Origin of the sequence: Pseudomonas sp. UYEF17 (assembly GCF_040546125.1) — a bacterium.
In the GTDB taxonomy this organism is placed as follows: Bacteria; Pseudomonadota; Gammaproteobacteria; order Pseudomonadales; family Pseudomonadaceae; genus Aquipseudomonas; species Aquipseudomonas putida_Z.
Genome location: NZ_JBEPNE010000001.1, coordinates 508,855 through 602,162 on the forward strand (window position 1 = coordinate 508,855; position 93,308 = coordinate 602,162).

Here is a 93,308-nt window from a genome sequence, read left to right on the forward strand (position 1 = left end):
GCTGCTACCAAAGATTACATTGCCTGCGTCCTGAGACAGCGCTACCTTAGTGGCCGTTCCCTTTCCTTGCAAGTAGTAAAATTACAACATCCATGTCCCGCACCGGCTCCCGCACCACAGGTCGTCCCACCCTGGCAGAAGTTGCCAGGCTTTCCGGGGTTTCCCCGATTACCGCCTCGCGCGCCCTGCGTGGGGTCAGCACGGTTGCGCCGGAGCTGGTGGAAAAGGTCGTTGCTGCCGCAGCGAGCCTTGGCTACGTGGCCAATCCGGCGGCCCGTGCCCTGGCGTCGGCGCGCAGCCAGTCGGTGGTGGTGTTGATCCCGTCGCTGTCCAACCAGCTGTTCATCGATACGCTGGAAGCCATTCATGAGGTCATGCGCCCGCGCGGGCTCGAGGTGCTGATCGGCAACTATCACTACGATCTTGCCGAAGAAGAGAACCTGATCCGCAACTACCTTGCCTACCAGCCCTGCGGCATGCTGTTGACCGGTTTCGAGCGCAGCGAGGCATCGCGGCAGATGCTGGCGGCCAGTGGCGTGCCCTGTGTGCACATGATGGAACTGAATGGCGAGGCTGGGGCGTTGTCGGTCGGCTTCTCGCAGCAGCAGGCCGGGCGCGCCGCGGCCCGCCACCTGATCGAGCGCGGGCGCAAGCGCCTGGCGTTCATTGCCGCGCAGCTCGACCCGCGGGTGATGCAGCGTGCCGAAGGGTTCCGCCAGGCGTTGGCCGAGGCTGGCTTGCAGGCGGCCGAGCTGGAAGTGCTGGCGCCGGAGCCTTCTTCCATTGCCCTGGGCAGCGCGTTGTTCAGCCAGTTGCTGCAGCAGGCGCCGGATGTCGACGGTATCTTCTTCTGCAACGACGACCTGGCCCAGGGCGCGGTGCTGCAGGCATTGCGCCAAGGGGTGGAGGTGCCGCGGCAGGTGGCGATGGTCGGTTTCAACGACCTGCCGGCTTCGGCGCACATGGTGCCGCGGCTGACCTCGATTCGCACGCCTCGGGCCGCCGTGGGGCGCGGTGCTGCGCAGGCGCTGCTGGCGTTGCTCGATGGCAAGCGGGTGCCGAATGCGCAGCAGGACCTGGGCTTCGAGTTGATGGTGCGGGAGAGTTCCTGAGTTTGTCCTGAGGGGGGTGGTGGTTTCGAGACCGAGCGCCGCCCGCGCGGCGCTTCGCAGCACAAGGCTGCTCCTACATCTGTTTCAGGCCAGTAACGCCTGTACCAGTGCACGCGACCGCCTTGTTCGTACAACGCGATATCGAGCCATGCGCCAGAGCGTTCGCGCACAAACCTCACAGAAATAATTGGCCCGAAACAGATGTAGGAGCAGCCTTGTGCTGCGAAGCGCCGCGCGGGCGGCGCTCGATCTCACAGGCGCCACAAAAACCACGACTTACGCCAGGCGATCTATGCTCAGGACACCGCGCATACAGGAGCCCGGCGTCATGTTCGATTTCCACCGCAAGTCCGATCTGGTCGAGATCCAGCGCAGTCATGAGGCCTTGGCCAGCTTGCAGGCCAAGCTGGCGGCGATCAGCCGCTCCATGGCAATGATCGAGTTCACCCCCGACGGCACGATCCTCGATGCCAATGAGCGCTTCTGCCAGGCCATGGGCTACAGCGCCGAGGAGTTGCGCGGCAAGCACCACCGGCTGTTCTGCGACCCCGGCTACGCGAAAAGCGCCGAATACCAGCAACTGTGGCGTGAACTGGGGCAGGGCAAGGCCATCAGCGGTACCTTCGAGCGGATCGACAAGGCCGGCCGCGAAGTCTGGCTGGAAGCCAGCTACATGCCGGTGCTGGACGAGCAGCGCCAGGTCACCAGCGTGATCAAAGTGGCATCCGACATCAGCCAGCGGGTGATGGAGGAGCACGAGAGCGAAAGCCTGCTCAAGGCCATCAGCCGCTCCATGGCGGTGATCGAATTCACCCCGCAAGGCCGGGTGATCAAGGCCAACCAGAACTTCCTCGACACCATGGGCTATCGCCTGGACGAGGTGGTCGGCCGCCATCACGGGCTGTTCTGCCTGGCGCATGAGCGCGAATCGGCCGAGTACCGCGAGTTCTGGGCTTCGCTCAACCGCGGCGAATACCATTCGCACCGTTTCGAACGCATCGACAAACATGGCCGGACGGTCTACCTGGAGGCGTCCTACAACCCGATCTTCGACAGCAAGGGCCGCTTGTACAAGGTGGTGAAGTTCGCCAGCGACATCACCCATCAGGTCAGCACCCAGCAAAGCGCTGCCGATGCTGCCCATGCCAGTTCGGTACAGACTGATGCCTGCGCGCGCAAGGGCACCGAGGTGGTACAGCAGGCGGTACAGGTGATCGAGCAGATTTCCCATGAACTCAACGACGCGGCCCGCAGCATCGATGCGGTAAGCAAACAGTCGGATGTGATCGGGCAGATCGTGCTGACCATCCGTGGCATTGCCGACCAGACCAACCTGCTGGCTTTGAACGCGGCCATCGAGGCGGCCCGCGCCGGCGAGCACGGGCGCGGTTTTGCCGTGGTGGCCGACGAGGTGCGCAACCTGGCGGCGCGAACCAGCAAGGCCACCCTGGAAATCGTCGACGTGGTGCGGCAGAACCACGACCTGTCGCTGTTGGCCGTGGCCAGCATGCAGTCGAGCCTGAAGCGTACCGGTCATGGCGTGGCGCTGGCCAACGAGGCCGGCACGGTGATCATGGAAATCCAGCAGGGTTCACGGCACGTGGTAAACGCCATCAGCCAGATCAGTTCGACGCTGCAATTGCATTGAGCGCATCGCCCAGCTCGTCCAGCAGGGTCTCCAGGCTGGCTTGCAATTGCAGGCGCAGGTCAGTCGTCTGCAGGCCTTGGCCTTGGGCCTGTTCGATGGCTTCGCAATCGTGGACCAGCGTGCGTACCTTGAGCATCTTCGCCCCGCCCTTGATCCGGTGAGCCAGGGCGCGCACAGCCTCGCCGGGGGCATCTGCTGCCAGTGCGCGCAAGGTCGCAAGGTCTTCGCTGACGCTTTGCGCCAGCTGTTCCAGCAGATTCCGCGTCAGTTGTTCGTCGTCCTGGGTCAGGTGCCGCAGTTCGCCAAGGTTGAACCCGCTGGCGCGCCGCGCTGGCGGCTGTTGCCGGGGGTGAGCGTGGGGCAGGTGGGCCTTGAGCGTACGCAGGCCAATGGGTTTGAACAGGCATTCGTCCATGCCGCTGGCCAGGCAGCGGGCACGCTCCTCGGCCTGGGCGTTGGCGGTGACGCCGAGAATGCGGCATGCCGCCAGGCCGCGTTCGCCCTCGAGGCTGCGGATGCGGCGGGTCAGTTCGTGGCCGTCCATGACCGGCATGCTGCAGTCGGTGATCACCAGGTCGAAGCGCGCTGCCTGCCAGCGTGCCAGCGCGATTTCCCCGTTCTCCGCCAGCGTCACCCGATGCCCCAGGGTATGCAACTGCCGCTCCAGCAGCAGCAGGTTGGCGGGGTAGTCGTCGACCACCAGTATGTTCAGCGGGCCGCTGCTGCTTTCCAGCTCCGGGGCGTGCTGTTCGACCTGTACCGGTGCTGCGCACGCGGGCAGCCGCACGCAGACCTGCACCTTGGTACCTACGCCTTCGACGCTCTGCAGGCTCAAGGTGCCGCCCATCAACTCGGCCAGGGTGCGGCTGATGACCAGCCCCAGGCCGGCACCCTGGCGTGCCCGGGGGCCGTCGGCCTGGACGAAGGCATTGAACAGCCGGGCCTGGTCGGCTGGGCCGATGCCGATACCGGTGTCTCGCACATTCAGTTCCACTGCCAGGCTGTCATTGTCAGCGGGTGAGAGCAGCAGGCTGGCCTGGACTTCGCCGCGGTCGGTGAACTTGATGGCGTTGCTGATCAGGTTGGACAAGACTTGCTTGAGGCGCAGCGGATCAGCCAGTACCCAGACCGGCGCAGCGGGCAGCTCGCTGTGCAAGTGCAGGCCTTTGGCCCGTGCATTGCCTTCGAACACCCGCACGGTGGCGCGTACCAGTTCGACCAGGTTGGTGGGCACCGGCTGCAGGGTGATGTGCCCGGATTCGATGCGGGAAATGTCGAGAATATCGCCAATCAGCTCAAGCAGGCCGATGGCCGAATCGTAGGCGGTCTGCAAGGTCTGGGTGTCGCAACGGCCGCCGCGGCTGTCTTCCAGGGCCAGCTCCAGCAGGCCGATCACGGCATTCATCGGGGTACGGATTTCATGGCTCATGGTGGCCAGGAAGGTGCTTTTGGTCTGGCTGGCCTGTTCGGCGTCGTCCTTGGCCTGGCGCAGCTGCTCGAGCAGGCCGCGGCTGAGCGCCAACTGCGCTTGCAGGGCATGCTGGGCCTCGGTGCGCTGGTTGATCAGCTTGCGCAGGTAGCTGTTCCAGAACACCACCCCGGCCAGCAGCAAGGCCGACAGCACCAGCACCTGCAAGGCCAGGGTGCGGTAGTCGCGCCAAGGGCTGTCACTGACCAGGGTGTTGGTGCGCCAGCGGTTGATCAATTGGTCCAGCTCTTCGGGTGGAATGCTCAGCAGCGCCTTGTCGAGGATTGCCTGCAACTGCGGCTGGTCGGCGGCCACGGCGAAGGCGGCGATGGCCGGGTCGTCGTCGAGCACGCTGGCAATGCGCAGGCGGTCCTTGAACACATGGCTGATGTAGTAGGCGGCATTGATATGGCTGCTCAAGGCGACGTCGGCGGCACCGTTGGCCACGGCTTCCATCAGGCCGAGCGGGTTGTCCACTTCGACCATCCTGGCCTGCGGGTAGCGTTGTTGCAGCACGGCCCGTTGCGGCGAGCCGCGCACCAGGGCGATGCGCAGGCCATCCAGCGCCATGGCCTGCGCCGGTAATGCATTGTCGCCACGGGTAACCAGCACCCGCGGGCTGACCAGGTAGGGGCGGGTATAGCGCAGTTGTTTGGAACGGTCTGCGCTATAGCCCAATGCGCCGATCATCTGCGCATCGCCGCGCGCCAGGCGCTCGACCATTGCCTGCGCCGACGGGCTTTCGACCGGCTTGAAATGCAGCCCCGTGCGCAGCGAGATCTGCTTGAGCAGGTCGAGGGTAATGCCGCTGGGGCGGTGCTGGGCGTCGTTGAAGGTCAGCGGCGCAAGCGAAGTGTTGACCAGCACGCTGATGCTGGGGTTGGCGCCGATCCAGGCTTCTTCTTCGGCGGTCAGGGCGGTGAGGTGGCGTTGCAGCAGCAGGCTGGTGTTGCCACTGCTCCAGCGGCGCAGGATGTTCAGGCGTTCGCTTTCGCTGATGCGCGCCAGCGCCTTGTCGACCAGCTGGCGCAGGCGCGGGTTGTCACTGGCCATGGCAAAGGCAAACGCCCCGGGGGCAACCTGGCAGAAGTGGTCGATCTTGAGTGTGCCCTGGTAACTCTTGCCAATCGCGAAGTCGGTACTGATGGCATCGCCCAGGTAGGCGTCGGCCTCGCCCAGTTCGACGGCGGCCAGCCCGGCCAGCGTCGAGCGATACAGGCTCAGTTGCGCCTTGGGGTACAGGCTGCGGACGCTGCTGGCCGGCAGGTAATGATCGACCATGGCCAGGCGCAGGCCGGCGAGGTCGGGGGTGCTCTTCAAGCTGTGCCCCTCGCGCGTGACGATGACCGGCAGGTCGTCGGCGTAGCTCGCACTGAGGCTGAGTTGGGCATCCGCTGCCTCGAAGGCGTTGGAGCTGCCCAGCAGGTCGATACGGCCGTCGCGTAGCGCAGCGATGGCTTCGTGGCGGCTGTCGTAGCGTCGTACTTCGATGGTGGTGCCCAGCTGTTCAGCGATGATGCCTGCGTAATCGGCGCTGAGGCCTTCATAGTCGTGCTGGCTGACATTGATTTCCAGCGGTGGGTAGTCGGGTCGCGAACTGCCAAGCACCAGGTGCTGGCGTTGCTGGAGCCATTGCCGCTCTTCGCGGGACAGCGCGAGGGGGGTGGCGGCGCTGACCGAGCGCGCCAGCAACTGGCGGGGTTCGCTGTTGGCCAGCAGCGCGCCGGAATTGGCCAGGCCGATGACCAGAAGGGCGCTTGCCAGCAGGCGCTTCATTGCCACCGAGCGCTCAATAGACGCTGTTGCGCTTGGCCAGGTCGACCATTTCAACCAGCGATTCGGTCTTGAGCTTTTCCATTATGCGGCCCCGGTAGGTGCTGATGGTCTTGGCACTAAGGTTCATGCAGGTGCCGATATTCTTGTTGTTCTCGCCGCGTGACAGGCGCCTGAGCACTTCCATTTCCCGGTTGGACAGGCTTGCCAGGCGCATGGGCTCGCTTTCCAGCGAGTTGCTGTTGACCGACATCTGCGGGAAGGTCGAGTAGCCCTTGACCAGGGCCTTCAGGGCGAACAGCAGGGCCTCGTGGTCTTCATCCTTGGTGACGAAGGCTCCAATGCCGGCATCCAGGCAGCGCCGCACGTACAGATCGGTGGCCTGGCCGGTCAGTACCATGATCTTGGGGGCCGGTTCCAGGCTTTGGAGGCGCTTGATGACTTCCATGCCGTCCAGGCCCGGAAGCCCGATGTCGAGGATGACCACGTTCGGGCGCAGTTTGCGGACCTCCTGCGTGACTTCACTGCCATCGCCGACTTCGCCGACGACATGGAAGCGCTCGCGTTCGAGCAGCATTCGCAAGGACAGTCGCACGATGGGGTGGTCGTCGACGATCAGCACGGTAGTCATGAAGAAAACTCCTGTCAGGATGTGGTCCGCTTCCTGGATCACTCAGGAATACGTCTGCAAGTGGGGTTATCGGAAGCGCTGCACGATACGACCATTCCCGAAATTTGGTAATGCCGAGTATAGAAGTGTTGAAAGTCCCCGGGCTAGTTGTTGAAAAGTCCTACAAAGCGTGGGAAAGACATCACCCTGACAAAGCGGCGATGTCTGTCTTTTTTATGTTTTGAAGTAGCTCACGCGCAGGCGGAATGTGCTTTGCTCACGCGCTGGGTCGAGGCGGGGTTGTTGGCCAGCGCCTGGCCGACCCGTGTCGGGCGTGCCACCAACTGGCCGGTGCAGTTCGGGCAGCGGCCCTGGAAACGGGTTTCGGCGCAGGTGCGGCAGAAGGTGCATTCGAAGGAGCAGATCAGCGCATCGGGGCTGTCACCGGGCAGGTCGGTATCGCAGCACTCGCAGTTTGGGCGTAGGTCCAGCATGGGCATGACTCCTGTTTGCAGGCGGGAAACCGGAGTCTGCTACGCCCGTGGCGAACCTGGCAATGCTCAGTCGCCAGGGCGATAGAGGTGGGCATGCCCGGCGCGGTACAAGGCCGATTCGGCAAACGGTGTGTTGCCCAGCACATGGCCCACCAGGATCAGCGCCGTGCGTCGGAAGCCCTTGGCCGCGACGCGTTCGACGATATCGCCGAGGGTGCCGCGCACCCAGTCCTGATCCGGCCAGGTGGCGCGATGCACCACCGCCACCGGGCAGTGCGCGCCGTAGTGCGGCAGCAGTTCTTCGACGATGCGCGACAGGTGCTTGACCCCCAGGTGAATTGCCAGGGTGCTGCCGTGGCGCGCCAGGTCGCCAAGTTGCTCGCCGGGCGGCATCGGCGAACTGTCGCCATAACGGGTAAGGATAACGGTCTGTGCTACCTGGGGCAGGGTCAGTTCGCAGCCGAGCAGGGCGGCGCTGGCCGCCGTGGCGGTGACCCCGGGGATGATCTGGTAATCGATGCCCAGCGCCTGCAGATGGCGGATCTGCTCGCCGATGGCGCCGTACAGGCTGGGATCGCCACTGTGTACCCGGGCCACATCCAGGCCTTGCTCATGCGCACTGCGCATGGCGGCAATGATCTGTTCCAGGTGCAGTTCGGCGCTGTTGATCACGGTCTCGGCCTGGTGGCCCTCGAGCACGGCGGCCGGTACCAGCGAGCCGGCATAGATGATCACCGGGCACTGGCGGATCAGCCGTTGGCCCTTGATTGTGATCAGTTCCGGGTCGCCGGGGCCGGCGCCGATGAAGTAGACCGTCATGGAAAGTCCTTGCAGGAAAGAGGGGAAACGTTCAATAGGCCAAGGCGAGGGTAGCCGGGCCCAGTACCTGGCGCCTCAGCAGCAACCTGGCTGTGCCGAGCCGCTGGCTGGCCTGGGCCAGTGCCGCGCTCTCTGCCACGCCCCAGCAGCCGCAGTGGGCATGGGCAGCAGCGGAGCGGTGGCTGAGCTGGAGTTCGTAGGGTTGCAACTGCGCGGTATCGTACAACACCAAGGGCACGCCGAGGCGTTCGGCCAGTTGCTGCAAGCCGGGTTCGTCGGCCTTCAGGCTGATGCTGGCGATACCGTGCAGGTCGGCCAACGCCAGGCCCTGGTTGGCCAGGGCCTGGCGTAGCAAGGTTTCCAGCGTATCCGCCGGGCAACCCCGGCGGCAGCCGAAGCCGGCGTAAAAGGCAGGCATCAGGCTTGGCTGGAGCGCCGGAACAGCCAGGCGCTGAGCAGGCCCAGGGCCAGCCAGAAGGCGGCGTTGGTCAGCCAGGAGGCCACTTTGAACTGGGTTTCCAGTGCGGCGGGGGCCAGGCTCTCGTGCACCTCGGGTTGCGGCGCACCGATCACGTGGGGAATGACCAGCAGCACGGCGCCCAGCGCCTTCAGCAACCAGTGGCGGGCGAAAACCAGCAGGGCAAGGCCCAGCGCGGTGGCGCTGGCGGTGCCGATCCACCAGGCCTGACGTTGTCCCAGGTCGGCGGCTGCAGTACCTGGCAGTTCCGGCGGCAGGCCCAGGGTCGGGGCCAGGCAGAACACGGCGAAGCCGGCCAGGCCCCACAGTGCGCCGGTGCCGGCACGCTTGGGTTCGCGCAGGCTGTACAGGGCGGTGAGGATCAGGGCGAAGCCGACTGCGACCACCAAGTTGCCGCCGGTGGTGGACAGCACCCGCTGCCAGCCGTCTTCCGGCGACCAGGCTTCGGCACTGTGTTCATGGGCGGCCACTTCGCTAGCATGCTCGTGCTGGGCGACCGGGGCTGAGGATTCGTAGGTTTCTGCCTCGAGAATCAGCGGGGCGACCCAGAAGCTTTGCAGCAAGGTCAGCAGCAAGGCCGCCAGCAACCCGCTGAAGCCCGCGGTACGGGCAATGCGTGTGATCATCGGGCGTACTCAGTGGCAGGGGAAGGCGGCGCTGTGGCGGGTGTCGTGGGCGGCGTTGTGCACGGCTTCGATGTGCGAGAAGCCGGCGAAATACACCAGGCACAGGCCCAGCAGGCTGGCGCCGACGGCGATGACGACACGCTGGCTGAGGGTGACGGGGGTGGTGATGCTGTGTTGCTTGGCGCTGGTGACGGGCATGACGCGTTCCTCTGCTTTTTGTGGGCAACGGGCAAGCGCGGCAGCCCCGAGCGTGGCAGCCCAGGGGAATGCAACAGCGCCCGCCCACCGCGGGGTGTTCATGAACGCCAGGCCGGTCTCCGGGCTTGCGAGGAGGAGCCAGGCTCCTGGAAGGCGTCACCTTCCCATGCCGGGTGATCGGGCACAGTGGTACAGACGCTTCGCTCGCTTACCGTTGCGGGGGCAGCACCGGCCTTGTCCGGCCCTGCTGGAGGGCCTGTGACGCACCGGTTTCCCGTTTCACCCCCATCGGGGGCACCTGAACGCGAGGCATAAGGAGACCATGGGGCGGGGCTGCCGTCAATTGCCCTGATGGTAGGGCTTTGGTTTTGCAGTGCCTGGGAGATCGAGCGCCGCCCGCGCGGCGCTTCGCGGCACAAGGCCGCTCCTACATCTGTTTCCGGCCAGTTACTCCTGTGAGTTCACCTCTGTCCGTCTTGTTTGTTCCATTCGATATCGAGGGGCGCACGACTGCTCCTCATCAATCTTCAGCCAAGCACCAAGGCTGCAACCCACCTGGCACAGGAGTAATTGGCCGGAAACAGATGTAGGAGCGGCCTTGTGCCGCGAAGCGCCGCGCGGGCGGCGCTCGATCTCACAGGCGCTGAAAAGCTCAAGGCATGCGCACTCAAGCCCTCATGCAAGCCGATTCGGCCTGTAGTGGTCTATGCCGTGAGCATTCACCTGGTCAGCCCCGGGCAAACGCCGCCAGCTTCTCCCCATCCAGCCGGTAGCGCACCCACTCATCCTGTGCTTCGGCCCCCAGCTTCTGATAGAAGCCGATCGCCGGCTCGTTCCAGTCCAGCACGCTCCATTCCAGCCGCCCGCAATCATTCGCCACCGCTTCGCGGGCAATATGCCGCAGCAATTGCCGCCCGGCACCGTCGCCACGCTGCTCGGGCGTTATGTACAGGTCTTCCAGGTAGATGCCGTTGCGCCCGAGCCAGGTCGAGTAGCTGTAGAAATACACGGCAAAGCCGATTGCCCGGCCATCGCGCTCGCAAATCAGGCTGTGCACGGTGCTGCCCTCGTCAAAAAGGCTGTGCTCGATATCGGCAACGCTCGCGATCACCTCGTGGCGAGCGCGTTCGTACTCGGCCAGTTCGGTGATGAAGGCCAGGATCTGCTCGGCATCGGCGCGAACGGCAGGGCGAATGGTAAGGCTCATGGTGACGGCTTCCTTGGTCTGGTGGTAGCGGTACAGCGATGTGTATCTACACAATTTAGTGAAACTGTATCGGTCGCAGAGGAGGGCGACTCCGTTAGTGTGACAGCACCCATAAAGAATGTGGAATGCCTGCCATGCTTGCCTCTGCCGACCTGCTCACCGCCTTCGTGCTGTTTGCCTTCGTGTCCTCCATCACCCCTGGCCCCAACAACACCATGCTGCTGGCCTCGGGCGTCAACTTCGGTGTGCGCCGCTCCATCCCGCACGCCATGGGGATCAGCATCGGTTTCATGGTAATGGTGCTGGCCGTTGGCCTGGGCCTGGGCGAGGTGTTCAAGGCCTGGCCGCCGCTGTACACGGTACTGCGCTACACCGGCGCCGCCTACCTGCTTTACCTCGCCTGGAAGATCGCCACCTCCGGGCCGGTCGGCACAGCCTCATCCAGTGCCCGCAAACCGCTGGGCTTCTGGGGGGCGGCGGCATTCCAGTGGGTCAATCCCAAGGCCTGGGTGATGGCAGTCGGTGCAATCACCACCTACACGCCGGCGCAAGGCTATGTGACCAACGTCATTGTCATTGCCGCCTTGTTTGCCCTGGTCAACCTGCCCAGCGTGGGGGTGTGGGTGATGTTCGGCAGCGCCCTGCGCAACCTGTTGCAGAACCCACGCTGGCTGATGCTGTTCAATGTCCTGATGGCCTTGTTGCTGGTGATTTCACTGTACCCGCTGCTGTTTGTAGAATCGGTGTTTTCCTGACCCCGCGAGTACAGCAAGCCGATGCAGTTGATCCCCTGGTCCCACGAATGCGCCGAAGGCTTCACCCTGCGTGGCTGGCGAACCCCGGCCAGTGGCAAGCCGCTGCTGCATTTTCTGCACGGCAACGGCTTCTGCTGCCTTGCCTACCAGCCATTGCTGATGCGCCTGGGCGAACATTTCGACCTGTGGCTCAGCGATGTCCAGGGCCATGGTGACAGTGACCATGGCGGGGTTTTTCGTGGCTGGAACCGCACCGCTGTGCTGGCGGTGGAGGCTTTCGCAGCCGGGCTGGGCGAGTATGGCGACGTACCGCGCTTTGCCGTCGGGCACAGTTTCGGTGGCGTGCTCACCGGCCTGATCCTGGCCAGTGAACCGCAACTGTTCACGCGTGCAGTGCTGCTCGACCCGGTACTGTTCAGCCGGCGCATGCTGGGGGTGATGGGGGTGGCAGCCCTGGTCGGCTTGCACCAGCGTCATGCCCTGGCGCGCAAGGCCGCCAGCCGTCGCAGCCACTGGCCCGACCGCGAGGCAGCCCTGGCGTCGCTGCATGGGCGGGGTATCTTCAAGGGGTGGACCGATGCGGCGCTGCGGGCCTACGTCGAGCATGCCATCGGCGACTGTGGCGAAACGGTGGTGCTCAAGTGCCGGCCCAGCCGCGAAGTGGAAATCTTCAGTTCCTTCCCCAAGCGCATGTGGGCAAGCCTGACGGCGATCCGCACGCCCACGCGGGTGCTGTACGGCGAGCACACCTACCCCTTTGTGCCCCATTCGGTGAGCCGCCTGGTGGCGCTCAACCCTCAGGTGACCGCCAGGCAGGTTGCAGGTGGGCACTGCTTCATGCAGGAACATCCTGAGGCGTGTGCCGAAGAAGTGCAGGCGTTCCTGCTGCAGGGGCCGGCGGGATAGTTTTTCCAGACAGCACCGGGTGCGAAGGCGTGAGTAACCTTGGGCTTTGCCCGAGCGTACGACATGACCAGCAAGACCTTGCTACAGCCATCGTATCTGCAAGAACGCTACGACTACTCCTGCAAGACAATCGAGTCACTCAGGCAAGCCATGTACAGCACGCTTGCACCACTTGCGGGGCGGTCACCACTGGCTGTGGTCAGCGTGGGCTCCTATGGTCGATGCGAGGTTTCCCCTGTTTCGGACATCGACTTTTTCATCGTGCATGACAGCAGTTTGCCGGCGGGTCGTCTGGACGACATATTGCGCCAGGTCAGCGACCTTGTCCGGCCCATCAGCCATCCGGGAGAAAGCGACGAGGCTAAATTCGGCCGTGGGGCGTTGGCGCTGTACTCGGACTTGAGCGAACACATAGGCTGGAAGTGCGAAGACAATACTGCGCTGACCAGGCGAATGCTGATGTTGCTCGAAGGCCGGCCCCTCTTCGGGCATGAGGCCTTTGCCTGGTGGCAGAATGACCTGCTGTGCCGTTATGTACCTGACGACCATGGACGCGGGCTTGCCAGGTTCCTGCTTAACGACCTGATCCGCTACTACCGCACCCTCATGGCGAACTTCGAGGAAAAGAGGGCCGAAGGCAAAGCATGGGGTGTACGCAACATCAAACTGCAATTTTCGCGAAAACTGCTTTTTGCAGGCGGCATCGTGGCGATTGCCGAGGCCTACGGCCTCCCTGCGCCGTCGAAGGTCTTGCGCCTTCAACAATTGCTGGCCCTCACCCCTTTGCAACGCCTGGCAAAGCTCGGTCATTCCAACCCCTATAGCGTGGCTCTGTTCGAAGACTACGCAGTCTTTCTCGAGTTGATATCGTCGGTGGAAAATCGCCGCCATCTGGACAGACTGACCCCGGGCCAGGCAATGGCGGATCCGGTCTATCGGGAACTCAGGGTGCGGGGGCAAGCCTTTTCGTTGAAGCTGGAGCATTGGTTGAGGTCGCAGTACACGGGGCATCCGATACTTCACGCCGTGTTTTTCTGATTGTCCTTTAAATGAGACGATGCATGCCATTTTAGCCAGCTATTGCCTGATTGGTATCACTGGTAAGGTTATCTCAACCAAGAGAGGAGCCTTCTCATGAAAACGATTCTGGGTATTCACCGCAGCCCCCACGCCCACTGGGTAGGTGATGGTTTCCCGGTGCGCAGCCTGTTCACCTACGACAACCTGGCCAGCAAGATCAGCCCGTTCCTGCTGCTGGACTATGCCGGCCCTCATGACTTCACCCCGACCAGTGCGCGGCGCGGCGTTGGCCAGCACCCGCACCGCGGCTTCGAGACCGTGACCATCGTTTACCAGGGCGAACTGGAGCACCGCGACTCTACCGGCGCTGGCGGCTTGATCGGCCCCGGTGACGTGCAGTGGATGACTGCTGCCAACGGCATCATCCATGAAGAGTTCCACTCCCCAGGCTTCGCCCGCACTGGCGGTACGCTGGAGATGGTACAGCTGTGGGTCAACCTGCCGGCACGGGACAAGCGCGCAGCGGCTGGCTACCAGACGCTGCTGGCCGAGGACATCCCGGTGGTGGCGCTGGACGGCGAGGGCGGTAGCCTGCGGGTGATTGCAGGTGAATATCGTGGGCATTCGGGGCCGGCGCGAACCTTTACCGCCATGGATGTCTGGGACATGCGCCTGAATGCCGGTGCAACCTTGCAGCTGCCGGTTGCCGCCGGCCGCAATGCGGCGCTGGTGGTGTTGCGCGGCAATGTGCGGATCAACGGCGAGCGCGAAGCCGGCCCATCCAGCCTGGTGCTGCTTGACCGCGGTGGTGAGGATGTTGCCGTCGAAGCGCTGGAAGGTGCCAGCCTGCTGCTGCTCAGCGGTGAACCGATCGACGAGCCGATCGTGGGCTATGGCCCGTTCGTGATGAACAGCCAGGCAGAAATTGCCGAGTCGTTCGACGACTTCCATGCCGGGCGGTTCGGGCAGATGCAGGATGCACGGGACGGTGCGGCGCATTGATCCTTGCCTGAAAAAGCTGGGGCTGCGTTTGCAGCCCTATCGCGACACAAGGCCGCTCCTACAGGGAAGCACGACCCCCTGTAGGAGCGGCCTTGTGTCGCGATAGGGGCGCAAAGCGCCCCCAGCACTCAAAAACCACGTCCGGATTGAAACCATTGGCATTACTGGCATGATCACCCCATGCCCAAGCTCACCCCCCTGCACGCCGTGCGCCGATCATTGCCCACCCCCGGCCACCACACCTTGTGGCTGCGCTACCGCGCCCCTTACCACTGGCCCTCGACCCTGGCCTTCCTCGCTGCCCGTTGCATCCCCGGCATCGAGACCTGCCTCGACGGCACCTACCGCCGTACCCTGGTAATTGCCGGCCGCCACGCCGTCTTGCACGCCACACCTTCGGGCAGCCAGTACCTGCGGGTCCGCCTTGAGGGCGTCCCGGCCCACGCGCTACCCGGCCTGACCGCCAGGCTGAGGCGGGTCTTCGACCTCGATGCCGACCCCGCGCGCATCAATGCCGAACTGTCCCGCGATCCGCTGATGGCCCGCCTGCTACAGGAGCGCCCGGGCCTGCGCGTGCCACAAGGCTGGGACGCCTGCGAGCAGGCCATGCGCACTGTGCTGGGCCAGCAGGTCAGTGTGGCCGGGGCCATGACCCTGGCCGGCCGCCTGGTGCAACGCCACGGCGTGCCCTTGCGCTGGCCCGCACCGGGCCTGAGCCACGTGTTCCCGGCGCTGCCGGTATTGGCGGCTGCGCAGTTCGACGGTATGGGCATGCCGCGGGCGCGCGCCGCCACCCTGGGCACGCTGGCCAGCGCCTTGCTGGCCGAGCCCGGGCTGCTACGCCGCGGGCAAGTGCTGGACGAACTGCTGCGCAACCTGTGCCAACTCAAGGGGATCGGCCCCTGGAGCGCGCACTACCTGGCGTTGCGCCAGGCCGGCGCGGCCGATGCCTTGCCGCTGGGCGACGTGGCGCTGGTCAAGGCGTTGCGCCTGCTCGAAGGCGACGACGCCCAACTGGCGCAACGAGCCCTGGCCTGGCGACCGTGGCGAGCCTATGCGGCGCAGCATCTGTGGGCATCGCTGGGGCCTGCCGGCACCGCTCGTCGCTAAGTCTGCCATTGCGTTCGAACACTCGGCCTGCACAGGCAATCTTCCACTAAGGTGCTAGAGGATTCCCCGCATGATCATTGCCCAGGCGCATGGACGCCTGCCCCGGCATGCGCAATATCAATTGGCGCCTCGCCCGACAAAGGCGTACTCACACAACAGGCCATCCCAAAGAGAGGGTCGTACCATGTCGTTGATAGGAGTTTCGATGCTAGAAATGCGGCAGATGATCGAGCAGGCCTGCCTGCCCGACCGTTGCGAAGTCAGCTGCACGGACGGCGCCAACCTGACCATCCGCCTGGGTCAGGGCCAGAGTCTCGACGAGGGCGTGACCCTGAGCGGGGTCCCCCTGCATAGCCTCAACAGTTGCCGCGACCTAGTCAACTTGGTGGGGCAGCTGCACGCGCTGCGTGACAGCCACCCGGCGCCACTCAAGGCGATCGCCTGAGGCGCCTGCCGCGCCCCGGTCAGCCCAGGCTGGCCGGGCGCACATATTCCGGCATCAGGCCGTTGAACCAGAACAGGATCATCGCCACCAGGATGGTCACCAGCAGCAGCAACCCCACCCCCCACACGCAGGTCGCGAACAGCATGGCCTGTTCCTTCTTCAGGCGCAGAAAGGTCTGCAACCCGCCATACAGCAACACACTGGCATAGGCCGAGGCAGCCAGCAGCGCCGCCAGCGCCAGCCAGCGGATCGGCAGCAGGCCGACCACCCCGGCAAAGAACCATGGCGTGGCGCAGTAGGCGGCAAAGCCGATGCACTGGTTGAGGCTGGGCTGCGCATCGAAACCGCGCGACATCCAGCGGATCATCGTGCCCATCAACATCACTCCGACGACTGTGGTGGCATAGAGCAGGCCCGCCAGTTGCGCGGCGCTGGCCATGCTCAGGCGCACCCGCTCCTCGGCCGCCAGGCTCCAGCCGAAGGTGGTGGTGCCGACGAACAGGCACACCGCGGGGATCAATGCCAGGGCCAGCAGGCGCGGCAGATATTGCTGCGGGTGGTCTTCCTCGGCCCGGCGAATATCCAGCCAGGCGTCGGCGGGGTGAGTGAAGAGCTTGAGCAACGGACTGTTCATTGGCGTTCTCCGCGTTCTCCGGCAGGCATGGGCCCTTTTGCTATGGAGACGTGACGCGCCCCGTGGGTTCAGCCGGGTTGATCGCCGTTGATCGTCTTACAGCAGTTCCAGCAGCAGGTTCAGGCCGCCATCACCGCACTTGCCCTGGTCGCGGACCACACCGTGGTAGCTGCGCCCGTCCCAGACGAAGGCCACGCTGTGGGCACGGTCGACCTTGTCGGGCAGCGGCGGGCAGATGTGCAGGCGCAGGCCCGGGCGGCCTTGCAGGTTGAGGGCGGCGAGTTGGCACTGGCATTCCACGCTTTGTGCCACCGGGCCGAACAGGGTGTCGCGTACGTAATCGAGTTGCAGTGAGGAATTGGGCGCGCGGCAGGGCATTTTCATGGGCGCGCGGCTCCGCTGTGAGGGGTTGGGGAACAGGGCTGGCAGGGCATGGCGGGCTCCAGGCTGAAGAGGGCATGGCATATCGTTTGAAGCTTGCCTGGCCAAGATGTTCAACGTGTTTCATGCGCGTTCATCCTGTTTGCGCCGGGTGGCGGGCCGTTGGTCCGATTCAGCCACCGGCCTTGCGCAAGGTCAGGTTGATCCGCCGTTCACCCAGGCGCGGATGCACGCCGGGCTTGATCGGGAGCACGCCGTGAAACCGCAAGCGGTCCCCTCCACCCCAGACCAGCACATCGCCATGGCTCAGCGGGATGCGCTGGGTCTTGTCGGCGCGCTGCAGGCCACCGAACAGGAACACCGCCGGCAAGCCCAGCGACACCGACACGATCGGTTGGCCGAAGTCCTGCTCGTCGCGGTCCTGGTGCAGGCTCAGGCGGGTGCCCGGCAGGTAGTGGTTGACCAGGCAGGCATCCGGCACGAAGCCGTCGAACCCGGCCATGGCCGCGGCGCGGTTGGCCAGCTCGAGCAACACGGGGGGCAGGGCGGGCCAGGGTTTGCCGCTGAGCGGGTCGCAGGGGCTGTAGCGGTAGCCGTGTTCGTCACTGACCCAACCTAGCGTGCCGCAGTTGGTCAACCCTACCGCCATGCGCAGGCCGCCTGGGGTGTGCATGTGCCGGAACGGCGCGGCACGCAGCACCGGGCGCAGGGCATCGAGCAGAGGCTCGATCTCGGCCAGGGCGAAGCCGGGCAGCAGCACGGTGTGACTGGCCAGGCGTTGCGGCTGGGGGTCGAACAGGTCGAGGTCGGACTGGATCATGGGATTGGGTATCGGCTTGGTTGAGGACCATTGTAATGCGCTTGGCAGGCTTGGCCTATTCGCGGGTGGACAAGACGCCCCGCTTTGTAGGAGCAGCCTTGTGCTGCGAAGAGGCCGGTGCAGGCAACAGATATGTATGGCCATTGCCGGCCCCTTCGCAGCACAAGGCTGCTCCTACAAGGCCCTCGCTAAATCAATAAAAAAAAAGGAGTTGTGACAGGAATAAAAAGGAACCGCGGCACCAGGGAGAGGAGCACCGCGGTTCAAGGGGGGAGCGATCTACTGCTGGGTCACGGTGGCCACGTTCGCGCTGCCCAGCTGGCTGATGGTCGCGGTCTGGGTGACACCGCTCTGGTCGACGTACGCCTTGTTGCCCTGGCCTCCCTGGGTCACGTAGGCGACGTTGTAACTGTCAACCTGCTTGATGGTGGCTTCGTTGCCGCCACCGTACAGCTGGTTGGTGTAGCTCTGGTTGCTGTAGCCGGACTGGTCCAGGTTGATGACGTTGCCGGTGCCCTGGCTGTTGCCGTAGGCATAGTTTTCGGTGCCACGCTGGTCGGCGATCAGGATGTTGTCAGTGCCGTTCTGTTCGAAGTACAGCTCGTTGTTCATGTCGGCCTGCTTGGTCTCCATCTGGTTGCCGGTGCCTTTCTGGGTCAGCGTGGCCAGCTGGTTGTCACCGTTCTGGGTCAGGTTGGCGCCGTTGCCATTGCCGTTCTGGTTGATGGTGGCGTTCTGGTTGGTACCGAACTGCCCGCCCATCTTGGCGCCTTTCCAGTTGCTGGCAGTGACGCTGTTGCCATTGCCCTTGGTGTTGATGGTCAGGTTGAGGTTTTCACCGTTCTGGTAGGTGAAATGCACGTTGTTGCTACCGGTCTGGGTGATGGTGGTGGTCGAGTTGTTGGTCTCGAACTGGTCCGACCAGCTGGCGTTGGCCGTGCCCTGTTGCGACAGGCTGACCTTGTTGTTCATGCCGAAGCTCTGGTCGATATAGCCTTCGTTCATCTGGCCGGACTGGGTTACCGATGCCTGGCTGGCGGTCTGGTTGTCCTGCCACACTTCCACCGAGTTGCCGCCACCGTACTGGCCAATGCCGATGGTGCCGCCGGTGCCGTCGCGCTGGTCGCCATACGCCCAGTTGCCCTTGCCATCCTGGTAGACCTGGATATCGCCATCGACGTAGCTCAGGTGCTCGGCGGCGGCGTAGTTGTCCTGGCCGGTCTGGTTGATGATGCTGCTGTTGTTGCTGCCACCAAAGGTCTGCTCGATGAAGGCCTCGTTGCGCTGGCCGGATTGCCAGGTGGTGGCCTTGCTGCCTTCCTGGCTGTCCTGCCACACGGTCGAACTGTTTTCGGCGCCTTGCTGGGTTTGCAGCGATTGGTTGCCCAGGCCCAGCGACTGGCTGACGAAGGCATCGTTGTAGCTGCCGCTGGCGTGCTGGGTGACCTGGCTGCCGTTCTCGAACAGTTGGTCGGCGTAGCCGGCGTTGTACTGGCCGTTGGCGCTCTGCTGGATATCGCTGGTGCTCTCGGATTGCACCGCCAGGTGGTTGTTGCCCTTGCCGGTCTGGGTCTGGGTGGCCGAGGCGTATGGCGCCAGGGACTGGCTGACTTCGGCGATGTTTTCCTTGCCGTCCTGGGTCTGGGACGAGGTGCTGTCAGCAGCCATGGCCTGACCTGCAAGGGCCAGGACGATAGCGGCACTTAACGGAGCGAGCTTGTACATGGGGGTGCCTCCAGGTCTATCGGTATTGGGTGATCTGAACGTGCTGGCCATTGCCGGCCTGAGTCACGGAGCTGTTGAGGCCAGTGCCGGACTGCACGATGCTGGCGCTGTTGTCGTTGCCGATCTGCTCGATGGCCGCGCTGTTGCTGCTGCCGCTCTGGCGGATCGACGCGCTGTTGCCATTTCCCTGTTGGCTGATGATGGCCATCAGGTCACTACCTTCCTGCAAGATGTACGCTTCCTGCGCGCCTCCGGCCTGGACGATGCGGCCCAGCAGGGCCTGGCCGTTCTGGTCGAGGGCGGCGCGGTTGCCCGCGCCCTGCTGCTCGATCACCGCAGCCTGGCCGGCGCCGGCCGGCAGCAGGCGGATGATCACCGGGTCGCCGAGGTCGTTGCCGGGCGCGAGGTCGGCATTGTCCAGCAGGTCCTCGGCCCAGCAGGCCTGGCCCACCAGGGCCAGGCCGAGCAGCAGGGGGTACAGGCGTTTCATTGCAACCTCCGGCCTTTACTGCACGGTTACGTTGACGGTGCGTGTGGTGCCCTGGCTGGTGGTGATCGTCGCCGTCGGTGCCGCAGTCGGGATGATCGTGGTGCTATTGCTCACCGCCAGGCGCCAGCGGCCGGTCAGCGCTACCGTGGCGGTGCCAAGGGTTTGCACGCCGGTAGTGGTGGTAACCCGCACGGTGACGGTGTTGCCGGTGGTGACCGACGAGGTACCGCTGAGGTCCCAGTTGTAACGGTTGTTGGAGCGTGCCGTGACCGTGGCAGCCGTGACCGCGAAGGTTTCGGCAGCGGGCCGTGGCGACACGTTGACGGTGACGGTGCTGGGGTTGGACAGCGCCCCCAGCGAGTCACGCGCCTGGTAGGTGAAGGTGGTGGTGAAGGCGGTGGTCACCGTGGCCGGTGGGGTGTAGGTCACCGTGGTGCCGTCGGTGCTGACTGTGCCCCGACCGGTAGCCGGCTGGGTGAGGGAGGTAGCGGGGACAGTCAGCGGCACGTTGCCTTCCGGATCGGTGTCGTTGGCCAGCACGTTGATGGTCAATGGCACGCCCAGGGTGGCGACGGTTTCCGGGTTGGCGGTTGGTGCCCGGTTGGGCGCGACGTTGATGGTGACAGTAGCCGGTTCCGACTTCAGGCCCTTGGCGTCCACCGCCCGGTAGCTGAAGGTGGCCACCACGGGTTGCGTGGCCCCGGCTGGCGGGGTGTAGGTGACCGAGGTGGTGCCGTTCATCACCACGCCGCCAAGGCCGGTACCGGGCTGGGTCAGGTCGCTGATGGTCAGCGGTACGTTGCCGTCCGGGTCGCTGTCGTTCTGCAGCAGGTTGAGGGTGATCGGGATGCCGACGCTGGTGCTGCCGATATCGGCCTGGGCCAGCGGTGGCTGGTTGGCCGCCTCGACCGGTGCGTTGCCGACCACGACCACCGGTTCGACATCGCTGCCGCCACGTGCCGACTTGACCGTGATGGTGGCCGGCGGCTGCGGTACGTCGTTGACCGTCAGGCTCTGCAGCGTGCCTGCCTTGGACAGGCGACCGTAGCCCTGGGCGAGCAGGTCGGGGATCGCCACCTCATCACTGGAACTGGCCTCGATCAGCAGGCGCTTGTTGGCCCAGTCGTAGCGTGCGGTGCTGACCTTGACCACGTCGGTGAGCTTGCTCGACAGCGCGGTCGGCTGAGTGCCGCCGGCGCTGTTGCTGGCGGTGACCACCACCACTGCAGGCGGTGCTTCCTGGCCGAACTGCTGGTGGAAGAACAGCCCGTTGTTGTCGGCGGTGAGGGTGTACTGGCACGGCGAAGGCGGGGTGCCGACCAGGGCGATGCCATTGCGCATGCACAGGCTGGCTGCGCTGGGCGCCTTGGCGAACACTTCCGTGCGGGTGCCGGTGGCATTGCGCGAGTAGGTGGCGCGTTCCAGGCTGACCGGGGTCTGGGCACGCTGGTCCAGTACCTTGCCTGAAACAGTGAAGGTGTTGGTCTGGATGGTGCCAGCGGGGCCTTGAATGCGCACGAAGTTGGTATTGAAGGGGCTGCCGGTCACGGCTTCGGTGATATTGGGGTCGCCGATGTAGGTTTCGATGGCGCCGGTATCGGGGTTGACCGCGGTGTAAGGCCCGCCAACACCCTTCAGCCAAGGGCCGATCGCCCCCGCCAGCGCTCCCCGGAAGTTGCCAGGAGCACCGATGCCTATGTCCCGGGTGATGTTGATCGCCCGGCGCCCAGCCGTGGTGACGTTGACCGTCTCCACCCCGTAAGGGTGGGTGATGGTGTAGGTACCGGTACTTGGGACCGAAGCACGGATGCGGATGCGGGCGAAGCTCTGCTGGTCACCATCAACCGGGTTTTCGGCGGCAAAGGCTGCCTCCACCCCGGCTACATAGACCTCCAGCTCGTAGCCGCTGTTGCCGACCTGCGGAATGGCGGTTTCAGCCAGGAACCAGAACATCTCTGGCGGCCAGTTGTCCGGGAACACCAACGGCAGGGCATCGTCATAGATGCCGGGCTCGGGCAACAAGGTACACATGTAGGCGGGTGCCCCTGGCGCGCCGGGTGCTCGCGTACTGGTGGCACGGGACTGGCACAGCTCCAGGGACTGGTCGAGGCTGTCCTTGTACCACATCGGATAGCCACCGGTGGCGAAGGTGTAGGGCCCCGGGTCGACATCGGACAGCGCGGCAAACGCGGCGCTGGTAACGGTAAGAGAAAAACCGGCGGCCAACAGCGCACGGCGCGACCAAGTGTTCATGCTGCCTCCTTGAAGGCTGAGCCTTTGTCTGTTCATGGCACCAGCACCACGTCTTCGGTGTCGCTACCGCCATTGGCACTGGTGACCTGCACCTTGGCCGGCGGGATCGGCGACAGGCTGGTGCTCAGCGTCTTCACGGCGCCAGTTCCGCTCAGGTTGCCGATCAGCGCGCCGTTGCCGGTATGTGCGGTGAGCACTGGCGGCGTGGTTTCGTCGCTGGTGCTGGCCACCAGGGTCAGCTCGCCGGTGGACAGGCGGTACTGGGCCTGGGTGATGGTGACCAGGTCGGTCAGCGGCACGTTGGCGGTGGTCAGGCTGCTGGTGGGGATCGCCAGGCTGTTGTCGGCGGTCAGCGTCAGGATCGTCCCGGCGGCCGGGTCGAGCACCGACTGGGCGTACCAGGCGCCGGTACCGTTGGCCTCGGTGAGGTTCAGGTTGGGTGTCTGGCTGGTCAGGGTGACGCTGGCCGGTGGCGGCGGGGCCATCACGAAGATGTCCTGCTGGGCGCGCAGGTCGCCGTTCTCGGTATGCCGCGAGTAGGTACTGCGTTGCGGCATCAGCGGGGTTGGCAGGGTCACTTCGGAAAGCTTGCCCGAAACCGCGAACAGCTCGGTGCGCAGGTCGATGCCGCCGGGGCCTTCGATGCGCACGTAGTTGGTATTGAAGGGGCTGCCGGTCACTCGTTCTTCCAGGTTCGGGTCGCCGATGAAGCGCTCGCTGCCTTCGGTGTAGGGGCCGTTGACACTGCGCAGGAACGGCCCGACATCGCCTTTCAGGGCGCCGGTGAAGTCGCCTGCGCCGGCAATGCCGATGTCGCGGGTCATGTTGATCGCCCGGCGCCCGGGCGCAGGTACGTCGAACACTTCGACGCCGTACGGGTGAGTGACCACGTAGGTGCCGGCGGTTGGCACGTCGACCCGGATACGCACCCGGGCGAAGCTGACCTGGTCGCCGTCGACCGGTTCTTCGGCGGCAAATGCCGCTTCGATCGCGGTGCCGTAGCTGAGGTCGATGCCGCGAGTGGCGTCGACGATGGCGGCATCGGCGGTGAACCAGAAAGCTTCGTCAGGGAAGTTGGTGGGGAATACGATGGGTTGGGTATCGTCGAACACGCCGGGGGTGGGCAGCAGCGTGCACATGTACGAAGGTGCGCCGGGTGCGCCAGGCACACGCGAGCTGACCGCCTTTGTCAGGCACAGGTCGAGGGTACGACCGTGACTGTCCTGGTACCAGGCTGGGAAGCCACCGTTGGCGGGAACATAGGCGCCTGGATCGACAGCGTTCAAGGCAGCCTGCGCCGGGAGTTGGAGCATGCCGGCGAAAATGGCCAATGCCAGCGGGTGGGGTATCGGTCGGTGCATGAGACATTTCCTCCTGCAAACGGGCCCATGGACTTGGGGCGTCTGGCAGGAGATCGGCAATAGGCGTGCCAAACCGGAAAAAATGCGCTGCAGCCCTTGCGGTGCAAGGGATCCAATTCCTTTTCAACGGTATTGGTAGGCGTGTGTCGTTGGGCACCGTGTCCCCAAGGTTGGGGAGTGGGGCAGGTCGTGCCGACCCATTCGTGACATCTGCGTGAACGCGGCCCTGTGGGCGGGGCCTTGCCCGCGAATGCGTGTGTAGCCAGCAAGGCAGACAGGCCTGGTGCAAAGTCCGGACGGCCCCTTTTAAATCAAGCCTGAAACCGGTTTCAAAACATTTCTGAACACGCTAAATTATCCGGCTGTTTTCTTGATGGCCTATCAAGACCACCCCCCATATTGAAAATCAGATGGCGCTTTTCAAGGCCGCACACAGCCAATGAGGATTCGCAATGCCTGACCATGCCCCAGACAACCCGCGCAGGGACTTTCTGCGCAAGACCTTGACCTTGATCCCTGTGGTCACCGTGGCCAGCACGGGGCTTGGCGTGGGTGCCAGTCAGCTGCTTGCGGCCCCGCAACACGAGCCCAAAGTGCCGGCCACGCCGCCAGCGGGCGACTACCAGCCGACGTTCTTCACTGCCGAGGAGTGGGCCTTCGTGCAGGCGGCCGTCTCGCGCATCATCCCGGCCGACGAGCTTGGCCCCGGTGCACTTGAAGCAGGCGCTGCCGAGTTCATCGACCGGCAGATGAACACCCCCTACGCAACCGGCGCGCAGTGGTACATGCAGGGCCCGTTCAAGGCCGACGCCGCGCCCGAACTGGGTTACCAGCTGCAACTCAGCCCGCAACAGATCTACCGCCTGGGCATCGCCGCCGTGGACGGCTGGTGCAAGGCCAATTCCGGGCAAGTTTTTGCTGCGCAAGATAGCGCTACCCGGGACCACGTTCTCAGCAAGGTCGAGGCTGGAGAGCTGGTTTTCGACACCGTGCCGGCCAAGGTGTTCTTCAGCTTGCTGGTGCAGAACACCCGTGAAGGGTTCTTCTGCGACCCGATCCATGGCGGCAACAAAGGCATGGTCGGCTGGACCCAGATCGGCTTCCCCGGCGCCCGCGCCGATTTCATGGATTGGGTCGAGCGCAACGAGCCTTACCCGTTCCCGGCTGTTTCGATCCGTGGCGAGAGGGCCTGAGGCATGGCGACCGTAATGAAGAAAGTGGACGCGGTAATCGTGGGCTTCGGCTGGGCCGGTGCGATCATGGCCAAGGAACTGACCGAGGCCGGGCTGCAGGTGGTGGCCCTGGAGCGTGGGCCGATGCAGGACACCTACCCGGAAGGCAGCTACCCGCAGGTCATCGACGAGCTGACCTACAGCGTGCGCAAGAAGCTGTTCGTCGATGTGTCGAAAGAGACCGTCACCATCCGCCATGGCATGAACGATGTGGCACTGCCCAATCGCCAGCTCGGTGCCTTCCTGCCGGGCAAAGGTGTAGGTGGCGCAGGCCTGCACTGGTCTGGCGTGCACTTCCGGGTGGACCCGATGGAGCTGCGCATGCGCAGCCACTACGAAGAACGCTACGGGCGCAAGTTCATCCCCGAAGACATGACTATCCAGGACTTCGGGGTCAGCTACGAGGAACTGGAACCGCACTTCGACTTTGCCGAAAAGGTATTCGGTACCTCTGGCCAAGCCTGGACCGTCAACGGCCAGGTCGTTGGCGAAGGGAAGGGCGGCAACCCCTATGCGCCGGACCGTTCCAGCCCGTTCCCGCTGCCTTCGCAGAAAAACGTGGTGTCGGCCAGGCTGTTCGAAAAGGCGGCGGCCAGCCTGGGCTACAAGCCCTACAACCTGCCGTCTGCCAACACCTCCGGCTCGTACACCAACCCGTACGGGGCGCAGATGGGGCCGTGCAACTTCTGCGGTTTCTGCAGCGGCTACGTGTGCTACATGTACTCCAAGGCCTCGCCCAACGTGAACATCCTGCCGGCGCTGCGCCAGGTGCCGAACTTCGAACTGCGGCCCAACGCCCATGTGCTGCGGGTGAACCTGGACGACAGCAAGCGCAAGGCCACCGGGGTGACCTACATCGACGCCCAGGGGCGCGAAGTGGAGCAGCCGGCGGACCTGGTGATCCTGGCGGCGTTCCAGTTCAACAACGTGCGCCTGATGCTGCTGTCCGGCATCGGCAAACCGTACGACCCCATCAAGAACGAAGGCGTGGTCGGGCGTAACTTCGCCTACCAGAACATGGGCACGGTCAAGGCGTTCTTCGACAAGGACACCTACACCAACAACTTCATCGGTGCCGGTGGCAACGGCATTGCCATCGATGACTTCAACGCCGACAACTTCGACCATGGCCCGCACGGCTTCGTCGGTGGCTCGCCGATGTGGGTGAACCAGGCCGGCACACGGCCGATTGCCGGCGGCGCCACCCCGCCTGGCACACCGGCCTGGGGCAGCGCCTGGAAGAGGGCCACCGCCGATTACTACACCCACCAGGTGTCGATGGACGCCCACGGCGCCCACCAGTCCTACCGTGGCAATTACCTGGACCTCGACCCGACCTACCGCGACGCCTACGGCCAGCCGCTGCTGCGCATGACCTTCGACTGGCAGGAAAACGACATCAGGATGAACCAGTTCATGGTCGACAAGCTGAGCAAGATCGCCCAGGCGATGAACCCCAAGACCATTGCCGTGCTGGGCAAGAAGGTCAAGGACCACTTCAACACCGCCAGCTACCAGACCACCCACCTGAACGGCGGCGCGATCATGGGCACCGACCCGAAAACCAGTGCGTTAAACCGCTACCTGCAAAGCTGGGACGTGCACAACGTGTTCGTTCCGGGGGCTTCGGCGTTCCCCCAGGGGCTGGGCTACAACCCGACCGGGCTGGTGGCTGCGCTTACCTACTGGTCGGCCCGCGCCATCCGCGAGCAGTACCTGAAAAACCCTGGCCCGCTGGTCCAGGCTTGAGGAGCGATGCGCATGAAGACAATGTTGATCGCAACCCTGCTGGGTGCCAGCGTGGCTGCACAGGCTGCGCCGAATGACGATGCGCAGGTGCGCCAGGGCGAGTACCTGGCCCGTGCCGGCGACTGCGTCGCCTGCCATACCGCCAAGGGCGGCAAGCCGTTCGCCGGTGGGCTGCCGATGGAGACACCGATCGGCACGGTGTACTCCACCAACATCACCCCGGCGGCCAGTGGTATCGGCCAGTACAGCTTCGAAGACTTCGACCAGGCGGTGCGCAAGGGCGTCGGCAAGGACGGCAGCACCCTGTATCCGGCCATGCCATACCCGTCCTATGCGCGCGTCAGCGAGCAGGACATGCAGGCGCTGTATGCCTACTTCATGAAAGGCGTGGAGCCGGTCGAGCAGCCGAACAAGGCCACCGACATCCCCTGGCCGCTGAGCATGCGCTGGCCACTGGCGGTCTGGCGCGGGTTGTTCGCGCCAGAGGCCAAGCCCTGGCAGGCGTCGGCGGCTGCCGACCCGGTGGTCAACCGCGGTGCCTACCTGGTCGAGGGCCTGGGGCACTGTGGCGCGTGCCATACGCCGCGGGCGCTGACCATGCAGGAAAAGGCACTGAGCCCACAGGATGGCGAGCAGTTCCTGGCTGGCAGTGCACCGCTGGAAGGCTGGATTGCCAAGAACCTGCGTGGCGACCACAAGGACGGCCTGGGTAGCTGGAGCGAAGAGCAGTTGGTGCAGTTTCTCAAGACTGGCCGTAGCGACCGCAGCGCCGTGTTCGGTGGCATGAGCGACGTGGTCGAGCACAGCATGCAACACATGAGCGACGCCGACCTGACCGCTATCGCCCGCTACCTGAAGACGTTGCCGCCGAGCAACCCTGACGACCAGCCGCACGTGTACGACAAACAGGTGGCGGATGCGCTGTGGAAGGGCGACGACAGCAAGCCCGGGGCGGCGGTGTACATCGACAACTGCGCGGCCTGCCACCGTACCGATGGTCAGGGCTATACCCGCGTGTTCCCGGCCCTGGCCGGCAACCCGGTGGTGCAGACGGCGGATGCCACATCGCTGATCCACGTGGTCTTGGCGGGGGGCACAGTGCCGGCGACGCACGCAGCACCGTCGAACTTCACCATGCCGGCATTCGGCTGGCGCCTGAGTGACCAGGAGGTTGCCGAGGTGGTGAACTTCATTCGCACCAGTTGGGGTAACCAAGGGGATGCCGTCACCGCCAGTGACGTGAAAGCCCTTCGCTAACACCCAATCCTGGGCGCTGGGACTTGATCTTGTGGGAGCGGGCGTGCCCGCGAAGCAGGCGACGCGGTGGATGGCACCGGCTTCGCCGGTGTTCGCGGGCATGCCCGCTCCCACAAACGTTGTATAGTCTTATATATCAATTTATTACCCGATATTCTTCATGCTGTCTGACATATTCTTGCAATGGAATCGACCAACGGCATGTTGACGAACGCGTGCGATTTTGCTGTATTGAAACCGGTTTCATCGCTATCACAACAATCATAAGGACAGCCCATGACCGACGCGCCTGCCCATGCCCGCGAACGGGTCACCATCAGCGAAGTAGCGCGTGTCGCTGGCGTTTCCAAGGCCACCGTCTCCCGTTACATCGGCGGTGACCGGCAGTTGCTCGCCGAAGCCACCGCCAAGCGCCTGGAAGAGGTCATCGAGCGCCTCGGTTACCGCCCCAACCAGATGGCCCGTGGTCTGAAGCGCGGCCAGACGCGCCTGATCGGCATGCTGGTGGCCGATATCCTCAACCCCTATTCAGTGGCCGTGATGCATGGCGTGGAAACTGCCTGCCGCCAGCACGGCTACAGCCTGGTGGTGTGCAACACCAACCGCGACGACGAGCAGGAGCGTCACCACCTGGTGGCCCTGCAGTCCTACAACGTCGAAGGGCTGATAGTGAACACGCTTGGCCATCACCCCGGCGAATTGCTCAACCTGCAGCGCGACATCCCCATGGTGCTGGTCGACCGCCAGTTGCCCGAACTGAATGTCGACCTGGTCGGCCTGGACAATGCCGACGCGGTCGAGCAGGCCCTGGACCACCTGCAGGCCCAAGGCTACCGCGACATCCTGGCGGTAACCGAACGCCTCGATGGCACCAGCTCGCGCCTGGAGCGGGTGCAAGCGTTCGGCACATCGATCAGCCGGCGCCCCGGCATGCGCCAGCAGGTGCTGGAAATCGGCGCCGGGCTGGATGACCAGCTGGCTTCGTTCCTCGCCGGCAGCGGCCATGGCCCGCAGGCCATCTTCACCTTCAACGGTGTCGCCACCCTGGCCGTGACCCGTGCCCTGCACGAAGCAGGGCGCAATCTGTTCGCGGACGTCGGGCTGATCGCCCTCGACGACCTCGACTGGTACCCCTTGGTCGGCAGTGGCATCACTGCACTGGCCCAGCCCACCGAGCGTATCGGCGTGGCAGCATTCGAGAGCCTGCTTGGCCGCCTGCGCGGCGACAGCGGGGCAGCCCGGCGCATCGACTTCAAGGCCGAGCTGATCATCCGAGGTTCAACCCAGCCACAGTAATCACAGGCAGGCACCTGCGTGCCTGCTGTCACAAAAAATGAAACCGGTTTCATAAGGACAACAACAATGCACTCGAGCCCCGTTTCCATCAGCCTCTCCAGCTACGGTGCCGACTTTGTCCGGCAACGTGGCCAGGAGCAGTTCCTTGACCTGCTGGCTGCCGCTGGCGTTACCCGCGTGGAACTGCGCGAAGAACTGTTCACTCGTGCGCCGGACACTGCAGCGCTGGCTGCAGCCATTTCCGCGCTGCGCCTGGAGTGCCTGTATTCCACACCCCTGGAGCTGTGGACCGCACAAGGCGAGCTTGACCCGCAATTGGCGCAAAAGCTGGAAACCGCCCGAGCCCTTGGCGCGGTAGCGCTCAAGGTTTCCCTGGGCCACTACCATGCGGGCTGTGACGTCGCGGCCTTGGCGACGCTGTTGCCGGCGCACGGGCCGTTGCTGCTGGTGGAGAACGACCAGACCGCGCAAGGTGGACGAATCGAACCCCTGCAGCAGTTTTTCCAGCGCGCCGACGAAGTCGGGCTGAGCCTTGGCATGACCTTCGATATCGGTAACTGGCAGTGGCAGGGCGAGCCTGCCCGGCACGCCGCACGCCAGCTTGGCCGCTGGGTGCGCTATGTGCACTGCAAGGCCGTGCAGCGCCGGGCCGATGGCCGCCTGGTAGCCGTCCCGCCAGAGACCGCGGACCTGCAGGAGTGGGCCGAGCTAATGGCCGAGTTCACCCCCGGCGTGGTGCGTGCTGTCGAGTACCCGCTGGTGAGCGACGATCTGCTGGCGCTGACCCGTGCCCAGGTGCGCGACCTGGCGGCGCTGGGGCAGGGCGTATCGAGTGAGGAGCTGAGCCATGCATGAGCATGACGTGCTGTGTTTCGGCGAGACCATGGCCATGTTCGTCGCCGAGCAGGCCGGCGACCTGGCCAGTGTCGGCCAGTTCGGCAAGCGCATCGCCGGCGCCGACAGCAACGTGGCCATCGGCCTGGCGCGGCTGGGCTTCAAGGTCCGCTGGCTGAGCCGGGTAGGCGACGATTCGCTGGGCCGTTTCGTGCTCGACAGCCTGCGCCGCGAAGGCCTGGACTGCTCCGGCGTCGAGGTGGATGCCAGCTACCCCACCGGCTTCCAGCTCAAGGCCCGCTGCGATGACGGCAGCGACCCGGCGGTGGAGTACTTCCGCCGTGGCTCGGCGGCCAGCCGACTGTCGCCGGCGTTGCTGCGCCCGGGCTCTTTGCAGGCCCGCCACCTGCACGCCACCGGCATCCCGCCGGCGCTGTCGGAGGGCTGCCGGGCGCTGTCGCATGCGTTGATGGACGCCATGCGTGCCGCCGGGCGCAGTATCTCGTTCGACCCCAACCTGCGCCCCTCGCTGTGGCCTGACCAAAGCAGCATGGTGCGCGAAGTCAATGCCCTGGCGGTCAAGGCCGACTGGGTTCTGCCAGGCCTGGAAGAGGGCCGCCTGCTGACCGGCCAGCACACCCCGGCAGACATCGCCGCGTTCTACCTCGACCAAGGGGTGGAACTGGTGGTGATCAAGCTGGGCGACGCCGGTGCCTACTTCCGCAGCGCCAAAGGTGAAGGCCAGGTGGCGCCAGTGCCGGTCAGCCATGTGGTGGACACCGTTGGCGCCGGCGATGCCTTTGCCGTCGGCGTGCTCAGTGCGCTGCTGGAGGGCCACCCGATAGCCGAGGCAGTGTCGCGTGGCAACTGGTGCGGCAGCCGTGCCGTGCAATCGCGTGGCGACATGGAAGGGCTGCCGCTGCGCCATGAGCTGCAGGCCCACGACCTGCGCAGAAGCGCGTGAACACTTGACCACGAAACACCTGTTGCAACAAAAACAACAAGCTCAGGAGAAACGAACCATGCAAAGCCAAAGCCTGGCACCTCGCCGCTGGTGGTACATCATCCCGATCGTGTTCTTCACCTATAGCCTGGCGTACCTGGACCGCGCCAACTACGGGTTCGCCGCCGCTTCCGGCATGGCTGAAGACCTGCACATCACCCCCGCACTGTCTTCGCTGCTGGGGGCACTGTTCTTCCTTGGTTACTTCTTCTTCCAGGTGCCTGGCGCCATCTACGCGGAAAAGCGCAGCGTGAAGAAGCTGATCTTTGTCTGCCTGGTCCTCTGGGGTGGCCTTGCCACGCTCACTGGCGTGGTCAGCAACGTCTACATGCTGATCGGCATCCGCTTCCTGCTCGGGGTGGTGGAGGCGGCGGTGATGCCGGCCATGCTGGTGTACCTGTGCCACTGGTTCACCCGCGCCGAGCGTTCGCGCGCCAATACCTTCCTGATCCTCGGCAACCCGGTGACCATCCTGTGGATGTCGGTGGTGTCGGGCTACCTGGTCAAGCATTACGACTGGCGCTGGATGTTCATCATCGAAGGCCTGCCCGCGGTCATCTGGGCGTTCTTCTGGTGGCGCCTGGTGGATGACCGCCCGGCCCAGGTGAACTGGCTGAGCGAGCAGGAAAAGGCCGCCCTGGAGCAGGCGCTGGCTGCCGAGCAGCAAGGTATCAAGCCGGTGAAGAACTACCGCGAGGCGTTCCGCTCGCCGCAGGTGATCATCCTTTCGCTGCAGTACTTCTGCTGGAGCATCGGTGTGTATGGCTTCGTGCTGTGGTTGCCGTCGATCCTCAAGCAGGCGGCCAATCTCGACATCGTGCAGGCCGGCTGGCTGTCGTCGGTACCTTACCTGGCGGCGGTGCTGGGCATGGTCGGTGTGTCGTGGGCGTCCGACCGCCTGCAGAAGCGCAAGCGCTTCGTCTGGCCGCCACTGCTGATCGCCGCCGTTGCGTTCTATGGCTCGTACGCCCTGGGCAGCGAGCACTTCTGGCTGTCGTACGCGTTGCTGGTGGTCGCCGGCGCCTGCATGTACGCACCCTATGGCCCGTTCTTCGCGATCGTGCCCGAGATCCTGCCGGCCAACGTCGCGGGCGGTGCCATGGCGCTGATCAACAGCATGGGTGCGCTGGGCTCGTTCGGTGGCTCGTGGCTGGTGGGTTACCTCAATGGCGTCACGGGCGGGCCCGGTGCCTCCTACCTGTTCATGTGCGGTGCGCTGCTGACCGCAGTGGCGCTTACCGCCGCACTCAATACTTCCCAGACATCCGGCCGGGCCAAGCGCGGCAACTCGCGCCTGGCCATGAACCATTAGGAACCTGTGCAATGAAGAAGCGAATCGTCCTGTATAAACGCCTGTCCGACGACTTGATGGCACGCCTGCAAGAGCGCGTCGAGGTGACCTGGGTGGACACCTCCGGGCCCGATGGCCTGGCGCGCCTGCGCGACGCCTTGCCGGGGGCGCACGGGTTGCTGGGGGCCAGCCTGCGCCTGGACGCCAGCCTGCTCGACCTGGCGCCACAGCTTGAAGTGGTGTCCAGCGTTTCGGTCGGCGTGGACAACTACGACATCGCCGAGCTCAGCCGGCGTGGCGTGATGTTGACCAACACCCCCGACGTGCTGACCGAAACCACCGCCGACACGGGCTTTGCCTTGATCCTGGCCACCGCCAGGCGGGTTGTGGAGCTGGCGAACTGGGTGCGAGACGGGAACTGGCAGGCCAACCTCGGCCCGGCGCATTTCGGCAGCGATGTGCACGGCAAGACGCTGGGCATCGTCGGCATGGGCCGCATCGGCGAGGCCCTGGCCCGGCGTGCCGCGGCCGGCTTCGGCATGCGTGTGCTGTATCACAGTCAGCGTGCCAAGCCTGAGGTTGAGGCGCGCCATGCGGCGCGTCAATGCAGCCTGGATGAGCTGTTGCAGCAGGCGGATTTCGTTTGCCTGACCGTGCCGCTGAGTGCCAGCACCGAAGGCCTGATCGGCGCGCGGGAGCTGGCGCTGATGAAGCCGCAGGCAATCCTGGTGAACATTTCCCGCGGGCGCGTGGTGGATGAGCCGGCGCTGATCGAAGCGTTGCGTGCCCGGCGCATCCGCGGCGCCGGCCTGGATGTGTTCGTGCAGGAGCCGTTGCCGGCGCAGTCGCCGTTGTTGCAGCTGGACAACGTGGTGGCGACCCCGCATATCGGCTCGGCGACCGAGGAAACCCGCCAGGCCATGGCGCGCTGTGCGGTGGACAACCTGCTCAGTGCCCTGGCTGGTGAGCGTCCGGCCAACCTGGTGAATGGCTGAAGCCAGATCAACAAACCTGCGCGGCCCCTGTGGGAGCAGGTTCACCCGCGAAGCAGGCAATGCGGTGGATGGCACCGGCTGCGCCGGTGTTCGCGGGTAAACCCGCTCCCACAGGTAACGCGCATTCCTTCAGCTGGTGGGCATCCTGTTGGAGCGGGCATGCCCGCGAAGTAGGCGACGCGGTGGATGGCACCGGCTGCGCCGGTGTTCGCGGGCGCGCCCGCTCCCACAGGTACGGCGCATTCCTTCAGCTGGTGGGCATCCTGTGGGAGCGGGCATGCCCGCGAAGCAGGCGACGCGGTGGATGGCACCGGCTACGCCGGTGTTCGCGGGTAAACCCGCTCCCACAGGTACCGCGCATTCCTTCAGCTGGTGGGGTTTCTGTGGGAGCGGCCTTGTGTCGCGAAAGGGCTGCAGGGCAGCCCCCGGAGTCAATGCGATTCTGAACGTTGCGCCTGCGCTGGCGCAGCACTCTCCACCGGCTCCAGCGGCGGGTGCTCCTGCGCCGCATGCATCAGGTCTTCGGTCACCCGCAGCTCGGCACCGGTCGGCGAGAAGGTGGTCGAAGCGGTGAACGGGGCCGGGTGCTCTGCCGCCGGGCGCTTGCCACGACGCCACATGAAGAAGCACACCATGGCCAGGTTGACCACGGCAAAGGCCCAGAACAACCCGGCCTCGCCAAACTCGGTCATCATCGGCGAAATGGCCACCGGCGCCATGGCCGAACCCAGCGAGTTGATCAGCAGCAGGCCCTGGATCATCGGCACCAGTGCATCCGATGGCGCCCGGTCGGCCGCATGGCTGACCGCCACCGGGTACAGGGTGAACACGCCACCACCCAGCAGGAACAGCATCGCCGGCAGCAGGATCGAGTCCGACGGCAGGAACACCGTGACCAGCGACAGCAGCACGCACAGCGCGGCCAGGGCGATCAGCACATCCTGGCGGTCCTTGCGGTCGGACCAGCGTCCGACCGGGTATTGCAGCAGCATGGCACCAAGAATCACCCAGGCCATCATGTTGCCGACCTCGCCCACATCCAGGCCGATGCGCTGCAGGTACAGCGGCAGCAAGGCATAGATGCCGGCAATGGCTACACCCGAACCGAAGCAGCCGACCAGGCCCGACGGCGCAACGCCCAGCAACTGGCGCGGCTTGAGCGGTTCGACCTGGTCCAGCAGCGGCGACACCCGCGGCAGGATCACGATGGGCAGTACCGACAGGGCGGCGAGCACGCCGGCCAGCATGAACGGTGCGGTGTCACCCATGTGGGTGATTTCGCCAAGGCCGGCCTGGGCGATGACCCCGGCGCCGTAGAAGGCGATCATGTACAGCGCCAGCAGGCGGCCGCGGATCTTGGCGTCACCGGCCAGCAGCAGCCAGCTTTCGATCACCAGAAACACGCCCACCGCCGCCCAGCCGTTGATCAGGCGCAGCACCGACCACCAGGTGACGTCGTAGAACAGGCCTTGCAGCAGGATGGTCACGGCGATCAGCGAGGCGAAGCTGGTGTAGGCGCGGATATGGCCGATGCGCAGGATCAGCCGGTCGTTGAAGATGGCACCCAGGGTCAGGCCGATGAAGTAGGTCGAGGAGACCACACCGATGGTGGTGGCCGACTCGCCGGCAGCGCCCAGGCGCAGGGTGGTAAGGGAAGACATGAAGCCGTTGCCCAGGGCAATGATGAACAGCCCGAGCAGGGGCGCCAGCGCCATGGCCAGCAAACGCGGAGACATAGGTACCTCTAGTTGGATGAGCGGAATGAGCGCCTTTTCGGACGCGCACACCGGCTCGACCCGAACGGGGCCGAGGGGCTGCACGGATGTGCCTGGGCTGGATGCGACGCTGCCGGTTGCCACCGTTCAAGGCGACGGGCGAAAAGGAAGCGCGATTCTACGGGCTTGCGCGGTTTTGCCCAAGGGGCTTGGGTGTGCGACGAGACGCCGCAGTCTGTGGGCGACACGAATGCGTCTTGGGCGGACATCCCGGGGCCGCTTTGCGGCCCAATCGCCGGCAAGCCAGCTCCCACCTCGACTGCATCGACCTCAAGCATTGTGCAGTACCTATGGGGGCCGGCTTGCCGGCGATTGGGCTGCAAAGCAGCCCCGGCAATCCCGCAGACTGCGGCATAATGCGGGGCCCACCCCCAAGGAAGGCCCCCATGTTCGCTTCGCTGTTCGCAGTCCTGGCCCCGGTTTTCATCGTCGCCGGCATCGGCTATGCCTGGGCCCGCAAGGGCCTGGACTATCCCACCGAATTCATCGCCCGGGTGGTGATGACCGTCGGCACCCCGTCGCTGGTGCTGTCCACGCTCAGCCGCACCGAACTGGACCCGACCGCCTTCACCAGCATGGCCATGGCCTGCCTGCTGTGCACCCTGGGCATGGCCCTGGCCGGCTTGCTGGTGTGCCGCGCTTCGGGCATGCACTGGCGTGTGCTGTTGCCGGCGTTCATGTTCCCCAACACCGGCAACATGGGCCTGCCGATCAGCCTGTACGCCTTTGGCGAACACGGCCTGGCCCTGGCCGTGGCGTTCTTCCTGACCCTGTCGATCGTGCAGTTCACCCTCGGCATGGCCATTTCCGGTACTGCGGCTTCGCTCAAGGCACTGCTGCGCAACCCCATCGTGATCAGCCTGGCCGGCGCCATGCCGATCATCTTTCTCGATTTCGAGTTGCCGCGCTGGCTGGCCAATACCGCAGACCTGCTGGGCGGCATGACCATCCCGCTGATGTTGCTCACACTGGGCGTGTCGCTGGCCAGCATTCGCCTGCGCCATGTGGGCAGCGGCATGCTGCTGGGCGGTTTGCGCATTGGCCTGGGCGCTGCCGTGGGCTGGGCGGTAGGTGCGGCGCTGGGCATGGGCAGCCTGGAGCGTGCGGTGCTGGTGGTGCAGTCGGCGATGCCGGTGGCGGTGTTCAACTACCTGATGGCGGTGCGCGCCAACCGCGAACCGGAGCAGGTGGCGAACCTGGTGATGTGCTCTACGGTGCTGTCGTTTGCCTGGTTGCCGGTGGTGCTGGCTTGGTGGATGTAAGTCTGTACCGGCCCTTTCGCGGGTAAACCCGCTCCCACAGGTACTGCGCAGGTCTCAAGGCCTGTGATGGACCTGTGGGAGCGGGTTTACCCGCGAAGAGGCCGGCACGGCAAACGGCTATTTCTCCTGCAACCGCCACCCCTGGCTGGTCAGCACCATCGCCCGGGTTTCCCTGAGCGGCGTGTCATTGCTGGCCACCGCCTTGCCCAGTTCGGCAATGCTGGCCTTGACCCCGTCGTCCCCGGCCCACGCCGGTAACCCGGTGATCTTGTAGGCATAGGTCACATTCGACATCTTCTGCCCGGTCGCCTCGCTCGGCTCACTGAACTGCTCGATGGCGGTGACCTGCGCCTTGCCGAAGCACAGCCCGTTATCCGCTTTGTAATACTTGCGGCCTTCGTCGGTGAGGTCATAGGCGTAGTAGATGTCCGTGCGTGCCGCTTGCCACAGGCGGGCGGGCACCTCGGTGCGCGAGATCTCCTTTTCGCTGACCACACCTACCTGGGCCAAGGCATGCAACGCCTTGTTGGTGCCATGGAGGTCGAAGTCCTGGGTCTTGGTCGGGAATGAACTGATGACGAAGCAGTGCGGGTACTGGGTATCGAGGTAGGCCTGGGCGGCCTTCTGGAAACTGGCCTCGCTGGTGTCCTCGCTGTTCGAGCAACCGGCCAGGGTTGCCAACAGCGCCAGCGGCACGATCTTCCTGTACATGGTGACACTTCCTTGAGTGACAAAGGCAAACGGGTCGTGCGCGATTAGAACCTACGGGCTAGAGCGGCGCAATCATGGCAAGACGGCATCTCTGCATGATCTTCGCTGGCCTCTTCGCGGGTAAAACCGCTCCCACAGGTATTGCACAGTTTTCAAGACCTGTGGTGAACCTGTGGGAGCGGGTTTACCCGCGAAGAGGCCAGTGGCAACAACATCAATCCTGGCTGCGAGTATCGATACTGACCACCACCGACATCCCCGGCCGCAAGCGCCGAGCCTCCGGCTGGTCGGCATCCACGGTGATCCGCACCGGTATGCGCTGGGCAATCTTGACGAAGTTGCCGGTGGCATTGTCCGCCTGCAGCAAGGCGAACTCCGAGCCGGTGGCTGGTGAGATCTGCTGCACGTGCCCATGCAGCTTCAGGTGATTCAGCGCATCCACAGTGAAACTCACCGGTTGGCCGATGCGCACATCGGCCATCTGGGTTTCCTTCATGTTGGCGATCACCCACAGGGTGTCGGGCACCAGCGCCATCAACTGCGCACCGGAATTGACATAGGCCCCCAGGCGCGTGCCGATCTGCCCCAGCTGGCCGTCGCGCGGGGCGGTGACGCGGGTGTTGTCTAGGTCGATGCGGGCCAGCTCCACGGCGGCCTTGGCGTTTTCCACCGAGGCCTTCAGCGCGGCCCGGTTGACCACCACGGTTTCGCGGTCCTGGCGGGCGATTTCCAGTGCTGCCTTGGCCTGGGCCAGGCTGGCGACCGCAGCGGCTTCGCTGGCCCGGGCCAGGTCCAGGTCGCGCCGCGACACCGAGCCATCGCTGACCAGCGCCCGGTTGCGGCCGAGGTCGGCCCTGGCCTTGGTTGCCTGGGCGGCGGCATCGCCGATGGCGGCCTGGCGCTGGGCAATGGTGGCTTCGGCGCTGTTGCGCTGCTGCAGGTTGTTGGCCAGGGCCGCCTGTTGCTGCTGCAGCTGGGCGATGGCCTGGGCCAGGCGTTGCTTGTAGATGCGGTCGTCCAGTTGCACCAGCAGGTCGCCGGCCTTGACGAACTGGAAGTCATGCACCGGCACATCGACGATATAGCCGCTCAGCTGCGGCCCGATGATGGTCACCTGGCCGCGCACCAGGGCGTTCTCGGTGCTTTCGATGGCGCTGCTGAATGGCGGCAGGCGCCAGGCATACAGCACCAGCAGGATGCCGGCCAGGGCCACGCAGGCGAAGCTGATCGACGACAGGATACGCACCCGCCGCGAACGCACCGGGCTGGTCGGCTCGCTGGGCGGCGTGGCGCCTTCCGGGGTTTCGGCGATGGCAGTGGTGGTCGTGGTGCGGGTGTCGTCGGTCATCGGGTGGGCGCGCCGGGGGTGGAGTCAGGGGAAATGGCCCGGCGTTTGGTGTGCCAGAGCCAGGTGCTACGGATGCAGATCCAGATCATGGTCAGAATAGCGATGCTGCCGATCAGCACGAACACATCGTTGTAGGCCATGATATTCGCCTCGCGGGTGGCGGCACTGGCCAGCAGGCGCATGCCGGCTTCGCTGCGCAGGGCCGGGTCGGCGATGATGCCGCCGTAGCCGGCACCGCCACTTTGCACGCGGGCCGTGACCAAGGGTTCCAGGTAGCTGAGGCGGTCCATCAGGTGGCTGGAGTGGAATTTTTCCCGCCAGGTCTGGAAGGTGCCCAGCAGTGCCGCGCCAATCAGGCCGCCGAGGTTGTTGCAGATGCCGAACAGCACCGAGAAACTCACCAGGTTGCGCGGGTTGGCGCGCACATGGCTGATGCCAAGGGCCATGGACGGGCCGAGGAAGAAGGTGCTGCCGAACGCCAGCAGGAACTGGCTGAGGTACATCTGTGCCGGGCGGGTGAGGTTGCTCGAACTGCTGTCCATGAAGGCGCCGGTGGCCATGGCCAGCAGCGAGATGAACAGCGGGATCACCAGGTGGTTGGGGTTGATGGTGAAGGCACTGCTGGCCAGGCCGGCCACCGCGCCCAGCAGCATGACCGCGTACAGCGTGCGCATCTGCTCGCTGCCCAGGTTCAGTGCCTGCAGGAAGCCGACTGCCCCGGTGGACTGCTCCGAGGTGACCATGCGGATCAGCACCACGCACAGGGCCAGGCGAATGATCGCGCCGCTGCCCAGCCAGCGGGTCATCAGCAGCGGGTTCTGGCGGTTGTGCTCGATAGCCAGGCCGCTGAAGATCAGCGCGATCGAGGCCGCCAGGGCCATGCCGATCCAGGGCGCCTCCAGCCACCAGTCGATACGCCCGAGAGACAGCACGGCGCACAGCAGCGCGGTGCCACTGGCCATCAGCGAGAAGGTGAGAAAGTCCAGCGGCTCGAAGGTCTTGAAGCGGTCACCGGGGGGCAGCTTGAGCATCAGCACGCAGCCCAGCGCGGCCAGCGCCAGGCCCAGTTCGAACAGGTACAGGCCGCGCCATTCGGCGATCTGCAGCAGGTCTTCGGAGAAGATCCGCGCCAGCGGCAACGCCAGCTGCGAGGCGCCCAGGCCAAGCACCATCGCCTTCAGCCGCCATTGCGCCGGGAACGCCTGGATCATGTAGTACAGCCCCAGCGAGCTGAGCGCGGCACCGACCATGCCATGCGCTGCCCGCACGGCGATGGCCGAGTTGAGGTCGTTTACCAGCAGGTGGGCGAAGGTGACCAGGGCATAGAGCACCAGGAACACCTCGGTGAACGCGCGCAGGCCGAATTGCTGGCGGAACTTCACCAGCAGCAGGTTGATGGACACGTTGGTCATTACATAGGCGGCCGGCAGCCAGGCCATTTCCGCCGTGGTTGCACCCAGCGCTCCTTGCAGGAACACAAGGTTGGCGGTGACCAGCGCGTTGCCCAGGCCACCGGTGATCGCCACCAGCAGCCCGACCACGCCGTAGGCCAGCCGTTTGGCGGGCGTGTGCAGGGGCGTGGAGGGGGAGCCCGGCAGGCTGGGTTTTTCGTGGGGGAGCCACTGGCGGGGGGCGTATTTGTCCATGGGGCAGACTGTACTTCAGCGGCCGTTGCAAAAAAACAGTCTACAGCCTGCACCGGCCTCTTCGCGGGTAAACCCGCTCCCACAGGGTAACCACAGATCTTGCAAGCTGTGCAGTATCTGTGGGAGCCAGAGGTTCACCACAGATCTTGCAAGCTGTGCAGTATCTGTGGGAGCCAGAGGTTCACCACAGATCTTGCAAGCTGTGCAGTACCTGTGGGAGCGGGTTTACCCGCGAAGGGGCCGGTGCAGGCGCTACAAGGCCTTGGCCAGAAACTCCGCCGTGCGGCTTTCAGCACACCCGGCCACCACCTGTGGCGTGCCGCTGACCACCACCTGGCCCCCGGCATCCCCGGCCCCAGGCCCGATGTCGATCACCCAGTCGCTCTGCGCCACCACTCGCATGTCGTGCTCGACCACCACCACGCTGTGCCCACCATCGACCAGGCGGTTGAGCTGCACCAGCAGCCGGTCGATGTCCTGCGGGTGCAAGCCGTTGGTGGGTTCGTCCAGTACATACAGCGTCGCCCCGCGGGCCGTGCGTTGCAGCTCGGTGGCCAGCTTGATGCGCTGCGCCTCGCCGCCGGACAGTTCGGTGGCCGGCTGGCCCAGGCGCAGATAGCCCAGGCCGATGTCCTGCAGCACCTGCAGGCAGCGCCGCGCCGCTGGCTGTTCGGCGAACACCAGCAGGGCCTGGTCGACCGTCAGCTGCAGCACCTGCGCAATGTTCATGCCCTGCCAGCTCACCGCCAGGGTTTCCGGGTTGTAGCGGGCGCCATGGCAGGTCGGGCAGGGCGCATAGACGCTGGGCATGAACAGCAACTCGACGCTGACGAAGCCTTCGCCCTCGCAGTTCTCGCAGCGCCCCTTGGCAACGTTGAAGGAGAAACGCCCGGCATCGAAGCCTTTTGCCTTGGCCTGTTCGGTGGCGGCGAACAGCTTGCGCACATGGTCGAACAGGCCGGTGTAGGTGGCCAGGTTGGAGCGGGGCGTACGGCCGATCGGTTTCTGGTCGACCTGCACCAGGCGCCTGATGCTGCCAAGGCCCGCGCTCACATGCCCGCCGCTGGCCTGTTCAGGTTCATCTTCCAGGCTCTGCTCTTCGGGCTCGTTGCGTTGGGCGGCATGACCCAGGTGCGCACCCACCAGCTCCAGCAGCGCCTGGCTGACCAGGCTCGACTTGCCCGACCCGGAAATACCGGTAACGGCGGTAAAGCAGCCCAGCGGGAATTGCGCACTGAGGTTGTTCAGGTTGTTGCGGCTGATGCCTTCGAGCTTCAGCCAGTCGTGGGCCTGGCGTGGTGCGCGCGTGGTCTGGGCCGGTGCACTGAACAGGTAGGCCCGGGTGCTCGACTGCTCGACCTGGGCCAGGCCCGTGGGCGGCCCGCTGTAGAGGATGTTGCCGCCATGCTCGCCAGCGGCAGGCCCTACATCCACCAGCCAGTCGGCGCGGCGCATGGTGTCCAGGTCGTGTTCCACCACATAGACCGAGTTGCCCGCATGCTTCAGGCGCTGAAGCGCCTCGAACAGGGCTTCGCTGTCGGCCGGGTGCAAACCGGCCGAAGGCTCGTCGAGCACGTAGATCACGCCAAACAACTGCGAGTTCAGCTGGGTGGCCAGGCGCAGGCGTTGCAGCTCGCCAGAGGACAGGGTCGGGGTGCTGCGCTCCAGGGCCAGGTAGCCCAGGCCCAGGTCGAGCAGGGTGTCGATGCGTTCGAGCAGCTCGTTGGCGATGCGTTGGGCCGCCAGGCGCTTTTCCAGGGTCAGGTCGTCCTGCTGTTGTGCCAGGTAGTCTGCTGCCGCCACCTTGCGGAACACCTCGGCCAGCGCCTGCAGCGACAGGTGCGACAGCTCGGCGATATCCAGGCCGGCGAAGGTCACCCCCAGCGCCTCGCGCTTCAGGCGCTTGCCCTGGCACAGCGGGCACGGGCTGGGGCGCATGAACTGGGCAACGCGCTTGCGCATCTGCGCGCTTTGCGAGTGCATGAAGGTGTGCAGCACGTAACGCCGGGCACCCATGAACGTGCCATGGTAGCTGGGCTCTAGCTTGCGCTTGAGGGCGGCGCGGGTCTGCGCCGGGGTCAGCCCGGCATACACCGGCGCGGTGGGCGTTTCTTCGGTGAACAGGATCCAGTCGCGCTGCGCCTGTGGCAGGTCGCGCCAGGGGGTATCGACGTCGTAGCCCAGCGTCACCAGGATGTCGCGCAGGTTCTGCCCCTGCCAGGCCATCGGCCACGCCGCCACGGCGCGTTCGCGGATGGTCAGCGACGGGTCGGGGACCATGGTCGCTTCGTTCACTTCGTAGACCCGGCCCATGCCATGGCATTCCGGGCAGGCGCCCTGCGGCGTGTTGGGCGAGAAATCCTCGGCATACAGCATCGCCTGGCCGGCCGGGTAGTGGCCGGCGCGGGAGTAGAGCATGCGGATCGAACTGGACAGGGTGGTCACGCTGCCCACCGAGGAACGTGCACTCGGCGTGCCGCGTTGCTGCTGCAGGGCCACGGCCGGGGGCAGGCCTTCGATGGCGTCGACGTCCGGCACGCCGACCTGGTCGATCAGGCGCCGGGCATAGGGCGCGACCGATTCGAAGTAGCGGCGCTGGGCTTCGGCATACAGCGTCGAGAAGGCCAGCGAGGACTTGCCCGAGCCGGATACGCCAGTGAACACCACCAGGGCGTCACGGGGTATATCGACGTCGATGTTCTTCAGGTTGTGCTCGCGGGCACCCCGTACACGAACGAAGCCGCTTGGGGTGGTTGGGCGTGTGGGCATGAGGCAGTCCTTGGCTGTAGCTGAACAGTGCGCTCAAGGTAACAGCAAATATGTAGCGCCTGCTGGGGCAATGCTTCCGATCAGCAGATCTGTGAGTTATGCAGGCCTGTTCAAGTGCTTAGTGTCGTTGTACAAAAAAACAACACGGGAACTTCGAACATGCAGCTTTCGTCTTCACTGGCCATCGACCCGCAATCATCGATCCAGTTAATCAATAACTCCTCAATCCGTTCATATACCCCCTATGGTTATCACGTAGCTCGGCACCACTCACTGTTGGCTTTTGCCGGAGAATGTCAGGTGTCATTACCGCGCTGTTACCTGCTGGGTAATGGCAAGCGTGCCTATGGCACGGTGTCGATGCGTTTTCATAGCCCAGACACCCTTAGCCCTTTTGGCCGGGGAGGGCCCAATGCCTACTGCTATTGCAAAGGCGACCCGGTGAACCATGTCGACCGTGATGGGCATTCGCCCACGCGCTTGCTGGGGCAAGGGACGGGGCTAGTCTGGGGAACCGTGGGCATGCTGTCTGCGTTGAATAAGGCGTCCAGAACCATCGTCAAACGATCCGTAGCCAAGGCCAAAGGCATGCCCGTACCCGCCGAGTTTGATGCTTCAAGCCGTACCAACAATGCGCTGGTATTCAATGGTGGATTGGTCGCCACCCTGACGAAAGTGCCTGGTGTGGTGATGGCGTATGCATTTCCAGCGGGTTCACTCACGAGCGAAGCCGCTTCCGCGGTGGGGATTGGGGGTGCTTCTTTTGCAGGGGTGGGTAAGTTGAGGCAGCTGTATTCCGATATGAAAGCAACCTATCAGGAAGCCACGTTGAACAGGATCCCACTCGGAAAATTGGCAGTGGAATCGATGAAGGAAGCCACCGGGTGGAACCGATTACGGGGCAGGGACTCAGCCATTCTGGAGCCCTTGCCCGAAAAAGTATTGTTGGTGCGTGTTGGGGCGAAAATGTAACGGCGATTTGGCAATCAACGGCAACGGCGGGACTTTGTGTTCCACCGTGTGAAACCAGATTCGATTGTGCTCTCAGCCTCCTCGCGCTTATCTGTCGCCAAGCACGACCTGCCTCACCCGTCGTGACCTCAAGGCGAACAACAAGAACGGGAATCCACCCGCGCGAGGAGACTCTACATGTCCCGACATCAGCACATCCTGGCCTGGCTGAACGATGTGGCCAGCGACCTGCACGCAATCCGTCACGACATCCACGCTCACCCGGAGCTGGGCTTCGAAGAAAGCCGCACTTCGGCGCTGGTTGCCCGACTGCTCGAAGAGTGGGGCTATGAAGTGCACACCGGTATCGGCAGGACCGGCGTGGTCGGCGTACTGCGCAATGGTAGCAGCCCACGCCGCCTGGGCCTGCGCGCCGACATGGACGCGCTGCCCATCCACGAGGCTACCGGCGCCGCGTACAGCAGCCAGCATCAGGGGTGCATGCACGCCTGCGGCCATGACGGGCATACCACCATGCTGCTTGGCGCCGCGCGCTACCTGGCGGCGACCCGGCAGTTCGACGGGACACTGACACTGATCTTCCAGCCGGCAGAAGAGGGCCAGGGTGGTGCCGAGGCGATGCTGGCTGACGGCCTGCTGGAGCGCTTCCCTTGCGATGCACTGTTCGGCATGCACAACATGCCCGGGCTGCCGGCCGGGCACCTGGGCTTTCGCGAGGGGCCGATGATGGCCTCGCAAGACCTGCTCACGGTGACCCTCGACGGAGTTGGCGGCCATGGCTCGATGCCGCACCTGACCGTCGACCCGCTGGTGGCGGCGGCCAGTGTGGTGATGGCCCTGCAAACCGTGGTGGCGCGCAATATCGATGCGCAGGAGGCGGCCGTGGTTACCGTCGGCGCCTTGCAGGCCGGCGAAGCGGCCAACGTGATCCCGCAGCAGGCGCTGCTGCGCCTGAGCCTGCGCGCGCTGAACGCCGAGGTGCGGGCGCAGACCCTGGAGCGGGTGCGGGCCATTATCGTCAGCCAGGCCGAGAGCTTTGGCTGCCGCGCCACCCTCGAACACCGCCCGGCCTACCCGGTGTTGGTCAACCATGCCGCGGAAAACGCCTTCGCCCGGCAGGTGGGGGTGGAATTGCTCGGTGCCGAGGCAGTGGATGGCAACACCCGCAAGCTGATGGGCAGCGAGGACTTCGCCTGGATGCTGCAACGCTGCCCCGGCGCCTACCTGTTCATCGGCAATGGCGTATCGCGGCCGATGGTGCACAACCCGGCCTACGACTTCAACGACGACATCCTGCTGACCGGCGCCGCCTACTGGGGCGCGCTGGCAGAGCGCTGGCTCGCGCCCGCCTGACCTTTCCTTTTGACGACTGCCGCTGGAACCCGGGCGCGATCGCGCCTGGGCGATCACCCAATCATTGTGTGGAGTGTTTCCTATGCAGACTTCGAGCACCGGCGTGTCGCGTACCCGGCAAGTGGTCGCCGCCGTCATCGGCAACGCCCTGGAGTGGTATGACTTTATCGTGTACGGCTTTCTGGCCAGCATCATCGCCCGCCAGTTCTTCCCCTCCGACGACGAATACGCCTCGCTGCTGATGGCCCTGGCCACCTTCGGCGTCGGCTTTTTCATGCGCCCGGTGGGCGGCGTGCTGCTGGGCATGTATTCCGACCGCAAGGGCCGCAAGGCGGCGATGCAGATGATCATCCGGCTGATGACCGTGTCCATTGCCATGATCGCCTTTGCCCCCGACTACCTGGCCATTGGCATGGCCGCGCCGATGCTGATCGTGGTGGCGCGCATGCTGCAGGGTTTTGCCACCGGCGGCGAGTACGCCAGCGCCACGGCCTTCCTGGTGGAGAGCGCGCCGGCCCACCGCAAGGGCCTGTACGGCTCGTGGCAGCTGGTGGGGCAGTGCCTGGCGGTGTTCTCCGGGGCGGCGATGGTGGCCTTGGTCACCCACTTGTGCACGCCAGCGGCGCTGGACAGCTGGGGCTGGCGTATCCCGTTCGTGCTCGGCCTGCTGATCGGCCCGGTGGGGCTGTGGATTCGCAAACACATGGAAGAACCCGAGGAATTCATTGAGGCGCGCCGCCAGGCCAAGGGCCAGTCGCCCAGCCTGTGGCAGGTGCTGCGTGAGCATCGGCGCAGCCTGTTGGTATCGATGGGCCTGGCCTGTGGCGCGACGGTGTCGTTCTACGTGGTGCTGGTGAACATGCCGACCTTCGCCCACAAGAACCTCGGCCTGCCGCTGGACCAGGTGCTGCTGGTGCAGATGCTTGCGGTTGGGCTGATGACCGTGGTGATCCCGCTGTCCGGGGCGTTGTCTGACCGGCTGGGGCGGCGCCCGGTGCTGATGGCCTTCACCCTGGCGTTCTTCGTCATGGTCTACCCGTTGTATGTGTGGGTGGCTGCCGCGCCGTCGCTGGAGCGCCTGCTGGTGATGCAACTGCTGTTGTGCACCGCCATCGGTGGCTTCTTCGGGCCGGCGCCCACGGCCCTGGCCGAGCAGTTCCCGGTCGAGGTGCGTTCTACCGGTGTGTCGGTGGCCTATAACGTGGCGGTGATGGTGTTCGGCGGCTTCGCCCCGTTGATCGTCACCTGGCTGAGCAAGGTGCTCGGTACCCCGGTGGCGCCGTCGTTCTATGTGCTGTTCGCCTGCCTGCTGACACTGCTGGGCACCTATTGCCTGAAAGAAGCCCCACGCGCGGGCAAGCCTGCCGCTTTCAACCTTGGAGTGAAACCGTGATGCCGCTAGCCATCGACCCCATCGTTGCCCTCGATGCCGAGGCATTGTCCCGGGCCATCCATGCCCGCCAGATGTCGTGCCGGGAGGTGATGCAGGCTTATCTGGCGCATATCGAACGCTTCAACCCGCAGGTCAATGCGCTGGTGTCGCTGCGCCCGGCAGAGGCGCTGTTGGCCGAGGCCGATGAGCGTGACCGCGAGCTGGGCCGTGGCTATTCGCGCGGCTGGATGCATGGCATGCCCCAGGCGATCAAGGACCTGGCCGCCACTGCCGGGCTGCGCACCACGTTGGGCTCGCCGCTGTTCGCCGAGCAGGTGCCCGAGCAGGACGCGATCAGTGTGGCGCGGGTGCGGGCCAGTGGTGCGCTGATCGTGGGCAAGAGCAATGTGCCGGAATTCGGCCTTGGTTCGCAGACCTACAACACCCTGTTCGGCACCACCACCAACGCCTACGACCCGGGTAAGGTGGCCGGGGGCAGCAGCGGTGGGGCGGCGGCGGCGCTGGCCATGCGCCTGCTGCCGGTCGCCGACGGCAGCGACATGATGGGCTCGCTGCGCAACCCGGCGGCGTTCAACAACGTGTATGGCCTGCGCCCGTCGCAGGGCCGCGTACCCCACGGGCCGGCGCCGGAACTGTTCGTGCAGCAGCTGGCCACCGAGGGGCCGATGGGCCGCAGCGTGGTGGATGTGGCGCGGCTGTTGTCGACCCAGGCGGGCTTCGATGCGCGTACGCCGTTGTCGCTGAGTGATGGCCGGCGCGATTTTGCCGCCGGGTTGCAGCGCGATTTCCGCGGCGTGCGGGTTGGCTGGCTAGGCGACTACGACGGCTACCTGGCGATGGATGACGGGGTGCTGAGCCTGTGCGAAGCGGCCCTGGCAGACTTCGCCGAACTGGGCTGCCGGGTCGAAGCCTGCCAACCGGCGTTCGACCTGGCGCGTTTGTGGCAATGCTGGCTGACCCATCGCCACTTCCTGGTGCACGGCAACCTCGCTGCGGCCTATGCCGACCCGGGCAAGCGCGCGCTGCTCAAGCCCGAGGCGCAGTGGGAGGTGGAGGGTGGCCTGCAACTGAGTGCGGCGGCGGTGTACCAGGCTTCGGTGGCCCGCAGCGACTGGTACCGCGCGCTGGTCAAGCTGTTCGAGCGTTACGATTACCTGCTGTTGCCATCGGCCCAGGTGTTCCCATTCGATGCACGGCAACCTTGGCCAACGGTGGTAGGAGGGCGCGCGATGGACACCTATCACCGCTGGATGGAAGTGGTGATAGGGCCGACCCTGGCCGGCTTGCCGAGCATCAGCGTACCGGTCGGCTTCAATGCTGCCGGGTTGCCCATGGGCCTGCAGATCATCGGCCCGGCCCAGGCCGACCATGCGGTGTTGCAGCTGGCCCATGCCCATGAACAGCTCACCCGTTGGGTAGCGCGGCGCCCACCCCGCAGCCTGCAAGCGCCATGAAACCGCTGGGCAGGCGCGGATCTTGCTGGCTATCCTGACCATCCAGCTACAGGGAGGTCACATTCATGGGCATCACGGCAGACAGTGGCGGCGTGCGTTCGGTGGAGCGGGCGCTGGCCATCGTCGACCTGCTTGGCGAACACCAGGCGCTGGGCCTGGAAGAACTGCATTACCTGACGGCGCTGCCCAAGGCCACGGTGTCGCGCATGCTTGCCACCTTGCAGGAGCAAGGCTGGGTCTATCGCGGCCTCAGCGACCGGCGTTACCGGCTGTGCGCGCGGCGCCTGTTCGGTGACCGCCAGCTGCGTTTCAAGCGGCGCCTGGTGGAACACGCAGCACCCATGTTGCTGGAGTTGAGCGAGCGCACCGGGTTGGTGGTTGACCTGTCGTGTTTCGACGGCGAGCGGCTGGAGGTGATGGAAAGCGCCATCCCCCAGGTATTGCGCAAACGCTACCCGCACACCTGCCAGATCGTCGGCCATCATGCCAGCCTGTTCCATTCGGCGATGGGGCGGGCGTGCCTGGGTGAGTTGGCGGTCGACGAAGTGCAGCGCCTGGCGGCCCATGCGCGGGTGGGCGACGAGACGGTGCTGCGCGACATCGAGGAGGAAGCGAACAAGGGGTTCGGCCAGCGCACCGAAGGGCACTGGGAGTACCCGGTGCGCTTGCCGTTCCTGATCCGCGCGATAGCCCTGCCGGTGCATGCCGAAGGGCGCCTGGCCGGGAGCATTGCCTTGCACTGGCCGCTGGACCAGGCGCCGGTGGAGCGGGTGTTGAACCTGCACCTGAACAGCCTGGCTACAACGGTGGGGGAGGTGCAGCGGGCCTTGGTGGTTTGAGTCAGCCTGTGCCGGCCTCTTCGCGGGTAAACCCGCTCCCACAGGGTAAGTGCATTGCCCGAGGCTTGCTCGGTACCTGTGGGAGCGGGTTCACCCGCGAAGAGGCCAGTGCAGCAAACAACAAAAGAGGCTGTGTTCCGAGGCCCCTCAGCGCTCCAGGCTGTACATCCGGCACTCTGCCAGCAACGCCAGCAGGTTCGGCTCCCGCTCCCGCGCCTTCAAGAACACCACGCCGATATGCTGCTGCAAGCGATATTGCGGCTTCAGGGCAATCAACCTGACCCGGTTTTCGTACACCGCCGCGATACGCCCGGGCAGCAGGGCAAAGCCCACGCCCGAGCTGACCATGCTCAGCAGGGTGAAGATATCGTTCACCTGCATGGCCACCTTGGGTTCGAAGCCGGCCTGCTGGAACACCCGGGCGCCATCGCGGTGGGTGGCAAAGCCCTGGGTCAGGGTGATGAAGGTGGAGTCGGCCAGGTCGGCCAGGTCCACCTCGGCCTGCTCGGCGAAGGGCGAATCGATGGGCACGGCAAGGAAGATGTCGTCGGAAAACAGCGGCAGCTGCTCGCAGGCCGGGTCGCTGACGCTTTCGTCGAGCGACACGAGGATGGCCTCCAGCTCGTGGTTCTTCAGGCGCTGCAGCAGGTCGACGTTGGAGCCCAGGGTCAGGTCGATGTTGAGTTCGCTGCGGCGCAGCTTGAGGCCCATGACCAGCTTGGGCACGGTTTTCACCGTCAGCGAGTAGAGCGCGCCCAGGCGGAAGCGCTCGGCATAGAAACCGGCGGCCTCGCGGGTCTGGCGGACCATCTGCTCGGCATCCTGGATCAGCTGGCGGGCTTTCTTTTCCAGCACGTAGGCGCTTTCCAGCGGGATCAGCTGGCGGCCTTCGTGCTTGAACAGCGGGCAGCGCAGTGCGCTTTCCAGGGAGTGGATGGCACGGTGCACGCTGACGGCGCTGGTGGCCAGCTCGGCGGCGGCACGGCCGAGGTTGCCGGTGCGCATGAAGGCAAGGAAGGTTTCCAGCTTCTTGAGGGTCAGTTCTTCGTCGATCAGCATGGGGGCCTAGGGTTTACGGCTTGGGGGTTATGGTGGAGTTGAGATCGAGCGCCGCCCGCGCGGCGCTTCGCAGCACAAGGCTGCTCCTACATCTGTTTCGGGCCAGTATCGCCTGTGCCAATGCACGCGACCGCCTTGTTTGCCCGGCACGATATCGAGGTGGACGCCAAGGGGCCGCGCGCTTTCGCCTCAGGAATAACTGGCCCGAAACAAATGTAGGAGCAGCCTTGTGCTGCGAAGCGCCGCGCGGGCGGCGCTCGATCTCAAACCCACCACATACCTCAAGCCCGACGCTCGATCAACGCCCACAACGCCGGGTCGTTGAAATCATCGATCACCAACCCGGCCCCCGCCGCCAGCAACCGCTCCGGCGTCTGTGTAGTGGCTACGCCCACGGTAAAGATCCCCGCGCCACTCGCTGCCGCCACCCCCGGCAGCGAATCCTCGAAGGCCAGTGCCTGCCCGGCCTCGGCACCCAGCCGCTGCAACCCGGTCAGGTAAGGCAGCGGGTCCGGCTTGGGCCGTGCAAGTTCCTCGGCCACCAGCACATGCGCGAAGCGCTGGCCCAGGCCCATGGCGTTCAACATGTGCTCGGCGTTCAGCCGCGGTGCGTTGGTCACCACGCACATGCCGATGTCACGAGCCCGGGCATGTTCCAGCAGGCGCACTAGGCCCGGCATCGGCTCAAGAGCCGGCGACATGTCGCGGAACAGCGCCTCCTTGCGGTCGGCCAGCTCCTGGCACTGCTCGGCACTGGCACCGGCAAACAGCTCGGCGAACAGCTCGCCGTTGGCGCGGCCGCTGACCTGGGCATCGAACTGCGCCTGGCTCAGCTCGCGGCCGTCATGCTCGCGCAGCAGTTGGCGAAAGGCCTGCAAGTGCAAGGTGTCAGTGTCGGTGAGGGTTCCGTCGAGGTCGAACAGCAGGGCAGTCAGCATTGGGTATCCAGGTCCAAAATCATGGGCGGGCCAGAAGGGAGATTCTTTGCCTTTGGCGTCACGTGAACTTCGCGACTTCCTGAGTGTACTGGAGTACGGCAGCCTTGGCAGAGCTGTGCTCGAACGCGAGGTTGGCGCCTGCGCATCGAGTCAGCAACTGCCAAAGCTGGAAAGCCAACCGAGTAACCGGCCGTTGGCACGCTCCGGCTTTCGAAGTTTGGTCATCAGTTCTGGTTGGCGGAGGTGGCTGGGCGCAGGTAGCTGATCTTCTGCACCTTGCCGTCGCTGTCACGGTAGGTGAGGGTGGCGGTGTCGGCGTGGTCGGTGGCGTGGCCCGAGGCCTCCACCGCGATCACTTGGGCGATGTCCAGGTTCATGCCGTACTGGTACGGGGAGGCGGTCTGGGCGAAGGCGCCGACGCTGCTGCCAAAGGTCAGGGTGGCGATGGCGATTGCTTTGATGAAGGTCATGATCATGCTCCGTTAGCTTGGGTAGTGGGATCAGCGACTGCTTGCTGCCTGGGTTGAATATTGCGCGATAATATTTAGTGCGCAAAATATATTCCCACTATCCGGTCTATTGGAGCGCTGCATCGCCGGCAAGCGCGGCTCCCACAGTGTCCCTGCTGATTCAACTCGCCATGTGCAGTCAGGTTTGCCGGATCGCAGCCGCCAAGCCGTCGACGAAGGGGGCTGTTCAGCGTGCTCCGAAAAGAGTACAAATGTGCTCCATGGACAATCTTACCCCAAAACGCCGCGCCATCTTCGAGTTCATCCGTGAGCGCATCGCCGACCACGGCCAGCCGCCGAGCCTGGCCGATATCGCCACGCGCTTCGGTTTTGCCTCGCGCAGTGTCGCGCGCAAGCACATCACCGCCCTGTGCCAGGCCGGCTACATCGACGTCACGCCGAACCAGGCGCGGGGCATACGCCTGGCCGAACGGCTGCGCCGCCCGGAAATCCTCGAAGTGCCGGTGCTGGGCCAAGTGGCGGCAGGTGCCCCCATCGGCCCGGACCTCGACATTCACGAGCAGTTGCTGCTCGACCCCAGCCTGTTCCGCCGTACCCCCGACTACCTGCTGAAGGTGCGTGGCGACTCGATGATCGACGACGGCATTTTCGACGGCGACCTGGTCGGCATCCTCCAGCAGGCCGACGCTCGCGATGGCCAGATCGTGGTCGCGCGCCTGGACGGCGAGGTGACCATCAAGCGCCTGCAGCGCCAGGGTGGCAATTACCGGCTGTTGCCACGCAACCCGGCCTATGCGCCTATCGATGTGCGGCCTGAACAGGAGTTCTTCATCGAAGGCGTGTTCTGCGGCTTGCTGAGGCGTGACTGATGGGCGCGGTGGTCGACCTCGACAGGTTGCTCGATCAGCGCCGGGTATGGCGCGGTCGGCAGGCCCAGGCGCGGCCGCTCGGCCTGCAGCCCACGGGCCATGCCGCCCTTGACCAATGCCTGCCGGAAGGTGGCTGGCCGGCGGCTGCGCTCAGCGAACTGTTGCTGGCCAGCCCCGGCTGTGGCGAATTGCAGCTGCTGTGGCCAACCCTGGCCCGCTTGAGCGCTGAAGCCAGCCGAATCGTGCTGGTGGCACCGCCATTCATTCCTTACGCCCCGGCCTGGCAGGCCGCGGGGGTGGACCTGCGCTGGCTGGTACAAGTGGACGCCGCACCTGCCGATGCCTTGTGGGCCGCCGAGCAGTGCCTGCGCTCCGGCAGTTGCGCGGCGGTGCTGTGCTGGCCGGAACGTGCCGATGACCGCGCCCTGCGGCGCTTGCAGGTGGCTGCCGAAACCGGGCAGGCGCTGGCCTTCGCCTGCCGGCCGCAACAGGCGGCGCACAACCCTTCACCCGCGGCGCTGCGTATTGCCGTCGACACCCGCCCGGCACAATGGCGCGTGCTGAAAAGCCGTGGCGGCATGCCCCCGGCGCTGCCCATCGCCTGCCCGGGGCGGGGCTGATGCAACATGCTCTGGGCCTGCATCCTGCTCCCGCAGCTGGCGCTGGACACGGTCCTGCGCGAGCGTGACGACCCTGATACCCCCCTGGTGCTGCTTGGCGGGCCGACCCAGCGACGCGTGCTGCAGGCGGTCAACCCGGCGGCGGCCGCGCTCGGCCTGCGGGCCGGGCAAACCCTGACGGCGGCGCGTGCGCTGGCCGATGGCTTCAGCTGCGTCGAAGCCGACCCCAGGCGCATCGACCAGGTGCAGCAGTTGCTGGCAGCCTGGGCCTACCGCTTCAGTGCCCAGGTCAGCCTGCACTACCCACGGGCGCTGTTGCTGGAGGTGGGCTCCAGCCTGCAACTGTTCGGCCCCTGGCCGCTGTTCGAGGCACGCCTGCGCCAGGAACTGGCGGAACTGGGCTTGCGCCAACGCATCGTCCTGGCCAGCAACCCGGTGGCGGCGCGCATGCTCGCCAACGCTCACGATGGCCTGGCCGTGAGTGACGCCGATGCCACCCGTGCGGCGTTGCTGGGCATGCCCATCGAGCGTATCGGCCTGCCTGCGCAGGCTGCCGAGGCCTTTGCCCGCATGGGCCTGCGCCAGTTGAGCCAGGTGCTGGCCTTGCCCCGCGACAGCCTGGCCAGGCGCTTTCCGGCCCAGGTGCAGCTGCACCTTGACCAGTTGCTCGGCCTGCGCAACCTGGGGCTGGGCTTCTACCAGCCGCCGGACCGCTTCGAAGCCCGGCTGGAGCTGAACTTCGACGTCGAATCGCACCAGGCCCTGCTGTTCCCGCTGCGGCGCATGCTCAACGACCTTGCCGCGTTCCTCGCCGGGCGTGACTGTGGCGTGCAGCGTTTCTGCCTGCACCTGGAGCACGCCGAAGGGCCGGATACTTTGCTGAAGGTAGGCCTGCTGGCCGCCGAACGCGATGCGGCAATGTTGTTCGAGCTGGCGCGCGGGCGCCTGGAACCGCTACGCATTCCCGCACCGGTGCGCAACCTGCGGCTGGTTGCCGAGGACCTGCCACCCTTCGTGCCGCAACACCAGGCATTGTTCGACCCGCGTGCGCAACAGGCGCAACCTTGGGAACAATTGCGCGAACGGCTGCGCGCCCGCTTGGGGGATGAGGCGGTCAAGGGCCTGAGCGTGGCAGCCGATCATCGCCCCGAGTGTGCCTGGCAAGCGGTAGAGCAGGGTGCCCAGGGCAACATGCCGGTCGTTCCTGGCAGCCGCCCTGGCTGGCTGCTGTCGGCCCCCATGGCGCTGGACGAAGGCGGCTATCGCCTGCAAGGCCATGCCGAGCGCATCGAGTCGGGCTGGTGGGATGGCGGCGATGTGCGCCGCGACTATTACCGCATCGAAACCCGCGACGGCCTGCGCGGCTGGGCCTATCGCGACCTGGGCAAGGCCGGCCCGTTGTGGCTGCAGGGCTGGTTCGCATGAACACCCCGGGTTATGCCGAGCTGCACTGCCTGTCCAACTTCAGCTTCCAGCGCGGCGCGTCGAGCGCCGACGAGCTGTTCCGGCGCGCGCGTGAACAGGGCTACCAGGCGCTGGCGATCACCGACGAATGCACCCTGGCCGGTATCGTCCGTGCCTGGCAGGCGGCCAAGGAACACCAGCTGCGGCTGATCGTGGGCAGTGAAGTGCAGTTGCAGGACGGCCCCAGGCTGGTGCTGCTGGTGCAGGACCTGGCCGGCTACCAGAACCTGTGCGCGCTGATCACCCGGGCCCGGCGGCGGGCGCAGAAGGGCGAGTACCAACTGTTTCGCGATGACCTGCAGCAGCACCATCAGGGCCTGCTGGCATTGTGGGTAGCCGATGACAGCGGCGATGCCATCCCCGGGCAGTGGCTGCACGGCGTGTTCGGCGAGCGCCTGTGGCTGGCCGTGCACCTGCACCGCGGCAGTGACGATACCTTGCGCCTTGAACGCTTGCGTAGCCTGGCGGCCAGGGTCGGCATCCGCGCCGTGGCCTGTGGCGACGTGCACATGCACGTGCGCGGTCGCCGCGCCCTGCAAGATTGCATGACCGCCATTCGCCAGCATTGCCTGGTGGCCGAGGCCGGGCGCTTCCTGTTTGCCAATGGCGAGCGGCACCTGCGCAGCCAGGCGCAACTGGGCGAACTCTATCCCGCCGACCTGCTGGCCGAGACCCTGGCCATCGCTGCGCGCTGCCAGTTCGAACTGAGCGAATTGAAATACCAGTACCCACGCGAACTGGTGCCCCAGGGGCATAGCCCGGCGAGCTGGTTGCGCGAATTGTGCCAGCAGGGTTTGCCGTCGCGCTGGCCAGACGGGCCGAGCAGCAAGGTGAGGGATGTGCTGGCCAAGGAGCTGGCGCTGATCGAGGAGCTGGGCTACGAAAGCTACTTCCTGACTGTGCACGACATCGTCGCCTTCGCCCGCAGCCAGCGCATTCTGTGCCAGGGGCGGGGCTCGGCTGCCAACTCGGTGGTGTGCTTCGTGCTGGGCATCACCGAGCTCGACCCCATGCAACACCACCTGTTGTTCGAGCGCTTCCTGTCGCGCGAGCGCAACGAGCCGCCGGACATCGACGTGGACTTCGAGCACGACCGGCGCGAGGAGGTGATCCAGTATGTGTTCCGCCGCTATGGCCGGCACCGGGCGGCGCTCACTGCGGTGGTCAACACCTACCATGCCGCCGGTGCGGTGCGGGATGTGGCGCGGGTGCTGGGGCTGCCCGCCGACCAGGTGGACGCCCTGGCCAAATGCTGTGGCCGCTGGAGCGATCGCATACCCGACGACCAGCGCCTGGCCGAGGCTGGTTTCGAGGCGGGCAGCCCTTCGCTGCGCCGGGTGCTGGTACTGGCCGGCGAACTGATCGGTTTCCCCCGGCACCTGTCACAGCACCCGGGCGGCTTCGTTATCTCGCAGCAACCTCTGGACGAACTGGTGCCGGTGGAGAATGCCGCGATGCCGGAGCGCACGGTGATCCAGTGGGACAAGGACGACCTGGACATGGTCGGCCTGCTCAAGGTCGACGTGCTGGCGCTGGGCATGCTCAGCGCCTTGCGCCGTTGCTTCGACCTGCTGCAACGCCACCGTGGCCGGCACCTGACCCTGGCGACCATCCCCGCCGAAGACCCGGCCACCTACGCGATGATCAGCCGTGCCGAGACCATGGGCGTGTTCCAGATCGAGTCCCGCGCGCAAATGGCCATGTTGCCGCGGCTTCGGCCGAAAAAGTTCTACGACCTGGTCATCGAGGTGGCCATCGTCCGCCCCGGGCCGATCCAGGGCGACATGGTCCACCCTTACCTGCGCCGGCGGCTGAAGCAGGAGCCGGTGACGTACCCCTCGCCGCAACTGAAGGAAGTGTTCGAGCGTACCTTGGGCGTGCCGCTGTTCCAGGAGCAGGTGATGGAACTGGCGATGGTCGCGGCCGACTACACCCCGGGCGAGGCCGACCAGTTGCGCCGCAGCATGGCCGCCTGGAAGCGCCACGGCGGCCTGGAGCCGCACCGCGAGCGGCTGGTGCAGGGCATGTTGCGCAATGGTTATGACTTGGCGTTTGCCGAGCGCATCTTCGAGCAGATCAAGGGCTTTGGCAGCTATGGCTTTCCGGAGTCGCACGCGGCCAGCTTTGCCTTGCTGTGCTATGCCAGCAGCTGGCTCAAGTGCCATGAACCGGCGATTTTCACCTGCGCGCTGGTCAACAGCTGGCCCATGGGCTTCTACAGCCCCGACCAGTTGCTGCAAGAGGCCCGGCGCCAGGGTATCGAGGTCAGGCCGGTGGATGTGTGCCACAGTGACTGGGACTGCACGCTCGAGCCTGAGCCTGGAGAGGTGCTGGCCATTCGCATGGGCTTGCGCCTGGTGCGCGGCCTTGCCGAGGCCGATGCCAGGCGCCTGGAGCAGGCGAGGGCGCAGCGGCCATGGCGCGATGTCGAAGACCTGTGCCTGCGTGCCGGGCTCGATCCGCGAGCCCGCGCTCACCTGGCCGATGCCGGCGCGCTGCGCGCCTTGGCCAGCGACCGGCACCAGGCGCGCTGGCAGGTGGCGGCGGTGCAGCCGCAGTTGCCTTTGTTCGCCGATATCGAAGCCTTGCCGGAAAGCACCGTCGAACTGCCCGTCCCCAGTGTGGCAGAGGACCTGATGGCCGATTACCAGGCCCTGGGTACCACGCTAGGGCCGCATCCCTTGACCTTGTTGCGCTCACGCCTGCGGGCGCTGGGCTGTCGCAGTTCGCGCGAGCTGCAAGATGTCGGGCATGGTGACAACATTGCCGTGGCCGGCTTGGTGGTGGGCCGTCAGCGGCCCCAGACCGCCAGTGGCGTGACCTTCGTCACCCTGGAGGACGAGCACGGTATGGTCAATGTGGTGGTGTGGCGGGCGCTTGCCGAACGGCAGCGGCGGGCGCTGGTGGGGTCGCAGTTGCTCAAGGTCAGCGGGCGGCTGGAGCAGGAGAATGGCGTGCGCCACCTGATAGCACGGCGGTTGGAGGATGTGAGCCCGCTGTTGCAAGGGCTGGACGTACGCAGCCGGGATTTCCATTGATCCCCGGCACCTCACGCAAAGTCCTGATTTTTGCGCGGTCCCTAGAGCAACTGTCTTGCTCAAATTCCAAAAGGCGGCGCGATTCCTGTGGGAGCGGCCTTGTGTCGCGAAAGGGCTGCAAAGCAGCCCCAGCAATTTCAACTGTTGCGCATCAATCCTGGGGCCGCTTTGCGGCCCTTTCGCGACGCAAGGCCGCTCCCACAAAAAAGCTATTTCGTGCCAGTCGCTACTTGCGTGTCGGTGCCGGGAACGCGCTGATGGAAGTGAGCCGGCTGTTAAATGGCCTTGCACGAATCCCGACCCTTGCGCGCTCCCACAGGAGTCTCGCCATAGTCCGGATTGCGCTGACCTGGAGCGGCCTTGCGTCGCGAAAGGGCTGCGTAGCAGCCCCAGGATTTCGGCGTCACTGCAGATAATGCTGGGGCCGCTTTGCGGCCCTTTCGCGACGCAAGGCCGCTCCTACAAAAAGCGATTCCGTGCCAGTCGCTACACCATCGCCAACCGCTGCTTGCGCGTCGGTGCCGGGAACGCCCGGTCGATCGCCCGCAGGTCTTCGCTGGTCAAGGTCAGCATACCCGCAGCCGCATTCAACCGCACATGCTCGGGCGTCACGGCCTTGGGAATGGCGATCACCCCGTCATCACGGGTCACCCAGGCCAGGCTGACCTGGGCCGCCGTGGCGCCATGGCGCTCGGCGATTTCCGCCAACACCGGGTGCTGCAGCAGGCGCCCGGCCTGGGCCAGCGGGCAGTAGGCCATGGTCGGTAGCGCGCGCTTTTCGCACCACGGCAACAGGTCGAACTCGATGCCACGCTGGGCCGGGTTGTACAGCACCTGGTTGGTGGCGCAATCGGGGTTGTGCAGTTCGCGCAGGTCGTCGACGTCGAAATTGGAAACACCCCAGCGCTTGATCTTGCCTTGCTCGCGCAAGCGCTCGAAGGCCTCGACGGTTTCCTCCAGTGGGTGCTGGCCACGCCAGTGCAGCAGGTACAGGTCGATGCAGTCGGTGCCCAGGCGCGTGAGGCTGCGTTCGCAGGCCGCCGCCATACCGCGCCGGCTGGCATTGTGCGGGTACACCTTGCTGACCAGGAACACCTGGTCGCGGCGCCCGGCAATGGCCTGGCCAACCACTTCTTCCGCGCCACCTTCGGCATACATCTCGGCGGTATCGATCAGGCTCAGGCCAAGTTCGATACCCTGTTGCAGGGCCGCCACCTCGGCCGCCTTGCGGGCCGGATCTTCACCCATGTACCAGGTGCCCTGGCCAATGGCCGGAACGCTCGAACCTGCCAGTTTCACGTAACGCATGTCACCTCCGGGATGCGGGTATTGGAAAGCAGTACCTCAAGCAGCGCTTGCGCGGCCGTGGAAAGCTTGTGTTCGCTGAGGGCAATCACGCCGATGCGGCGCTCGACCGTGGGCTCGACCAGGGTGACGCAGCGGGCGCCAAGCTCCTGCATCTGGTTGATGCACAGTGCCGGCACGGCACTGACCCCCAGGCCACTGGCGACCATGCGCCCGATGGTCGACAGCTGGTGGCTCTCGAAAGCCACCGCCAGTTTGCCGTGCTGGGCGGCCACGTTCTGTTCCATCAGCAGGCGCACCGCCGAAGGGCGTTGCAGGGCCACGAAGTCTTCGGCCAGCAACTGTGCCCAGCTGACCTGGGGCAGCTGCGCCAAGGGCGAATCGGCGGGCACCACGGCGACGAAGCGGTCCATGTACAACGGGTGGAAATCCAGGCCATCGATGTTGTCCGGTTCGAAGCCGATGCCCAGTTCGACGCGGCGATGGCGCACCAGTTCCTGCACCTGTTCGTTGATCACATCGTGCACCGTGACGTTGACCTTCGGGTATCGCTGGCGAAATACCTTGAGCGAGTAGGGCAGCAGGTTGCCAGCAAAGGCCGGCATGGCCGCCACCGAAACCCGGCCCAGTTGCAGGGTGAAACGCTGGCGCAGCATTTCTTCGGTGTCGTCCCAGTCGGCCAGCAGGCGCCGCGCCAGCGGCAGCAGTACCTCGCCCTCGGCAGTCAGGCTGACGCTGCGTGTGGTACGGCTCAGCAGAGCGCCGCCAAGGTTTTCTTCCAGGGCCTTGATGGTCAGGCTCAGGGCCGGTTGCGAGACATGCAGGTGTTCACCGGCCTGGGCGAAGCTCTGGTACTTGGCCACAGCGACAAAGGCGCGCAGTTGCTTGACGTTCATGACAGGCCTTTTGGTTGTTTTGCAAAAGTTATCAATCGATGATGAAAACAAAATTAACAAATCAGTCGCTTGCGGTGAAGATGTCCCCACACGCTCACCGACAGCCTCGTCGGTTCAACAACTACAAAAGGCGGATCAGCATGGCCGGACTGGACAAGCGCGTTGCAACCTATGAACAGGCCCTCGAAGGCCTGACCGACAACATGACGGTACTGGCTGGTGGTTTCGGCCTGTGCGGCATCCCGGAAAACCTTATCAGCGAAATCAAGCGCCGTGGCGTCAAGGGCCTGACCGTGGTCTCCAACAACTGCGGTGTCGATGGCTTTGGCCTGGGCGTGCTGCTGGAAGACCGGCAGATCCGCAAGATGGTCGCTTCCTACGTGGGCGAGAACGCCGAGTTCGAACGCCAGCTGCTGAGCGGCGAGCTGGAAGTGGAACTGACCCCGCAAGGCACCCTCGCCGAGAAAATGCGCGCCGGTGGCGCCGGCATCCCGGCCTTCTACACGGCCACCGGCTACGGCACCCCGGTTGCCGATGGCAAGGAAGTGCGCGAGTTCAACGGCCGCAAGTACATCCTCGAAGAATCCATCACCGGCGACTTCGCCATCGTCAAGGGCTGGAAGGCCGACCACTACGGCAACGTGGTGTACCGCAACACCGCGCAAAACTTCAACCCGCTGGCGGCCACCGCCGGCAAGATCACCGTGGTCGAAGTGGAAGAGATCGTCGAACCTGGCGTGCTGCTGCCCAGCGAGATCCACACCCCGGGCATCTACGTGGACCGCGTCATCGTCGGCACCTTCGAAAAGCGTATCGAAAAGCGCACCGTCAAGGCCTGAGCGCCATCCACCAGAACAACAAAGAGATCCTGACCATGGCACTGACCCGCGAACAGATGGCGCAACGCGTCGCCCGTGAACTGAAGGACGGCTACTACGTAAACCTGGGCATCGGCATTCCGACCCTGGTGGCCAACTACGTACCCGCCGACATGGATGTGATGCTGCAATCGGAAAACGGCCTGCTCGGCATGGGCGAATTCCCCACCGAAGGCACCCTCGATGCCGACATGATCAACGCCGGCAAGCAGACCGTCACCGCCCGCCGCGGTGCCTCGATCTTCGATTCGGCGCAGTCGTTCGCCATGATCCGTGGCGGCCATGTCGACCTGACCGTGCTCGGCGCTTTCGAAGTGGATGTGCAAGGCAACATCGCCTCGTGGATGATCCCGGGCAAGCTGGTGAAGGGCATGGGCGGCGCCATGGACCTGGTGGCCGGTGCCGAGAACATCATCGTCACCATGACCCACGCTTCCAAGGACGGCGAGTCCAAGCTGCTGCCGCAGTGCAGCCTGCCGTTGACCGGTGCTGGCTGCATCCGCAAGGTGCTGACCGACCTGGCCTACCTGGAAATCGAAGACGGCGCCTTCATCCTGCGCGAGACCGCGCCCGGGGTGAGCGTTGAGGAAATCATCGAGAAAACCGCCGGCAAGCTGATCGTGCCGGATGATGTGAAGGAAATGACCTTCTAACCTATCGCCGCGCACCGCCCCTGTAGGAGCGGCCTTGTGTCGCGAAAGGGCTGCAACGCAGCCCCGCGATTTTGGCATCGATGCCGAGATCGAGGGGCCGCGTTGCGGCCCTTTCGCGACACAAGGCCGCTCCTACAGGGGTTTTGCATTTGCTGATGTATCCGATAAAACCAATAAAAGGAATTGAACTGTGGCCGCTGAAATCCAAGACAGCCGTTCCGCGCGCTTTGCCTTGCGCTGCTCCAACTGGGCCGAACGCTGGTTCCCCGATTCCTGGGTGTTTGCCGCCCTGGCGGTGCTGCTGGTGTGCATCGGCGCCCTGGCCATGGGCGCCAAGCCGACCGACACCGCCAAGGCCTTTGGCGATGGCTTCTGGAGCCTGATCCCCTTCACCATGCAGATGGCCTTCGTGGTCATCGGCGGCTATGTGGTGGCCAGCTCGCCGCCCGCGGCGCGGCTGATCGACCGCCTGGCGCGCATCCCCGGCAATGGCCGTTCGGCAGTTTGCTGGGTGGCGCTGATCTCGATGCTGGCATCGCTGCTCAACTGGGGCCTGTCGCTGGTGTTCGGCGGCCTGCTGGTGCGCGCCCTGGCCCGGCGCACCGAACTGAAGATGGACTACCGCGCCGCCGGTGCAGCCGCCTACCTGGGCCTGGGTGCCGTGTGGGCGCTGGGCCTGTCTTCGTCGGCGGCGCAACTGCAGGCCAACCCGGCCAGCCTGCCACCGTCGATCCTGTCGATTACCGGGGTGATCCCATTCACCGAAACCATCTTCCTCTGGCAGTCCGGCGTGATGCTGGCGGCGTTGGTGGTGGTCTCGCTGGTGATCGCCTACGCCACGGCCCCGGGCCCGAACAGTGCGCGCAGCGCCCAGGACTGTGGGGTCGACCCCAGCTTCACCGCGCCACCGTCACCCCAGCGTACCCGCCCGGGCGAGTGGCTGGAACACAGCCCCATCCTGATCCTGCTGCTGGTGGCACTGGCTGCCGGCTGGCTGTACCAGGAGTTCGCCACCAAGCCGGCGATTACCGCCATTTCCGGGCTGAACACTTACAACCTGTTGTTCATCATGCTCGGTGCCTTGCTGCACTGGCGCCCGCGCAGCTTCCTCGATGCGGTGGCGCGCGCGGTGCCGACCACCACCGGGGTGCTGATCCAGTTCCCGCTGTATGGTTCGATCGCGGCCATCCTCACCCAGGTGAAGGGCCTCGACGAGCAGACTTTGGCCCACCACATTTCGCTGTTCTTCACCCAGATCGCCACGCATGACACCTATGCCGTGCTGATGGGGGTGTATTCGGCGGTGCTGGGCTTCTTCATCCCATCGGGTGGTGGCAAGTGGATCATCGAGGCACCCTACGTGATGCTGGTGGCCAATGACCTGCAGTACCACCTGGGCTGGGCAGTGCAGATCTACAACGCCGCCGAAGCCTTGCCGAACCTGATCAACCCTTTCTACATGCTGCCGCTGCTGGGGGTACTGGGGCTCAAGGCACGCGACCTGATCGGCTTCTCGTTCGTGCAGTTGCTGGTGCACGTGCCACTGGTGCTGGTGTTGCTGTGGGCATTGGGTACGACGTTGCAGTACCTGCCGCCGGTGATGCCGTAGCCCTGGGCCTGCGCTGGCTTTTTGTAGGAGCGGCCTTGTGTCGCGATAGGGCCGCAAAGCGGCCCCAGGATTTCAGCAATAGTGCACAAATTGCCGGGGCTGCTCTGCAGCCCTATCGCGACACAAGGCCGCTCCTACAAGACTCAGCGCAGCGGCCCCAGCATTTCCTGAGCAGTCCACGTATCATTACCAGGCTGCCTTCGCCTGGGAAACCCGCGTCACATGTCTATCCGATTGAAACTGCTTCGAAAGAAACTGGGGATGACCCTGGAGCTGCTGGCCGACAAGACCGGCATGACCAAGAGCTACCTGTCCAAGGTCGAACGTGGCCTGAACACCCCCTCGATCGCCGCCGCGCTGAAGCTGGCGCGGGCACTGAATGTCAATGTCGAAGAACTGTTCGCCGAAGAGCAGGCCGGCCAGAGCCGCTACAGCCTGGTGCGCCATGGCGAACGCCAGGCCCTGGTGGGTGACGGGGCAGGGCCGGGGTACGCGGCCCTCACCAGCCAGGTCGGGCAGCGCAGCCTGCTGCCGTTCCTGATCCAGCCGCCGACCGAGTTCAGCGACCCCACGTTCAAGGAACACCTGGGCGAAGAATTTCTGTTCGTCCACGCCGGCCAGGTGGAGGTGGACTTCATGAACGAGCGGGTGCTGCTGGAGCAAGGCGATGCCTTGCATTTCAATGCCCAGACACCCCACCGGCTAAGGTCGGTGGGGCCGCTGCCGGCGCAGTTGCTGGTTGTGGTACACCACGCAGACGAGTAACACGCTGGGGCGCCAAAGTGCCCCACGGCCTTGCCTTTCTCAGCGATGAAACGTTGGCGCCACCAAGACAGCGCCCTTTGCTCAACTTGTGCGTCGATATTTTGACGATTCTGTTGGGCGCCTATTGAATTTTATTATAGTGTCGAATCGTTGACGCAATGCCATTGTGTTCATAAGCTCATTTCAACAGTGAAACAACTTCCGAACACCACGCCAACAAATAGTTGATTTTCCTCTTTACAGGAGGGGCGTATGCGCACGGCTCTGATTATCAAATCGATGTCTTTGCTGGCGCTGTTGAGTGGCGCGGCGCGTGCGGCGGATATGTATATCAATCAGAACAGTATCATCCCTGTTTCAACCGCAGGGTGGTTCTTTGCATTTGCTGTCGTTGGCTTTGTGGCAGTCGCCAACAGGAACAAGATCTGAGTCCGCCAGCCTGGGTTTAACCCTTGACACCAGCGGCCCGGGGCCTGGCTTGTCAATTCCCCAGCCGTTGCTATATTGCCAGTAGCCCGTGCAGGTCCACGGTTGCAGGCAGCACAGCCCAGGCTGCACAGCGTCAAGGCAAGGCCTCTGGAAGATCGAGGCCATCGCGGTTGGCGTATGCCGCGAAGCGGAGCGAGAGTTGGTGTGTTGTTCTCATTCAGTGCTCTTTGTCGGGCCTTTTCGGCCGGAGGGACCCTCATGGTGCGTTCAATGTTTGCCGCGTTCTGCATGCTGATGGTGTGGTCTGGTGCCGGTAAGGCCGACCCGCACAGTGCTACCTACCTGCTCAGCCCCGGCGATGTGGTGATGGTTTCGGTGTGGCAGGAAGACAGCCTGCGCCAGGAAGCCACCGTACTTCCCGATGGCAGTATCACGTTCCCCCTGGCCGGGCGCATCGATGTTGCCGGGCTGGATGTGACGACCGTTGAAAAACAAGTGGCTGCCAAACTCGAGAAGTTTCTCCCCGACCCGAATGTCAGCGTTGTCGTCAAGAGCATCGCCGGCAACCTGGTCTATGTACAAGGCAAAGTGATCAAGCCCGGGCCGGTACAAATGGCAGGCCCTACGGCAGTGCTGCAGGCTTTGAGCATGTCGGGCGGCCTCGACAAGTTTGCAGATGAAAGCGAAATCAAAGTAGTGCGTGGCACCGGCGCTTCCCAAAAAATTCTGCCCGTGCGATATAGAGACCTGGTGTCTGGCCGGGATATGTCCACCAACATCCAACTGCAGGCTGGCGATACGCTGGTCGTTCCTTGATCTTGCCTTTAATAAGAACACTTAATGCCTCTTCTCAGAACAACTAGCATTGCAACGGCAATCTTGGTGTTGCCGTTTACGGACACAGTCCTGGCAGCAAATTGGCAGTCTACGGTGGTGGTACCGACATCCGTCGAACATGACAGCAACCCCTTGCTGCTGTCGTCGGGTGAAAAGGGCATAACGCGCACGATCATCGCGCCGGATTACACCCTGATCGGTACCTTCGACCGTGACGAACTGAGGTTGGGGCTGGGCGTGCATGTATTGCGCTCGTCCGACACGGCGGTGGTCGACAACCGGGAGGACCCCGACGTTAGCCTGGGCTGGCAGCGCCAGACCGAGCGCGGGCGGTTTGGCCTGCTGGCGCGTTACAACGAAAGTTCGACGCTGTCGGGAACGGTGCTGGATACCGGCGTGGTCACCACCGATGGCACGCAAAAGCTGTATACGCTGGCCGGCAACTGGAGCCAGGCGGTTACCGAACGCAGCACCTTGAGCAACGAAACCACGTACAACCGTGCCCGTTATGACATCAGTACGCTGACGGGTTACGAAGAACTGGGCAACGTGTTCACCTGGACCTACGCCTGGAGCGAGCGGGCTGATCTTTACAGCCGCTTCGGTGCCCGGCGCTATGAGCCCGAACAGGACCAGACGGCGACGGCGTCCAACAGCTACAGCCCGGCGGTCGGGGTCAAGTACCAGTTCTCCGAACGTCTCAGCGCCGATGCGCATGTGGGTATCACCGAGGTTTCCGGTGACGAAGGTGGCCGACGCGGGGAGGGTGGGGTAGCGCTGCTGTATACCGGTGCGCGCGCCGTCGCCAGCTTTACCGCCGAACGCAGCACGGTGGCCAGCGCCGAAGGCGGCTTCGCCGAGCTCGACCAGGTGCGCGGTGTGTGGAGTTACGCCGTCAGCGAATTGACCCGGGTGGGCGCGGATGCTGCCTGGCAAGACAGCAAAGGGCAGACCCCCAACACCCTGCAGACCTACAGCGTGTGGGCCAGCCGCGAGTTTTCGCCGTACTGGGACCTGCGCCTGTCGCTGATGTACAAGGATCGGCAGCAGGATCACGAAGCTGATGCGAACGCTACGATCGTGGGTTTGACGTTGACGTACAGGTACCCCGACATCTGAACTTCAGGCAGGTGGCCCCATGAAGTCCGACTACGAGCTCTCCCTCAGAGATTACATCGCCATAATCAAGGACCGGGCCCTGTTGTTGGGGGTGAGCATCGTAGTCATCCTGGCCGCGACCGTCGCTGTCGCAGTGATGGTGCCGCCGATCTACCAGTCGACCGGCACCATCCTGGTGGAGTCGCAGCAGATTTCCCCCGAGCTGGTATCGACCAACAACACCAGTTTCGCCGATGAACGCATCGAAGTGATTCGCCAGCGGGTGATGACCCGCGAGAACCTGCTGCGCATCATCGACAAGTACAACCTGTTCCCCGACAAGCGCTTCAGCGATAGCGACAAGATCGACCACATGCGCAGTGCCATCGTGGTCGAAACCCTTACCACCTATGTACGCGGGCGCGGCGAAGCGACCGTGGCGTTCAATGTGTCCTTCGAGCACAAGCAGCCGGAGGTGGCCAAGGAAGTTGCCGACGAGTTGGTCACGCTGTTTCTCAACGAGAACCTCAAGCAGCGTACCGAACGGGCCAACGAAACCACTGAGTTTCTCACCCAGGAGGCGAACAAGCTGGGTGCCGAGCTGGCCAGCCTGGAAAACCAGCTGGCGGATTTCAAGCAGGCCCACGCCAATGCCTTGCCCGAGCACCAGACCCTGCGCATGAACATGCTGTCACGCTCGGAGCTGGAGTTCCGCGAGGTCGACCGTGATTACAAGGCCGCCCAGGAAGAGCTGCGTTACCTTGAGCTGGAACTGTCCGCGGCCAGTGCCGGGCTGGCTACCAAGGTCGGCGAAGGCCCCAGGGTGGCCAGTGCCGAGCAGCCCCAGGACCTGCCCAGCCTGAAAGCCGAGTATGCCCGGCTGCTGAGCCGCTACAAGGAAGCCCACCCCGATGTGGTGGCGGTCAAGCGCAGGATCCAGGCGCTCGAAGCCAGTGGCAATCGCACGGCTGCGGCCTCCACGGTCGGCCTCGATGTCGCCCGCGTGCGCGCCAAGATGAGCGCGGCACAGGTGCGCATTGCTTCGCTGGCCGAGCAGAAACGCGAGCTGACCCGCAAGATGGAAGGCTACGAGGCCGAGATCCTCGAGGCGCCGCAGGTCGAGCGTGGCCTGGTGACCTTGATGCGTGACCACGACAACGCGCGCAAGAAGTACGAGGAAATCCGCGCCAAGGAAATGGGCGCGAAGATTACCGAAAGCCTCGAGCAGGAGAACAAGGCCGAGCGCTTTGTGCTGCTGGAGCCACCGCTGATGCCCGAGAAACCGATCAAACCCAACCGCAAGAAAATCGCCGCGCTGGGCCTGGTGCTGGCACCGGCAGGTGGCGGTGCGCTGGTGATGCTGCTGGAAATGCTCAACCAGCGCATTCGCGGCGTCGGTGCCTTGGAAAACCTGCTGGGCAGGCGCGTGCTGGTAGCGCTGCCATACATCGATACCAAGGCCGACGTGGCCAGGCGCAAGCGTTGGCGCAACTGGCTGATCCTGGCTGCACTGGTGCTGGCGGCTATCATGGTGGTGCTGGTGCACGTGTTCTACATGCCACTGGATGTGCTGTTGTTCAAAGTCATGTCTCGGTTTGCATAGGAAAGCAGTGATGGACAGGACCAAGCCGGCTGTTGGCAATAATCTTCACCAGGTTACCCCGGGTACCCCGCAGGTCTTGTCACCCGCCTCAGGTACGGCGCTGGCGGAAGTGCCTGGCCAGTTCGATTACGTGAACACCAAGGTGGTGCCGCTGCGCGCGGAGCACCTGGAGCGTCACCGTATCGTCGCCTACAACAAGAACTCAAACATGAACGGGCCAATCGACCTGTTGCGCACGCAAGTGCTGAGGACCATGGACGAGAATGGCTGGCGAACCTTGGCCATCACCTCGCCAACCCCTGAAGCGGGCAAGACGGTGTTGTCGATCAACCTGGCCATGAGCATCGCCCACCACACCACCAAGACTGCGCTGCTGGTGGACTTCGACCTGCGTCGGCCCAAGGTCGGCAGCAGCCTGGGCCTGCCCATGGACCAGGCGTTGAACGAGTTTCTGACGGACAAGGCCGAGCTGCAGGACTGCCTGGTCAACCCGACCTTGCCTCGGTTCGTGGTACTGCCCACGCGGGTACCGGTGCCGTTGTCTACCGAAATGCTGTCGTCGCCCAAAGTGAACAACCTGATCAGCGAACTGCGCAACCGCTACGAGTCGCGCATCTGTATTTTCGATTTGCCGCCGTTGCTCAGCTCTGACGATGCGATCACCGTGATACCCAAGTTCGACTGTGTGCTGCTGGTGGTGGCCAACGGTATGAACAACAGGAAGGAAATCGAAGATTGCCTGCATCACCTGGCCAGGGTGAACCTGGTGGGGACGGTATTGAACAAGGCTGACGAGCAGCCTCGGACCTATTATTGAGGCACAGGATTCAGGGGCTGCTTCGCAGCCCATCGCGACACAAGGCCGCTCCTACAGGTACAGCACATGCCTTCAGCTGGTGAGGTCCCTGTGGGAGCGGGCATGCCCGCGAAGCAGGCGACGCGGTGGATGGCACCGGCTGCGCCGGTGTTCGCGGGCGCGCCCGCTCCCACAGGTATGGCGCATTCCTTCAGCTGATGGGGTCCCTGTGGGAGCGGGTTCACCCGCGAAGCAGGCGACGCGGTGGATGGCGCTCTGGTCCGGGTAATATGCCGAGGCCGATGTTCCGGTTGCGTGATTGCCTTAGCAAGAAAGCGGATGCAGGCAGGGCTGTGGATGCGTACAGTAGGTTGATCGCAACCTGGCAGGAGCCTGCTTATGTCCAGCGCATTCACCTTCATGCAGTCGCCCGTCGGCACCTTGACCCTGGTAGCCCGTGGTGAGTGCCTGGCAGCCGTACTCTGGGAGGAGGAGCGGGAAAACCGCGTGCGCCTTGGCGCCCTGCACCGCAATGATCAGTGCCCGGTACTGCTGGAAACCGCCCGCCAGCTCGGCGAGTACTTTGCCGGCAAACGCCAGCGCTTCGAACTGGCGCTGGATTTTACCGGCACCGAATTCCAGCGTCAGGTGTGGGCCGCGCTGCTGGCGATACCGTTCGGTGAAACCCGCAGCTACAGCGACATCGCCCGGCAGATCGGCAACCCCAGCGCGGTGCGAGCGGTAGGCGCCGCCAATGGCCGCAACCCGATCTCGATCATCGCCCCGTGTCATCGGGTGATCGGTGCTTCGGGCAGCCTCACCGGCTTTGCCGGTGGCCTGGCGGCCAAGCAGTACCTGCTGGCGCTGGAGGGCCGGCAAAGCCTGGCACTGGACCTGTAAGGCGTCAGCAGAACCAGCTGGCGACCAGGCAGACCAGCACGGCCAACGCCGAGCCGGCCATCAGGGTGTACTGCCGATGGGCCCGGCGCGCATGGGGCTTGACTGCGCGCAGGTACTCGCCAGGTGTCGGCGCGTCGGGCCGGTGGCGCAAACCCTCGGCCACATCGGCCAGTTGCCCCTGGATCAGCAGACCCGTCAGGTAGTAGGTACAGGCATAGCTCAGCAACGCCAGAAACAGATAGATCATGCCGGGTGTGGGGCCAGGGGCACCGCCATGGCACTGGCGTTGGCGGTGTCCAGCACGATCAGCCCTTCGCTGTGGTCGTCCAGGCTGGCCAGCAAGCGCCCGTGGCTGTCCCAGGCCGCCGAGCCGCCGGCACCAATGAAGGTATCGGCCGGCCCCACGCAGTTGGCCAGCAACACCGTCATGCCCAGCTCACGAGCCACCTCGTGGTAGTGCTGGTAACCCTCGCGGATGCCCTTGGCGGTTTTCGCCACGCTGACCAGGTACAGGTCGGCGCCGTGTTCCCGTGCGGCTGCCGCATGCGCCATGAACATCGATTCGTAGCAGATCGCAGGCGCTACCCGGTGCGCGCCTACCTGCAGCAACAAGGCTTGATCGCCTGGGGTGAACCAGGGCAGTTCATCATCATGCAGGCGCCGCTTGGCATAGGCCTGGCGCGGTGCACCGCGGCTGAGGATTGGCATGCCGATACGAATGCCATCAGGGGTCGGCAGTGGCAGGCCTGCGGCGACGGTGATACCAAGCCGGTCGCAGGCTGCCTGCAGCGGGTCCAGCCGCGTCGAACTGACGGGCAGGGCGGCCTGGCGCGCGAGGGTTGGCTCATAGCCGGTCAGCGACAGTTCGGGAAATACCACCAGTTCGGCGCCAAGGGCCGCGGCCTGTTCGATGCAGGCCAGGTGGCGTTCGAGGTTGGCTTGCACATCGCCCTTGAGCGACGCCAGTTGCACGGCGCACAACTTCATGAAAAACCCTTCCCTGGTACAGGTTGAAGGGCCGAGCATACTACCGGCACCAACGCCTGTACCAGTGAAGGGTTTTTCAGGACGCCGGGTGGACAGCGAAGCGCTGGCGGAACCAGTCGTTGAGCATGGCCTTTTCGGCATACAGGCGGTCGCTGCTGCTCGTGACCCGGCCCGGGCGGCTGAGGTACATCTTGTCGCTGACCCGTTCCTGCGCCTGCTGGTCGGGTTTGCCCGGTTGGCTGAGGGTGTAGCTGAGGTCGATGGTCGGCCAGGTGATTTCGCGCATGTAACGTACATCGTAGGCCTGGCTGTGCCAGGGCTCGAAACGCCCGGCCAGGTCGATGTCGCGAATGTCGATGACCAGTTGCTGGCCAGGTTGCAGGTAGCGTTGGCCAAGCTTCTGCAGGTACTGGGTCAGGGTTTTCATCACATAGGTGTCGGCGCCACGCTCGTACCCGTGGCTGTCGAGGCTGGCATCGCGGAATTTTTCCGGATGCTCGAAACGTACCTCGACCTGCGCGGCCGGGGCACCTTGTGCCATGCTGTCCAGTGACAGCGCCATGAGCACGGCACACACGAGGGCGGTACGCATGATGCACCTCCGGGGCAGATTGCGTGTGCCTCCATTTTACCCCTGGCATGGCGCTACCAGCAGAGGAAGATTGTAATGGCACGGTTTCGGCGTCTGATTGCCAACCTGCGGGGGCGTGACCTGGCGGTGGGCGATATCCATGGTCACTTCCAGCGCCTGCAGCAATGCCTGGATGGGGTGGGGTTCGATCCGGCCGTGGACCGCCTGTTCAGCGTGGGGGACCTGGTCGACCGTGGCCCGGACAGCGAGGCGGCGCTGGAATGGCTGGCGCAGCCTTGGTTCCATGCCGTGCAGGGTAATCATGAGGCCCTGGCAATCACCCGCGTGCGCGGCGGGCGGCTCGATCTGGACATGTATCGCGCCGCCGGGGGTGGCTGGTTTCTTGACCTGCCGCGGGGCGAGCAGTTGCGTTTCGTGGAGCGCTTCGAGCAGTTGCCGATCGCGATAGAGGTTGAAAGTGCAGCGGGCCTGGTAGGGCTGCTGCATGCCGACAGCCCATATGCCGACTGGACGGTGTTGAGGACCTGGCTGGAACTGGATGACGACCCGCAAGTACGGGAGGTGTGCCAATGGTCGCGGCGGCGGTTGAAGGTAGGTGATACCGAGCCCGTGCAGGGCCTGCGTGCCTTGTTGGTGGGCCACACGCCGGTGCTGCAGGCCAAGCTGCTGGGCAACGTCTGGCACCTGGACACCGGTGGCTGGGCCAGTGGCCATTTCACCTTGATGGACATGCGGACCCTGCAACTGGTCAGCCCCAGGCCAGGTGAAACAACAGTGCCGCAGCCAATAGCACCAGCATGACCCCGGAGGCCCGCTCCAGCCAAGGCAGGCAGCGGGCAAAGCGCCGCAGCACCAGCGGGTTGCCGATGGCCACGGCAACCAGCAGGTCCCACAGCAGCACGATGCTGAACATCCACAGGGCACAGGTTGCTTTCCAGGCAAAGCTGGCGCTGGCGACCATGCTGACCAGGCTGGCATAGAACAGCGCATTCTTGGGGTTGAGGATGCCGGACAGGAACCCCATGCCCAATCCCCGCCACCACCCTTGGGCGGTCTGCTTGCCAGCGACTGCGCCCAGGCTGGTTTGCCCGGCATGGCGCAGGAACAGGGTGCCGATGTACAGCAGGTAGCCGGCGCCGGCCAGTTGCAGGGCGGTGAACAGCAGGCTGCCTTCCTGCAGTACCGACAGGCCGGTGAAAGCCATGGCGATGAACACGCCATTGGCCAGGGCGATACCCAGGCAGGCGCCGCTCGCGACGCGCCAGCCGGCGCTGACCGAGGTGCGTGCGACCAGGAAGAAGTCCGGGCCGGGAGAGAGCAGGGCGAGGAAGTGGGCGAGGGCGATGATCAGGAACTGTTGCATTGGGGTGAGGCTGCTCTGGAGGAAAACCTGACTCTGCCCCTTGGCGCTCATGCCGTATTGAACAATATTGCAGGCCTGACCAGCAGGCGCGGTCCCTGTAGGAGCGGCCTTGTGTCGCGATGGGGCGCGAAGCGGCCCCAGGTTTTCAGCTCCGCAGCACAGATTGCCGGGGCTGCTGCGCAGCCCTTTCGCGACACAAGGCCGCTCCTACACAGACCGCGCAGGCCTTCAGTCTCCCCGATACTGCCCCGGTGTCACCCCCACATGGGCCTTGAACACCCGCTGGAAATGGCTTTGGTCGGCAAATCCGAGCCGATAGGCCACCTCCGCCAGGGCCTGCCCTTCACCCAACAATTGCCGCCCACGGTTGACCCGGGCATTGAGCAGGTAGGCATGCGGTGTAAACCCGGTGGCCGCGCGAAATGCGCGAATCAACTGGTAACGCCCAAGCCCGGCCTGCCGGGCCAGTACCGCCAGGCTCAACTGCGCCGGGTCCTGGCCTTCGATGTGCGCAATCAGCCCACTCAACGCGGTCGCCCCCAGGGCCGGTGCCGGTGCCAGCGGCGCGTGCCTGGCAAAGTCCAGGTCACCCAGAAAGGCAATCAGCGCCGCATCCTTCTCACCACTGCTGGCGTTGGAGAACAGCAGACTGTTCATTTCGCAGAACTGCCGATACACCTCCGGCACCTGGCAGATACGTGCCGGCTCGCCGGGCCCGGCACCCTCCAGCCCTGACTCCAGGTGCAGCTGTGCCAGCCAGTCGGCATCCACATGCAGCATCTGGTAGCTCCACGCCTGCCCGGGCTCGGGGTTGCAGGCATGTACCCGGCGGGCCGGGACCAGCACCAGCGTGCCGGGTGACAGGCGTTGCTGGCCGTTGCCGGCACCGGTGAAATGACTGTGGCCGGCGTCCACCACACCGATGGAAAACGTCGGGTGGCTGTGGGCCTTGTAGCAGGCGCGGCTATGGCAGGCGCGGCGGCTTTCGACATGCGGCAGGGCCGGGTCGCGCCACAGCGCGGCATGGGAACGGGGCATCACAGGGTCCTCGGTATGCGCGGCAGCTTATCAGGCGCCGTGCACCCATACAGTTTTTTCCGCTGGCTGTAACTTGACCGCAAGGCCCGCTACCCGCCGAAATAGACGCCTGTTGCCAAAGGAAAACAATAATGGACCTCTCAAGCCTGCTGCTTTTCATCCCCGCCTGCTTCGCCCTGAACATGGCGCCGGGGCCGAACAACCTGCTGTCGCTGCACAATGCCAGCCGTTACGGCCTGCGCACGGCCTGCGTGGCCGGCGGCGGGCGCATCGTCGCCTTCAGCGGCATGATCGCCCTGGCGGCCATGGGCCTGGCAGTGGTGCTGCACACCAGCGAATACCTGTTCCTGACCATCAAGGTGGTGGGGGCGGCGTACCTGTTCTATATCGCCTGGCAACTGTGGCGGGCACCGGTGGGCGAGGCTGTGCTGGCAAGCGATCACCCACGCGGTACCTGGCGCCTGGCACGTCAGGAGTTCTGGGTGGCAGCTGGTAACCCGAAGGCAATCCTGATCTTCACCGCCTTCCTGCCGCAGTTCGTCTCGGTCGGCAGCGCCACCCCGGTGAGCGAGCAGTTCCTCTGGCTGGGAGTGTTGTTCCTGTTGCTGGAATGGGCCGCCATCGCCATCTACGCCGGCCTGGGGGCGTACCTGCAGCGCTGGTTCAGCCAGCCCGGCCCACGTCGGTTGTTCAACCGGGTCAGCGCCTCATTGCTGGGCTGCGCCGGCCTCGGGCTGTTGGCTGCGCGGCGCTAAAACTGCCAGCGCACACCCAGGTTCACGCCGCTGGCTTCTTGCTGGCGGCTGTCCAGGTTGGCGGTGTACTGCACGCCGCCATGCAGGCTCAGCGCTTCGTTGACCTGCGCTACCACGCCGCTTTCAAGTTGCACCGAGGTATAGCGGTAATCGGTCTTGATCTTGTCGACGCCATCGAAGGTCAAGGTATCGCGGCCACCGTCGCCGTGCCACAGGTTGACTTGCGCATAGGGTTGCAACAGGCGGTCGCTGCTGCCTTTGAAGGCCCCCTCGAGCCGAACCCCCAACCGGCCGGTCAGCTCGACCTGGGCGTCGTGGCTAATGTGCGAGACGCTATCGCTGGCGCTGTCGAGCGAGACTTCTTGCGCGATCAACTGAGCCTGCGGCTCCAGTACCCAGCGGTCGGACAGGGCAATGGGATAGCCGGACTCCAGTGAAGCGGTCCAGGCGTGGCCGTCGATGTTCAGCTTGTAACCCCGGTCTGAACGCGCCCGGCCATCCAGGTGGGTGTACTGCAGCACGGCGTCGAGGTAGCCGCCTTGCGGTCCGACCAGCGTCCAGTAGGCGCCGACGCTGTCGCCATCAAGCCCCAGGTCACCGACGCTGCGGTTCTCCACGGCGAGGGCGAAGCCTTTGACGTCGGCGTCCAGGCGGCTATGGCTGACATAGATACCGACATGCTGGCGGTATCCGCTGTCGCCAACCTTGGCGTACAGGTCCTGGCCCACCTTGAAGCCGTACAGGTCGCCATTCAGGCTCGGGCTGACCGTGCCGCTCCATTGCTGACGTAACGCGCCGCCGTAGGTTTGCCCCCAACTGGCGGGCAGGGCGCCGTCACCCTGCAGCAGCTGCTGGTCGCCCTGACGCTGGTGGAACGTGCCCAGTGCCTGGCGGGCGATGATCGCGGCGCCCTGTGGCGCTGCGGCATACACCGCAACTTCCGGGCGATACAGCGGCAGGCTTTCGCCTTGCACCGGTGCTGGCAGGTCGACCTGGCCGGGCGCCGGGGCCGCGACAGGCGGGGTAGCGGCGGGTGCGATCACCACTGGCTCGCCCGGTTGCGTTGGCTGTGTCGGCTCGCCCGGTTCCGGCGCAGGGGCCAAAGCGGGTGGCGCAACCAGGGTGGAGCGCAGGTACCAGCTGTTTTCACTGCCTGCAGTCACGCCGCCCTTGAACAACCGGTAGTCGTAGGCCCCGGCTGAAAGGGTCTGGGTCTGGACAAATGCGGTGGCCGTGCTGACCGCGCCGTCACGCGCTTCAACGACTTGAATGCCGTTCTGCGCGGTGGTTGCACCGGCGCCATCGAGGTTGTTGATGAGCAGCTGGGTAGAGCCGCCAATCGCACCACGGCTGACCACCAGGCGATCGGAGGCAGCGCCGTCGCCGGCCAGCACGCTGTTCAGGCGCAGGGTGCCATTGTTGCCGGTGTAGTCGCCCTGGATGGTCAGGCGGCCCTGAGCGTCGTTGCCGCGGCTCAGGTCTATGGTGCCGGCGTTTACCACGGATGCCTTGCTGCCATTCTGGATGCTGACAATGCTGCCGTGGCGACTGATCAGTGTGCTGGTCGCGTCAATTTGCAGGGTACCGGTCCCCGTGGCTGCGGCTATCGGTGGCTGATCGGAGCCCAGGTCACCCAGGGCCAAGCTGTCGTTCAGGGTCAACTGGCTGCCCTGGTTCAGGTTGATGGACTCCCAGTTGACATACAAGGCACCCTGATCGACCTTGGCTTGCTGAAACGTCAGGGTATCCGTGCCCGTACCGCCGTCCAACAGCACTGTTGAACTGCTCAAGTCGAGTGTGCTGACAGTGGCCGTGTCATTGTCGGCGCCCATGTCGACTTTCTTGCCGATCTTGCCGCTCGTCCAGTTGAGTTTATCCTTGCCCTGGCCGGCACGTATCTCGCCTTTCAGATCGACGCCTTTGACATTGATCTCGTCGTCGCCGCTGCTGGTACGGAGGTCTCCACCGATGGTGCCGCCAGTCAGGATGTAAGTATCGTTGCCAAGGCCGCTGACCACGTTGGCAACAACGATGGTTTCTACACCAAGGTTTTCGGACATTTCGAGGAAGTTATCAGCCATCTTGAGGTCGATACGGCGAATGCTGCCGCCCTTGAACCAGACATTGTCGCCATCTTCGAAGGCATCCTTGATGATACCCCCGGTCATGACGAATTCGTCCGTGGCACCGCCTTGATTGAGCGACCCTAGTTCGCCACCAGACATGTTGAACGTGTCCTGCCCCTCGCCTTGGTGCAACGACGTGACCTTGCCGCCGGTGATGATGAACTGATCTGCAGCTGACGTCTGAACGATGGCGTCCAGGTCGTCGCCTGCTGCAACGGTCAGGGATTGGGCATGAGACAGCAAAGGCAAAGTGAGCAGAGGGAGTGCGGCAGGCAGAAGCAGGCGAGGGCAGCGCATAGACAAGTCTCCAAGTCCATTAGAAGGGCCACTGCCTGAGTTGTATGTTTTGTACGGTAAGGGGACAACTGGCAAAAATGTCAGGTGGCCCGGGGCTATCAGTCGCGGTAGAACGTCTGCACCAGGTGATAACCGAACTTGCTCTTGATCGGCCCGTGCACCACGCGCAGGGGCTTCTTGAAGATCACCTGGTCGATGGCGCCGACCATCTGCCCGGGGCGGATTTCACCCAGGTCGCCGCCACGCTTGCCCGAAGGGCAGGTGGAGAACTTTTTTGCGAGCACATCGAAAGCCTCGCCGTTGGCGATGCGCTGCTTGAGCTTTTCGGCTTCGTCAGCGGTCTTGACCAGGATGTGGCGGGCTTGGGCTTTCATGGGGTACCTGTGCTTCGGGGGCGAAAAAGGTGGGCATTATGCCTCATAGTATTGTGCTGAGGCGATTACGCGTCCTTGTAGGAGCGGCCTTGTGTCGCGATGGGGCGCGAAGCGGCCCCAGGTTTTCAGCTTCGCAGCACAGGTTGCCGGGGCCGCTTCGCGCCCCATCGCGACACAAGGCCGCTCCTACAGGGACGGTTACAAGGGTCAGGTTTGCAACTCCTCCCGATCCCGGAACTGCTCCAGCGCCTCGGGGTTGGCCAGGGCATCGGTGTTCTTCACCGGCAAGCCATGCACCACATTGCGAATCGCCAACTCCACCAGCTTGCCGCTGATGGTACGTGGGATGTCATCGACCTGGGCGATCACCGCCGGTACATGGCGGGGCGTGGTGTACTGGCGGATCACCTGGCGGATGTGCTGGCGCAGGGCCTCATCCAGCTGCAGGCCGTCACGCAGGCGAACGAACAGCACCACCCGCACGTCGCCTTGCCAGTCCTGGCCGATGGCCACGCTTTCCAGCACCTGCTCGACCTTTTCCACCTGGCGGTAGATCTCCGCCGTGCCAATGCGCACCCCCCCGGGGTTGAGCACGGCATCGGAGCGGCCATGAATCACCAGCCCGCCATCAGAACGTTGTTCGGCATAGTCGCCCTGGGCCCACACCCCCGGGTACTGGCTGAAGTAGGCGTCGTGATAGCGGCTGCCGTCCGTATCCTTCCAGAACCCCAGCGGCATCGACGGGAAGTTGCGCGTGCACACCAGCTCGCCTTTTTCGCCCTGCACCGGCTGGCCATGCTCGTTCCACACTTCCACCGCCATGCCCAGGCCCTTGCACTGGATCTCGCCACGGCGCACTGGCAGGGTCGGGTTGCCCAGCACGAAGCAGGAGACGATATCGGTGCCGCCGGACATCGACGCCAGGCACAGGTCGGCCTTGATCTTGCGGTACACGTAGTCGTAGCTGTGTGGCGACAGCGGCGAGCCGGTGGACAGCAGCAGGCGCAAGCGTTCCAGGCGGTGGCTTGCCGCAGGTTCGAGGCCCGCCTGCTCCAACGCCGCCAAGTACTTGGCGCTGGTACCGAAGGCCTGGATGCCCTCGGCGTCGATCAGGTCCAGCAGCCGCTCGGGGCCGGGATGGAACGGCGAGCCGTCGTACAGCACCAGCGTGGCGCCCACCGCCAGGCCGCTGGCCAGCCAGTTCCACATCATCCAGCCGCAAGTGGTGTAGTAGAACAGTACGTCATCGGCCTTCAGATCGTTGTGCAGGCCATGTTCCTTCAGGTGCTGCAACAACACGCCGCCGGCGCGGTGGACGATGCACTTGGGCACACCGGTGGTGCCGCTGGAATACAGGATGTACAGCGGGTGGTCGAAGGGCAGCGGGGTGAAGCGGGGCTCGCCGCCGGGCTGAAAGAACTCGTCCCACAGGCTGACGTTGGCGGCCTGGAATTCGTCGGCGCGCGTCCCGCTGCGGGTATGGGGCACCACGATCAGCTGTTGAAGCCCGGGCAGCTGCGCGCACACCTGGTTGACCTTGTCCACCTGGTCGATGGCCTTGCCGGCGTACTGGTACCCGGCACAGGCGATCAGCAGCTTGGGCTCGATCTGGCCGAAGCGGTCGATGATGCCGTGTACGCCAAACTCGGGCGAGGAGCTGGACCACACCGCACCGAGGCTGGTGCAGGCAAGCATGGCGACCAGTGTCTGCCAGGTATTGGGCATGACCGCGGCTACCCGGTCGCCGGGGACGATGCCGGCGGCCTTGAAGGCTGTTTGCAGGCCGGCCACCTGGGCCGCCAGCTGGGCATGGGTGAACAGCTGGCGTTGGCCGTCTTCGCGCACGGCGACCAGGGCCGGGCGGTCGTCGCGGCGGCGCAGCAGGTGTTCGGCGAAGTTGAGGGTGGCGTTGCTGAACCACTGGGCATCGGGCATCTGCGGCCCTTCGCTGAGCACCTGGCTCGGCGGGGTATGCCAGTGAACGTGGAAATAGTCGGCAAGGGTTTGCCAGAAGGCAGGGCGCTGCTCGATGCTCCAGCGGTGCAGCGCCTGGTAGTCGTCGAGTTGCAGGTTGTAGCGCAGGTTGACCCGGCGGCGGAAGGCATCCATCCGGCTGGCCTCGATCTGCGCCGTGGAGGGGCGCCAGAGCACATCGTTCATGCCGAACCTCCAGATGATCATTTGGATTCGAGGGCGCCTTCGCGGGCTCGCCCGCTCCCACAGGTACAGCGTAGATGTCCAGCCTGGTGATAGCCTGTAGGAGCGGGCGTGCCCGCGAAGAAGCCCCCTGACAGCAGGGGCTTGCGCGTTACTCTACTTTAGCCTTTTGCACGTCCTGCGACGCGGTCCAGACGCGGTAGCGCACTTCGACGTCCTTGGGCACATACACCACCACCGGCAGCTTGCTGTTGTAGCGCAGCATGAACCCTTCACCGACCACTGGCACGAAGGCCTCGGTCTTCTTGCCATCGGGGCAGGCCATCAGCGTGCTGACCGGGCCGCTGACCTTGTCCAGGCGGTAGTAGCTGTAGCCCCAGCCTTCCAAGGTACGTTCCTCCAGGCTGCCGCCCAGGCGCTGGCGATTGCAGTCCACCTTCAGGGTCTTGCCAGCGAGGATTTCCAGTTGATAGGCCGACTCATCAGCCTGGGCCGGCAGGTGGATGACCTGCCGGGTGAAGCCTTTTTCCGCCTCGGGGTAGGGCGCGACGTCCTTCAGGCTGGCTGCCATCGCAGGTGCGGCGGCAGCCAGGGTCAGGGCCAGGATCGCGGTCATCGGGGTTGGGCGCATAGGGCCTCCTTGCAGATAAACGAATGCAAGACCGTCACCAGGCCCAGGCCGCCCGTCACTGGGCCAACCAGCCACCATCGACATTCCAGGCGGCACCGCGAACCTGGCTACCGGCCTCGCTGCACAGGAATAGTACCAGCTCACCCAGGTGTTCGGGGGTGACGAAGGCCAACGATGGCTGTTTTTCTGCCAGCAGATCGTGCTGCGCTTGCAGCGGATCGCCACCGTTGGCAGCACGATCGTCGATCTGCTTCTGCACCAGCGGGGTCAACACCCAGCCGGGGCAGATGGCATTGCAGGTGACGTTGCTGGTGGCGGTTTCCAGGCCCACCACCTTGGTCAGGCCGACCACGCCGTGCTTGGCCGCCACATAGGCCGCCTTACCGGTGGAGCCGACCAGGCCGTGCACCGAGGCGATGTTGATGATGCGCCCCCAGTTGCGCGCTCGCATGCCGGGCAGGGCCACGCGCGTACCATGGAACACGGCCGACAGGTTGAGGGCGATGATCTTGTCCCAGCTTTCCAGCGGGAACTGCTCCACCGGCGCCACGTGCTGGATACCGGCGTTGTTGACCAGGATGTCGACGCCGCCGAACTCGCGCTCGGCCAGGGCGAACAGCGCTTCGATCTGGGCCACGTCCGACAGGTCGGCCGGGTGATGGACTGCCTTCACCCCGTGCCGGGCGATCTCGGCCAGCGCCGGGCCAGGGTCGCCGAAGCCGTTGAGCACGATGTTGGCGCCTGCGCGGGCCAGCACCTGGGCAATGCCCAGGCCGATGCCGCTGGTGGAACCGGTGACGAGTGCGGTCTTGCCTTTGAGGGTCATGCAAAGCTCCTTAGACGATGCCGGTGGCGTAGAACGTGGCGATGACCACGAACACCGCCAGGGTCTTGATCAGGGTAATACCGAAAATGTCCTTGTAGGCCTCGCGGTGGGTCAGCCCGGTCACGGCCAGCAGGGTGATGACCGCACCGTTGTGCGGCAGGGTGTCCATGCCCCCGCTGGCCATGGCGGCCACCCGGTGCAGCACTTCGAGCGGGATGTTGGCGGCATTGGCGGCGGCGATGAAGCTGTCGCCCATGGCCGCCAGGGCGATGCTCATGCCGCCCGAGGCAGAGCCGGTGATGCCGGCCAGCAAGGTCACGGTGATGGCTTCGTTGACCAGTGGGTTGGGGATGCCGCGCAGGGCGTCGGCCAATACCAGAAAGCCCGGCAGCGAGGCGATCACCGCGCCAAAGCCGTATTCCGAGGCGGTGTTCATGGCCGCCAGCAAGGCGCCGCCCACGGCGCTTTTGGTGCCTTCGGCCAGGCGGGTGCGGATGGCGCCGAAGGCACACACCAGCACCATCAGGATGCCCACCAGCAACGCCGCCTGCACCGCCCAGATGGCCGTGAGCTTGGCCACATCGCTTTGCACCGGCGCGCTCATGCCGGGCAGTTGCAGGCTGTGGCTGGGGCCGTACCACTGCGGGATCCAGTGGGTGAACAGCAGGTTCATCACCCCCACCAGCAGCAGCGGCGACAGGGCCAGCCAAGGGTTGGGCAGCGCCAGGTCGGCAGCGGTTTCCGGTTCGTTGCGCAAGTCGCTGCCATAGCCTTCACCGGCGCGCTGGGCCTTGTTGCGCTGGCGCTGCAGGTAGGCCATGCCGGTGCAGAACACGAACAGTGTGCCGATCAGGCCCAGCCAGGGCGCGGCCCAGGCGGTGGTGTTGAAGAAGGTGCTGGGGATGATGTTCTGGATCTGCGGGGTGCCGGGCAGGGCATCCATGGTGAACGAGAACGCGCCCAGGGCGATGGTTGCCGGGATCAGGCGCTTGGGGATATTGCTCTGGCGGAACATCTCGGCGGCGAACGGGTACACCGCGAACACCACCACGAACAGCGACACGCCGCCGTAGGTGAGCAGGGCGCAGACCAGCACGATCACCAGCATCGCCTGGCGGGTGCCGAGCACGCGGATGGCGGCGGCGACGATCGAGCGCGAGAAGCCGGACAGCTCGATCAGCTTGCCGAACACGGCGCCCAGCAGGAACACCGGGAAGTAGAGCTTGATGAAGCCGACCATTTTCTCCATGAACACCCCGGTGAATGCGGGGGCCACGGCAGACGGGTCGGTGAGCAGTACCGCCCCGAGGGCGGCGATGGGGGCGAAGAGGATTACGCTGTAGCCGCGGTAGGCAGCCAGCATCAGCAGGGCCAGAGCGGCTAGGGCGATGAGCACGGTCATCGGGGTGGGTCTCCTGGGTGAGTCTTGTTTTTATCGGTGAGCAGGAGAAAGCGGGAATCGTGCCAGTTTTTAACTCATTGATTTATATAGGTATTTTGTTTTCTACTGAATTTTTGTCTCTGTCTTGAGATTTTGGGGCCGCTTTGCGGCCCATCGCGACACAAGGCCGCTCCTACAAGTGCAACGCGATCTCCTGTAGGAGCGGCCTTGTGTCGCGATCGGGGGCAAAGCCCTCGCGGCAATCTCAAAATGGAAACATAAGTCTCCAATCAGAGACCAAGCGCTACCATCTTCTTGTACAAGGTCGATCGCCCCAACCCTAATGCTGCCGCAGTCTCTGGCACATTTCCCTCATGCTCAGCCAACGCTTCGGCAATCAGCCTGCGTTCAAACTGCTCGCACGCTTCTCGGTAAGTCTGACGCCCGGGTTCCGCCGCCACCGGGCTCAACGGCCCCAATGCCGCCCGTAGATCCGCCACCCCCAACCGCGGTTGATCCGTCAGCAGCGTGGCCCGCTCCAGCACATTGCGCAGCTCGCGAATGTTCCCCGGCCATGCATGCCGCGCCAATAGCTGCTGCGCTTCGGCCTCGAGCTCATACTGGCTGCCCAGTTCCCCCAGGATGGCCTCGCACAGTGCCGGCAGGTCCTCCAGCCGTTGCCGCAGTGGCGGCACCTCGATCGGCAGCACATTCAGCCGGTAATACAGGTCGGCGCGGAATGCCCCGCGGGCGATGGCGGCCTGCAGGTCGATGGAGGTGGCGGCAATGATGCGTACATCACTGCGCAGCATCTGGTTCGAGCCTACCGGCTCGTACTCCTTCTCCTGCAACACCCGCAGCAGCTTGCTCTGCAGGGCCAGCGGCATGTCGCCGATCTCGTCGAGGAACAGCGTGCCGCCTTCGGCCAGTTGCAGCTTGCCGCTGCGGCCCTTGCGATCGGCGCCGGTAAAGGCGCCGGGGGCGGTGCCGAAGAATTCGGCTTCCAGCAGCGTCTCGGGGATCGCCGCACTGTTGATGCTGACAAACGCCTTGTGCGCCCGCGCCGACGCCGCATGGATGGCATGGGCCAGCAGTTCCTTGCCGGTGCCGGTTTCGCCCAGCAGCAGCACCGGCGAATCACTGCTTGCGCCACGCCGGGCGCGGCGCTTGGCCTCCAGGCTGGCGGCGCTGCTGCCGACGAACTGGGCGAAGCTGTACTTGGCCTGGCGGGCGCGCAATTGCGAGCGGGTCGAGGCCAGCTCCTGCTGCATGCTGGAGTAGCGTTTGAGCAGTGGCGACAGGCTGCGCAACTCATCGAACAGGGCGAAGCCGATGGCGCCGATCAGCGCGCCCTGGTCGTCGTGGATGGGCAGGCGCATTACCACCAGCGGCTCGTTCGGGGTGTCGAGCATGTCCAGCAGGATTGGCCGGCCATTGCTCACTACTTCGCGCATCAGGCTGCCCGGGATCACCGCCTCGCATGGCTGGCCGATGGCGCTGGCGGCGTCGGCCAGGCCAAAGCGCCGGGCGTAGCGCTCGTTCATCCAGACGATGCGCGCCTGGCGATCGACGATTACCGTGCCCTCGCTGGACTGCTCGATGATCTCGAACAACGAGCGGATCGCCAGTTGCCGTACCTGGGGGTAGTCCTTGAGGCTGTCGCTGTCGTGCATGGGTAGAAATCCTGAAATCTGTGTAAGCAGGGCCGGCCTTTTCGCGGGCTTGCCCGCTCCCACAGGGTCACCACAAATCCTGAGGACTGCGGGGTACCTGTGGGAGCGGGCAAGCCCGCGAAGAGGCCAGACCTGAAAACCTATCCCCTGGGGTCGAGCGCCTCGCGCAAGGCATCCCCGATAAACACCAGCAGCGACAGGATCACCGCCAGCGCAAAGAACGCGGTAAAGCCCAGCCACGGCGCCTCCAGGTGCTGTTTGCCCTGGGTCACCAGCTCTCCCAGCGAAGCACTCCCGGCCGGCATGCCGAAACCAAGAAAATCCAGCGCAGTCAGGGTGGTGATCGCCCCGGTCAGCATGAACGGCACATAGGTCAGCGTTGCGTTCATGGCATTGGGCAGGATGTGCCGCAGCATTACCTGGCTGTCTGGCAACCCCAGCGCCCTTGCGGCCTTCACGTACTCCAGGTTGCGACCGCGCAGGAACTCGGCGCGCACCACATCGACCAGGGTCAGCCAGGAGAACAGCGCCATGATCCCCAGCAGCCACCAGAAGTCCGGCTCGACGAACCCGCTGAGGATGATCAGCAGGTACAGCACCGGCAACCCCGACCACACCTCCAGTAGGCGCTGGCCGACCAGGTCGACCCAGCCGCCGTGGTAGCCCTGCAAAGCACCGGCCGCCACCCCGATCAGCACGCTGACCACGGTCAGGGCGAAGGCGAACAGCAAGGATACCCGGGTGCCATACAGCACCCGGGCCAGCACATCGCGGCCCTGGTCGTCGGTACCCAGCCAGTTGCTCGCGCTTGGCGGGCTGGGGGTGGGTACCTGCAGGTCGTAGTTGGGGGTATCGGCGCTGAACGGGATGGGGGCGAACAGCATCCAGCCACCTTGCTGCTCGATCAGCTGGCGTACATAGGCGCTGCGGTAGTCTGGCTGGAACGGCAGCTGGCCGCCGAACTGCTGCTCGGTGTAGCGCTTTAGCGCCGGTACGTACAGGTCGCCCTTGTAGCCCAGCAGCAGCGGTTTGTCGTTGGCCACCAGCTCGGCACACAGGCTCAGTAGCAGAAGGGCGGCGAACAGCCACAGCGAAACCCAGCCGAGGCGGTTGCGGCGAAAGCGTTGCAGGCGACGACGCGAGATCGGTGAAAGCATCAGCGCGCCCTCGTGTCGAAGTCGATACGCGGGTCGAGCAGGGTGTACGACAGGTCACCGATCAGGCGGATCAGCAGGCCCGCCAGGGTGAAGATGAACAGCGTGCCGAACACCACCGGGTAATCCCGCGCCACGGCCGCCTCGTAACTCATGCGGCCCAGGCCATCGAGCGAGAAGATCACCTCGATCAGCAACGAGCCGGCGAAGAACACCGTGATCAACGCCTGCGGCAACCCGGCCACCACCAGCAGCATGGCATTGCGCAGCACGTGGCCATACAGCACCCGGCGTTCGCTCAGGCCCTTGGCGCGGGCGGTAACCACGTATTGCCGGGAAATTTCGTCGAGGAAGGCGTTTTTGGTCAGCAGCGTCAGGGTGGCGAAGCCGCCGATCACCAGGGCGCCGACCGGCAGCACCAGGTGCCAGAAGTAGTCGGCGACCTTGCCCAGCAGGCTGAGCTCGTCGAAGTTGTCCGAGACCAGGCCGCGCACCGGGAACCAGCTGAGCGAGGTGCCGCCGGCGAACAGCACGATCAGCAGCAGGGCGAACAGGAACGAGGGCAGGGCATAGCCGACCACGATCAGTGCACTGCTCCAGGCATCGAAGCGGCTGCCATGGCGCACTGCCTTGCGGATGCCCAGCGGGATCGACACCAGGTAGGTGATCAGCGTGGCCCAGAAGCCCAGCGACAGGGTGACCGGCAACTTGTCGAGGATCAGGTCGGTGACCTTGGCGCCGCGGAAGAAGCTGTTGCCGAAGTCCAGCCGGGCGTATTGGCCCAGCATCAACCACAGGCGCTCGGGGGCGGACTTGTCGAAGCCGTACTGGCGCTTGATCTCCTCGATCAGTTTCGGGTCCAGGCCACGGGTGGCCCGTGACTCGCCATGCACCACCTCGGCTCGGGCACCGGGAGCGCCGCCGCCGATGCCTTGCAGGCGTGCCACCGCCTGCTCCACCGGACCACCCGGCGCGGCCTGGACAATGGCAAAGTTGACCAGCAGGATCGCCAGCAGGGTGGGAATGATCAGCAACAGGCGGCGCAGAATGTAGGTGGTCATGGCGAGGATTTCCGGCGCTCGGCCATTTGCGCGTTGGTCAGCGCGGTGGGGCTGACTTCCCACCAGGTGTCCAGGCCTTCGTCATAGGCAGCCTGGACCTTGGGCAGGCCGAAGCGGTTCCACCAGGCAGTGGAGCTGCCCGGTGGGTAGTAGTTGGGGATCCAGTAGTAGTTCCATTGCAGCACCCGGTCCAGGGCATGGGCGTGGTGCAGCATGTCGGCCTGGGTGTCGGCGCGCACCAGGCCGTCGATCAGGCGGTCCACGGCAGGGTCCTGCAGCACCATCAGGTTGTTCGACCCAGGGTCGTGGGCCGCTGCCGAGCCAAAATAGTTGTACAGCTCGGCGCCGGGCGACAGGGTGACCGGGTAGCCAGTGACGATCATGTCGTAGTCACGTGCCATCAGGCGGTTGACGTACTGGGCCGAATCGACGTTGCGGATGTCCAGGGTCACGCCAATCTGTGCCAGGTTGCGCTTCCACGGCAGCAGCAGGCGCTCCATGCCTGCCTGGCCGTTGAGGAAGGTGAACGCCAGCGGCGTGCCCTGGCTGTTCACCAGGCGGTCGCCTTCAGGGCGCCAGCCCGCTTGCTCGAGCAGCGCCAGTGCCTGCAGCTGCTGCTTGCGGATGATCCCCGAACCATCGGTGACCGGGGCGGTGAACACGGTGCTGAAGACTTCGTCCGGCACCTTGCCGCGCAACGGTTCGAGCAGTTTCAACTCGCCGGCATCCGGCAGTTGGCGGGCGGCCAGCGGGGTATTGGAGAAAACACTCTGCTGGCGGATGTACATGTTGCGCATCATCTGCCGGTTGCTCCACTCGTAGTCCCACAGCATGCCCAGCGCCTGGCGCACGCGACGGTCCTTGAACTGCGGCCGGTCGAGGTTGAACACGAAGCCCTGGGCAACCTGCGGTTTGGCCGGGCCCAGGTGGGCACGCTGCAGGCGGCCGTCGTCCAGTTGCGCGCCGTTGTAGCCCAGCGTGTAGGCGGTGGCGGAGAATTCTCGGTTGTAGTCGTAGCCGCCGCCTTTGAGCACCTGCCGCGCCACTTCGGTATCACCGAAGTACTCGATGCGCAGCTTGTCGAAATTGTAGCGGCCACGGCTGACCGGCAGATCGCGCGCCCACCAGTTGGCGTCGCGCTCGAAGGTGATGCTGCGGCCGTTGTCGATGCGCCCGATACGGTACGGCCCGCTGCCGACCGGCTTGTCGAAGCCGGCGCCGTTGGCAAAATCGCGCTGCTGCCAGTCGTGTTCGGGCAGAACCGGCAGGCTGGCGAGGTCCAGCGGCAGGGTGCGGCCGTGGTCGGGCTTGAAGTCGAAGCGCACGCTGTGCGGGCTTTCCACGATGACGCCGGCAACATCGGCGAACTGGGTGCGGTACTTGAGGCTGCCCTTGCTCATCAGCAGCTCGAAGGTAAAGCGTACGTCCTCGGCGCGCACCGGCTTGCCATCGGCGAAGGTGGCGCGCGGGTCGATCTCGAACCGCAGCCAGGCATCCTCCGGGCCGCGCTCCATGCGCCGGGCGATCAGGCCGTAGACAGTGTAGGGTTCATCGAACGAGCGCACGGCCAGTGGCGCGTACAGCAGGCCATCGACCTCGCTGACACCGATGCCTTTGTCGATGTACGGCAGGATATGGTCGAACTGGCCGATCTCGATGGCCGAGCGGCGCAGGATGCCGCCTTTGGGGGCGTCGGGGTTGACGTAGTCGAAATGCTGGAAGCCGGCGTTGTAGCGGGGGGCTTCGCCGTAGACGGTGAGGGCGTGGGTGGGTGCAGCCTGACTATTGAAGGAAAAACAAAGCAGAAAAAGGTAACACAGGGCCTGTGGGAGCGGGTTCACCCGCGAAAGCGCCAGATCAGGCAACGACGTTGCGTGAACGGACGCATTCGCGGGTAAAGCGCAGCGGCGCACCGCCGCTCCCACAGGGGACATGAGCAGCTATTGGCTACTTAGTCCTGGCGGCTGGTCACTTCCAGCAGGTGGTAGCCGAACTGGGTCTTCACCGGGCCTTGCACGGTATTGACCGGGGCGCTGAACACCACGGTGTCGAACTCCTTGACCATCTGGCCCGGGCCGAACGAGCCCAGGTCACCGCCCTGGCGGCTGGACGGGCAGGTGGAGTTGGCTTTGGCGATTTCAGCGAAGTCGGCGCCTGCTTCGATCTGGGCTTTCAGTTCGTTGCATTTCTCTTCGCTGCTGACCAGGATGTGGCGGGCGGTTGCACGGGCCATGGGTACTGCTCCTTGGGGTAAAAAAGGCAAGCCTAGCGCACTTGTCCGGGGTATGTCTCGCCAGGCTTGCATCCCGCTACCTAGAGTTTTTGTGCCGCCTCGCGCAACAGGGTTTCGGTCGAAGCCCAGCCCAGGCAACCGTCGGTGATCGACACGCCGTATTTCAGCGCGCCCTTGCCCAGCGCCTGGCAGCCGTCGAACAGGTGCCCTTCGATCATCACGCCGACGATCGAACGGTCGCCGGCCAGGCGCTGCTCCAGCACATCGTTGAAAACCGCCGGCTGGCGCGCCGGGTCCTTGCCGCTGTTGGCATGGCTGCAATCGACCATGATCCGCGCCTGCAGCCCGGCCTTGGCCAGCGCCTGGCGGGCCATGGCGATGCTGTTGGCGTCAAAGTTCGGGCCCTTGTGGCCGCCGCGCAGCACCAGGTGGGTGTCCGCGTTGCCCAAGGTCTCGATGATGGCCGGGTAGCCCTGCGCATCCATGCCGAAGTGGCGGTGCGGGTGGGCGGCGCTGCGCATGGCGTCGCTGGCGATGGCGATGCCGCCGTCGGTGCCGTTCTTGAAGCCGACCGGCAGCTCCAGGCCACTGACCATTTCGCGGTGGATCTGCGACTCGGTGGTGCGCGCGCCAATCGCGGCCCAGGCCAGAAGGTCATCGAAGTAGCCGGCGGCCATTGGCTGCAGCAGTTCGGTGGCAACCGGCAGGCCGCGTTCGATCATGTTCAGCATCAGCCCGCGGGACAGGGCGATGCCGGCGTGCATGTCGTCGCTGCCATCGAGGTGCGGGTCGTAGGCCAGGCCTTTCCAGCCGACCGTGGTGCGGGGTTTTTCGACGTAGGCGCGCATCACCAGCAGCAGCTTGTCGTCGACTTCGCGGCTGAGGGCGGCCAGGCGGTCGGCGTATTCCAGGGCCGAGCGCGGGTCGTGGATCGAGCACGGGCCAACGATCACCAGCAGGCGCTGGTCGCGGCCTTCGAGGATGTCGCGGATGGCCTGGCGGTGGGCATGGACTTGCTGGGTAAGTTCGCTGGACAGCGGCATTTGCTGTTTGAGCAGGTGCGGGCTGGGCAGACGCTGGCTGACGGTGGTGTTGGCGGCTTGCGGCTGGGTCAGGGCGAGGCTGGAAGCTTGCATGGCGTTTTTTCCCTGGGCGGACGGCGGGTTCTGGCCCGCATGGTCGGCCCTATCGAGGTGTTCGACAGATCGTTGAATTCGTATTGGCTGCTGCATTGCCACCTGTGGAAGACCGAACGGAGGCGGCAGGCTGGCCCGAACGGGATTGGCTAAATCGCCAGGCGTAGGTGTTTGCGTAGTAATAAGTGGCGTAGTTCATGAATCTGTCCTCAATGTGAATCGGTGTTGTTCAAAGGCCTGAAAAGCAAAACCCCCGGTCGGGGAGCCGACCGGGGGTTTGAGTATTCTCATGTTCGGCGGCCCCTCGAAGGTGGGCGCCGTGTGGGTATCGGCGCCTAGTGGCTAAACCAATACCCAAAGTAATAGCTGGCAGGTGCCACGCAGCCGGCAACGGCCAGCACAGGGCGCAGGCTGCGACCGGTGTGGTTGGCGTGGTTGCGGGTGTGTTTCGGCATGTTGCTCTCCAGTGAATGAGCCCGAGCTTACTTCAGTTCGGCCGGGCCATTCAATGGATAAATGCTATGGGGGTGATCAATTGTTTTTGTACCGCACGGTTCAATGGCCATAGCGCCCGACCAGGCTCTGCGCCCCTAGCGCGTGGCCTTGCAGCAGTTGCAGCAGGCCGCTGCGGTCCAGGCCTTCGGGCAGGGTGCCCAATGGCAGGTCGGTGGCGATCAGTGTTAGTGCGTAGTGGTGCGGGTTGTCGCCGGCGGGTGGGCAGGGGCCGCGGTAGCTGAGCGAGCCCCGCGAGTTGCGCCCCACGGTCACGCCTTGCCCGGTCAGCCCGGCGACGCCTTCCTTCAGCCCATCCTGGGCCGGGTCGATGTTGTAGGCGATCCAGTGGACCACGCCAATGCCCTTGCCGCCGTCCGGGTCGAACATGATCAGGGCCAGCGACTGGGTGCCTGCGGGGAGGTTGTCCCAGCTCAGTTGCGGGGTGCGCTCTTCGCCGGCACCACAGGCTGGGTCCGGGCCAACCTGTTGCAAGGCGATCACGCCGCCATCGGTGAACGACGATGAGCTGATCGACAGTGCGCCCTGGCCACCAGCGACGGCCAAGGCGCTGCACGGCAGCAGGGCGGCGAGCAGCCAGGGTTTGAGGTTCATGGTGAATCCTTGGCAGGGCGTTCCGGCGCAGTGTAGCCCAGCCCGGCCTCAATGGCTGTCCTGATCCTCGGCGGTGCCACCGGTGTGCCCGGCGCCGGAGCCGGTGGCTTCGCCGGTGCTGTTGGAGCCGCCAGCCGCTCCGTCCGCGGCATCGCTATTGCTGCCGGTGTCGCTGCTGTCGTTGGCTTTGCTGCTGCCTGGGCTGTTGACGCTGCTGTCTTCGCCGGCGGTCTTGCCACCGTACTGGTCGGTTTGCGGGCGGCTGTCGGTGTCTGTGTCGGTGGCGGCGAAGCTGGTGCCAGTGACGCTGGCCAGGGCAAGGGCAAGGCACAGTGAGAGTGGGCGAATGCGGATCATGGAACGTCTCCTTTGCGGATGATCTGTCATTCGTTGGGCTGGGGGCGGGGAGTGGGGTGCCGTCTGGGCGACGGATGGTCATTGTTGCGGGCTGCCGTGCAGCCCGCTCGGTTGCAAAGGGGCCGCGCAGGCCCCGAGGAAGGTGATCAGCGGCAGTTGCCCGCCTTGCGATAACCCGCTGCCTGCGCCTCACCCTCTGTGGCGAAGGTGACCTGGTTCTTCGCGGTGACCTGGGTATAGCCCGGGCAGCCGACGGAAAGGTGATAGACGTGGCTGTTGCGGTTGCCAAGCACCGCCCCCACCGACCCGGCACTGGCCAGGCTCGGCTTGGCCTCTGGCTTGGCAGCCTTCGCCGGCACCGCTTGCACCACGCCACTGCCGACTGGCTTGTAGTTGGCGGTCCATTTGCGTTCCCCGGTCACGAAGGGGTTGGCATGGCCCATGATCGCGGCAATGCGCCGGTCACGCTCTTTCTCCCAGGCCGACACCGGGTGCTGTTTGTCCCAGGCCATCAGCAACTGCTGCTGTTGGCGCGACATGCTCAGCTTGTAACGGTCGTACATGTAGAAGGTGGTGCGGGCGACCAGGCCTTTCACTTCGTCACGTGGTTCGGCAGCACGCTGCACGAAGTCGACCTTGGTGGAGCACTGCCCGTATTGCCCTGCATTGCCAGCAACCATGCCGTAGTTGAAATTGCTGCGGTCGCCGTTGACCTCGCCCACTGCCGGGTACAGGTTGAACAGGTCGGCCTCCATGGCGCGGAACACCGGGTCGTCATCCACGCAATGCTCGCGGCCACCGTTCTTCCAGCACTGGCGCTGGTTGCCGAAGGTGTAGGCCGGCACGATGTGCTCCCATTCGGTGCGTTCGGCGCGGTTCTGCTGCTTGCGGGTCTGGTAGCCGCAAGAGGCGGCATCGATACGCCCGCCAGACTTGCCCACCCAGGCCCATTTGCAACCGCAGTACAGGTCGCCCATGGCACTGCTGGCCTGGTCCATGTACACCTTCTGCTTGGCCACCACCTTGGCTTCGGTGAAGGTCGCCGGTGGGCTGGCAAGGGCGGGCAGGGTAAAGGAAAACAGTAAGGATACGGCGTAAAGCAGTGATTTCATGGAGAAAACATATTTCAGGTTGGGGCATGCATTGTAATCATTTCCTTGGGGCTGGCCAGCTCGCTGATCCACACCAGTGGGCGGCGCGGGTCGTCGCTGCCCATGCTGCTGAACGTGGCCGAGTCGAACATGGCCTTGAGTTGGGTGGCCATGCGCAGCAGGCGCTCGATGAAGCCGGTGCCGACGGCGCCGGTGTCCTCCAGGGAAACACCGCTCTGGTTGTGCTGGATTGCCAGGTGGTAGTGGCTGACCCCGGCACCGTTGCCACTGCCGCCCAGCACCACGGTGAAGCGCGGGCCGAGCAGCCCGGCCAGGCGCTGCTGGACCAGGTCGAGTAGCGCGACCGGGACTTCGTCGGGGCGCAGTGAAGTGGGGAAGCATGGTGTGAAGGGTGGCATGGGCATGTCCTGCTGGGCGGGGTACGAGTCCTGGCCAGCTTAAGCAAGGTCACTGTCAACTTGGGTTAAGCAGGGGTAAAAGCGGGTAATGCTCAACACCAGCTCGGTGCGGTCGCTGTAGGAGCAGCCTTGCGCTGCGAAGAGGCTAGTCATGCCTCTACATTTCCGTCGGCCGTGCTGGCCTCTTCGCAGCACAAGGCTGCTCCTACACGGAGTCAGGCATCAGAAGGTCTGGCCCAGCGAGAACTGGAAGATCTGGGTTTCTGCCCCATCCGGCTTCTTCAGCGGTGCCGCCAGGCTGAAACTCAACGGCCCCATTGGGCTGTACCAGGTCACGCCAACCCCCAGCGACACGGCCATCTGTGCCAGGTCCACGCTGCCGCAGCCCTGGGTGGTCGACAGGTAGCAGGTGTCGGCGTACACGTTGCCGGCATCGACGAACACCGAGCTGCGCAGCTGGCTCTGATCCTTCACGAACGGCAACGGGAAGATGTATTCGGCGCCGCCGGCAATCAGGATGTTGCCGCCCAGCACGTCGGTGTCACGGTCGGAGTAATAGGCCTGCCCGGCGCTGGCGTAGGTGCCGGTGGCCGGGGTATTGCGCGGGCCGAGGCTGCCGTCTTTGAACCCGCGCACCGAACCCAGCCCACCTGCGGTGTAGCTTTCATAGAACGGCAGCCCGTCGGTGGAACCGTAGCCGTTGCCGTAGCCCAGGCTGGTATGCAGGCGCAGCGAGGTGTTGCTGGTTAGCGGCAGGTAGGTCTGGCCGCTGTAGTCCAGCTTGTAGAACGACAGGTCGCTGCCAGGGGTGGTGGCCATCAGCGTCAGGCTCTGCGAGTGGCCGCGGGTAGCCAGCACGCCTTTGTTCAAGGTCGATTCCGACCAGCCGATCGAGGCCTTGAGGTTGTTGAAACTCTTGCCTTCGCGGGCGATGAAGTCGTAGATCTCGTCGGCGCTGTAGGTGCCGGGCGAGATATTGTCGTGCTGCAGGGTCAGGCCATAGGTCAGGCGCGAGGTTTCGTTGATCGGGTAGCCAAAGCTGACCCCGGCACCGTAGCTGTCGATCGCATAATAGGACACGCCGTCGTCGTAGTAATCGCTGTAGTCGGTGCTGTTGTAGAACAGGTTGTAGCCCAGGCTGACGCCATCGGCGGTGAAGTAGGGGTCGGTGAAGCCGAAGTTGTACTTGGTCTGGTACTCGCTGCGGGTCAGGCCGATGGACACCTTGTTACCGGTACCGAGGAAGTTGCTCTGGCTGATCGAGCCACCGAGGATCAGGCCGGCGCTCTGGGCGAAACCGACGCTGGCGGTGATCGAGCCGGAGGCCTGCTCCTCGACGCTGTAGTTGACGTCGACCTGGTCGTCGGTGCCCGGCACCGGCGGGGTCTCGATGTTCACTTCCTTGAAGAAGCCCAGACGCTCCAGACGGGTCTTGGACTGGTCGATCAGGTAGGTCGAGGCCCAGCCGCCTTCCATCTGGCGCATTTCGCGACGCAGCACTTCGTCTTCGGTCTTGGTGTTGCCGCGGTAGTTGATGCGGTTGACGTAGGCACGCTTGCCCGGGTCGACCACGAACATGATGTCGACGGTGTGGTCTTCATCGTTCGGCTGCGGCACGCCGTTGACGTTGGCGAAGGTGTAGCCTTCGTTACCCAGGCGGCGGGTGATCAGCTCGGAGGTGCTGGTCATCACCTTGCGCGAGAACACCTGGCCGGGCTGCACCAGCAGCAGCGACTTGACCTGGTCTTCCGGCACCTTCAGGTCACCGGACAGCTTGACGTCGCGGACGGTGTACTTCTCGCCTTCGTT

84 protein-coding genes, 2 pseudogenes and 1 riboswitch are annotated in these 93,308 nt (G+C 64.8%); of the genes and pseudogenes, 39 read left to right on the forward strand and 47 right to left on the reverse strand.

The features are described from left to right. The first annotated feature begins 92 nt into the window (after positions 1-92). The 3 genes and pseudogenes from gnuR to ABIB24_RS26775 all read left to right on the forward strand — a co-directional run. Positions 93-1,112, forward strand: a complete 1,020-nt coding sequence (gnuR, locus tag ABIB24_RS02335) for a transcriptional regulator GnuR (RefSeq protein ID WP_025339312.1) — start codon at positions 93-95, stop codon at positions 1,110-1,112. Positions 1,113-1,539: 427 nt separating this feature from the next. Continuing rightward, a pseudogene (locus ABIB24_RS26770) lies at positions 1,540-2,223 on the forward strand (PAS domain-containing protein); the annotation flags it as partial. A 114-nt stretch (positions 2,224-2,337) separates the two neighbouring features. Continuing rightward, positions 2,338-2,760 (forward strand): annotated as a pseudogene (locus ABIB24_RS26775) (methyl-accepting chemotaxis protein); the annotation flags it as partial. Here the strand turns inward: ABIB24_RS26775 and ABIB24_RS02345 are convergent. The 8 genes from ABIB24_RS02345 to ABIB24_RS02380 all read right to left on the reverse strand — a co-directional run bounded on the left by ABIB24_RS02345 (position 2,735) and on the right by ABIB24_RS02380 (position 10,433). Further along, complete coding sequence (locus ABIB24_RS02345) at positions 2,735-6,004, reverse strand: transporter substrate-binding domain-containing protein (protein ID WP_354316065.1); 3,270 nt, start codon at positions 6,002-6,004, stop codon at positions 2,735-2,737. The pseudogene ABIB24_RS26775 and the gene ABIB24_RS02345 sit on opposite strands and share 26 nt — an antisense overlap. Positions 6,005-6,017: 13 nt before the next feature. Further along, on the reverse strand, positions 6,018-6,632 hold the full coding sequence (locus ABIB24_RS02350; protein ID WP_354316066.1) for a response regulator: 615 nt from the start codon (positions 6,630-6,632) through the stop codon (positions 6,018-6,020). Between the two features lie 230 nt (positions 6,633-6,862). Further along, on the reverse strand, positions 6,863-7,105 hold the full coding sequence (locus tag ABIB24_RS02355) for a DUF1272 domain-containing protein (protein ID WP_137164101.1): 243 nt from the start codon (positions 7,103-7,105) through the stop codon (positions 6,863-6,865). Positions 7,106-7,171: 66 nt separating this feature from the next. After that, complete coding sequence (gene cobM / locus ABIB24_RS02360) at positions 7,172-7,924, reverse strand: precorrin-4 C(11)-methyltransferase (RefSeq protein WP_354316067.1); 753 nt, start codon at positions 7,922-7,924, stop codon at positions 7,172-7,174. Between the two features lie 31 nt (positions 7,925-7,955). Then, positions 7,956-8,342, reverse strand: coding sequence for a cobalamin biosynthesis protein (locus ABIB24_RS02365; RefSeq protein ID WP_137164100.1), 387 nt, complete (start codon positions 8,340-8,342; stop codon positions 7,956-7,958). After that, positions 8,342-9,028: a CbtA family protein gene (locus ABIB24_RS02370; protein ID WP_354316068.1), complete on the reverse strand. Its 687-nt coding sequence runs from the start codon at positions 9,026-9,028 to the stop codon at positions 8,342-8,344. The genes ABIB24_RS02365 and ABIB24_RS02370 overlap by 1 nt, the downstream gene beginning before the upstream one ends. Positions 9,029-9,037: 9 nt before the next feature. Beyond that, positions 9,038-9,226: a CbtB domain-containing protein gene (locus ABIB24_RS02375; RefSeq protein ID WP_025339304.1), complete on the reverse strand. Its 189-nt coding sequence runs from the start codon at positions 9,224-9,226 to the stop codon at positions 9,038-9,040. Positions 9,227-9,319: 93 nt separating this feature from the next. Further along, positions 9,320-9,543: riboswitch (cobalamin riboswitch) on the reverse strand. A gap of 410 nt (positions 9,544-9,953) precedes the next feature. Next, complete coding sequence (locus tag ABIB24_RS02380; protein WP_137164098.1) at positions 9,954-10,433, reverse strand: GNAT family N-acetyltransferase; 480 nt, start codon at positions 10,431-10,433, stop codon at positions 9,954-9,956. A 125-nt stretch (positions 10,434-10,558) separates the two neighbouring features. Here ABIB24_RS02380 and ABIB24_RS02385 point away from each other — a divergent pair, with 125 nt between their 5' ends. The 6 genes from ABIB24_RS02385 to ABIB24_RS02410 all read left to right on the forward strand — a co-directional run bounded on the left by ABIB24_RS02385 (position 10,559) and on the right by ABIB24_RS02410 (position 15,671). Then, entirely contained in the window at positions 10,559-11,188 is a 630-nt protein-coding gene (locus ABIB24_RS02385; protein ID WP_238066388.1) for a LysE family translocator, read from the forward strand. A gap of 21 nt (positions 11,189-11,209) precedes the next feature. Beyond that, positions 11,210-12,094 carry an alpha/beta fold hydrolase gene (locus ABIB24_RS02390; protein WP_274079185.1) on the forward strand — a complete coding sequence of 295 codons (885 nt, stop codon included), beginning with the start codon at positions 11,210-11,212 and terminating at the stop codon, positions 12,092-12,094. A 63-nt stretch (positions 12,095-12,157) separates the two neighbouring features. Further along, the gene (locus tag ABIB24_RS02395; RefSeq protein WP_289514782.1) at positions 12,158-13,132 is read left to right on the forward strand and encodes a nucleotidyltransferase family protein; all 975 of its coding nucleotides are present in this window, start codon (positions 12,158-12,160) and stop codon (positions 13,130-13,132) included. Between the two features lie 96 nt (positions 13,133-13,228). Further along, on the forward strand, positions 13,229-14,116 hold the full coding sequence (locus ABIB24_RS02400) for a pirin family protein (protein WP_025339299.1): 888 nt from the start codon (positions 13,229-13,231) through the stop codon (positions 14,114-14,116). A 180-nt stretch (positions 14,117-14,296) separates the two neighbouring features. Next, entirely contained in the window at positions 14,297-15,226 is a 930-nt protein-coding gene (locus ABIB24_RS02405) for a DNA-3-methyladenine glycosylase family protein (protein WP_085664758.1), read from the forward strand. A gap of 184 nt (positions 15,227-15,410) precedes the next feature. Next, positions 15,411-15,671 carry a DUF1652 domain-containing protein gene (locus ABIB24_RS02410; protein WP_025339297.1) on the forward strand — a complete coding sequence of 87 codons (261 nt, stop codon included), beginning with the start codon at positions 15,411-15,413 and terminating at the stop codon, positions 15,669-15,671. A 19-nt stretch (positions 15,672-15,690) separates the two neighbouring features. Here the strand turns inward: ABIB24_RS02410 and ABIB24_RS02415 are convergent, their stop codons facing one another. The 7 genes from ABIB24_RS02415 to ABIB24_RS02445 form a co-directional block, all read right to left on the reverse strand. Next, a complete protein-coding gene (locus ABIB24_RS02415; protein ID WP_075045332.1) occupies positions 15,691-16,305 on the reverse strand; it encodes a Yip1 family protein in 615 nt (204 codons plus the stop codon). 96 nt (positions 16,306-16,401) lie between these two features. Next, positions 16,402-16,689 carry a hypothetical protein gene (locus ABIB24_RS02420; protein ID WP_075045331.1) on the reverse strand — a complete coding sequence of 96 codons (288 nt, stop codon included), beginning with the start codon at positions 16,687-16,689 and terminating at the stop codon, positions 16,402-16,404. A 169-nt stretch (positions 16,690-16,858) separates the two neighbouring features. Then, the gene (alkB, locus tag ABIB24_RS02425; protein ID WP_274120580.1) at positions 16,859-17,506 is read right to left on the reverse strand and encodes a DNA oxidative demethylase AlkB; all 648 of its coding nucleotides are present in this window, start codon (positions 17,504-17,506) and stop codon (positions 16,859-16,861) included. Positions 17,507-17,785: 279 nt separating this feature from the next. Next, entirely contained in the window at positions 17,786-19,231 is a 1,446-nt protein-coding gene (locus tag ABIB24_RS02430; protein ID WP_025339293.1) for a curlin, read from the reverse strand. A gap of 16 nt (positions 19,232-19,247) precedes the next feature. Further along, a complete protein-coding gene (locus ABIB24_RS02435; RefSeq protein ID WP_137164094.1) occupies positions 19,248-19,721 on the reverse strand; it encodes a curlin in 474 nt (157 codons plus the stop codon). A gap of 15 nt (positions 19,722-19,736) precedes the next feature. Continuing rightward, complete coding sequence (locus ABIB24_RS02440; RefSeq protein ID WP_025339291.1) at positions 19,737-21,974, reverse strand: cadherin-like domain-containing protein; 2,238 nt, start codon at positions 21,972-21,974, stop codon at positions 19,737-19,739. 32 nt (positions 21,975-22,006) lie between these two features. Then, positions 22,007-23,335, reverse strand: a complete 1,329-nt coding sequence (locus ABIB24_RS02445) for a hypothetical protein (RefSeq protein ID WP_354316069.1) — start codon at positions 23,333-23,335, stop codon at positions 22,007-22,009. Positions 23,336-23,787: 452 nt separating this feature from the next. Here ABIB24_RS02445 and ABIB24_RS02450 point away from each other — a divergent pair, with 452 nt between their 5' ends. The 8 genes from ABIB24_RS02450 to ABIB24_RS02485 all read left to right on the forward strand — a co-directional run bounded on the left by ABIB24_RS02450 (position 23,788) and on the right by ABIB24_RS02485 (position 32,992). Further along, positions 23,788-24,528, forward strand: coding sequence for a gluconate 2-dehydrogenase subunit 3 family protein (locus tag ABIB24_RS02450; RefSeq protein WP_085615546.1), 741 nt, complete (start codon positions 23,788-23,790; stop codon positions 24,526-24,528). Between the two features lie 3 nt (positions 24,529-24,531). Then, positions 24,532-26,316, forward strand: coding sequence for a GMC family oxidoreductase (locus ABIB24_RS02455; protein WP_286919152.1), 1,785 nt, complete (start codon positions 24,532-24,534; stop codon positions 26,314-26,316). Positions 26,317-26,328: 12 nt separating this feature from the next. After that, the gene (locus ABIB24_RS02460; protein ID WP_354316070.1) at positions 26,329-27,573 is read left to right on the forward strand and encodes a cytochrome c; all 1,245 of its coding nucleotides are present in this window, start codon (positions 26,329-26,331) and stop codon (positions 27,571-27,573) included. A 276-nt stretch (positions 27,574-27,849) separates the two neighbouring features. Next, positions 27,850-28,869, forward strand: a complete 1,020-nt coding sequence (gene ptxS / locus ABIB24_RS02465) for a transcriptional regulator PtxS (RefSeq protein ID WP_025339278.1) — start codon at positions 27,850-27,852, stop codon at positions 28,867-28,869. A gap of 66 nt (positions 28,870-28,935) precedes the next feature. Continuing rightward, a complete protein-coding gene (locus ABIB24_RS02470; RefSeq protein ID WP_354316071.1) occupies positions 28,936-29,724 on the forward strand; it encodes an IolE/MocC family protein in 789 nt (262 codons plus the stop codon). Further along, positions 29,717-30,667, forward strand: coding sequence for a sugar kinase (locus ABIB24_RS02475; RefSeq protein WP_354316072.1), 951 nt, complete (start codon positions 29,717-29,719; stop codon positions 30,665-30,667). Before ABIB24_RS02470 ends, ABIB24_RS02475 begins: the two co-directional genes overlap by 8 nt. 58 nt (positions 30,668-30,725) lie before the next feature. Beyond that, positions 30,726-32,018: an MFS transporter gene (locus ABIB24_RS02480; protein WP_354316073.1), complete on the forward strand. Its 1,293-nt coding sequence runs from the start codon at positions 30,726-30,728 to the stop codon at positions 32,016-32,018. An 11-nt stretch (positions 32,019-32,029) separates the two neighbouring features. Continuing rightward, positions 32,030-32,992, forward strand: a complete 963-nt coding sequence (locus ABIB24_RS02485) for a 2-hydroxyacid dehydrogenase (RefSeq protein WP_085664766.1) — start codon at positions 32,030-32,032, stop codon at positions 32,990-32,992. Between the two features lie 431 nt (positions 32,993-33,423). Here the strand turns inward: ABIB24_RS02485 and ABIB24_RS02490 are convergent, their stop codons facing one another. After that, positions 33,424-34,728 carry an MFS transporter gene (locus ABIB24_RS02490; protein ID WP_063914168.1) on the reverse strand — a complete coding sequence of 435 codons (1,305 nt, stop codon included), beginning with the start codon at positions 34,726-34,728 and terminating at the stop codon, positions 33,424-33,426. 425 nt (positions 34,729-35,153) lie between these two features. Between ABIB24_RS02490 and ABIB24_RS02495 the strand changes: the two genes are divergently transcribed. Next, complete coding sequence (locus ABIB24_RS02495) at positions 35,154-36,029, forward strand: AEC family transporter (RefSeq protein WP_025339272.1); 876 nt, start codon at positions 35,154-35,156, stop codon at positions 36,027-36,029. Positions 36,030-36,146: 117 nt separating this feature from the next. On the opposite strand, the gene ABIB24_RS02500 is transcribed toward ABIB24_RS02495, so the two are convergent. The 4 genes from ABIB24_RS02500 to ABIB24_RS02515 form a co-directional block, all read right to left on the reverse strand. Beyond that, positions 36,147-36,740, reverse strand: a complete 594-nt coding sequence (locus ABIB24_RS02500) for an SEN1982 family lipoprotein (RefSeq protein ID WP_137164085.1) — start codon at positions 36,738-36,740, stop codon at positions 36,147-36,149. A gap of 214 nt (positions 36,741-36,954) precedes the next feature. After that, positions 36,955-38,088 carry an HlyD family secretion protein gene (locus tag ABIB24_RS02505; RefSeq protein ID WP_354316074.1) on the reverse strand — a complete coding sequence of 378 codons (1,134 nt, stop codon included), beginning with the start codon at positions 38,086-38,088 and terminating at the stop codon, positions 36,955-36,957. Further along, the gene (locus tag ABIB24_RS02510; protein ID WP_085615552.1) at positions 38,085-39,734 is read right to left on the reverse strand and encodes an MFS transporter; all 1,650 of its coding nucleotides are present in this window, start codon (positions 39,732-39,734) and stop codon (positions 38,085-38,087) included. Before ABIB24_RS02510 ends, ABIB24_RS02505 begins: the two co-directional genes overlap by 4 nt. A 252-nt stretch (positions 39,735-39,986) precedes the next feature. Further along, positions 39,987-42,503, reverse strand: coding sequence for an excinuclease ABC subunit UvrA (locus ABIB24_RS02515; protein WP_274079454.1), 2,517 nt, complete (start codon positions 42,501-42,503; stop codon positions 39,987-39,989). 159 nt (positions 42,504-42,662) lie between these two features. Between ABIB24_RS02515 and ABIB24_RS02520 the strand changes: the two genes are divergently transcribed. The 5 genes from ABIB24_RS02520 to ABIB24_RS02540 all read left to right on the forward strand — a co-directional run bounded on the left by ABIB24_RS02520 (position 42,663) and on the right by ABIB24_RS02540 (position 48,514). After that, the gene (locus ABIB24_RS02520; protein WP_354316075.1) at positions 42,663-43,475 is read left to right on the forward strand and encodes an RHS repeat-associated core domain-containing protein; all 813 of its coding nucleotides are present in this window, start codon (positions 42,663-42,665) and stop codon (positions 43,473-43,475) included. Between the two features lie 177 nt (positions 43,476-43,652). Then, the gene (locus tag ABIB24_RS02525) at positions 43,653-44,828 is read left to right on the forward strand and encodes a M20 aminoacylase family protein (protein WP_274079456.1); all 1,176 of its coding nucleotides are present in this window, start codon (positions 43,653-43,655) and stop codon (positions 44,826-44,828) included. An 82-nt stretch (positions 44,829-44,910) separates the two neighbouring features. Then, positions 44,911-46,221 carry a citrate-proton symporter gene (locus tag ABIB24_RS02530; protein WP_015270478.1) on the forward strand — a complete coding sequence of 437 codons (1,311 nt, stop codon included), beginning with the start codon at positions 44,911-44,913 and terminating at the stop codon, positions 46,219-46,221. Continuing rightward, on the forward strand, positions 46,221-47,675 hold the full coding sequence (locus ABIB24_RS02535; RefSeq protein ID WP_354316089.1) for an amidase: 1,455 nt from the start codon (positions 46,221-46,223) through the stop codon (positions 47,673-47,675). Before ABIB24_RS02530 ends, ABIB24_RS02535 begins: the two co-directional genes overlap by 1 nt. A 65-nt stretch (positions 47,676-47,740) precedes the next feature. Further along, a complete protein-coding gene (locus tag ABIB24_RS02540; RefSeq protein WP_025339264.1) occupies positions 47,741-48,514 on the forward strand; it encodes an IclR family transcriptional regulator in 774 nt (257 codons plus the stop codon). Between the two features lie 147 nt (positions 48,515-48,661). Here ABIB24_RS02540 and ABIB24_RS02545 read toward each other — a convergent pair whose 3' ends face one another. From ABIB24_RS02545 to ABIB24_RS02555, 3 genes are all read right to left on the reverse strand, one after another. Then, the gene (locus ABIB24_RS02545; RefSeq protein ID WP_025339263.1) at positions 48,662-49,573 is read right to left on the reverse strand and encodes a LysR family transcriptional regulator; all 912 of its coding nucleotides are present in this window, start codon (positions 49,571-49,573) and stop codon (positions 48,662-48,664) included. 281 nt (positions 49,574-49,854) lie between these two features. After that, complete coding sequence (locus ABIB24_RS02550) at positions 49,855-50,511, reverse strand: HAD family hydrolase (protein ID WP_137164077.1); 657 nt, start codon at positions 50,509-50,511, stop codon at positions 49,855-49,857. A gap of 224 nt (positions 50,512-50,735) precedes the next feature. Beyond that, positions 50,736-50,981 carry a DUF2790 domain-containing protein gene (locus ABIB24_RS02555; RefSeq protein ID WP_084785190.1) on the reverse strand — a complete coding sequence of 82 codons (246 nt, stop codon included), beginning with the start codon at positions 50,979-50,981 and terminating at the stop codon, positions 50,736-50,738. 260 nt (positions 50,982-51,241) lie between these two features. Here ABIB24_RS02555 and lexA point away from each other — a divergent pair, with 260 nt between their 5' ends. From lexA to ABIB24_RS02575, 4 genes are read left to right on the forward strand one after another with little or no spacing between them, the layout of a single operon-like run. Next, positions 51,242-51,850 (forward strand): transcriptional repressor LexA, encoded by a 609-nt coding sequence (gene lexA, locus ABIB24_RS02560; RefSeq protein ID WP_013972727.1) that lies wholly within the window; start codon positions 51,242-51,244, stop codon positions 51,848-51,850. Next, on the forward strand, positions 51,850-52,470 hold the full coding sequence (gene imuA, locus ABIB24_RS02565) for a translesion DNA synthesis-associated protein ImuA (protein ID WP_025339259.1): 621 nt from the start codon (positions 51,850-51,852) through the stop codon (positions 52,468-52,470). The genes lexA and imuA overlap by 1 nt, the downstream gene beginning before the upstream one ends. Before the next feature lie 6 nt (positions 52,471-52,476). Further along, positions 52,477-53,895 carry a Y-family DNA polymerase gene (locus ABIB24_RS02570; RefSeq protein WP_274120572.1) on the forward strand — a complete coding sequence of 473 codons (1,419 nt, stop codon included), beginning with the start codon at positions 52,477-52,479 and terminating at the stop codon, positions 53,893-53,895. Next, positions 53,892-56,972, forward strand: coding sequence for an error-prone DNA polymerase (locus ABIB24_RS02575; RefSeq protein WP_354316076.1), 3,081 nt, complete (start codon positions 53,892-53,894; stop codon positions 56,970-56,972). The genes ABIB24_RS02570 and ABIB24_RS02575 overlap by 4 nt, the downstream gene beginning before the upstream one ends. 486 nt (positions 56,973-57,458) lie before the next feature. Here ABIB24_RS02575 and ABIB24_RS02580 read toward each other — a convergent pair whose 3' ends face one another. After that, complete coding sequence (locus ABIB24_RS02580; protein WP_286919164.1) at positions 57,459-58,280, reverse strand: aldo/keto reductase; 822 nt, start codon at positions 58,278-58,280, stop codon at positions 57,459-57,461. Beyond that, the gene (locus ABIB24_RS02585) at positions 58,268-59,173 is read right to left on the reverse strand and encodes a LysR family transcriptional regulator (RefSeq protein WP_025339255.1); all 906 of its coding nucleotides are present in this window, start codon (positions 59,171-59,173) and stop codon (positions 58,268-58,270) included. The genes ABIB24_RS02580 and ABIB24_RS02585 overlap by 13 nt, the downstream gene beginning before the upstream one ends. A gap of 140 nt (positions 59,174-59,313) precedes the next feature. Between ABIB24_RS02585 and ABIB24_RS02590 the strand changes: the two genes are divergently transcribed. The 10 genes from ABIB24_RS02590 (at position 59,314) to ABIB24_RS02635 (ending at position 68,741) form a co-directional block, all read left to right on the forward strand. Continuing rightward, on the forward strand, positions 59,314-60,012 hold the full coding sequence (locus tag ABIB24_RS02590) for a CoA transferase subunit A (protein ID WP_015270421.1): 699 nt from the start codon (positions 59,314-59,316) through the stop codon (positions 60,010-60,012). Positions 60,013-60,047: 35 nt separating this feature from the next. Then, positions 60,048-60,704, forward strand: a complete 657-nt coding sequence (locus tag ABIB24_RS02595; protein WP_085693483.1) for a CoA transferase subunit B — start codon at positions 60,048-60,050, stop codon at positions 60,702-60,704. A gap of 190 nt (positions 60,705-60,894) precedes the next feature. Continuing rightward, positions 60,895-62,313, forward strand: a complete 1,419-nt coding sequence (locus tag ABIB24_RS02600) for a short-chain fatty acid transporter (protein ID WP_286919166.1) — start codon at positions 60,895-60,897, stop codon at positions 62,311-62,313. A gap of 222 nt (positions 62,314-62,535) precedes the next feature. Next, complete coding sequence (locus ABIB24_RS02605; RefSeq protein ID WP_075045302.1) at positions 62,536-63,078, forward strand: helix-turn-helix domain-containing protein; 543 nt, start codon at positions 62,536-62,538, stop codon at positions 63,076-63,078. A 252-nt stretch (positions 63,079-63,330) separates the two neighbouring features. Then, the gene (eppA, locus tag ABIB24_RS02610; RefSeq protein ID WP_170978847.1) at positions 63,331-63,507 is read left to right on the forward strand and encodes an EPS-associated small membrane protein EppA; all 177 of its coding nucleotides are present in this window, start codon (positions 63,331-63,333) and stop codon (positions 63,505-63,507) included. A gap of 258 nt (positions 63,508-63,765) precedes the next feature. Then, positions 63,766-64,323, forward strand: a complete 558-nt coding sequence (locus ABIB24_RS02615; protein WP_025339251.1) for a polysaccharide biosynthesis/export family protein — start codon at positions 63,766-63,768, stop codon at positions 64,321-64,323. Between the two features lie 24 nt (positions 64,324-64,347). Further along, positions 64,348-65,463, forward strand: a complete 1,116-nt coding sequence (locus ABIB24_RS02620; protein WP_274079459.1) for a hypothetical protein — start codon at positions 64,348-64,350, stop codon at positions 65,461-65,463. Between the two features lie 19 nt (positions 65,464-65,482). Continuing rightward, positions 65,483-67,045, forward strand: coding sequence for a GumC family protein (locus ABIB24_RS02625; RefSeq protein WP_085593461.1), 1,563 nt, complete (start codon positions 65,483-65,485; stop codon positions 67,043-67,045). Between the two features lie 10 nt (positions 67,046-67,055). After that, positions 67,056-67,862: a CpsD/CapB family tyrosine-protein kinase gene (locus ABIB24_RS02630; protein ID WP_354316077.1), complete on the forward strand. Its 807-nt coding sequence runs from the start codon at positions 67,056-67,058 to the stop codon at positions 67,860-67,862. Positions 67,863-68,240: 378 nt separating this feature from the next. Next, the gene (locus ABIB24_RS02635) at positions 68,241-68,741 is read left to right on the forward strand and encodes a methylated-DNA--[protein]-cysteine S-methyltransferase (RefSeq protein ID WP_137164054.1); all 501 of its coding nucleotides are present in this window, start codon (positions 68,241-68,243) and stop codon (positions 68,739-68,741) included. Between the two features lie 4 nt (positions 68,742-68,745). Here ABIB24_RS02635 and ABIB24_RS02640 read toward each other — a convergent pair whose 3' ends face one another. The 3 genes from ABIB24_RS02640 to ABIB24_RS02650 all read right to left on the reverse strand — a co-directional run bounded on the left by ABIB24_RS02640 (position 68,746) and on the right by ABIB24_RS02650 (position 70,320). Next, positions 68,746-68,988 (reverse strand): hypothetical protein, encoded by a 243-nt coding sequence (locus tag ABIB24_RS02640; protein ID WP_085692722.1) that lies wholly within the window; start codon positions 68,986-68,988, stop codon positions 68,746-68,748. Further along, positions 68,985-69,728 (reverse strand): carbon-nitrogen hydrolase family protein, encoded by a 744-nt coding sequence (locus tag ABIB24_RS02645; protein WP_274079461.1) that lies wholly within the window; start codon positions 69,726-69,728, stop codon positions 68,985-68,987. The genes ABIB24_RS02640 and ABIB24_RS02645 overlap by 4 nt, the downstream gene beginning before the upstream one ends. A 76-nt stretch (positions 69,729-69,804) precedes the next feature. Then, positions 69,805-70,320 carry a DUF3016 domain-containing protein gene (locus ABIB24_RS02650; protein WP_085591104.1) on the reverse strand — a complete coding sequence of 172 codons (516 nt, stop codon included), beginning with the start codon at positions 70,318-70,320 and terminating at the stop codon, positions 69,805-69,807. 75 nt (positions 70,321-70,395) lie between these two features. On the opposite strand from ABIB24_RS02650, the gene ABIB24_RS02655 reads away from it, so the two are divergent. Next, complete coding sequence (locus ABIB24_RS02655; protein ID WP_354316078.1) at positions 70,396-71,121, forward strand: metallophosphoesterase; 726 nt, start codon at positions 70,396-70,398, stop codon at positions 71,119-71,121. Here the strand turns inward: ABIB24_RS02655 and ABIB24_RS02660 are convergent. Next, positions 71,069-71,683, reverse strand: a complete 615-nt coding sequence (locus tag ABIB24_RS02660) for a LysE family translocator (protein ID WP_137164050.1) — start codon at positions 71,681-71,683, stop codon at positions 71,069-71,071. The two genes, ABIB24_RS02655 and ABIB24_RS02660, sit on opposite strands and share 53 nt — an antisense overlap. Positions 71,684-71,911: 228 nt before the next feature. Next, on the reverse strand, positions 71,912-72,721 hold the full coding sequence (locus tag ABIB24_RS02665; RefSeq protein ID WP_137164049.1) for an AraC family transcriptional regulator: 810 nt from the start codon (positions 72,719-72,721) through the stop codon (positions 71,912-71,914). Positions 72,722-72,852: 131 nt separating this feature from the next. On the opposite strand from ABIB24_RS02665, the gene ABIB24_RS02670 reads away from it, so the two are divergent. Continuing rightward, positions 72,853-73,476, forward strand: coding sequence for a LysE family translocator (locus tag ABIB24_RS02670; RefSeq protein ID WP_137164048.1), 624 nt, complete (start codon positions 72,853-72,855; stop codon positions 73,474-73,476). Here ABIB24_RS02670 and ABIB24_RS02675 read toward each other — a convergent pair. The 17 genes from ABIB24_RS02675 to bamA all read right to left on the reverse strand — a co-directional run. Continuing rightward, complete coding sequence (locus tag ABIB24_RS02675; RefSeq protein ID WP_354316079.1) at positions 73,473-75,899, reverse strand: autotransporter family protein; 2,427 nt, start codon at positions 75,897-75,899, stop codon at positions 73,473-73,475. The two genes, ABIB24_RS02670 and ABIB24_RS02675, sit on opposite strands and share 4 nt — an antisense overlap. Before the next feature lie 98 nt (positions 75,900-75,997). Next, positions 75,998-76,273, reverse strand: a complete 276-nt coding sequence (locus ABIB24_RS02680; RefSeq protein ID WP_013972552.1) for a peptidylprolyl isomerase — start codon at positions 76,271-76,273, stop codon at positions 75,998-76,000. Positions 76,274-76,480: 207 nt separating this feature from the next. Next, positions 76,481-78,433 carry an acetoacetate--CoA ligase gene (locus ABIB24_RS02685; protein WP_354316080.1) on the reverse strand — a complete coding sequence of 651 codons (1,953 nt, stop codon included), beginning with the start codon at positions 78,431-78,433 and terminating at the stop codon, positions 76,481-76,483. 148 nt (positions 78,434-78,581) lie between these two features. After that, entirely contained in the window at positions 78,582-79,061 is a 480-nt protein-coding gene (gene eco, locus ABIB24_RS02690; RefSeq protein WP_063914771.1) for a serine protease inhibitor ecotin, read from the reverse strand. Between the two features lie 55 nt (positions 79,062-79,116). Then, positions 79,117-79,887: a 3-hydroxybutyrate dehydrogenase gene (hbdH, locus tag ABIB24_RS02695; RefSeq protein WP_274079465.1), complete on the reverse strand. Its 771-nt coding sequence runs from the start codon at positions 79,885-79,887 to the stop codon at positions 79,117-79,119. Positions 79,888-79,897: 10 nt separating this feature from the next. Beyond that, entirely contained in the window at positions 79,898-81,289 is a 1,392-nt protein-coding gene (locus ABIB24_RS02700) for a GntP family permease (protein WP_075045288.1), read from the reverse strand. Between the two features lie 269 nt (positions 81,290-81,558). Next, positions 81,559-82,941: a sigma-54 interaction domain-containing protein gene (locus tag ABIB24_RS02705; protein ID WP_137164043.1), complete on the reverse strand. Its 1,383-nt coding sequence runs from the start codon at positions 82,939-82,941 to the stop codon at positions 81,559-81,561. Between the two features lie 140 nt (positions 82,942-83,081). Next, entirely contained in the window at positions 83,082-84,098 is a 1,017-nt protein-coding gene (locus ABIB24_RS02710) for an ABC transporter permease (RefSeq protein WP_354316081.1), read from the reverse strand. Continuing rightward, complete coding sequence (locus ABIB24_RS02715) at positions 84,098-85,156, reverse strand: microcin C ABC transporter permease YejB (RefSeq protein WP_286918709.1); 1,059 nt, start codon at positions 85,154-85,156, stop codon at positions 84,098-84,100. Before ABIB24_RS02715 ends, ABIB24_RS02710 begins: the two co-directional genes overlap by 1 nt. Further along, a complete protein-coding gene (locus ABIB24_RS02720) occupies positions 85,153-87,096 on the reverse strand; it encodes an extracellular solute-binding protein (protein WP_394520151.1) in 1,944 nt (647 codons plus the stop codon). The genes ABIB24_RS02715 and ABIB24_RS02720 overlap by 4 nt, the downstream gene beginning before the upstream one ends. A gap of 11 nt (positions 87,097-87,107) precedes the next feature. After that, the gene (locus tag ABIB24_RS02725) at positions 87,108-87,389 is read right to left on the reverse strand and encodes a peptidylprolyl isomerase (RefSeq protein WP_003258780.1); all 282 of its coding nucleotides are present in this window, start codon (positions 87,387-87,389) and stop codon (positions 87,108-87,110) included. Positions 87,390-87,469: 80 nt separating this feature from the next. Further along, entirely contained in the window at positions 87,470-88,525 is a 1,056-nt protein-coding gene (locus ABIB24_RS02730) for a 3-deoxy-7-phosphoheptulonate synthase (protein WP_025339231.1), read from the reverse strand. Positions 88,526-89,080: 555 nt separating this feature from the next. Beyond that, on the reverse strand, positions 89,081-89,632 hold the full coding sequence (locus ABIB24_RS02735; RefSeq protein ID WP_137164032.1) for a YbhB/YbcL family Raf kinase inhibitor-like protein: 552 nt from the start codon (positions 89,630-89,632) through the stop codon (positions 89,081-89,083). A gap of 48 nt (positions 89,633-89,680) precedes the next feature. Continuing rightward, positions 89,681-89,989, reverse strand: a complete 309-nt coding sequence (locus tag ABIB24_RS02740) for a hypothetical protein (RefSeq protein ID WP_137164031.1) — start codon at positions 89,987-89,989, stop codon at positions 89,681-89,683. Between the two features lie 146 nt (positions 89,990-90,135). Next, positions 90,136-91,101, reverse strand: coding sequence for an endonuclease (locus tag ABIB24_RS02745; RefSeq protein ID WP_085616401.1), 966 nt, complete (start codon positions 91,099-91,101; stop codon positions 90,136-90,138). A gap of 14 nt (positions 91,102-91,115) precedes the next feature. Next, complete coding sequence (locus ABIB24_RS02750) at positions 91,116-91,499, reverse strand: hypothetical protein (RefSeq protein ID WP_137164030.1); 384 nt, start codon at positions 91,497-91,499, stop codon at positions 91,116-91,118. 222 nt (positions 91,500-91,721) lie between these two features. Then, positions 91,722-93,308 (reverse strand): outer membrane protein assembly factor BamA (gene bamA, locus ABIB24_RS02755; protein ID WP_354316082.1); only part of this gene is annotated, 1,587 nt, incomplete at its 5' end.

Coding starts and splice junctions, on each gene's coding strand:
- ABIB24_RS02660 (WP_137164050.1), bottom strand. CDS start 71,683: ATGCAACAGTTCCTGATCATCGCCCTCGCCCACTTCCTCGCCCTGCTC.
- ABIB24_RS02440 (WP_025339291.1), bottom strand. CDS start 21,974: ATGAACACTTGGTCGCGCCGTGCGCTGTTGGCCGCCGGTTTTTCTCTT.
- ABIB24_RS02680 (WP_013972552.1), bottom strand. CDS start 76,273: ATGAAAGCCCAAGCCCGCCACATCCTGGTCAAGACCGCTGACGAAGCC.
- ABIB24_RS02505 (WP_354316074.1), bottom strand. CDS start 38,088: ATGACCGACGACACCCGCACCACGACCACCACTGCCATCGCCGAAACC.
- ABIB24_RS02525 (WP_274079456.1), top strand. CDS start 43,653: ATGTCCCGACATCAGCACATCCTGGCCTGGCTGAACGATGTGGCCAGC.
- ABIB24_RS02615 (WP_025339251.1), top strand. CDS start 63,766: ATGGTGCGTTCAATGTTTGCCGCGTTCTGCATGCTGATGGTGTGGTCT.
- ABIB24_RS02470 (WP_354316071.1), top strand. CDS start 28,936: ATGCACTCGAGCCCCGTTTCCATCAGCCTCTCCAGCTACGGTGCCGAC.
- ABIB24_RS02450 (WP_085615546.1), top strand. CDS start 23,788: ATGCCTGACCATGCCCCAGACAACCCGCGCAGGGACTTTCTGCGCAAG.
- ABIB24_RS02670 (WP_137164048.1), top strand. CDS start 72,853: ATGGACCTCTCAAGCCTGCTGCTTTTCATCCCCGCCTGCTTCGCCCTG.
- eco (WP_063914771.1), bottom strand. CDS start 79,061: ATGCGCCCAACCCCGATGACCGCGATCCTGGCCCTGACCCTGGCTGCC.
- ABIB24_RS02750 (WP_137164030.1), bottom strand. CDS start 91,499: ATGCCACCCTTCACACCATGCTTCCCCACTTCACTGCGCCCCGACGAA.
- ABIB24_RS02725 (WP_003258780.1), bottom strand. CDS start 87,389: ATGGCCCGTGCAACCGCCCGCCACATCCTGGTCAGCAGCGAAGAGAAA.
- ABIB24_RS02515 (WP_274079454.1), bottom strand. CDS start 42,503: ATGCCCACACGCCCAACCACCCCAAGCGGCTTCGTTCGTGTACGGGGT.
- cobM (WP_354316067.1), bottom strand. CDS start 7,924: ATGACGGTCTACTTCATCGGCGCCGGCCCCGGCGACCCGGAACTGATC.
- ABIB24_RS02475 (WP_354316072.1), top strand. CDS start 29,717: ATGCATGAGCATGACGTGCTGTGTTTCGGCGAGACCATGGCCATGTTC.
- ABIB24_RS02400 (WP_025339299.1), top strand. CDS start 13,229: ATGAAAACGATTCTGGGTATTCACCGCAGCCCCCACGCCCACTGGGTA.
- ABIB24_RS02420 (WP_075045331.1), bottom strand. CDS start 16,689: ATGAAAATGCCCTGCCGCGCGCCCAATTCCTCACTGCAACTCGATTAC.
- ABIB24_RS02675 (WP_354316079.1), bottom strand. CDS start 75,899: ATGCGCTGCCCTCGCCTGCTTCTGCCTGCCGCACTCCCTCTGCTCACT.
- ABIB24_RS02415 (WP_075045332.1), bottom strand. CDS start 16,305: ATGAACAGTCCGTTGCTCAAGCTCTTCACTCACCCCGCCGACGCCTGG.
- ABIB24_RS02370 (WP_354316068.1), bottom strand. CDS start 9,028: ATGATCACACGCATTGCCCGTACCGCGGGCTTCAGCGGGTTGCTGGCG.
- ABIB24_RS02580 (WP_286919164.1), bottom strand. CDS start 58,280: ATGCGTTACGTGAAACTGGCAGGTTCGAGCGTTCCGGCCATTGGCCAG.
- ABIB24_RS02535 (WP_354316089.1), top strand. CDS start 46,221: ATGCCGCTAGCCATCGACCCCATCGTTGCCCTCGATGCCGAGGCATTG.
- ABIB24_RS02700 (WP_075045288.1), bottom strand. CDS start 81,289: ATGACCGTGCTCATCGCCCTAGCCGCTCTGGCCCTGCTGATGCTGGCT.
- hbdH (WP_274079465.1), bottom strand. CDS start 79,887: ATGACCCTCAAAGGCAAGACCGCACTCGTCACCGGTTCCACCAGCGGC.
- ABIB24_RS02645 (WP_274079461.1), bottom strand. CDS start 69,728: ATGAAGTTGTGCGCCGTGCAACTGGCGTCGCTCAAGGGCGATGTGCAA.
- ABIB24_RS02455 (WP_286919152.1), top strand. CDS start 24,532: ATGGCGACCGTAATGAAGAAAGTGGACGCGGTAATCGTGGGCTTCGGC.
- gnuR (WP_025339312.1), top strand. CDS start 93: ATGTCCCGCACCGGCTCCCGCACCACAGGTCGTCCCACCCTGGCAGAA.
- ABIB24_RS02395 (WP_289514782.1), top strand. CDS start 12,158: ATGACCAGCAAGACCTTGCTACAGCCATCGTATCTGCAAGAACGCTAC.
- ABIB24_RS02445 (WP_354316069.1), bottom strand. CDS start 23,335: ATGCACCGACCGATACCCCACCCGCTGGCATTGGCCATTTTCGCCGGC.
- ABIB24_RS02490 (WP_063914168.1), bottom strand. CDS start 34,728: ATGTCTCCGCGTTTGCTGGCCATGGCGCTGGCGCCCCTGCTCGGGCTG.
- ABIB24_RS02520 (WP_354316075.1), top strand. CDS start 42,663: ATGCAGCTTTCGTCTTCACTGGCCATCGACCCGCAATCATCGATCCAG.
- ABIB24_RS02405 (WP_085664758.1), top strand. CDS start 14,297: ATGCCCAAGCTCACCCCCCTGCACGCCGTGCGCCGATCATTGCCCACC.
- ABIB24_RS02620 (WP_274079459.1), top strand. CDS start 64,348: ATGCCTCTTCTCAGAACAACTAGCATTGCAACGGCAATCTTGGTGTTG.
- ABIB24_RS02710 (WP_354316081.1), bottom strand. CDS start 84,098: ATGCTTTCACCGATCTCGCGTCGTCGCCTGCAACGCTTTCGCCGCAAC.
- ABIB24_RS02625 (WP_085593461.1), top strand. CDS start 65,483: ATGAAGTCCGACTACGAGCTCTCCCTCAGAGATTACATCGCCATAATC.
- ABIB24_RS02745 (WP_085616401.1), bottom strand. CDS start 91,101: ATGAAATCACTGCTTTACGCCGTATCCTTACTGTTTTCCTTTACCCTG.
- ABIB24_RS02685 (WP_354316080.1), bottom strand. CDS start 78,433: ATGAACGATGTGCTCTGGCGCCCCTCCACGGCGCAGATCGAGGCCAGC.
- ABIB24_RS02585 (WP_025339255.1), bottom strand. CDS start 59,173: ATGAACGTCAAGCAACTGCGCGCCTTTGTCGCTGTGGCCAAGTACCAG.
- ABIB24_RS02570 (WP_274120572.1), top strand. CDS start 52,477: ATGCTCTGGGCCTGCATCCTGCTCCCGCAGCTGGCGCTGGACACGGTC.
- ABIB24_RS02355 (WP_137164101.1), bottom strand. CDS start 7,105: ATGCTGGACCTACGCCCAAACTGCGAGTGCTGCGATACCGACCTGCCC.
- ABIB24_RS02605 (WP_075045302.1), top strand. CDS start 62,536: ATGTCTATCCGATTGAAACTGCTTCGAAAGAAACTGGGGATGACCCTG.
- ABIB24_RS02375 (WP_025339304.1), bottom strand. CDS start 9,226: ATGCCCGTCACCAGCGCCAAGCAACACAGCATCACCACCCCCGTCACC.
- eppA (WP_170978847.1), top strand. CDS start 63,331: ATGCGCACGGCTCTGATTATCAAATCGATGTCTTTGCTGGCGCTGTTG.
- ABIB24_RS02650 (WP_085591104.1), bottom strand. CDS start 70,320: ATGCGTACCGCCCTCGTGTGTGCCGTGCTCATGGCGCTGTCACTGGAC.
- ABIB24_RS02380 (WP_137164098.1), bottom strand. CDS start 10,433: ATGAGCCTTACCATTCGCCCTGCCGTTCGCGCCGATGCCGAGCAGATC.
- ABIB24_RS02430 (WP_025339293.1), bottom strand. CDS start 19,231: ATGTACAAGCTCGCTCCGTTAAGTGCCGCTATCGTCCTGGCCCTTGCA.
- ABIB24_RS02635 (WP_137164054.1), top strand. CDS start 68,241: ATGTCCAGCGCATTCACCTTCATGCAGTCGCCCGTCGGCACCTTGACC.
- ABIB24_RS02365 (WP_137164100.1), bottom strand. CDS start 8,342: ATGCCTGCCTTTTACGCCGGCTTCGGCTGCCGCCGGGGTTGCCCGGCG.
- lexA (WP_013972727.1), top strand. CDS start 51,242: ATGGACAATCTTACCCCAAAACGCCGCGCCATCTTCGAGTTCATCCGT.
- alkB (WP_274120580.1), bottom strand. CDS start 17,506: ATGATCCAGTCCGACCTCGACCTGTTCGACCCCCAGCCGCAACGCCTG.
- ABIB24_RS02575 (WP_354316076.1), top strand. CDS start 53,892: ATGAACACCCCGGGTTATGCCGAGCTGCACTGCCTGTCCAACTTCAGC.
- ABIB24_RS02555 (WP_084785190.1), bottom strand. CDS start 50,981: ATGACCTTCATCAAAGCAATCGCCATCGCCACCCTGACCTTTGGCAGC.
- ABIB24_RS02390 (WP_274079185.1), top strand. CDS start 11,210: ATGCAGTTGATCCCCTGGTCCCACGAATGCGCCGAAGGCTTCACCCTG.
- ABIB24_RS02705 (WP_137164043.1), bottom strand. CDS start 82,941: ATGCACGACAGCGACAGCCTCAAGGACTACCCCCAGGTACGGCAACTG.
- ABIB24_RS02740 (WP_137164031.1), bottom strand. CDS start 89,989: ATGATCCGCATTCGCCCACTCTCACTGTGCCTTGCCCTTGCCCTGGCC.
- ptxS (WP_025339278.1), top strand. CDS start 27,850: ATGACCGACGCGCCTGCCCATGCCCGCGAACGGGTCACCATCAGCGAA.
- ABIB24_RS02730 (WP_025339231.1), bottom strand. CDS start 88,525: ATGCAAGCTTCCAGCCTCGCCCTGACCCAGCCGCAAGCCGCCAACACC.
- ABIB24_RS02345 (WP_354316065.1), bottom strand. CDS start 6,004: ATGAAGCGCCTGCTGGCAAGCGCCCTTCTGGTCATCGGCCTGGCCAAT.
- ABIB24_RS02630 (WP_354316077.1), top strand. CDS start 67,056: ATGGACAGGACCAAGCCGGCTGTTGGCAATAATCTTCACCAGGTTACC.
- ABIB24_RS02640 (WP_085692722.1), bottom strand. CDS start 68,988: ATGATCTATCTGTTTCTGGCGTTGCTGAGCTATGCCTGTACCTACTAC.
- ABIB24_RS02735 (WP_137164032.1), bottom strand. CDS start 89,632: ATGAACCTCAAACCCTGGCTGCTCGCCGCCCTGCTGCCGTGCAGCGCC.
- ABIB24_RS02485 (WP_085664766.1), top strand. CDS start 32,030: ATGAAGAAGCGAATCGTCCTGTATAAACGCCTGTCCGACGACTTGATG.
- imuA (WP_025339259.1), top strand. CDS start 51,850: ATGGGCGCGGTGGTCGACCTCGACAGGTTGCTCGATCAGCGCCGGGTA.
- ABIB24_RS02655 (WP_354316078.1), top strand. CDS start 70,396: ATGGCACGGTTTCGGCGTCTGATTGCCAACCTGCGGGGGCGTGACCTG.
- ABIB24_RS02410 (WP_025339297.1), top strand. CDS start 15,411: ATGTCGTTGATAGGAGTTTCGATGCTAGAAATGCGGCAGATGATCGAG.
- ABIB24_RS02590 (WP_015270421.1), top strand. CDS start 59,314: ATGGCCGGACTGGACAAGCGCGTTGCAACCTATGAACAGGCCCTCGAA.
- ABIB24_RS02540 (WP_025339264.1), top strand. CDS start 47,741: ATGGGCATCACGGCAGACAGTGGCGGCGTGCGTTCGGTGGAGCGGGCG.
- ABIB24_RS02545 (WP_025339263.1), bottom strand. CDS start 49,573: ATGCTGATCGACGAAGAACTGACCCTCAAGAAGCTGGAAACCTTCCTT.
- ABIB24_RS02385 (WP_238066388.1), top strand. CDS start 10,559: ATGCCTGCCATGCTTGCCTCTGCCGACCTGCTCACCGCCTTCGTGCTG.
- ABIB24_RS02665 (WP_137164049.1), bottom strand. CDS start 72,721: ATGCCCCGTTCCCATGCCGCGCTGTGGCGCGACCCGGCCCTGCCGCAT.
- ABIB24_RS02530 (WP_015270478.1), top strand. CDS start 44,911: ATGCAGACTTCGAGCACCGGCGTGTCGCGTACCCGGCAAGTGGTCGCC.
- ABIB24_RS02350 (WP_354316066.1), bottom strand. CDS start 6,632: ATGACTACCGTGCTGATCGTCGACGACCACCCCATCGTGCGACTGTCC.
- ABIB24_RS02435 (WP_137164094.1), bottom strand. CDS start 19,721: ATGAAACGCCTGTACCCCCTGCTGCTCGGCCTGGCCCTGGTGGGCCAG.
- ABIB24_RS02510 (WP_085615552.1), bottom strand. CDS start 39,734: ATGGACAAATACGCCCCCCGCCAGTGGCTCCCCCACGAAAAACCCAGC.
- ABIB24_RS02715 (WP_286918709.1), bottom strand. CDS start 85,156: ATGACCACCTACATTCTGCGCCGCCTGTTGCTGATCATTCCCACCCTG.
- ABIB24_RS02495 (WP_025339272.1), top strand. CDS start 35,154: ATGTTCGCTTCGCTGTTCGCAGTCCTGGCCCCGGTTTTCATCGTCGCC.
- ABIB24_RS02500 (WP_137164085.1), bottom strand. CDS start 36,740: ATGTACAGGAAGATCGTGCCGCTGGCGCTGTTGGCAACCCTGGCCGGT.
- ABIB24_RS02460 (WP_354316070.1), top strand. CDS start 26,329: ATGAAGACAATGTTGATCGCAACCCTGCTGGGTGCCAGCGTGGCTGCA.
- ABIB24_RS02550 (WP_137164077.1), bottom strand. CDS start 50,511: ATGCTGACTGCCCTGCTGTTCGACCTCGACGGAACCCTCACCGACACT.
- ABIB24_RS02595 (WP_085693483.1), top strand. CDS start 60,048: ATGGCACTGACCCGCGAACAGATGGCGCAACGCGTCGCCCGTGAACTG.
- ABIB24_RS02480 (WP_354316073.1), top strand. CDS start 30,726: ATGCAAAGCCAAAGCCTGGCACCTCGCCGCTGGTGGTACATCATCCCG.